The sequence below is a fragment of the Flavimaricola marinus genome, from assembly GCF_900184895.1.
Lineage (GTDB): Bacteria > Pseudomonadota > Alphaproteobacteria > Rhodobacterales > Rhodobacteraceae > Flavimaricola > Flavimaricola marinus.
On record NZ_FXZK01000005.1, the window covers coordinates 222682 to 334065 of the forward strand.

Sequence of the window (111384 nt, forward strand, 5' to 3'; positions counted from 1 at the left end):
GAAGTTGATCGCATCCGGCGTGGCCATCTGGGCCGGGATCACCAGATCACCTTCGTTTTCACGGTCTTCATGATCGACGAGCACGAACATCCGGCCGTTGCGGGCGTCTTCGATGATCTCTTCGATGGGCGAAATCGCGTCGGCCCAATCCTGTTCGACCGGCCCCGGTGCTTCGAAAGGTGTGCTCATGATCGGCTATTCCCCGCTTCTTGCCCATATGTGGCTGCGTTTGGGCAGATAGCGGGTCGCGGGCGTTTTGCAAAGGGGGGCGCGTGCCGAGACCCGCTATACACAGGCCATGTGCGAAATTTCGGGGGTCGTGCCGGTGGCCAGTTCGGGAGCCTCCGGCGGGAGTTTTTCGGCCAAGATGAAGGTCAGGTGCGGCAATCGCCCGACGGTGTGTCAGGCGGCCCCGTTGAAGAACCGCTCTCCGGTCAGGAAGCCGGCGGTCTTGCCCGCGGCGGCCCATTCCCGCTCTGCCCCGGTTTCCCCGATGATCAGGTAGCCGCCGCAGGGTCGCCCGCGGCTGCGCAACGCCGAAACCAGTTGTTGCCGGGTCTCGGACCAGGAAAGCCACGGTGCGGGCGCAGGTGCCGCCGCGTCGCAGGGCGGGATCAGGCTGTCCGGCGCGATGCCGGGATAGTAGAGCGAAACCCTGTCGCAGTTCCTTATCGCGGCGATCTTGGCCGCTTTCTCGGCCTCGAGCCGATCGTTGGCCCGCAGCAGGTCGAGCGCATTCGTCGAGAACAGCAGGCCGATCACGTCATGGCCGGTGCTGGCCCGCACACTGGCGTAGGTCTTGTAAGGCAGACCCAGCTCGGCGGCGCGTTTGACCCGAAGCCGCACGACCTCGATCGGCAGGGTCGGCAGCAGATCGGCGCGGGCCTTGGTCCAGACATGTTTGCGCCAGCTGTGCCCCGGCTCCATCGTGGGGCCGTTGTTGTGCCCGATCCCGGCTGTGGTAGTGACGGCGCCCATCGCGATCACCGCCATTCCTGAAGGCGCGCCACATATCGCGCCATGGTGTCGATTTCGAGATTGATCGCGTCGCCCACCTTCACGTCGCCCCATGTGGTGACCTGCTTGGTGTGCGGGATCACGTTGATCCCGAAGTCGACCCCGTCGACCTCGTTCACCGTGAGCGATGTGCCGTTGAGCGTGACCGATCCCTTGGCCGCGATGAACCGGGCCAGAGCCTCTGGTGCGCGGAAGGTCATCCGGGTGCTGTCGCCCTCGTCCGTCATCGCGGTGAGTTCAGCCACCCCGTCCACATGCCCGGACACGATGTGCCCGCCGAGTTCGTCGCCGACCCGGAGCGCCCGCTCCAGATTGATCCTCTTGCCGACGAACCAGCCGTTGCCGCCGATATTGGTCAGCCCTGCCGATTCCGCCGAGACCTGCACGTCGAACCATGCCCGCGGGTCGGTGCCCACGGCGACGACCGTGAGGCACACTCCGTCACAGGCGATCGACGCTCCGATGTCGATCCCCTTCACGTCATAGCTGGTGCCGATCCGCGCCCGCAAATCGCCCTCTTGGGTCAGCGAAACGATCTCGCCGACATCGGTGATGATCCCTGTGAACATGGCGCGGTCTCCTTTGCCCCAAGACCTAGCCTTGCCGGGGCCGAGGGGCAAGACGTCGGCGCGACGCCCGCGCAGTTTGGCGTCGGCTGCCCCTCTGGCGGCGGCGGGGGCTGCAAGGGCGGATCGGCTAAAGTTTTAACCGAACTTTCGCGAGATTTTTCCGCGAAGGGCCGCCTCGGTGAACAGCGTGAATGGAGCCTTAAGACACCGCGCCTACCCTGACTGCCGACGTGACATCGCTTGAAGGAGGCAGATCATGACATTTCCCGTATCCATGCCCGGCGGCATGATGGCGCTCAGAGCTGCGGCCCACCGTCCGCCAGCACCGCCCGCGCCGCCCATGTCGGGCGAGACCATCGTCGGCCGCCTCGATGCCGACGGGGACGGCCAGATTTCGGCGACTGAGGTCGGTGAGTCGAAAGCGGGCGCGAAGGTGGATGAGGCTTTGTTTGCCAAGATCGACGGGGACAGCGACGGGCTGTTGTCGGCAGGGGAATTGGACGCATTTGCCCAGACGGCGGACTTTGAGGCCGATATGGGACGCGGCGACGGCCCCGGCCGGCTTCATCCGATTGCCGTGGCCGCGGGTGCGTTGCTCTTGAGCATCTTTCAGAACCGCAACGTGACGGAAGAGCCGGCGCCGACCCCGACCAATGCGCCGGAAGCCGGCGATAGCGAGACGCAGGAGGTCTTTGGCACCGTCGGCTGAGCGGGGTAATACCAAGGGGCCGCGAACAGGCTGTAGCGCAAGGCGCATTGGCCTGATGGCCCGGAGGTATTCGATGCGCGGCGGCTCGGCCCCGCACGGGGTGCCGCGGGCGCAGCGGGGCATTGGAGCATGGGCCGCAGGCGTGCAACTGCTGGACGGAGTGTCGGAACCCCGCCTTGCCCCTGCCCCGCAGGCGCGTCATATTCCTGCCCCAACCGGGGGTCATAAAGTGGAAACCATTTCCGGGCAGCAAGAGCACAAAGTGACAGAGCCTCGACGTTTCCTTTTCCTGCAAGGCCCACACGGGCCGTTCTTCCACCGGCTGGCCAAAATGCTCCGGGCGGCCGGGGCAGAGGTATGGCGTGTCGGCTTCAATGCAGGCGACAGGGCGTTCTGGTTCGGCGCGCCGGGCTATATCCCGTTTCGCGACAGTCACGAAGCATGGCCCGACACCTTCCGGGCACTGATCGACGAACATCGGATCACGGATATCGTGCTGTATGGCGACACCCGCCCGATCCACGCCAGCGCGGTCGAGGCCGCCAAGGCGGCGGGCCTGACCGTTCATGTGTTCGAAGAAGGCTACATGCGGCCCTATTGGGTCACTTATGAGCGGGGCGGCACCAACGGGCATTCGCGCCTGATGGACATGACCGTGCCGCAGATGACCAAGGCGCTGGAGATGTCGGATCTGGACGTGCCCGAGCCGCCCGCCCATTGGGGCGATATGCGCCAGCATGTGTTTTACGGGGCGTTGTATCATTGGTTCGTGATGTTTCGAAACGGCGACTACCGCCAGTTTCAAGGCCATCGCGAGCTGCCCGTAGGCAAAGAGACGATGCTCTATACCCGCCGCCTCTTGCTGATGCCCTACACGGCGGTCGAGCGGATGCTGGCGACGACCCGGATCAAGTACGGCGGCTTTCCCTATCATCTCGTGTTGCTGCAACTCGAACATGATGCCAGCTTTCAGATGCATTCGCCCTTCACCCGGATGCGCGAGTTTCTGGAAGTGGTGATCGACGGATTTGCCGCCGGCGCGCCGCGACATCATCACCTTGTGTTCAAGGCGCATCCGCTGGAAAACGGGCGCTCGCCGGTGCGCCGGATCATCAAGGAACTGGCCCGGCAGCACGGGGTCACGGGCCGAGTGCATTACGTGCGCGGCGGCAAGCTCGCCCGGCTTCTGGATCACGCCCGGACCGCGGTGACGGTCAATTCCACCGCCGGGCAGCAGGTGCTTTGGCGGGGCATCCCGCTCAAGACCTTTGGCCGCGCGGTCTATGCCAAGCCGGAATTCGTGGCGACGCAGCCCCTCGCCGAGTTCTTTGCGCAGCCGCGCAGGCCCGACACCAAAGCCTACAAGGATTACCGGCGTTACCTGCTCGAAACCAGTCAGGTTCCCGGCGGGTTCTACTCCAGCAAGGGCCGGCGGCATCTGATGCGGCAGGTCGTCGACATGATGCTCGACGACGAAGATCCGTATGATGCGCTTAAATCCGGCAAGGCCGCTCCGCGCCAGCCCTTGCGCATCGTGCAGTAGCAGCCACCAGACCTTGGGGCAGCGCCCCCGTTCACGCAACAATCGCGGCAATGGCGCAACACCGTTTCCGCCCGACGCACTCGGTTCGCCGCGGCCATATGGCTTTTGTGGCGGGATTCCCGTAGGTTGAAAGAAAAAGTTGAGGCAGAACAAAAACCAGGTCGAGGAGACCGAGCAGTGACTTCCCTGACAGTGCGCTTGGCGCGCGGCGTGACCGCCGTTGTAGCCTTCAGCCTTGTGGCCTCTTGTGGCCTTCCCCGTCCCGGTCCGAACCGGGCCGAAATCTTTTCCGGCTCCGTGATGGAGCAGGGCGATGCCTTCGTCCTGACCGTGGATGACCGTGTGAACCTGATCGCAGGCGTGACACCGGCGCTGGCCTTTGCCGAAGGCTTCGAGAATGCCGCCACCCTCGGGTCGGACACGATCAACCCGGGCGACGTGCTTGGCCTGACGATCTGGGAGAACGTCGATGACGGGCTCCTCGTCCCCGCCGGCCAGAACGCCACCGTTCTGGAAGAAGTGCAGGTCGACGGCGCGGGCTACATCTTTGTGCCCTATGCGGGCCGCGTGCGCGCCGCGGGCAACACCCCGGAGGCTGTGCGCCGGATCATTTCCGAAAAGCTCGAAGAGCAGACGCCCGATCCGCAGGTTCAGGTCCGGCGCCTCGCCGGTGACGGCTCGACCGTCTCGATCGTAGGCGGCGTCGGCGCACAGGGCGTCTATCCCATCGAGCGCCCCACACGGACGCTGGCCAACATGCTCGCCCGTGCCGGCGGCGTTGCCATCGAGCCTGAGATCGCCAAGGTCACCGTCGTGCGCGGCAATCACACCGGCACCATCTGGTTCGAAGATCTCTACGATCACCCCGCCCATGATATCGCTCTGCGCGGCGGCGACCGGATCATCGTCGAGGAAGACGACCGGACCTTTACCGCCCTCGGCGCCACCGGAACGCAAAGCTACGTGCCGTTCCAGAGCCAGACCATTTCGGCCATCGAAGCCTTGGCGCAGGTCGGCGGTCTGTCGTCGGTCGCGGCCGACCCGACGGGCGTGTTCGTGTTCCGCAACGAGCCTGAATCGATTGCCCGCCAGCTCGTCGGCCGCAACGATCTGGTCGGCACCCAGCGTGTGATCTACGTGCTCGATCTGACCCGCCCCAACGGCATGTTCTTTGCCCGCGACTTCGCGATCCGCGATGGCGACACGGTCTATGTCACCGAAGCGCCGTTCGTGCAGTTCGACCGTGTGATCTCGGCTTTGACGGGCACGCTGAGCGCCGGGGATGCGCTGGCCACCGCTTCGGGTCTCTGACCCTTGTCCCACATGGACCAGAACGCCGCCGCGGGGTCCTCTCCGCGGCGGCTCTACGTTTATAACGGCGGGTTTCTGACCCAAGGCCGTGTCCGCCGCATCCTCGATCTGGCGGGCTATGACATTCGTCTGGGCAAGCCGGGGCCGGAGGATATGGTCGGCGTCTGGGGCCAAAGCCCGACCAGCCCGCGCGGCGAGGCGGTCGCCGCCCGCACCGACAGCCCGATCCTGCGCGTCGAGGATGCGTTCCTGCGCTCCGTCCTGCCCGGCCGCGACGGCCAACCCCCCTTGGGTCTGCACCTCGACAAGCGCGGCGTGCATTTCGACCCGGCCGTGCGTTCGGATCTGGAGGTGATCCTCACCGAAGAGCCGCTCGACGATACCGCCCTGCTCAATCGCGCCCGCGCCGCGATCGAGAGGCTGCAATCGGTGCATCTGTCGAAATACAACGCCTTTGATCCGGCCACGCCCGCACCCGATCCCGGCTATGTGCTGGTCATCGACCAGACCCACGGCGACGCTTCGGTCAAGGCCAGCACCGCCGACCGCAACACCTTTCTCGAAATGCTGTTCTGCGCCCGCGAGGAAAACCCCGGTGCGCGTATCCTGATCAAGACCCATCCGGAAACCGCGATGGGCCACCGCAAGGGTTATTTCCGGCCCGAGGATCTCTCCGAGGGTGTCGAATTCTACGCCGATGCGATCTCGCCCTATGCCCTGCTCGACGGGGCCGTCGCGGTCTACACCGTGTCGTCGCAATTCGGGTTCGAGGCGATCCTGACCGGGCATAAACCCGTCGTTTTCGGTCAGCCGTTCTACATGGGCTGGGGCCTGACGGACGACCGCAAGCCGCTGGACCGCCGGCAGCGCAGGCTGACCAAGGCGCAGCTCTTTGCCGCCGCGATGATCCTTTATCCGCGCTGGTATGATCCCTACCGCGACCGCCTGTGCCAGTTGGAGGACGCGATCGCCACGCTGGAGGCCGAGGCCCGTGCGTGGCGCGAGGATCACCTTGGCTGGGTCGGCGCGGGCATGCGGTTGTGGAAGCGCAAGCCGCTGCAACAGGTGTTTGGCGGCTACGCGCCTATGCGCTTTGCCGAAGGCGACGCCGCGATCAAGGCCGCTAAGGGCAAGCGTCTGATGGTCTGGTCGAGCAAATCGACCGACGCGCTGGAGGCCGCCGGCGCTGTGCGGATCGAGGACGGGTTCCTGCGCTCGCGCGGGCTGGGGGCCGATCTGATCGCGCCGCTCAGCCTCGTCTGCGACGATCTGGGGATATACTACGACCCGAACCGCCCCAGCCGGTTGGAGCATCTGATCGCCGATGCCTGCACCCTGCCCGAGACGGAGCGGCGCAGGGCCGAGCGCCTGATCCGCACGCTCACCTCAAAGGGGCTGACCAAATACAATCTCGGCGGCGCCGATCTGCCCCCCGGTCTGCCTGCCGGTCGCCGCATTCTGGTGCCCGGTCAGGTCGAAGATGACGCCTCGATCCGGCTGGGCGCAAAGGAGGTGACCACCAATCTGGGTCTGCTCGAGGCCGCCCGTGCGGCCAATCCCGCGGCTGTGATCCTCTACAAGCCGCACCCGGATGTGGAGGCCGGTTTGCGCCCCGGCACAGTGCCGAACGCGGGCGACATTGCAGATGCAGTGCTGACCCACACCGATCCTGTCGCCGCATTGGCCGCCGTGGACGACGTCTGGACGATGACCTCCGCTCTGGGCTTTGAGGCGCTCTTGCGGGGCAAGCGGGTGACCTGCCTCGGCCAGCCGTTCTATGCCGGCTGGGGTCTGACCGATGATCGGGCCATGCCGATCCCGCGCCGGGCGGCCGACCCCGATATCGTCGCTCTGGCCTATGCCACGCTGATCGCCTATCCGCGCTATCACGATCCAGTCACCGGGCGGCCCTGCCCTGTCGAAGTGGTCGTCGACCGATTGCTTCGCGGCAATATTCCCGCTCCTGGACGGCTGAACCGGATCGTTGCCAAGCTGCAGGGGGCCTTTGCCAGTTACGCCCATCTCTGGCGCTAGCGGCGGCGCCAGCGCTGGATAGTGTCAGGGCCGACGGCGCGCGTTTCGATCAAATCAAAGCGTGGCGCCTCGGCCAGCCGATCCAGCCCCATCGCCGCAATCGCCGGGGTGCCTTCGGCACCGATCACGAGGCCCGCACCAAAGACCACCAGTTCGTCGACCAGTCCTGCGACCAGCAGCGCGGCGGACAGACCTCCGCCGCCTTCGCAGAAGACCCGCGTAAGCCCCTGCCCCGCCAATGCGGCAAGGACCGAGGCCGGATCGACCTGTTGGCCCTGCATCGCGCACGGCAGGCACAGCGCCCCGCGCTCTTGCCATTCGGCGACGACTCCGGCCTCAAGGTCCGCGTCATGGCAAAGCCACACCGGCACCTCTCTGGCGCTGCGGATCATGGCGCTGTCCGTCGGAAGGTCCAACCTGCGGGAGACGACGACGCGGACGGGTTGCCGGGTCACGCCCATGCCGCGCACGGTCAGCATCGGATCATCGGCACGGGCGGTGCCGGCGCCCACCATCACCGCGTCGTGGCGGGCACGCATGGCATGCACCATGCGGCGAGCATCGGGCCCCGTGATCCACTGGCTCTCGCCGGTGGCGGTGGCGATCCGGCCATCGACCGAGCTGGCCAGTTTGAGCGTCACCCAAGGCGCGGTGCCGGCAACCTTGCCGAAAAAGCCGGCGTGGTCGCGGCGGGCCTGCGCCTCCAACACGCCGGTCGTGACGGTGATGCCGGCGGCCTCCAGCTTGGCGATACCGCGCCCCGCAACGCGGGGGTCAGGGTCGGTGCAGGCCACGACGACGCGGGCGACGCGGGACGCGATCAAAGCCTCGGCACAGGGCGGGGTGTGGCCATGGTGGGCGCAAGGCTCCAAGGTGACGTAGGCCGTGGCCCCTTCGGCCAGCGGGCCGGCCTGCGCCAATGCCACGACCTCGGCGTGAGGTCTGCCACCATCCGCGGTGCGGCCCCGACCGACGATCCGGCCGCCCGCGACGATCACGCACCCCACGGCAGGATTGGGCCAAACCCGGCCCTGTCCCCATGCGCCGAGCGTCAGCGCGAGGGCCATGAACCGGCTGTCGTCGGGGTGGCTCACTCTTCGGGCTTTGGGGTCGGCCTGAGATCGTCCATGAACTTGTCGAAATCGCCAACCGCTTGGAAATTCATGTAAACGCTGGCAAAGCGGACATAGGCAACCGTGTCGATCCGGGCCAGGCTTTCCATCACGATCTCACCGATCTGGCTCGACGTGATGTCGGTCTCGCCCATGCTCTCCAACCGGCGCACTATACCCGAGATCATCTGATCCATGCGCTCTGGCTCGACGGGGCGTTTTTGCAGCGCGATGCGGATCGAACGCTCCAGCTTGTCGCGGTCAAAGTCCTCGCGGCGACCATTGGATTTTATGACCACCAGATCGCGCAGCTGCACACGTTCGTAAGTGGTAAAGCGTCCGCCACAGGCCGGACAAAACCGTCGCCGCCGGATGGCAACATGGTCCTCGGCGGGGCGTGAATCTTTGACTTGTGTATCGACGTTTCCGCAAAAGGGGCAACGCATGGGCCTGTCCTCGTCTCTGCCTGTTGTGGGTTTGCCCCACTTATGCCCAACACTATAGGAGCACCTCTAGCATTTGGGTAGACCCCAAAACCGAACCCTTGATGTTGTTACCGATAGGACTCGGTCCAGCCATCGGGATAGAGCGGGCGCAGCTCCTCCTTGAGCGGACCCAGGTGAGCCTCATACTGCCGCCAGCGTTGGATTGCCTTTTGATACAAAGGTTTACGCACCTGGCTCGCCGACAGGGTCTTGCTACGGTTGGCGCTTTGCTCATAGGCCAGACAGTTGTCGTCCCACGGCAGACCCATCCCCTCCAGAACCCCCCGCAGGGTTTGCTCAGGTTCTGTGACCAAAGCCTCGTAGCGGACCTGCGTCACAGGGTTGGGCAGAACCTCGGCCCAATGATCCATTAGCTGGCGATGCTGCATATAGGCGCGGCCGAGTCCTTGCAGGTCTTGGGTATAGCTGTGCCACGGCGACAGGGGTTGCAGATAGCACGACACACAAGTGTCGAGCGGGTCGCGCAGCACGTGAATGATCCGCCCCTTGGGCAGCAGCTTGGCAAAGAACCCGAGCAATTCGAAATTGTGCAGGGATTTGTCGATGACGCGCGTGGTGCCCGGCTGCATCGGTGCGGTTTCCTCCAGATAGCGCACGGCCAAGCGGGCGGCGGCGGCCTCGGGCACCTCGCGGATCGCCCGGATCATATCCTCGGCCACGTGCAGGCCCATCCGCAACTCCTGCGTCATCACCCGCAAGGCCGGGCTTTCTCCGACGCTTTCGATCTGGGGGTGCTGCGCGAGCATCTGTTCGAGCAGGGTCGATCCGCTGCGCGGCATCCCCACGATCAAGACCGGGCGGTCGCTGTCGCTGCCACCGGGCCGGTCAAAGGACCGGGCGTCGATCTTGGAACATTGCGCGTCGATGAAGTCGGCGTAGCGCTCTGTATCGCGCTGCATCGGCGCCGCGGCCTTGGCCTCTGTCGTCGTGGCAAACGCCGCTTCGTGATCGCCAAAGTCGGTCTGGGCCTTGGCCAGCAGCCGCAAGGCATCCGCCAAGGGCGGCCCGCCGAGCTTGCGCAGCGCGGGGATCGTCGACTCGGTCAGCCGCCGCACATGCGGGTCGTCCCGGCTCATCGTCGCGACGCTGAACAGCAGCGGCAACAGGGTGGCGTTGTCCGGGTGCGCGTCGAGCATCGAGCGGACCATCGCTTCGGCTTCCGTCAACTGCCCGGCCGATTGCATCGCGCGGGCCAGTTGGATCCGCGATGGCAGGTGGTCGGGATCGCGCCGCAAGGCCGCTTCCAGCTTGCCCGACGCCGCCTCGTGGCGGTTCAGCGCCATATCGACAGCCGCCGCGATGAACAGCGCATCGGGCTGATCCGGGGCGAGGCGCAGGGCGGTTTCGGCATGGTCAAGGGCGGCGCGAAGGCGCTGACAATTCAGCGCGCTTTCGGCCGCAAGGATATGGCTCTCGACGGCCTTGGGCTTGAGCGTCAGCAACGTCTCCGACAGGGCCAAAGCCTTGGGGAACTGTCGGGAATAGCGGTTGTGGAACTGGATCGCCCCGGCAAGGATCACCGCATTGCGCGGCTTGTCGGCGATCAGCTTGTCATAAAGCTTCGCCGCCTCTTGCAGGCGTCCGGCACTGGCCAGCGCCTTGGCTTTGTCCAGCATGGCTTCCCCCGATGTAGCCCGCAACACAGGGCGCGACAGGCAGAGCGCCTAGCGGAAAACCCTGTCGCCCATCTGGTCGATCATCACCTTGGCTTTCGCCACGGATGCGGCCTCGGCGTCTTCGCGCACCGGCAGGGTATCGGCACGGATCAGGTCATGGACCTTCACCTCGCCGTCGATCTCTTTCTCGATCCGGGCGCCGATCCGATAGCTCTTGCCGTCCTGCGCCGGAGTGGGCGTGATCTTATAGCCTTTATACTCCTCGGCGGCGACAGAAGGCTCTGCCGCGTCAGCGTTGCCCTTGCCGCCGAAGAGTTTGGATAGAATCGACATGGCCTATTGATCCAGGAAGGACCGCAGCTTGCGCGACCGGCTCGGATGCTTGAGCTTGCGCAGCGCCTTGGCTTCGATCTGGCGGATACGTTCGCGGGTCACGCTGAACTGCTGACCGACCTCTTCGAGCGTGTGGTCGGTGTTCATCCCGATGCCGAACCGCATCCGAAGGACACGCTCTTCGCGGGGTGTCAGCGAGGCCAGAACGCGGGTCGTGGTTTCCTTCAGGTTCTCCTGAATGGCGGAATCCAGCGGCAGGATTGCGTTCTTGTCTTCGATGAAGTCGCCAAGCTGGCTGTCTTCCTCGTCGCCAATCGGCGTTTCGAGCGAAATTGGCTCCTTGGCGATCTTCATCACCTTGCGAACCTTTTCGAGCGGCATCTGCAGCTTCTCGGCCAGTTCCTCGGGCGTCGGCTCGCGGCCGATTTCGTGCAGCATCTGGCGGCCGGTGCGGACCAGCTTGTTGATCGTCTCGATCATATGGACCGGGATACGGATGGTCCGGGCCTGATCGGCGATCGAGCGGGTGATCGCCTGACGGATCCACCACGTCGCATAGGTGCTGAACTTGTAGCCGCGGCGATACTCGAACTTGTCCACGGCCTTCATCAGGCCGATGTTGCCTTCCTGAATGAGATCAAGGAATTGCAGACCGCGGTTCGTGTATTTCTTGGCGATCGAGATCACGAGGCGCAGGTTGGCCTCGACCATCTCCTTCTTGGCCTGACGCGCTTCCTTCTCGCCCTTCTGGACCTGCTGCACGATGCGGCGGAATTCACCGATGTCCACACCGACATACTGGCCCACCTGCGCCATCTCGGCACGCAGCTCTTCGATCTTGCCGGTCGAGCGTTCGATCAGCATCTGCCAGCCACGGCCGGACTTCTCGGCCATTTCCTCGAGCCAGCTCGGGTCGAGCTCGCGGCCACGGTATTCGTCGATGAACTCGCGGCGGTTGATGCGGGCCTGGTCGGCCAGTTTGACCATGCTCGAATCGATCGACATGATGCGGCGGTTGATGCCGTAGAGCTGGTCGATCAGCGCCTCGATCCGGTTGTTGTGCAGGTGAAGCGAATTCACCATCTCGACGATCTCGGAGCGCAGCTTCTGGTAGGTGCCCTCTTCCTTTTCGGTAAAGGACGAATCCTCGTTCAGGGTCGCCGACATCCGGGCGTCCTGCATTTCAGACAACAGGCCGAAATCGTGCGCGATGACTTCCAGCGTTTCCAGAACGCGGGGCTTCAGCGCGGCCTCCATCGCGGCGAGCGACATGTTGGCCTGTTCGTCTTCGTCGTCGTCGTCGTCGGTGGCGATCGGATTGCCGTCCGCGTCGAGCTCGGTCGCACCTTCGCTCGGCTTGGCGGCACCGTCGGCCACTGGCGCGGCAGGTGCCTCGACGACGGCTTCTTCGCCGTCCTCGCCCAGCTGGTTGCCGAAGGTCGCCTCGAGGTCGATCACGTCGCGCAGCAGAATATCCTCGGAGAGCAATTCGTCGCGCCAGATGGTGATCGCCTGAAAGGTGAGCGGGCTTTCACAAAGCCCGAGGATCATCGTGTTGCGGCCGGCCTCGATCCGCTTGGCAATCGCAATCTCGCCCTCGCGGGACAGCAGCTCGACAGAGCCCATCTCGCGCAGATACATGCGGACCGGGTCGTCCGTGCGATCCAGCTTCTCGGCTTCGGCGCCGCCGATGGCCACGTCGCGGCCGCCCGAAATGGTGGCCACTTCGCGCGACTTGCCGTCGTCCTCGGCCTCTTCGCTTTCCTCGGTCTCGGTGACCTGGATGCCCATTTCCGACAGCATCGACATCACGTCCTCGATCTGGTCGGAACTGACCTGATCGGGCGGAAGCACGGCATTCAGCTGATCATAGGTGATATAGCCGCGCTCACGCGCTTCTGCGATCATCTTCTTGACCGCGGTCTGGCTCATATCGAGGTTGATCTCGCCGTCTTGCTCGTCGTCCTTGGAATGATCGTCGTTGTCTTTCGCGGCCATTAAGGGGCTCCTGATCGTGTTCCTGTCCGGGTGATTCGGCTCAACTCGTCTAAAACGAATCAATCGTCAGGGTGGGTGATTCGCAACCGTGTTCTAAGCGATTGTAGTTAACCTGTTGCTCCAAGGAGGTCGACTCCTTGGTTATCTAGGGCGTTTACTGCTCTTGGCAAAATCGATTCCGCCTAACAAATCGTCAAAGGCGGTGCGTTCGTCTCGGCGCATCCGGGCGCCATTCTGTCCTGTTTCATACTCCGCCTTATCCTCCCCATCGCCGCGCCCGGCCCGGTCCAATGCCGCGGCGGCCTGGCTCAACCGCCATGTCAGGCCCTCGTCGGCCGCGCCATCGAGATCTTCCAATGCGTCCTGCACTTCGCGCGCATGCCCGCGCCGCGCATTCAGTTTGGCAAGCTCTTCGGCCAGGCACATCCGGGCAATATCGTCATCGCCGGGGCGACGCACGGCAGGCACAATGGCCACATGGCGTTGCGCCAAAAGCTTTTCAAGGACTCCCTGTCCAAGATCGTCGGACACGGCCGCTCTCAGATCGGCGGCCAGTGCGTGATGCAGGATCGAATCGCGCAGGGCGGCGTGGTCGGGATCGGCGCATTCCATCCGCTCCAACTCGCCCTCGAATCCGGCGAGGACCGACGGGTTCAGCACGATCGTCGCGAGGATCACCGCCTCGCGCAGGTGATCCTCCATCCCCGCGGCGCCCCCCGCGAACATCGACGCCTTGGCGCCGCCGGTGACCGTCGCCGCCTGACCGTAGGGCGCCGGCGCGGCAGACCATTTGCCGGACCGCCGGCCCGACGCCGCCGGGCGGCGTGCGCCGAACAAGGCCCGGCGCAGCTCCTTCAGCTCCTCGCCGTAATGGGATTTCAGCGACGGATCGGGGATCACCTTGATCGCGTCGCGGAGCACCTTGTCGAGCGCCGCCTTGCGCTCCGGGCTGTCAAAGACCTTGCCTTCCGTCTCGCGCCGCCAGAGCAGCTGCACCAGCGGCAGCGCATTCTCCAGAATGGCGCGCATGGCCCCGGCACCTTGGGCACGGATCAGATCGTCAGGGTCCATGCCCTGCGGCATCAGGGCAAAGCGCAGCGATTTGCCCGCCTCCAGCAGCGGCAGCGCCAGATCGATGACACGCATCGCGGCACGCAGCCCGGCGGTATCGCCGTCCAGCGCAATCACCGGCTCGGGCGAGATGCGCCACATCAGCTGCAACTGGTCGGCCGTAACCGCGGTGCCGAGCGGAGCGACGGTCGCGCCAAAACCCGCCTCGCTCAGGGCGATCGTGTCCATGTAACCCTCGGCCACGACCAGCACCGCCCCCTTGCCCGCCGCCTCGCGGGCCGGGCCGTGGTTATACAGGCTGCGGCCTTTGTCAAAGAGCACGGTTTCCGGCGAATTCAGATACTTGGCACGGGCGTTCGGGTCCATCGCGCGACCGCCCAAGGCAATGGCGCGCCCTCTCGCGTCGCGAATGGGAAAGATGATGCGGCCCCGAAACCGGTCATAGGGATCGCCGCCGCCGTCCGGGCGGGCGGCCAGTCCCGCGTCCACGATCAGATCGGGGGAAACGCCCTTTTCCACCAAGGCGCGAAACACACCCTGCCGGGCATCCGGGGCAAAGCCGATCTCCCAACGGGCCTGCGCCTCGGCAGTCAGACCGCGACGATCCAGATAGGCGCGGGCCTCCTCGGCCGGCGCCATGCGCAACTGCATCCGGTAATACTGAACCGCCTGCTCCATGACATCGGCCAGAACACTACGCTGATCGGCCTTTTCCTGCGCCTTGGGATCCCGCTGAGGGACCGGCATCCCGGCCTCGCGGGCCAGTATCTCGACGGCCTCGATAAAGCCCACGTTCTCCGTCTCGCGGACAAAGGAAATCGCGTCGCCTTTGGCATGACAGCCAAAGCAGTAGTAAAACCCCTTGCGATCATCGACATGAAACGAGGCCGACTTTTCCTGATGAAACGGGCACGAGGCCCAGAGGTCGCCCTTGCCGGGATTGGATTTGCGGTTGTCCCACATCACCTTGCGACCGACGACCTGCCCAAGGGACAGGCGACCACGCAATTCGTCAATGAAACCGGGGGGCAAACTCATCTGCGCAGTATCCGATCAATTGTGGGCAAAGTCGAGACGTCCGCCCCTTCATCTTGGCCAAAAAACTCCCCCCGGAGGGGCCCGGACTATCCGCCGCGCCGGCGCTCGAAGAATCCGCGCAGCAAGGCAGCCGCCGCGACCTCGCCGATGCCGTCATACACGTCCGGGACATGGTGGCACTGCGGATGGGCAAACACCCTCGCGCCGTGGGCCACGCCACCGGATTTCGGGTCCGAGGCGGCATAATAAAGCCGCGCCACCCGCGCCGCGGCAATCGCACCCGCACACATCGGGCAGGGCTCGAGCGTGACGTAGAGCGACGCCCCGGTCAGCCGCTCCTGCCCCAGCGCGGCACAGGCGTCGCGGATGGCCAGCATCTCGGCATGGGCCGTGGGGTCGTGCCACTCGCGGCAGCGGTTGCCCGCACGTGCGATCACCTCGCCCGCCTCCGAGACGACGACGGCCCCCACGGGCACTTCGCCCCTGTCGGCCGCGGCCCGGGCCTCTGCCAGCGCCAAATCCATATGCGAGGTAAAGCTCATGTCTCCACATGGCCCGGCACAGCAGGCTCTGGCAAGGGGCGCAATTCCCGGATAGGACGATGTCTATGACCGACAAACCCACACCAGACGGCGACCGTATCGCCAAAGTGCTCTCCCGCGCAGGCGTCGCCTCGCGGCGGGATGCGGAAAAGATGATCGCCGAGGGCCGCGTCGCGGTCAACGGCAAGCGGATCGACAGCCCGGCGCTGAATGTCGGCGCGGGCGACCGGATCAGCGTCGATGGCAAGCCGATCGGCCCGCCCGATCCGCCGCGGCTCTGGCTGTATCACAAGCCCAAGGGCGTGGTGACCACCGCCCGCGACGAGATGGGCCGCCCCACCGTGTTCGACGCGCTCCCGCCCGAATTGCCACGGGTCATGAGCATCGGTCGGCTCGACCTCAACTCCGAGGGCCTTCTGATCCTGACCAACGACGGGGAGGTCAAGCGCAAGCTCGAGCTGCCCGCGACCGGCTGGCTCCGGCGCTACCGGGTGCGGATCAACGGTGCGGTCAGCGAAGACCAGCTCGACATCCTGCGCCGCGGCATCACCGTCGAGGGGGTCAGCTATCAGCCGATGGAGGTCACCTTCGACCGCCAGCAAGGCGCCAATGCATGGCTGACCGTGTCCCTGCGCGAGGGCAAGAACCGCGAGATCAGGCGGGCGATGGATGCGCTCGGCGTCAAGGTGAACCGGCTGATCCGGGTCAGCTATGGCCCGTTCCAGATCGGCAATCTGAAATCCGGCGAAGTCGAGGAACTCAAGCCACGCGTGGTGCGCGATCAATTGGGGCTCGAGGACCGTCCGGAGCCCGTCCGCCGCCGCGCTGGTGGCAAACCGGGCGGCAAACCCGGCCCGAAACCGGGCGGCAAGCCATTCAGCGGCAAGCCGACCGGGGCCGGACGGCGCACGTCCGGGATCACGCTGGCCGACCGTGCCGACGGGGTCAAGACGCCGCGCAGCGCGGGGTTCCGGTCGCATGGCGCCAAGCCCGGCGACACATCCGGCGACAGCTCCGGCAATCGGCCGCCGCGCAGCGCAGGCACGAAATCGGCTCGCACACATCTGGCGAAACGGACCGGCCCGGGCCAGAAGCCCCGGCCCAAAGGGGAAAGCTGAGCGGCCTTTCCCCGCCAAACCATCCGAAAAAGCTCGGATTCGCGCCGGAATCCGGCCGATCCGTGCAAGGTCAGGCAAACCCGCCCTTGCGTGCCTCTCGCATTTCGGGGCCAATTGACCATATGTTGATGATGCACATTCGCTCAATTGATTTGTCAAAGGCCCGAAAACCCGCATGACCAGACTGATCCTGCTCTTGCTGATGTTCTCCGCTGTCGTAATTGCTGTTACGTCGGTAATGTCGTTGATCAAAGCCCCCAGCCCCGCCCCGCGCCAATCCAAGGACTCGTTCATGCCTGCAAGCGTCAAGAATATCGCCTACGTCCTGCTGATCATCCTGATGTTCGGGGTCGTGTCCGGCGTGATCGGAGGCCTCTGATGGCACAGCGGTTCGGCGGCGAGCACAGCCCGGATAAAGACGTCGCGCAGGCCGCGGGTGCGGACAAGGCCCGCAAGGACGCGGTGCGTGCGGCGCGCAAGGACGAGGCGCGGGTCGATGCGGCCGGGGCGCGGGCGAACATCATGTTCGTGCCCGTCGTCGTGCTGGTCTTTACCTCGCTCAACGAAGGCGCGGTGGCGCTCACGCTGGCGCTGATCGGTGCCGCTCTGTTGACGCTGGGGGCTTGGCTTCTGCGCGATGGCCTGCGTGCCGAGGCCGCCTACAACGCCCGCGCCATCGCCCGCAAACCGGCCCTGCCGCGCAAGATCATCGCCGCCGTCTGCGCCACGCTCGGGATCGGGCTTGCCGCCAGCACCGGCGACAATTCGGTGGTGGCCTCGGGGCTTTACGGCCTAATCGCCGGGGCGCTGCACCTCGTGGCCTTCGGGATCGACCCGCTCAGCGACAAGCGCGTCGAGGGGATCGACACCTTTCAGCAAGACCGGGTCGCCCGCGTCGTCGACGAGGCCGAAGCCTATCTCGCCGCCATGGCCGACCACGTGGCCAGCCTCAAGGACCGCAAGCTCGACCTGCGCGTCGCCAGCTTTCAGGCGATGGCCCGCAAGATGATCCGCACCGTCGAAGAAGACCCCCGCGACCTCACCGAGGCGCGCAAGTATCTGGGGGTCTATTTGATGGGGGCACGCGACGCGACGGTGAAGTTCGTCGACCTCTACCGACGCCAGTCGGAGCCAACTGTCCGGGCCGACTATGAAGCGCTGCTGACCGATCTTGAAGAGAACTTCGCCGCCCGCACCGACAAGCTGTTGATCGGGGACCGGACGGACATGGACATCGAAATCAAAGTGCTGCGGGATCGTTTGCAGCGCGAAGGCGTTAAGCCAGAGTAACAGGGGACACCACATGTCAGACACGATCCGCGACCAAGCCCAGCAAGCTCTTGCCGAGGTTGAAAAAGTGACAGCCGTTGTGCTGCCGGAGCCAAAGAACGAAATCGTCGTGCTCGAAGACGCACCCGCCCCCGTGGGCGAGGAAATCCGCAAGCGCATGTCCGAACTGGACATGTCCGACACAAACTCGATCGTGTCGTTCGGATCGTCGGCGCAGGCCGAATTGCAGGTCATCTCGCAGTCGATGCTGGCCGGCGTGCGCAACAAGGACGTCGGCCCCGCCGGCGACAGCCTGCGCAATATCGTCACCACGATCCGCGGCTTCTCGATCAGCGAACTGGACGTGCGCCGCGAGCGGACCTTCTGGGAAAAGCTCTTGGGCCGGGCCGCGCCGATGGCCAAGTTTGCCGCGCGTTTCGAGGATGTTCAGGGCCAAATCGACCGGATCACCGACGACCTGCTGAAGCACGAGCACGTGCTGCTCAAGGACATCGAGTCGCTCGACATGCTCTATGACAAGACGCTCGACTTCTACGACGAACTGGCGCTCTACATCTCGGCCGGCGAGGCCAAGATCAAGGAACTCGACGAGGTCACGATCCCCGCCAAGGAGGCCGAAGTGCAGGCCGCCCCCGAGGATCAGGGCGTGATGAAGGCGCAGGAACTGCGCGACATCCGCTCGGCGCGCGACGATCTGGAACGCCGCGTCCACGATCTGAAACTGACCCGTCAGGTGACGATGCAGTCGCTTCCCTCGATCCGGCTTGTGCAGGAAAATGACAAGTCGCTGGTCACCAAGATCAACTCGACCCTCGTCAACACCGTGCCGCTGTGGGAAACCCAGCTGGCGCAGGCCGTGACGATCCAGCGCTCCGCCGAGGCCGCGAAGGCCGTCCGCGAGGCCAACGATCTGACCAACGAATTGCTCACCGCGAATGCCGAAAACCTGCGCTCGGCCAACAAGATGATCCGCACCGAGATGGAACGCGGCGTGTTTGATATCGAGGCGGTCAAATCCGCCAATGCCAACCTGATCGCCACCATCGAGGAAAGCCTCCAGATCGCCGACGAAGGCAAGCGCAAGCGGGCCGAAGCAGAGGCCGATCTCAAGAAGATGGAAGCCGAGTTGAAGGACACCCTGTCGTCGGCACGCGCCCGCGCCACCGGCACAGGCGAAAACGTCGGCGGTTCGGTCAACCCTGCCGGGGGGGCCTGATCATCCGCACGGGGCAAAGACACAGACTGGTCGGGGCCGGAGCCATTGCTCTGGCCCTTTTGGCAGGCTGCCAAGACCTGGCGACCACCCCCGATCCCGAGCCGGAACCGCCGGAACTGACGGTCGAATTGCCGCCCGAGCCGGAGGCACCTCTGCCCGAGCGGTCAGAGGCCAGTCTGGCGCTGTCCGTGCATTACCAGCGCCTGCAGAACGATCTGCTCAGCCAGGGGCTGATGCGCGGCGACGGTGGCGGGCCGGATACACCCTATACCGACGTGATGCTGACGCGAAACTTCATCCGCATCGCGCTCTTTGACGAATACGTCACAGCAGGCGACGAACTGGTCGCCGAGGCCACTCTCAGTCGCCTGCGCCGCTGGGAACAGCCGATCCGGATGGCTGTCGAATTCGGCGCGACCGTGCCGCAGGCACAGCGCGACCGGGATCAAAGCTCGATCTCGACCTACGGCGCGCGTCTGGCCCGGCTGACCGGGCTGTCGATCCGCCAGACGGACCAAGACCCCAATTTCCACGTTCTCGTGCTCAACGAAGACGACCGGCTCGCCTCCGAGGCGCGGCTGCGCGAGCTGGTGCCCGGGATCACGCCCAGCTCGCTGCGGGCATTCATGTTCCCGCCGCGCGATACTCTGTGCCTCGTGATCGCCTTTTCCGAAGGCGGCGCACCCAGTTATTCCAAGGCGGTCGTGCTGATCCGGGGCGAACACCCCGATCTTTTGCGCCTTGCCTGCATCCACGAAGAGCTGGCCCAAGGGCTCGGCCTCGCAAACGACAGCCCGCAGGCGCGGCCCTCGATCTTCAACGATGACGAGGAGTTCGGGCTTTTGACGACGCATGACGAGATGCTGCTCAGGATGCTCTACGATCCGCGCCTCTCCCCCGGCATGAGCGCCGCCGAAGCCGCCCCCATCGCGCGCCGGATCGCGACGGAGCTTTTGGGGGGCGAAAGTTGAGCGGGGCGGCCATGTTCGAGGCGCGGCCCGGCGATCTGGCCAGCATTCAAGCTTTGAGCGGAGCCAAAGCGCCGCTGGCTGTTGGCGCAACGGCATTTCCGGCCCGCGCCCCCGCCAGACCGCGCTGCCCGACGATCGGGGCACGGACCCGGCCGCCATGACATTCATTTGCATTTGCCTCCCCGATACATAGTCTCTCACCTGCACGCAGTACCCGAAGGAGCCGCTCTATGGGCATTCTCGATTTTCTTTCCGGCCAGTTCATCGACGTCATTCACTGGACCGACGACACCCGCGACACGATGGTCTGGCGCTTCGAGCGCGAAGGCCACGAGATCAAGTACGGCGCCAAGCTGACGGTCCGCGAAGGTCAGGCCGCCGTCTTCGTCCACGAGGGCGTGCTGGCCGATGTGTTCACCCCCGGGCTCTATATGCTTGAGACGAACAACATGCCGATCATGACCACGCTTCAGCATTGGGATCACGGTTTCAAATCTCCGTTCAAATCCGAGATCTATTTCGTCAACACCACCCGCTTCACCGACAACAAATGGGGCACCAAGAACCCGATCATGTGTCGCGATCCTGAATTCGGGCCGGTGCGGTTGCGGGCGTTCGGCTCCTATACCATGCGGGTTGCGGATGCGGCCAAGTTCATGACCGAGATCGTCGGCACGGACGGCGAATTCACCAGCGATGAGATCTCCATGCAGATCCGCAACGTCGTGGTGCAGGAGGTGTCCCGCGTGCTGGCGTCGTCGGGCATCGCCGTCCTCGACATGGCCGCCAACACCGCCGACATGGGCAAGCTGGTGACGCAGGCAATCGCGCCCACCATCGCGGCCTACGGCCTGTCCATCCCGGAATTCTACATCGAAAACATCTCGCTGCCCGCCGAGGTCGAGAAGATGATGGACAAACGCACCTCGATGGGCGTGATGGGCGATCTCAACCGCTATAGCCAGTTCGCCGCCGCCGAGGCGATGGGCAAGGCGGCCGAGAATCCCGGCATGGCCGGCGCCGGCATGGGCATGGGCCTTGGCATGGCGATGGGCGGCATGGCCGCCGGGCCATGGGGGCCGGTCCCGCAGCAGGCACCACATGCCGCCGCTCCGCCGCCACCGCCCCCGCCGCCGGTCGAGCACGTCTGGCACATCGCGGCCAACGGCGCGACCACCGGCCCGTTCAGTAAAGCGACGATGGGCCAAAAGGTCTCCAGCGGCGAATTGACCCGCGAGAGCATGGTCTGGACCGCCGGACAGGACGGCTGGATGAAGGCAGGCGACGTGAGCGAGTTGGCGCAACTCTTCACCGTGCTGCCGCCGCCACCACCGCCGGGCGTCTGACTTTCGGCGCGAGCGTACACCGCGCTCGCGCCCGCCCGCCTAGCGGGCCAACATGACAGCAACCCATGACAGGATGACAAAATGGCACAGCGCACCGGCTACTCCACCGCCCAGATCACCCTGCACTGGCTCACCGCCATCGGCGTTCTGGTGGCCTTCTTTACCCACGACGCCATGGAAGAAATCGCCGAGCAGACATGGGAGGCCGGTGGCGCCGCCTTTCCCACGGTGCACACGATCGCGGGCATGACGGTGTTCTTTCTGGTGCTGGTCCGGGTCATCCTGCGGCTTCGCACCGGCGCGCCCGAGCCGGAGGGCGACGGCATCCAGCAAGCCGCCGCCGTCTGGGGGCACCGGCTGCTCTATCTGATGTTGCTCGCCGTGCCCTTGGGTGGGTTTCTGACATGGATCGTGGGCATTCAGGACCTGGGCGATCTGCACGGTCTGGCGGGCAAGGCGCTGATGATCGTGGCTCTGGGCCATGCGGCGATGGCGATCTATCACCAGTTCGTCAAGAAGGACGGCACCCTGATGCGGATGCTCCGCCCCGGCAAATGACAAGGCCCCGGCCCTCTCTTGCCGGTTTGCTTCCACACCGGCGCACCGCGCTGAAGGCGCTGCATTGGACCATGGTGCCGCTGTTCGCTTGGTTCGTCCTCGTGCAGCCACGCGATGTCGAACGGATCGGACCCTGGGCCGTGCAACTGCACTCGGTCATGGGGCTGATCTTCGTATTGCTGGCGCTGCTCTGGACGGCGGATTACATGCGGCGCGGGTTGGCCAGCCGACCGGGGCCAAAGCTGCAGGGGCTGGCACGGCGGGTCCATCCGGTGCTGCACAAGACGATGATCTGGGGGATCTTCGGCGTGGCGCTCACCGGGTTCGGGCTGGGCGTGACCTCCTCGGTGCAACTTTGGGCGGGCGACATCGTGCCGATCGGGGTGCCTTTGGGAATGCCACAGGCGAACGACCTGATCGGTCTGATCCATTCGATCGAATTCTACCTGCTCGCGGCCATCGCGGTCTTTCACGCCGGGTTTCACATCTGGCGGCACGTTCGTCTGGGCGACAATGCGCTTCGGATCATGGCGCCAAAGCGACTGCACAGGTTCCTGTGACCGGGGCCGGGATAACGCGACGCGGGGTGATCATCCTGCTGCACTGGTCTGTGCTGATGGCGGTGCTCGTGATGATCAAGGGCGGCACCGCAAACGAAACGGTCCGCTGGGCCTTTGTCGGAATGGGCGCCGTCTGGGCCGGGCTGGCGCTGGTCAAGGGACTGCTCGGCAAGCCGGGGCCAAAGCTGCAAGGGACAGCGCGGGCGATTTACCGGCCCATGCATATCGGCCTCTATGTGTTGCTCGGCGGCGCCGTGGTGATCAACGGCGCCGAGCTTCTGGGGCTGATCGCACCCGGTGGGGCGTGGATTTCGCTGCTTGTCCTGTTGACAGCAGGCACGTTTCACGGGCTCTTTCACTTCTGGCGGCACACGGCGCTCTATGACGGGGCATTTCGGGTGATGATGCCGCGCCCATTGCACAAATACCTATGATCTACAGGCCAATTGATTCATGATCGACACGACCCAAGAGCACCACTTCCCGTGTGAACGATGCGGATCCGATCTGCATTTCACCCCCGGCCAGACCCATCTGACCTGCCCGCATTGCGGCCATGTGCAATATATCGACGCCGACGAGGGGCGGCACGAAGCCATCCGCGAGATCGACTATCTGGCCACCCTGCGGCATCAGGCCAGTCAGGCCGAGGTCGAGGAGACACGGGTCGTCACCTGCCCGTCCTGCGGCGCGCAGACCGAATACAGCGAGGAAAGCCAGGCCGCCCGATGTCCGTTCTGCGACACCCCCGTGGTCACCGATACCGGCACCCACAGGCACATCAAGCCGGCCGCCCTGCTCCCCTTTGCGCTGGATGAGAAAACCGCGCGGGACGCGATGACCAAATGGCTCGGACGGCTCTGGTTCGCGCCGGGCGGCTTGCAGGAATACGCCCGCAAGGGCCGGGCGATGAACGGCATCTATGTGCCCTACTGGACCTATGACAGCGACACGAAGTCCAACTATCGCGGCGAGCGCGGCACCCATTACTACGTCACCAAGACGGTGCGCGGCCGCGACGGCAAGACCAAGACCGTCCGCGAACGGCGCACCCGCTGGCGGCCCGCCTCGGGCCGGGTGGCCCGGTTCTTTGACGATGTGCTGGTGCTGGCGTCGCGGTCGCTGCCCAAGAAATACACCGACGGTCTGGAGCCGTGGGATCTGACGGAGTTGACCGCCTACAAGCCCCAGTTTCTGGCCGGATTCCGGGCCGAAGGCTATCAGATCGCGCTGGAAGAGGGCTTTGCCGAGGCACAGCAGCGCATGGACGCGGTGATCCGGCAGGACGCACGGCGCGACATCGGCGGCGACGAACAGCGGGTGCATTCGGTCCAGACCGAGTTCAACGACATCACCTTCAAGCACATCCTGCTGCCGATCTGGCTGGCGGCCTACAAATATCGGGGCAAGACCTACCGCTTCGTCGTCAACGCCCGCACCGGCAAGGTGCAGGGCGAGCGGCCCTATTCGGCTTGGAAGATCGCCTTCGCGGTGATCGTCGGCCTCATCGTGGCGGGCGGCATCGCCTATGTCGCGGCGCAAAACCAATGAGGTATCTGGCCGATTGGTCCCCGCGCCCCCGGCCCGAACGGATCACCCATCACGGGCAACGGATCCGACTGGAGCCGCTCGACGCCGCCCATGCGGACCGGCTCTTCGAGACCTGCTCTGCTCCGGGCGAAGCGGCGCGGTTCGACTGGCTCTTCGAATACCCGCCGACGGACCGGGCCGACATTGCGGATTGGGTCGACAAGGCCTCCGGCACCGCCGACCCTTTGTTCTTTGCCGTTGTCGATCAGGCCAGCGACGCCGTGCTCGGGCGGCAAGCGCTCATGCGGATCGACCCGACCAACGGCGTCATCGAAATCGGCAGCATCTATTGGGGCGGCGCAATGGCGCGCACACCGATGGCAAGCGAGGCGCTGTATCTGATGGCCGGCCATGTGTTCGACGATCTGGGCTATCGACGGTTCGAGTGGAAGTGCAACGATGCCAACGAGCCGTCGAAATCCGCCGCCCTGCGGTTCGGCTTTCAGGCCGAAGGCGTCTTTCGCAACCACATGGTCCAAAAGGGCAAAAACCGCGACACGGCGTGGTTTGCCATGCTGGACGAGGATTGGCCGGCTCTTCGGTCGCGGTATGAGGCGTGGCGCGATCCGGCGAATTTTGATAGCAATGGGCGGCAGCTTCGTCGGTTGCAGGACTGCTGACGTTCTTGCCCTTGCGACCCAGATCAGCGATGTTAGCGCCAACACCTTAATTCGGAGCCTCCCATGATACTCTCTTGCGGCGAAGCCTTGATCGACATGTTGCCGCGCAGCTCTGACAAAGGGGAACCCGCGTTTGCCCCCTATGCGGGCGGCGCCGTGTTCAACACCGCCATCGCCCTCGGTCGGCTCGGGGCGCCGGCGGGGTTCTTCTCCGGCCTCTCCTCCGATCTCTTCGGCGATCAGCTACGCGAGGTGCTGGCCGCGTCCAAGGTCGACACGTCGCCGGCCCACACCGCGGACCGGCCCACCACGCTGGCCTTCGTGCGGCTGGTGGACGGTCAGGCGACCTACGCCTTCTACGACGAGAATACCGCAGGCCGGATGCTGACAGAGGCCGATCTGCCAGCAGTCGAGGCTGAGGCGCTGTTCTTTGGCGGCATCTCGTTGGTGGGCGAACCCTGCGGCAGCACCTACGAGGCGCTGCAGGCCCGCGAATCCGCCCGGCGCGTGACGATGATCGATCCCAACATCCGGCCGAGCTTCATCGTCGACGAGGCACCCTACCGGGCCCGGATCGACCGGATGCTCAGCCGCGCCGATATCGTCAAACTCTCTGACGAGGATCTGCACTGGCTGATGGGCAACGGCGATTCCGCCGGTCTCGCCCGTGACATCCTCGCCATGGGGCCGAAACTCGTCTGCATCACCGAAGGCTCCAAAGGCGCCACCGGCTATACTGCCGACGAGACGGTCTTTGTCGAATCGCTGAAGGTGCAGGTGGCCGATACGGTCGGGGCCGGCGATACCTTCAACGCCGGCGTTCTGGCCTCGCTGCATCAATCAGGCGCGCTGACCAAGGACCGGATCGGCAACCTCGATGCCACTACCGTCCGCTCGGCGCTGACCCTCGGTGCCAGGGCCGCCGCCGTCACCGTCAGCCGCCCCGGCGCCAATCCGCCCTGGGCCCACGAATTGTGAGAGCCCTCGTCCAGCGGGTCACGCAGGCCAGCGTCAGCGTGGCCGGCCGGCAGATCGGCCAGTGCGGACCGGGCCTGATGATCCTCGTCTGCGCCATGCAGGGCGACAGCGACGACAAGCCGGCGCTCTTGGCCAGCAAAGTCGCCAAACTGCGGATCTTCAAGGACGAAGCAGGTAAGATGAACCGCAGCCTGCTCGACACCGGCGGCAGCGCCCTCGTGGTCAGCCAGTTCACGCTGGCCGCCGATACCTCGCGGGGCAACCGGCCGGGCTTCTCGGCAGCGGCCGATCCTGCCACCGGCGAACGGCTCTACACCGCCTTTGCGCAATCGCTGCGCGACCTCGGCATCGCGACCGAGACCGGGCAATTCGGCGCCGACATGGCCGTCAGCCTCACCAACGATGGCCCGATCACCATCAGCCTCGAGCTTTAGCGCCGCGCCGATCTTCTTTGGGTCAAAAATATCCCCCCCGGAGGGTCCGCCATTGGCCAGACGGCGCGCAGATCAGCAGCTGCGCGCAAAGACCAGCACCCAGATCGGACCTTGCGGGCCCTGCGCGATGCCCAGCCCCATAGAGGTGGCCCGGTCGAGTTGGATATTGCGGCGATGCCCGTCCGAGCGCATCCATCCGGCAATCACCTGCGCGGGATCGGAATAGCCCCAGGCAAGGTTCTCCGCCGTCAGGCACGTCGGGAAACCAGTTCGCTCGACACGCTCGTGCGAATTCGACCCGTCCGTGCCGCGATGGCTCATCACGGCTGCCCTCGCAACATCGCAGGCATGGGCCTGAGCCGCCTGCGCGAGCCTCCGGTCCGGGGACAGAGCGCCAAGCGAGGCCACGCCGCGCTGCGCATTGACACCCGCATATATGCCCTGCGCCAACGACGCGGCATTGCCGGGCGCGGCGCATTGCGCCGCCACGGCGACCGGCCAGAGCAGCAGCATCAGCGCCAGAGCCAGCCTCACCCCGATCTCCCCAAGAGCCGCGATCCGGCGAACGACAACGCCGCGACGCAGACGATCGTTGGCCCCACCGGCGTGTCGAACCAGATCGCGGATTGCAGCCCGATCAGCGCCGCCGCTCCTGCCAGCCCCATGGACACCAGCGCCATCGCCTCTGGTGTCCGGGCAAAGCCGCGTGCCGCCGCAGCCGGGATGATCAACAGGGCGGTGATCAGCAGGGCCCCCACCACCTTGATCGCCACCGCCACGACGAGCGACAAAAGCAGCGTCAGGATGATCTGCTCGCGCCTCGGGTCGATGCCCGCCGCATAGGCCAGATCGGGGCTCAGCGTCGCGGTCAGCAGGCGCGACCACTGCCACCAGAGGACACCGACCACCAAGGCTCCCCCGCCCCAGATCACCGCCAGATCGCCCCGGCTCACCGTCAGCACATCGCCAAAGAGGTAGGCGTCCAGATCGACCCGCGTGCCGGGGATCAGCGCCACGGCCACCAGTCCCAGCGCCAGCGCGGAATGCGCCAGCACGCCCAGCACCGTGTTCACCTCCGGTCCCCGAGCCTCCAGCCGGTGCAGGATCAGCGCCATCGCCAGGGCCACCGCCAGCACCCCGGCAAAGACCGAGACCGAGAACGCCAGAGACAGGGCCACGCCAAGGATCGCCGCATGGGCGGTCGCATCGCCGAAATAGGCCATCCGGCGCCAGACCACGAAGCAGCCCAAAAGGCCCGCCGCCAACGCCGTGCCGAGGCCCGCCAAGGCCGCGCGGATCAGGAAATCGTCCAGCATCACTCGGCCGCCTCATGGCTGTGATCGTGACTATGATCGTGACTGTGATCGTGGCCGTGGTCATGCATATGATCGTGATCGTGCTCATGGCGATAGAGCGCCAGCGCCCCACCGGTGCCGGTCCCGAACAGCTCGCGATAGGCCGGGGCCGCACGAACAACCTCCGGCGTGCCCTCACAGCAGATATGGCCATTGAGACAAATCACCCGATCCGAGGCGCTCATCACCACGTGCAGTTCGTGGCTGACCATCAGCACCGCACAGCCCAGCTTGGCGCGGACCTCTTCGATCTGGCGATAGAACGCCGCCTGCCCGGGCTGGTCCAGCCCTTGGGTCGGCTCGTCGAGGATCAACAGATCCGGCCCATGCATCACCGCCCGGGCGAGCAGCACCCGTTGAAACTGGCCGCCCGACAGGTCCACCATCTGGCGCTGCGCCACCCCGGCGACACCGGCCGCCTCGAGCGCCTCTTGAGCCGCCGCGTCGCTGACCCGCACAGGCAGGTCCAGAAACCGGCGCACCGTCATCGGCAGGGTGCTGTCGATCCGCAGGCTTTGCGGCACATAGCCAAGGCGCAGCCCCTTGGCGCGGCGCACCCGGCCCTTGCTTGGCGCAATCGCCCCGATCAGGGCGCGCAGCATCGTCGACTTGCCCGATCCGTTCGGGCCGACGATCGTGACGATCTCGCCCTTCTGGATGTTCAGGCTGACGCCCTGCACCGCCACGGCCTTGCCATGCCGGACCTCGACGCCCTCGGCACTGATCAGCGCGGTCATGCCGCCGGCTCCTGACAGCCCGGACACAGCCCCTCGGCCTCGACCACGGTTTGTTCAATGACAAAGCCCGCCGCCTTGGCCGACGCGCTCAAGGGCGGCTCGCCCTCGGCCTCGGCCACGGCGCCGCAGCCCCGGCAGATCATGAAGGCCGGATCGTGCACCGCACCCGGATGTGCGCAGGCGACAAAGGCATTGAGCCGCTCGATCCGGTGGGCAAAGCCCTGCTCGGTCAGAAACGCCAAGGCGCGATAGGCCACCGGCGGCTTGGAGCCAAGCCCCTCGGCCGCCAACCGTTCGAGCACGTCATAGGCCCCCATCGCCGCATGCGCTTCGAGCAGGATCTCGAGCACCCGGCGGCGCACCGGGGTGAACTGCGCCCCACGCGCCGCACAGGCCACTTCGGCGGCGGCAATCGCGCTGCGCTTGCACGCACCGTGATCGTGTTTGGCAAATCCTTGCGGACTGGCAGATTGGGCCATTTCGGCTCTTTCCTTGTGTTACGTTATAACATATCAGTTTAGCGATTGATGTCCCAAACCGCAAGAGTCCCCATGTCCCGTTTGCCTCTGATTGTCCCTTTCGTTGCCCTGCCCGTCTCTGCCATGGCCGATGCCCCGCGCGTCCTGGTCGACACCCCGGCGCTGCACAGCATCACCGCCACCGTCATGGCGGGCGCCGGCACGCCGGATCTGCTGTTGCCGCCGGGCGCCTCGCCGCACGATTTCGCGCTGCGGCCCTCGGACGCGGCCGCGCTGGCCGACGCACAGGTGATCTTCTGGGTCGGGGCCGGGCTGACGCCGTGGCTGGCCGAACCCGTCGAGACCTTGGGCGGCCAAGCCACCCGGATCGCGCTGCTCGACACCGACGGCTGGCAGACGTTGCCGCTCCGGGATTGGGACGATGGTCACGACCACGACCATGACGACCATGACGACCATGACGACCATGACGACCATGACGACCATGACGACCATGACGACCATGACGACCATGACGACCATGACGACCATGACGACCATGACGACCATGACGACCATGACGAACACGGCATGCACGATGGCGCAAGCATCGATCCGCACGCTTGGCTCGATCCGCAGGTGGCCAGCGACTGGGCCATGACCATCGCAGCGACGCTCGCCTCCCAAGACCCGGACAACGCCGCCCTCTACCTGCAGAACGCCGAAGGCTTCGCCGTCGAGAATACCCAGCTTATCAATGACCTGACGGCACAACTCGAGCCGCTGGCCGGGCGTGGCTACATCGTCCCGCACGATGCGTTCCAATACTTCGAGGCGCGGTTCGACATGCCGGCCACCGGCACGATCAGTCTGTCAGATGCCCAGATGCCGACGCCCGGCGCCTTGGCCGAGCTGCGCGATCTGGCCCGGTCCGAAGAGATCACCTGTATCCTGACCGATCCGCAAACCAACCCCGCCTGGGCCACGCTCGTGGCCGAAGGCACGGGCGCACGGCTGGAGCCCGCCGACAGCGAAGGGATCACGCTCGCCCCCGGCCCCGATCTCTACGACGCGCTTCTGCGCAATCTGGGCACCGCCCTAGAGACCTGCCTCAGCGGCGATTGACGCCTGTCGGACTTTGCCCTCTGCTGCGGCTGAACCGCAATGGGAGGCGCAGATGGACGATTTCTTCAAGCTCGGGTTGGAAAAGCGCAAGGCGACACTTGGGGCCGACTACGTCGAGGCGCAGTTGGCCAACGCCGACGATTTCTCCAAACCGTTCCAAGAGGCGATGACCGCGTGGTGCTGGGGCTTTGGCTGGGGGGACGAGACCATCGACGCCAAGACGCGCTCGATGATGAACCTCACGATGATCGCGGCACTGGGCAAGATGCACGAATGGGAACTGCACCTCAAAGGGGCGCTCAACAACGGGGTGCGCCGCGGCGAGGTGCAATCCATCCTGCACGCCATCGCGATCTACTGCGGGGTGCCGCAAGGGGTCGAATGCTTCCGGGTGGCGCGCAAGGTTTTTGCCGAGATCGACGGCGAGACAGGAAAACCCGACTAGGCAACAACGGCTTAAGGCGTCACAACTGGGGCCATGAAACGGACGCTCCTGATCGGCCTTGCGGCCCTGATCGTCGGCGCAGGCACAGCCCTGCGGCCCGGCGCCTTTGATTTCGCCGCGCCCTCGACGGCCTTTGCCCGGGCATTGCCCACGGCGCGAGATGCCTCCGACGAGGGCATCATCACCTTCGCCTTCGGCGATTGGGGGGCGCTCAGTTCGGACACCCTGCGCACCTCGGCCTCGCCGTGGAAACTGGCCAACGCCGCGCTGGCGCTGCAAGCCCATGACGGCGACGCGGAGGCCGCCGGCGTGGCGGATATCGCGGGCATCTACCGGTCATTCGGGTTTCACAGCCCCACCAGCATCGGAAATTGGCCCGCAGGGCTGGAGGAGCCGCCGTTGCTCAGCCCGCTGGGGCAGAATGTCGGCACCGCGCTGAACACATGGCCGCCTGTCGGGGCGACGGTCGCCAATATCGGCTGCGCCTCCTGCCATTCCTCGGTGATGTATCTGCCGGACGGCAGCCCCGATACCACGCGCACCTGGCTTGGGATGCCGAACGGGTCGATCAACCTGGAGGCCTATACCCAAACGCTCTTCACCGCCGTGCGGGACTACGCGGGCGACGCGGGCAAGCTGATGAGTGTGATGGACAGCCTCTATCCGCAGACCGATTGGCGCGAGCGGCTGACGCTGCGCTATGCGATCCTGCCCGAATTCCAGCAAGCGATTGCAGAGCGGGACGCCGAATTCGGTCGGCTGCTGCCGTTCCGGGCCTCGCTTGCAGGGGCGACCAACGGGCTCGACAGCCTGCAAAACCGGCTTGGGCTGATCCCCGAAGGGGTGGTGCTGACCGAGAGCATCTTCAACTCCGTTCCCGATCTGGGCGGGCGGTTGTGGCGGACGAAGCTGCTCAATTCGGGCACCTACGCAATCGCCGGGATCGATCATTCGGTGGCCATCGAGGCGGCCGACATCACGGATGCGCACAGGCGAGGGCTGGCCGGGATCATCGCTTATTTCACCGTGCCCTCCATGGGTGTGACCGAGGCGGTGGCCGAAGCGCATATCGACGACGCCACGGCGATCACGGCCTGGATGCAGGACTACGCACCGCAGCCCTTCCCGGGAGAGATCGACATGGCGCTCGCCGCCACCGGTCAGCAGATCTACGCCGCCGGCTGCGCGGAATGCCACGGCAGCTACGACGACAGCCTGACCAACCCGGAATTGACCAGCTTTCCGAACTGGGAGGGCGACATCGGCACGGACCCGCAGCGGGCGCGGCTGTTGACCCAGACCATCGCCGACGCGGTCAATGGCGGCACCTTCGGGCCCTATATCAACGCGCGCACGGTAACGGGCTATACCGCCCCACCGCTGACGGGCATCTGGGCCTCGGCCCCCTATTTCCATAACGGAGCCGTCCCGACCCTGTGGCACATGATGCGGCCCGAGACCCGGCCGGCGGTGTTCGAGGTAGGCGGCCACCGGCTCGATCTGGCGCGTGTCGGGATCGACCTGTCGCCGCCAGCGGACTACGTGCCGTGGTCGATCCCGGCAGAGGTCGACACCGCGGCCTTCGGGCTGTCCGCCGGGGGGCACGAGGTCGGTTTCGACGTGCTCGGCGAGGCGGAGAAGGACGCTCTGCTGGAATACCTCAAGCTGCTCTGATCCGGCGGACGCGCGCTTCGCGCGCGACATCTTTTCCGCAGCCTTCGGCTGCTCATGATTTTTGAGTTTTCTGGCCAAGATGAAGCTCAGAGCGCCTTGCCGAAAAGGTGAAGTCGGTGCAGCCTGCGGGCGCCCGACTTTTCCTTTTGGGCCAGCGATGCCCCGTTGCTGTCCCCGATCCAGGTGTTGCCGAGATGGGTGTAGCCGGCCTTTTGCGCCGCGAGGATCACCCGCCGCAGGACCACCGGATTGATCCCTTGCCCCTGCAGGTCGGGCATGACCCCAGAAAAGATCAGCACCGCTCGCCGGTTCGTCATCCGGTGCCGGATGAAATGATATGGCGCGCTAAGCCGCATCCGCGAGCCGATCCGCTTGAGGAACGGATTGAGGTCCGGGATGCAGATGATGCAAGCCGCCGGTGTTCCGTTGTGATGCAGAACGGCAGAGATCCGGGGGTCCATCACCCATTTCATGTCCTTGGCTTGAAAGTGGAATTCCTCTGCGCTCACCGGTACGAACATCGGGTTCTTCGCGAAAGAGGCGTTGAGGATCAGCCTCGCCTCCTCCATCCGGGTGGGGATCGTCGCGCGGCTGATCGGGGCAAAGCTGAACGCGGGATCGTCGAGTATCGCTTGTTGCTTAGGCCCGATGGCAGGGGCGCTGGCCGTCGTCAGGTCCACTTCGAACGTGGTCATACCAAAGCTGGGCGCATAGCCGTTTGCCTCGAGCAGCCGTGCGATATGGGGTGGCGACCATACCAGATCGGTATAGGGCGCCGCGTCAAAGCCATCCGTGACGACTCCGATCTGCTGCATTGCCGTGAGGTTGAAATTGCCCATGATCTCGGTCAGCCCCTTGGCCCGGAGCCAACCTTCGGCCTGCTGCAAGAGAGCCATCGCAACCGAATGATCGTCCACGCAGTCAAAGTATCCGAAGTAGCCCCGTCTCAGCCCATGCACCCGGTTCGACGCCCCGTGGACATGCGCCGTGATCCGCCCGACGATCCGGCCACCCTGATGCGCGGTCCAATAAGACAGATCGCTGCCCGGATCGGAAAACAACGGGTTCTTGTGCAAGTCGAGAAACCGTTTCAGGTCCGACTTCAGCGGAGAGACATAGCCGCTCTGCGCCCCATAGGCCGCGAACGGTGCGTCGAAAAACGCGGCAAAGTCCCCCTGCCTCACCTCAATACTCATCACCGTACCTCCTTGATGGAGACAGTGTATCTTGGCGGACGCGCCCAGCCCAGAGCGCCTTTGTGCTTCTTTTGGCCCCAAATACGGCCCCCGGAGGGTCGCTCGCCACAGGGCCGCCGGTCAGAAATCCGTCGGAGCCCCGCCTTCTGCCTTGCGCCGGGTCACAAAGGCTTCGAGCTCCTCGCGAATCCCGTCGTCCATCGGCGGTGGTTCGAACCCGGCGACGATCTCCTTGTAGAGCCGGTGCGCCCGTTCGGCAGTCCACAGACCACCCGCCAACTCCCAAGCCTCGTAGTTGCGCCAGTCACTGACAAAGGGCTGATAGAAGGCGTCTTCGTACCGATCCTGGGTGTGCTGAATGCCAAAGAAATGGCCGTTGGGCCCGACCTCCTTGATAGCATCAATCGCGATATCGTCCGGGGAGGTGGCGACTACTTCCGGCTCCAGATACCGCTGGATCATCTGGATCACTTCGCAATCCATGACGAATTTCTCCGGGCTCGCGATCAAGCCGCCTTCGAGCCATCCCGCCGCATGATAGACGATGTTGGTGCCCGACTGGACAGCTGACCACAGCGAATTGCTGGTTTCCCACATCGCCTGCCCGTCGGGGACGTTCGCCGCGCACACGCCGCTCGCCCGCATCGGCAGCCCATAGTACCGGGCCATCTGACCGGTCATCTGCGTCGCCCGCATGTATTCCGGAGTGCCGAAAGCCGGTGCGCCCGATTTCATGTCCACGTTCGACGTGAAGGTGCCGATCACGCAGGGCGCTCCGGGGCGCACGTATTGGAACAGGGCGATCGCCGACAAGGCTTCGGCGATCGACAAGGTCACCGCGCCCGACATGGTCACCGGCGCCATCGCGCCCGCCAAGGTAAAGGGGGTGACGATCACCGCCTGCCCCTTGCGGATGCAGCGCAGACAGCCGTCGATCATCGGAATGTCGTGCTTCAGCGGCGAGGTCGAGTTGATGTTGGTATACATATGCGGCTTGGCGGCGAATTGCTCTTCGGTCAGCCCCCCCGCGATCCGGACCATCTCCATCACGTCCTCGACCCGCTCTGCCCCAAGGGAATAGGCATGGGCGACCTTGTCGGTCAGCGTCATCTTGTCGAACACCACGTCCAGATGGCGCACACTGGCATGAACGTCGACCGGCTCGACAGGATAGCCGCCGGCAAAGTGGATGCAGTTGAAATACTGGGTCAGTTTCAACAGATTGGCGCATTGCGCACGGGTGCCGGAGACCTTCCTGCCGATCTCCAGATCCCAGTAGTTGGGCGGGCTCGAGACGTTGCCGAACAGGATATGCCCGCCGCCGATGGTGATCTTGCGATCCGGGTTGCGCGGGGTGATGTCGAACTGCGCCGGAGCGGTGGACAGCATCTCCATCACCCAATCGCGGCCCATCCGCACATTGGTGCCGTTCACGGTGCATCCCGCCTCGCGGAACAGCTCCAGCGCCTCCTCGTTCAGAAACTCGATCCCGATTTCCTCGAGGATACGCATTGCCCCGTCGTGGATCGCCTGCACACCCTCCTCGCGAAGCGGCTCCGTCGGGCGATCCGTGTTCAGCGGAATCCGCCACGGCATCTGCGCAAACAGGGATTGGCTGCGCCGGGCGGTGTTGGCGGCTCTGCCGCCGCTGCGCCGTTTGCGAAGGATGTCGTCGGCCATGTCAGAGCTCCCAAGAGGTGGCTCCAGACTGTCTCAGGCGTGGACAGAGCGCCGATCCGTCCACGACGCCAGAGGTCGGTTTCAGGTCATCGCTGTGCCGCGATCCACGCCGGAAGGGTGGCGATCGAAGGCAGGACCACTTCGGCGAGCGGCGCCAGGTCCTCGGCCCTGGCAAGCCCGGTCAGAACGCCCACCGGGCGCATCCCCGCCGCCCGCGCGGCGACGAGGTCATGCCGGCTGTCACCGACCATCAGACAGGCGGCAGGGGCGGCCCCGGCGGCCTTGGCAAAGGCCAGAAGCTGTCCCGGCGCCGGCTTGCCTCCGAAACCCGAATCGTAGCCCGCAATGAAATCGAACAGGGGCTCCACGCCCGCCGCAGCTAGGTGCGCGCGCGCCGGTGCCTCGGCATCGTTGGTGGCCACGCCGAGGGCCAGCCCCATGCCGCGAAGCTCCGTCAGGAACGGCGCGAGGTCCGTCGCCGGGGTCTGCGGCACGTCCTCTGCGATGCCGTTCATCCGGTCGCTCAGCCCGCGCCGCGTGTCATCCGGAAACAGTGGCAAAAGCGCCTGCGCGATCTCTTCGGTCGTATGGGCGATGACGATGCTGTGGGGCAGAAACCGGTGCCCCGCTAGATCGTATCCCAGCGCATCCGCCAGAGCCGCCAGCCGGACAGAATCGCCCTTGGCTTCCGAAATCAGAAAGTTCTGGCACCATGCGCTCCATGTGGCGTGAAAGTCGAACAAGGTGCCGTCCTTGTCGAACACAACCGCTTGAATCGGCGGGGCGCTCACGTCCACTCGACCTTTTCGGCGCCGGGCAGAGCGTATCTGGCACGCAGCGGCGTCTCGTAGGGGACGGCCACGCTGTCGCAGAATTCCATCACCCAAGAGTCGTCCATCGTCAGGAATTCGAGCACCGAGGCCAGAAACGCGGGATCCACAGCGCGAGCGGCCGCATCCTCCGCACTCGCCCCGGTTGAACCCAGAAAAACCGGCCATAGTTCGTCGTTCGAGGCGAGCCAGCCAAGCGCCTGAATTGCAACGGTTTCTGCTTGATTAGGCGTCATTTCGCCACCTCTGGGGTATGTGGAAACTGTTTCTTAACCATTGAAGCCGCATGTTGTGAGGGGAAGGGCGAAACGCCCAAGGAAGGGTTGCAGAATGTCGGGCCGACTGATGATTGTCGAGAGCATCGCGACCAATCGGATCGCATTGCGCTCCGCGTTGGAGGCAGCGCACTATACCGTCTTCTGCTGCTCCAGCGTGGCAGAGGCACGCGGACAGATGGCGGCCTTTGCTCCGGACGCGATCTTGCTCGATATCGGTACGACCGCCGCCGCTGCACTTGGCTTCTGTAGCGAAGTGACAGGCACGTGCGGGCCGGCAGCAGGGCGGCGCAATGCGCCGTCATGGGATTGCGCCTCCAAATCCGACATCAAGACGTTGAAACCCCGCGGCGCGGCGATCTACGCCCCCGTCCCCGTCATCGCGATGGTCGAACCGGGGCGAAATGCGGCCCGGCTCGCGGCCTTGCGGGCCGGCGCCACGGATGTCTTCGAAAAGCCCACGAACCGGCCGGTGCTGCTCGCCCGGCTGCGCAGCCTGCTGCGGCTGAGGGATGCCGCGGCAGAGTTGCGGCCCCGCGCCGAAATGCAGATGGCGCTCGGATTTGCCGAGGAGGGCACCGAATTCGGCCACTCCCGCAGGATCGTCGTGCTGACCCGGCGGCCCAAGGCGCTTGGTCCCGCGCTCAACGAGGTTGCGGAAGGCAAGGATTTCACCATCGACCTGCAGCCACCTTCGGCCGATTTCCCCGATATCGACGCCGGACAGGACCCCGATCTGTTCATCATCGACAGCGTCGCCGGCGGGCTTGGGCCGGGCGATCTTTTCCGATTGCTCGCCGATCTGCGCAGCCGCTCGCCGCTGCGCCACGCCGCGCAACTCGTGATCCTGCCCGAGGACGCGCCCGACCTCGCGGCCATGTCGCTGGATCTCGGCGCCAACGACCTCGTCACCGATCAGGTCAGCAGCGCCGAACTGGCGCACCGCATCGAAGCCTTGCTCAAGCACAAGATCGCCTTCGATCAGCTGCGTGCCAGCGTCAAGAGCGGCTTGGAGGCGGCAATCACCGACCCGCTCACCGGGCTCTACAACCGGCGCTACGCGCTGTCGCAGCTGTCGCGGATGGCAGCGGATGTCTCCCGCACCGGCCGCAGCTTTGCCGCCATGGTCATCGATATCGATCACTTCAAGCTGATCAACGACCGGCATGGCCATATCGTCGGCGACCGGGTCTTGATCAACGTCGCGCAGCGGCTTCGCGAAACCCTGCGCAGCGGCGATTTCGTCGCCCGCATCGGTGGCGAGGAATTCCTTGTGGCGATGGGCAACACCACCCAGGAGGACGCCCGGCATCTGGCCGAAAAGCTACGCCGCGCCATCAGCGACACGAGCTTCGACGTCACATCACTGGAATCCACGACCAACAAGTTGTCCAAGATCAATGTGCCTGTGACGATTTCCGTCGGCGTCGCAATGGGCTCCGAAGACTGCCAGTCTGAGGCCGGCATCAGCGAGCTCTACGCGCGCGCCGATGCGGCGCTCTACGCGGCCAAGACCGCGGGCCGAAACATGGTCACCCTCAGCAGCACCGCCGCCTGACGCTTCGGCACGCGAACGAAAACGGGGTCGGCAGATGCCGACCCCGTTTCACGCATTCATGCCTTCGCAGCGACGGCTCAGTCGCGGCGATCGTCGCCCCGATTGTCGTCGGACCGTCGCGGGCCGGCCTGCTGCAGCAATCGGTCCGCAAGGTCCGCCCGCGCTTCTGGGGTCAGCGCGGCGATATAGGCCACCATGGCCGCCTGCGCGCTGTCCTGAACCCCGCTCCATTGTTGGCGCTGCCTGCTCAACATCGCGGCCAAGGCGTCAGGGTCGAACGGCTCCTCGACCAGCACGCCGGCCAACTCCGAAACCGCCCGCCCCCGCTCTTCGCGGCGCGGCAGGCGAGCACCCTCCATCCGGCTCAGCGACCGACCCAGCTCGCGCCGGGCATCCTGATCCAGCGACGCCCCCAAGGGCCCGAGCGACAGATCGTAGTTGCGCGGAGGTCCGCCGGCCGATTTGAACTTGTAGGCCGTCCCGACGGCCAAGCCGACGAGCAGCAGATTGAGCGTCAGCGAGATCACCAAAACGGCGCGCAGCCAGCCAGAGGGCGGGGCGGGAACCTTGTCCAGTTCAGATGTCATAGCTCAGCCCTCCAACTCGAACGGGTCGGTCAGACCCAGCAAATCCACGCTCACGGTCTCGCCCAGCATTTCGGCGACCATCTGGTCCACCGCGGCGGGGGGCGCCACACCGAGCCATAGCCCGGCCACCCCGGCCATCGCCATGCCGCCCAGCACAGGCCAGCCGCCAAGGGTGGCCAGCCAGTTGCGCCAGCCCAGCCGCGGCGCTTCTGGCGGCGCAGCGGGCACCGGGCGGGACGCTTCGGCATCCGCCAGAATGCGGGCCATCAGATCGTCGCTGGGCACCGGGTCGGGCGCACCCGCCACATCGGCCAAGAGCGCGTCGAGGGCGTCCATCTCTGCTTTTGTCGGTTCAACCATCGTCATACCCCAGTTCTGCCTTGCGTCCGGCCAGCACAGCCGCAAGCGCGCGTTTGCCACGGGCAGTCAGACTTTCGACCGCCTCGGTGCTGATGTCCATGATGGCGGCGATGTCCGGATTGGACAGGCCCTCCAGATGCCGCAGGCTCACCGCCTGTGCCTGCCTGTCGGGCAGGCTGGCCAGAGCGTCGGCAAGCGCCTTGAGCCGCGACCGGCCCTGTATTTGATCGGCCACCGAATCCGTATCGTCCAGCGGCTCGGCCACTGCGTCCAGCGGCACGGTGCGCCGTTTGCGCAGCCGGTCGGTGCACAGGTTTGCCGTCACCCGGTAAAGCCAAGTGCTCACGCGGGCCTCGCCCTGCCGCCACTCCGGCGCGATCTTCCAAAGGCGCATCATCGCCTCTTGGGCCACGTCCTCGGCCTCGGCCTGATCGGCCAGCAACCGGTTGGCCTGAGCCAGCACGCGAGGCGTCAGCCGGATCATCAAATCCCTTGCGGCCGTGGCATCGCCATTGGCATAGGCCACCAGCAGCGCCCCGTCCGTATCGGGCGCCTCCTGGGTCTCGTCCGCCTTGATCTGTGCGCTCATCATCACTGATCGTCGTAGCCCCGTTGCGTCGTCGCGTCCATGGCAGGGAGGCGCGCCCCCCTGCCCGTTGATCTCGGATAGGCCGTGGATCAGCCGCGGTTGCGAGGACCATGGTCCCCTCCGCCGTGGTGACGGCGGCCTTCACCGTCGCGCCGTCCATCGCGATCACCGCGGCGGTCGGCCATCTTCTCCAGAGCGGCGGCGAACTCCTCTTCCGAGATGGCACCGTCTTCGTCAGTGTCGAACCGGGCAAACATGCGCTCCATGCCCTGTTCTGGGCCTGCGTTCATCTCGTCGGCCTGCAGCAGACCGTCGTCGTTCGCGTCCAACCGGTCGATCATCCGGCTGGCCCGCTCGGTGGCCCGCTCGAGCATCCGCTCGGTGGCATCGGCAGTGGCACGGGCGATCAGCTCGGCCTCGGAAAGGGCGCCGTCGCCATCGGTATCGGCAGCGGCAAACCGTTCGGCCTGCAGAGCCACGAGATCCTCCGGTGTCAGCATGCCGTCGGCATTGCTGTCGAGCGTCGAGAACTCCAGATCTGGGCCGTTCGGGCCACCAACGCCGCGTTCCTGGGCGTCGACCGCCGTGACAAACAGCCCGGCCACGATCGCGCTCATCAACAGTGTGGTTTTCATCGGATATTTCCTTGTGTTACGCCTTGTTTTCACCGACCTTCTGTGCCGGTTATGCTTCTTCAACGCGCACCGGCCCGGGTTCCGTCGCAGGTCTGCGTAAATAGTTTGCAGGCGCTTGCAGCCGGGGGCGACATCCCGCCGCAACAGCGCCCTGGGGGCTTTTCTTTTCAGCGCAGATGGCGCAGTTAAGCGTGAGATAGGATCGTTTTCATGTCACAGCACGTCCCCCAGAACGCCGCCGCTAGCGGCGACGCAGACGCCATCGCTTCGGCCAACCTCGCCTCGAATGAAGAGCGCCCGACCAAGCCCGCAATGCTGCGCGGCTTTCGGCGGTGCTGCCCCAATTGCGGGCGCGGGCAGTTGTTTGACGGCTATCTCAAGGTGAACAAGACCTGCGCCGTCTGCGGGCAGGAGCTTTACCACCACCGGGCGGACGACGGGCCGGCCTATCTGACGATCCTGATCGTCGGGCATCTGATGGCCCCGCTGATCCACATCGTGTTCACCCAGTTCCGGCCCGACCCTTGGGTGATGGCGACCGGGTTCACCATCTTTTGCGTGGCGCTGTCCCTGTATCTGTTGCCGCGGCTCAAGGGGGTCGTCGTGGCGATCCAATGGGCGCGGCGGATGCACGGCTTCGGCGCTCCGGCCTAGCCGGGTGACGGGCTCCGGCACTTCGGCACGCACCGACAAGGCCGCCTTGCGCGATGCCGCAACCATCATCCTGCTACGCGACAGAACGACCACTCCGGCCATCCTGATGGGGCAACGCGGCGCGTCTGCCGCCTTCATGCCGATGAAGTTCGTGTTTCCCGGAGGGGCCGTCGATCCCGGTGACGCGGCGATCCCCTTGGCCGCCAACGTCTCTGGCACCTGCGCTGCCCGGCTGGCCGAGGAAAGCCGCACCAGCCCCGACACCCTCGCCGCCGCCGCGATCCGCGAACTGTGGGAGGAGACCGGGCAAGTTCTCGGCCGCCCCGGCGTCTGGCCCGACCCGCCCGCCGACTGGGCAGGCTTTGCCGCCACGGGGCACCTCCCCGACGCGAGCGCCCTGCAATTCGTGTTCCGCGCGGTGACGCCCGTCGGCCGCCCGCGCCGCTTCGACGCCCGGTTCTTTCTGGCCGACGCCGCAGCGCTCGCCACCGACCCGGACGATTTCGAACTGGCCTCGGATGAGCTCAGCCTCCTGCAATGGGTGCCGCTCGAAGAGGCCCGGTCCTTCGACCTGCCCTTCATCACAGAGGTGGTGCTGGCCGAACTCGCCAACCGGCTGGACGACCCCGGCCCGCCAGAGCGGGTGCCGTTCTTTCGCAACGACGACGAGGCGCATCTGGTCACCCGGCTCGGCGGGGTCAGCCCCCTCGCCGGTTAGGTCACCAAGACCAGCGCCAGCACGCTCAACCCGACCAGTACAACGCCCTGCCATTCCCGGGCCGAAATCCGTTCGCCAAAGATCAGCGCCCCTGCCATTAGCGACAGGATCACCTCGATCTGGCCGACGGCGTTGACATAGGCCACTGTCTGCAAGGTAAAGGCGGTGAACCAGCAGGCCGACCCAATGAGGCTGGTCAGGCCGACAAGGCCCGCCACCCGCCACGCCGCCAGCACGCGGGTGATCTCGCCACGCTCGCGCCACGCCAGCCACAGGGCCATGGCGACCAGCTGAAACGCCGTCACGCAGGCCAACGTGACCAGCGCCCGCTGAAAGCTGTCGCCCGTCTCAAGAGACAGCGATGCGCCGCGATAGCCGACGCCCGACACCGCGAACATCACGCCCGAGGCAAGGCCCAAGCCGACCGCCCGGTTGGCGATCCGGCGCAGCCACGCACCCTCGCCCCCCGGCGGGTCCGACAGCAGCAGCACGCCGATCAGCCCCAGAACGATCGCCGCAAGGCCCAGCCAAGAGACCCCCTCGCCCAGCACGATCAGGCCGACGAGCACGCTCATCAGCACTTCGGTCTTCTTGAAGGTGATGCCGACCGCGAAATGGCGGTGCGAAAACAAGGCCACGACGCACATCGTGGCAAGGATCTGCGCCGTGCCGCCGGCCAGCGCATAGGCCCAAAAGCTCCAAGACAGGCCCGGAACACCCTGCCCGCTCGCGCCGCTATAGGCCAACATGCCCAGCAGGGCCAAAGGGGCGGAATAGACAAATCGGGCAAAGGTCGCGCCGCCAGTGGACAGCCCGGTCCCCTTGAGCCGCTTTTGCAGCACGAAACGCCCGGTCTGCGCCGTCGCGGCCATCAGCGTTATCACGATCCACCAATCCATGAGACCGCTATGTCAGAGCCGGCCTATCTGCGCCAGAGCGGATGCACCACCGGGTCCTTGGCACGCCAGAAATATCGGGCGAAAACCTCGGCATAAGAGCGATAGCGATAGCCGCCGTTGCAGCCCAGATAGCGGTTCGGATTGGCCCGGTAGAGCGCCGGAAGCCGGTACCACGGCACCCTGGGATGCATATGGTGAACTACATGCAGGTTGTTGTTAAGGAACAGCAACGCCAGCGGGCCTCGGTCTTCGATGATGACGGTGCGGCCACGGGGCTTGTCGCTGGCCTGATGCTCCAGAAACGTGCGGATCTTGAGCAGGCTCAGCGCGATCCACGCAACGATCAGATAGGCCCACAGCGGCATCGGCGACAGCCAGACCACGAACAGGACGGCGAGCAGCGAGGGCAGATGCCACAGCCAGCCGCCCAGTGCGGCGCGGTCTCCGGCCCGGATCGCCCGCCAATCGCTTCGCATCCACATGATCTGGCCAAGGATCGGCCCCACGATCAACCGACCGGCGAGCGTCGCATTGGCGCGAAAGATCAGCCGAAGCAGCAGCGGCAGCCGTTCCCAATCGGCCGCGTCGAGGTAGTTGCTCTCGGGGTCGTCATAGGGATCGGTCAGGATGGCGTCGTGGTGGTGCGCCAGATGGCTGTCGCGAAACCGGGCGTAAGGCACGGCCAGCACAAGGACCGGCCAGATCAGGGCTTCGTTCAGGCGACGGTCGGCAAACGGATGTCCGTGCACGACCTCGTGGCTCAGCGAGGAATGAAACGCCGCTGCCACCCCGGCCACCGGGACGGCCAGCCACAAGGACAAGGTCGAAAGCGCCCAGACCGCGCCGCCCCAGACCACATAGCACAGGATGATCAGGCCAAGGGTCGGCCACTCCACCCGCCGTGCGCGGCGAATGTCACGCATTGCGGCCCCAGCGGATACCGGCCCAGAGCCGTTCGTAGAGGAAATACATGGTCAGGCCCAAGGCCGCATTGATTAGCGCCATCGTGCCACCCGTGCTCAACGATCCGGTCATCGCAAATCCGACGATCGCCATGATCAGCAGCCCGAGAAGGTTCCAGATCACGGCCTTGATGACGGACCGCTTGCGGCTCTCCATGTCGTTCTCCTTGTTTACGATAGGTTTTTCCTATCCCCGGCACGCACAACCGACCATTCTGTTTCTGATTAACAAAACACGACAGATGGTATATTTATGCCCGCATGTTGACAAAAGTAGACAAACGGGATCGCGCCGCCCTGTTCCGCACCCGGCTTCAGACCGCGATGGCCGAACGGCACAGCACGCAAAGCGCCCTCGCCCGCGCCGCAGGGGTGGATCGGTCGACGATCTCGCAACTTATGCAGGACGACGGATCGCGGCTGCCCAACGCGCATCTGGTGGCGTCCTGTGCGGCGGCGCTCGGGGTCTCGGCGGATTGGCTTCTGGGCCTGTCCGAGCGGCCAGAGCGGGCGGCCGACCTGATCGCCGCCGCCATGTCGATGCCCGAAGCACCGCGGGCGCTGGTCGACGAGCATATCTTTGGCTGGCACCAAGAGGCGGCGGGCTACAAGATCCGGCATGTGCCCGCCGGCCTGCCCGACATGCTCAAGACCGAGGCGATGCTGCGCTGGGAATACACGCCCTCGCTGGGGCGGACGATCGATCAGGCGATCGGCGCCAGCCAGGACAGGCTCAACCTGATGCGCGGCGCGCGCTCGGATTTCGAGATCGCGCTGCCGGTGCATGAGTTGGCGGAATTCGCTACCGGAACAGGCTATTACGACGGTTTGCCGGCGCAGGTCCGGCGCGATCAGATCGACCAGTTGATCGACCTGCACCAACAGCTCTATCCGACGCTGCGGCTCTATCTGTTCGATGCCCGCAAGCTGTTTTCAGCCCCGGTGACGATCTTCGGGCCGCTTTTGGCGTCGGTCTATCTGGGCAGCAACTATCTGGTGTTTCGCGATACCGAACGGGTGCAAGCGATTACGCGGCATTTCGACGGGCTGATCCGGGCGGCCGAAGTGCCCGCGCACACACTGGCCGATCACCTCAACGCCCTGCGGCGACAGGTGCGCTAGGCGGGCCTGCTCAACGGACGCCGACGGCCTTCCCCGCACCCTCCGGGCGGGGCAGACCCGCATGGGTCTCGGCCAGACGCGCCATCGGCACCGCCACCCGATCATCGGGCATCGCCGATGACCGGGTCTCGAGGCTGACATGGATCAGCATATGCTCGCCCGTCGCCAACAGCCGCTCGCCCCCATACATCCGGTGGAACAGATGCATCCGCTTGCCCTGCCCCTCGAGGCATTGGCTTTCAACCCGGATCCGGGCGCCCGCCTTGGCCTCGTCCAGATGGCGGATATGGGTCTCGACGGTGAAAAAGCTGACGCCGCTGGCCACATAATCCGCATCACAGCCGACAAGGCGCATCATCCGGTCGGTCGCGTCGCCAAAGGCGGTCAGATAGCGGGCCTCGTTCATATGACCGTTGTAGTCGGTCCAATCCAGCGGTACCGCCTGGGAGACGGTCAGGATCGGCTGCGAAAGGTCGGCCACGTCCTCCAGACGCTCCGGCAAAGTCGACATCCGCACATCCTGCGCCTTCAAGAGCGCCCCCGCCCCCCAATTCTGCGCCTTCAGGCCGCGCAGGATACTCACCAGATTGGTGTCGCGCATCCGCTCCAACTCGCGGATCGAATAGGCGCCCGACTGCGCGTCGGACTGTCCCGCCACGGCATCGATCAGCGCATCGTCGAGGTCCGGCACATCCATCAGCTTGGTCCACGGCCAGCTGAGGCACGGGCCGAATTGCTCGATGAAATGGCGCATCCCGGCTTCGCCGCCCGCAATGCGATAGGTCTCGAACAGGCCCATCTGTGCCCAGCGCAGGCCAAAGCCATAGCGGATGGCGTTGTCGATCTCCTCGGTCGTCGCGATGCCATCCTTGATCAGCCACAGCGCCTCGCGCCAGACCGCCTCAAGAAAGCGATCCGCGATATGGGCATCGATTTCCTTCTTGAGATGAAGCGGATAGCAGCCGATCCCCTCCAGCACCGCCTTGGCACGATCCACCAATTCGACAGGGTTCGCCTCGGTCGTCACCAACTCGATCAGCGGCAGCAAATAGACCGGATTGAACGGATGGGTCACCACGATCTGGCCCGGGCGCACGGCATCGCCCTGCAACTCGCTTGGCTTGAAACCAGAGGTCGACGAGCCGATCACCGCGTCGGGCGCGCAATGCTCCTGCACCGTCTGATAGACCTTGCGCTTGAGCTCCAGACGCTCCGGCACGCTCTCCTGAATCCACTCGGCGCCCGCCACGGCCTCCGGGATCGTCGGGTGAAACGTCAGGCGGCCCTCCTGCGGCATCGCGACGTCGGCCAGTCCGGGCAACGAGGCCCGCGCCCCGGCAAGCACCTCCGCGATCTTGCGCTCGGCCTCCGGGTCGGGGTCGAACACCCGCACGTCCCACCCCATGAGCAGAAAACGCGCCGCCCAGCCTCCGCCGATCACGCCGCCGCCGATGATTGCCGCCGTTGCCATCACGCCTCTCCCTTGTGGGGCCGGTCGAGGACCGCCCAAATCATTGCCCCTGCGGCACCATTTGCAGGCGCGACACATCGTATCCGTTGAAATCCAGTATCTCGCGGGCGGCGATCAGCCGGTCCTGCGGGATCACCGGATCGCGGTTCAGGATCCAGCCCGTGGTGCCATCGGGATTGCCGACCACCGCCGTGCGATAGCCCTCGTCGACCCACAGAACCCAGTAGTCCCCGGCCACAAAGGGCACGCTGGCAAAGCGGACCTTCAGCCGCCCCGGCCCGACGATCTCGGCCGTGCCCTCGATGGTGCTGACCGATCCGTCCTCCGCCGAACCGCAGGAGTTCAGAACCGAGATCAACCCATCCTCGCGCATCCCGTATTCGGCCGTGACATTGACGCAGCCGCGCTCGAACACGTTGGGAAACCGGGCCACCTCGTACCACAGGCCGAGGTAGCGATCGGGTTCGAACAGGGCCTTGGAGGCAATCGGCACCGAGGTATCGCGGTAGGATTCAAACAACGGGACGGCAGGCTCTCCGTCCGGTCCGGGAATACAGGCACTCAGCGCCAGTGCGACGGCCAGCCCCAGCGCCGCCCTCACAGCGCCACCGGGGCGCACTTGGTCAGACCCAGCTTGGCCCGAACCGCCTCCGGTCCCATGACGCGGGCGCCCATGCGCTCGACGATGCCGACGGCGCGGTCCACAAGCTGGGCATTGGTGGCCAATTCGCCCTTGCCGAGCCACAGATTGTCCTCCAGCCCCACACGGACATGACCGCCTGCCAGCACGGCGGCAGAGACATAGGCCATCTGATGACGGCCCAGCGCAAAGGCCGAAAAGGTCCAGTCTTTCGGCACGTTGTTGACCATCGCCATAAAGGTGTTGAGGTCATCGGGCGCGCCCCAGGGCACGCCCATGCACAGCTGCACGAGGGCCGGAGCATCCAATGCGCCCTCCGCCACCAACTGCTTGGCAAACCACAGATGGCCGGTGTCAAAGGCCTCGATCTCGGGCTTCACGCCCAGATCGGTCATCATCCGGCCCATCGCACGAAGCATCCCCGGCGTGTTGGTCATAACGTAATCGGCCTCGGCGAAATTCATCGTGCCGCAATCGAGGGTGCAGATCTCGGGCAGGCACTGGGCCACATGGGCGACCCGCTCTGTGGCACCGACCATATCGGTGCCGGCGACGGTAGGCAAAGGCTGCTCGACGCCGCCAAAGACGATGTCGCCGCCCATGCCGGCGGTCAGGTTCAGGACAACATCCACTTCGGCGGCGCGAATGCGGTCGGTGACCTCGCGGTACAGCTCGGCGCGGCGCGACGGCACGCCGGTTTCCGGATCACGAACATGGCAATGCACGATCGCGGCCCCCGCCCTGGCGGCCTCGATGGCGCTGTCCGCAATCTGCTGCGGCGAGCGCGGCACATGCGGACTGCGGTCCTGCGTGCTTCCCGATCCGGTCACGGCACAGGTGATAAACACCTCTTGGCTCATCTCTAATGGCATTCGCGCGGCCTCCCTTGTCGTCGGCAACCGTCCGCGATTTCGCAATCGGGCGCAAGCGACAGTGGCGGCAAAACCTTGACGGACAGCGACGCGAAATGGCAAACACCCGGCATGACCAAGCGCAACCCCATCGCCACGGCCGTCTTTACCGCCTGCACATAACGGCAGCCGGTCCCTTTCCCTTTTGAAATGACACCCGCCGCCGCAAGGACGGTGAGCGCAAAGGATCGTCCAAGCGGCCGCTTCGGAGACGACGATGATCCCAACAATCCGCCCCGCAAGACCCTCGGACATTCCCGCCCTACTCGGGCTGATGCGCAAATTCTGCGCCTATCACGACCAGCCCTGCGAAACCGGGCTGGAACGGCTGCAACTGACGCTGTTCGACAGCGGGCGGGTCACTGCACTCATCGCCGAAACCGACCGGCCCATCGGCTATGCCGCGCTGGAATGGGTCTGGCGGCCCATGGACGAGCACGACGGGCTCGACATCGCGCAGCTCTACGTCGTCGACCACTGGCGCAGCAAAGGGGTGGGTCGGGCGCTGATCGGGGCCGCCGCCACAGTGGCGCGTCAAGCATCCGCCTCGCAGCTCACCATCGCCAGCAGCGCACAAAATCCCGGCGCTGCGGCGGCCTACCGGGCCATGGGGCTCACCGAACGGCCGGCCCCCGGCGCAGGATTCCGGGTCGCGCTCTGACGGGAGGGCGGGCGGGGCGTCGCGGCACGCGCGCGTCGCCCCGTCCTCCGCCGTCAATACGGCATCGGATGCGCCTTGTGGGTCTCGGTGATCTCGGCCAGCACCTCGTCAGACAGGGCCACACCATAGCCATCGAGTATCTGCTGCAACTGGGCCGAGGTCGTCGCGCCAAAGATCGGGCAATTCGGGAACGGACGGGTCGTCTGCCAGGCCATCGCCATATGCACCGGATCAAGACCGTGGCGCTTGGCGAGCTCGACATAGGCGCGGGCCGCCGGCTCCTCGCGCGGCGCAACACGGCCGCCCATATCCGGGGTCAGCGACCGACGAGAGCCCTCGGGAATCGCGCCTCCCAGATACTTGCCCGTCAGAATGCCGGCCGCCAAAGGCGAAAAGGCCAGCAAGGTCACATCCTCGTTCACACCCACTTCGGCCATGTCGGTGTCATAGAGGCGGCACATCAACGAATACTCGTTCTGAACCGAGGCGACGCGCGGGCCACCAACGGCCTCGGCCCGGTCGATCCAACGGCAGGTGCCCCAGGCGCTCTCGTTCGACAAACCAAACGCACGGACCTTCCCTTCGGCGACCATCTCGGCCATCGCACCAAGGATTTCATCCATATGCGCGATGTTGGAGGCACGATCCTGCGAGCTGGGATCAAATGTCCAGTTCTGGCGGAACATATAGCTGCCCCGGGCCGGCCAATGCAGCTGATAGAGATCGATCACGTCGGTCTGCAACCGGCGCAACGAATCCTCGACAGCACCGCGGATGTTGCTCCCGTCAAATCCCTTGCCCTCGCGCTTGAAGCCGGGGTTTGGGCCGGTGATCTTGGTGGCGATCTTCACCTCGGAGCGACGACCGGAGGCTTTGACCCAATTGCCCACGATCTCCTCGGACTTCCCGGCACGCTCGGCGGTGACCGGGTTCACCGGATACATCTCGGCGGTGTCCAGAAAATCGATCCCGGCATCCAGCGCCATATCGATCTGGCGATGGGCGTCCTCCTGCGGGGTCTGGTTACCATAGGTCATCGTGCCAAGGCACCATTCGGACACGGTAAAACCGGCCCGGCCAAGGGGTATCTGTTTCATTTCGGTGCTCTACCTCGGGAAATTGCGTTGAACGGTGACTCTAGCCGGGAAGGCAGGATCCGCAAGGGCAGGACCGCAGCCCGCTCGGGTGCCGCCCGGGCGAGCCCGCCTTGGTGGGGCCAGGCCGTGAGGCGCTAGAGCCCGAAATCGGCCGCCGTCAGGCCCTGCGCGTTCAGCAACAGGATCTCCATGTCGGTCGACCCGTCGCCATCGGCATCAAAGCGGACGAGGCTGTTCACCGGACCCTCGTTGGTGACCCTGATCTCGGCGCCACCGCTGGCACTAAAGCCGGCCGCCCCGATGAAATCGAGGTTGGCGGTGATCGGGAACAGGTCGATATAGTCGACGCCGACCTCGAAATCGGCAATCACGTCACGGCTGCCGCCCACGGCACTGTCGGTGACCTCATAAAAGGTGAAATAGTCACTCCCAAGCTCGCCGTAGAGGTAGTCAAAGCCCCCGCCGCCAGCCAGAATATCGGAGCCTTCGCCGGCGACGATGAGGTCAGAGCCTTCGCCGCCAAAGATCTGATCGTCGCCCGCGCCTCCAGCCAGAATGTCGCCACCGTCATCGCCATAGACGAAATCGTCGCCCCCCGCGGCAAAGACGAGATCGGCATCGTCGCCACCATAAAAGCTCTCGCCCACGGCGCCGCCAAGGATGAAATCGTCGCCATCCCCGCCCAGCACATCCCCGGCGACCTCGCCCGCGCGGCCAAGATAGAGATCGGCATCCTGGCCGAGATCGATCTCCCCGGTGATCGAACCAGAATTGACGATCGCGTCCTCACCGGCCGCAAGGTCGATCGCGCCAAGGATCGTGCCGCTGTTGACGACCTCGTCGTCCATATTGCCGGTATCGATCGCATGCTGGTCGGTGCCGACGACGGTGCCGGCATTGTCCAGGATCAATGTCGTATCGGTGTCGGTGTCGATCCCGGTATCGCCCCCCGATATCGTGCCGGTATTCGTCACGACGACGATCCCCGATACCCCCACGACGGCCGAGGCCAGCGCGGTGATCTCTCCGGAATTGACAAGCGTGACCTCGACGTTCGATGCCGTGTCATTGCCGAAATACACAGCTCTCAAATCGGAACTGATGGTCCCGCTGTTGACCAGAGAGCCATTGCCACCATTGAAGGAGACGCCTTGATTGGCCGACAATATATCGCCCGAATTCTGGACTTCCGCGCCAGTCGCCTGAATATCGAGGCCATAGTTGTCACCGACGATGGTGCCGCTGTTCTCCAGATGCAGGCCGACGCCATCGACGCGAACCCCGGAGATGCCGGTGATCGTGCCCGCGTTCATGACACTGGCACTCGCACCGTCGATATCGAGACCAAAGGTGGTCATGCTGGAAATCGAGCCGTTGTTTTCGATCGTGGCATCCGTTCCGGTGATCCAGATGCCGTCGTCGATGGATGTGATCATGCCATTGTTGACAACACCGCCCTCCGTCGAATTCAGCGCGACCCCGAAGGTGCCGCCATAGAGAAACCCGGTAAAGGAAATGATCGCAAAGTCTCTGGCCGCGTTCAAATCGATGGCCGCTCCGTTGTCCGACGCGACGGTGCCTTCGACGAGGATGGTGACGTCTTCAATGGCGGAATCGATGGCATCGGCAGCGTTCCCGACGACGACATTGCCTTCGACGATATGCGTCCCGGCGACGACTGCATCATATCCGTTGGTGGTTTCCGAAACGAGTGTGACCATGATGTTCTCCCTGATGTCCCACGATAAGGGGCTGAAATTGGTGGCTTCTGAATATCCAAAGGTGCAATGGGCCCAGATTGGAAAACCTGCGGGCGGGCTGTCAATACCGGGTTACCCGCCCCGGATCGGCCAAAGGGCGCGGCGGCTGACGGGACGGTGGACGGGACGGCGGGCGGGGCGGCGTCGGGGGCGCAAGCCCGCGACAAGCGCCGGCCCGGCGTTTGCCCATTGCGCCCGACGCGCGGCAGGCACATTCTCGCGAAATGCGCCTGATGCTCGCCTTCGTGCCCCTCCTTCTGTCGGTCTGCCTGCTGCAACTGTCTTCGGGCGGTGTCGGTCCACTCGACGCGCTCACCGGTCTCGGGGCCGGTTTCAGCGCGGGGCAAGTGGGCTTTCTCGGCTCGGCGCATTTCTTCGGGTTCTTCATCGGCTGCTGGTGGGCGCCACGGCTGATGGCCGAGGTGGGACACAGCCGGGCCTACGCCAGCTTCACGGCCCTCGGCGCGATCGGGTTGGCCGGGCACGTGCTGATCACCGACCCGCTGGCATGGGCGCTCATGCGGATCGCCTCGGGGGTCTGCGTGGCCGGGTGCTACACGGTGATCGAGGCGTGGCTACAGGCGCGATTGACCAATGAGACGCGGGGGCGGGCGATGGGAGGCTACCGGGTGGTGGACATCTCGGCGAGCTTCGCCGCGCAGTTCATGATCGGCGCGCTGGCGGACATGGAGACCTATATCGCCTACAATCTGCTGACGATCCTGTGCTGCGCCTCGATCCTGCCGCTCGGGATCAGCCGGATGCCGCAACCGCAGCTGCCGCAAACCGGGCGACTGAGGCCCGCTCTCGCATGGGCGCGATCTCCGCTGGCCGTGGCCGGCTGTATCGTCTCGGCGGTTTCGGGGGCCTCGTTCCGGATGGTCGGGCCGATCTACGGGATCGAGGTCGGGCTGGGCGCGGACCAGATCGGCCTGTTCCTCGCCGCCTATGTGGCCGGTGGCGCGATCTCGCAATATCCGACCGGCTGGCTGGCCGACAAGTTCGACAGGCGGTGGGTGCTGATCTGGCTCTCGGTGGCCTCGGTGATCTCTTGCGGCGCGACGGTGGCGCTGGCAGGCACCGGACCTATCGGAGTCATGCTGTCGGCCACCCTGTTCGGCCTGACGACGGTGCCGATCTATTCCGTCTCGGCGGCGCATGCGCACGATTTCGCGACGGCCGAAGAGCGGGTGGAACTCTCCGCCGCTCTGATGTTCTTCTATGCGGTCGGGGCCATCGGAGCGCCCTATCTGGCCTCGACCCTGATCGGGGGTTTCGGAGCGGCATCGCTCTTTGGGCTGATCTCGGTGGCGCATATCGGGCTGATCGGATTCGGGCTGCTGCGGATGCGGGCGCGGCCGGCATCGGAGATCCGGACGCGCTATGTCTATGCCCCGCGCACCTCGTTCTGGATCGGGCGGCTCCTGGGCAAGACACGTGAGAAGGACTGATCCAGCGGCCGCGCCCTCCGGGCGCGATTCCTCCATCTCGCGGCTGTCGCCGCTCGTGCTGGCGCCTGACATGGAGTGCGGTGCGTTAATCCGGCCCGTGCCGAAAACGAGACCGCCTCGATACCGACGGATGACCGACGTCGGACCACAACCCCCTCCGACCCCGTTTACCTTTGCCGTTCGTAGGGCTACATCGGCACCAATCGACACTGCAAAGGCGCACCCATGGCCCGTCACCTGATCACCTCTGCAATCCCCTACATCAACGGGATCAAGCATTTAGGCAACCTCGTGGGCAGCCAACTTCCCGCCGACCTCTATGCCCGCTATCTGCGCGGTCGCGGCCACGAAGTGCTGTTCCTCTGCGCGACTGACGAACATGGCGCACCCGCCGAAATCGCCGCCGCCAAGGCCGGCCTTCCGGTTGCCGATTACTGCGACCAAATGCATGAAATCCAAGGTAAAATCGCCTCCGACTTCCGGCTGAGCTTCGATCACTTCGGCCGCTCCTCCTCGGCGCAGAACCATCGCCTGACGCAAGCGTTTGCAGCACTGCTCGACGACGCCGGTCTGATCCGCGAAGTCTCCGAAAAACAGATGTATTCCCCCACCGACGGCCGGTTTCTGCCGGATCGCTACATCGAGGGCACCTGCCCCAACTGCGGTTTCGACAGTGCCCGTGGCGATCAGTGCGACAACTGCACCAAGCAGCTCGACCCGACCGATCTGATCGACCCGCGCAGCACGATCTCCGGCGCCACAGATCTTGAAATCCGCGAGACCAAGCACCTCTACCTGCGCCAGTCCGAGATGCGCGAAAAGCTCTCGGCCTGGATCGACGAAAAGACCGATTGGCCGATCCTGACGACCTCGATCGCGCGCAAATGGCTCAACGACGGCAATGGCTTGCAGGATCGCGGCATCACCCGCGATCTGGCTTGGGGCATCCCGGTTCAGAAAGGCGATGAGCCTTGGCCCGGCATGGAAGGCAAGGTGTTCTACGTCTGGTTCGACGCCCCCATCGAATACATTGCCTGTGCACAGGAATGGCAGGACGCGGGCAAGGGCGACGACTGGGAACGTTGGTGGCGCACCGACAAGGGCGCAGACGACGTCCGCTACACCCAGTTCATGGGCAAGGACAACGTGCCCTTCCACACCCTTGGCTTTCCGGCCACGATCATGGGCACCGGCGAGCCGTGGAAGCTCGTCGATTATATCAAGAGTTTCAACTACCTGACCTATGACGGCGGGCAATTCTCGACTTCGCGTGGGCGCGGCGTGTTCATGGATCAGGCGCTGGAGATCCTGCCGCCGGACTACTGGCGCTGGTGGCTGCTCAGCCACGCCCCCGAAACCTCGGACGCCGAGTTCACATGGGAGAACTTCCAGACTTCGGTGAACAAGGATCTGGCCGATGTGCTGGGCAATTTCGTCAGCCGGATCACCAAATTCTGCCGCTCGAAGTTCAGCGAAGCGGTGCCCGACGGCGGGGCCTACGGCGAACGGGAAACCCAGCTGATCGAGGATCTGGGCGCCAAGCTCACGGCCTACAACGGCTATATGGACGCCATCGAAGTGCGGCGGGCCGCGGCCGAACTGCGTTCGATCTGGGCGGCCGGCAACGAATACCTGCAGGCGGCAGCCCCGTGGACAACGATCAAGACCGATCCCGAAACCGCGGCCATGCAGGTCCGGCTCGGGCTCAATCTGATCCGGCTCTATGCCGTGCTCTCGGCGCCGTTCATCCCCGATGCCAGCGCAGAGCTGATGGAGGCGATGCATACCGATCTGGGCGACTGGCCCGACGACATCGCGGCCGCGCTCAGCGCCCTGCCGCCCGGTCACGCCTTCACCGTGCCGAACGTGACCTTTCGCAAGGTGACCGACGACGAGGTCGCGGATTGGGCGGAGCGGTTCGCCGGAACCCGCACCTGATGCGGATGCGGGCGAGGCGCAGCCATGGTGGGCTCTAACCCACCTACCCATGGCGCGACTTCGGTCCTATACTGCCCCGAACAAAGAGGCAGAGCAGGCCCGGCATCCGTATGACGGCACTCAAGGAATACGCACGATTGGAGAGCACCGGCCTCTGGCGCGCCACGCCAGAGGACCAGCGGCGCGAGGTCGGCCTGTCCTTTGGCGAGGCCACATTGGTGATCACTGACAGCGCGAACCGGCCGCTCACCCACTGGTCGCTGCCGGCGATCTCGCGGATCAACCCGGGCAAGTTGCCCGCGCTCTTCACGCCCGATCCCGACGGCACCGAAACGCTCGAAATCGAAGACGACACCATGATCGACGCGATCGAGCAGGTGCGGCGGTCGCTCGCCCGCGCCCGGCCCCGTCCGGGGCGGCTCAGGCAATCGGTTGGCGGGCTGGTCCTGCTGACCTGTCTGGGGCTCGGCGTCTTCTGGCTTCCGGGCGCATTGACACGGCAGACGCTCAGCGTGGTCCCCCCGGTCAAGCGATCCGAGATCGGGGCGACGCTGCTCGGTCATCTGCAACGGCTCACCGGGGCCTCCTGCCGCAATCCGCTCGGCACACAGGCGCTCGCGCAACTCAAGGAGCGGGTTCTGGGGCGCGACGCGCCGGGGCAAATCCTCGTGCTGCCGGGGGGGCTGAACCAGCCGGTGTATCTGCCCGGCGGGATCATCCTGCTGACGCAGCAAATGGTCGAAGGCACCTCGGACCCGTCGGTGATCGCCGGATACGTCCTGGCCGCCGCGCTCAGCCGGACCGAGGCCGACCCGCTGGAGCCGGTGTTGGCCGATGCAGGGTTCGGAACAACGCTGCGGCTGTTGACGACAGGCGATATTCCGACCGACGCGCTGCAGAACTACGCCACGAAACTGGTGATCTCACCGCCCCCGCGCGCCGGGGCCGATGTGCTCGGCCCCGGGTTCGAAACCGCACAAGTGCCGCTCGCGCCCTATGCCTACGCGCTTGATCCGTCAGGGGAAACAGTGATCGACCTGATCGAGGCGGACCGGCTCTCCAATCAGGATCTGCCGATCATCCTCACCGATGGTGAATGGGTCAGCCTGCAGAACATCTGCCAGATCTGACTTGCCCCGCCCGCATCAGCGGCGGGTAAAGGCATCCCCGTAACCGGCCGAACGGGCCGCCCGCAGGGCCGCCTGAAGCCCGCCCGCATCGCCGAAGGGACCAGCCGCAACCACCTGAAGCGCCTGACCGTTGCGGGTCACGCGGGCGGTGCCGACGGGCAGGCCGAGGCTCTGAAGACGCGCCACCGCACGCTGCGCATTCGCCGGATCGCCGTAGGTGCCGACCTGAACGTAGCGGTGCCCGTTGCCCTGCAGAGCGGGCGCTGTAACCGCTTGCGGCACGGCACGGGTCGAGACGCGGGCGACGGGTTGCTGCGGTTGGGTCACCACGGCGCCGGCGACGGCGCGCGGCACACCGCGGTTGGGGTTCACCCGGCCATCGTCCCAGACCGGCTGATAGCCGCGCGGAACGGTGGCGGCGACGGCCGAGGCGCCCACCGGATTGGACGCCGGCACCGGGGCCGCGCCAAAGATCGGCGCCTGAGCGCGGGCCACGCTATGCGGATCGGCCGGCACAGAAGCGATCCCGGAGGGAGACAGCGCCTGCGGACCGCAACGCAACGGATAACGGGTCGTGCCGCCGACAAAGGTCACACCCGGACATGTCGCTGCCTCGGCAGACGCAGGAGCGACCGCAGGGCGCGACGGGGCCATCGGCACTGTCGCGCTGGCCACGGTCACCGGCGCCGATGGGCACTCCACCGGCTCGCCCGTCGCCTGATTGACAAAGGTCTGGCCGGTCGATGCGACGCGGGCACAGATCTCGCTCAGGGTCAGGCGCAGCGGCGCCGGCTGTGCGGCAACGGGAGCCGGGGCCGGAGTTGCGGCCATGCGCGGTGCGCTGCCGCAGTCGATCGGATCGCCGGTGCGGGCATTGATGAGGTTGGGCTGGATGCCGGTCAGGCCGGCGCAGGCCTCCGACTGGCTGATGCGCTGCGGTGCGGCGGCGGCGACAGGCTCAGCGGCGGGCGCTACCGGCGCGGCGACGGGGCGCGGGGCGCTTGCGCCGATTGTCGGCGGCGTGACGACGGACGCCACGGTCACCGTCGGTGCGCCGACGTTGGTGCTGCGCGGAGGCGTCGGGGCCGCGGCGACGACCGGAGCCGGGGCCGGGGCAACAGCCGCCGGGGCGGGCGCCGGTGCAGGTTCCGGCTGCGCGACCTCGACGGTCGGCGCCGGGGCTGGAGCCGGTGCGGGCTCCGGCGCCGGGGCCGCTGCGAAGGTCGGCTGGAACCCGCAAAGCTGGCTGCGGCTGCGATCGACCCGCGGCACCCATGTCACGGCGCCCGATATGCCGGCCCGGATAAAGGCGCAGCCGTTGCTGTCGACATACTGATTGGCGGTATAGCTCGAGGGTGGAAACTCGGCCGGGATATCCCCTGACGACACCTGCGCCTGAGCCGCAGGCACCAACGCCATCGACGCCGCCCCCACTGCCATTGTTGCAAACGTCCGAACAACCGCGTCCAAGAATCGCGTCATAACCATTATCCCCCGCAAGATATTGCGTCAGGATGCCAAACTAGACATATGATTGTAAAGCGCTTCCTGCCTTAATTTGGCCCTATTTGGTGCCAAACATCCGGTCGCCCGCATCGCCCAGACCGGGCACGATATAGCCGTGATCGTTCAGATGACTGTCCAGAGAGGCGGTGACGATCGGGACATCGGGATGCGCTTCTTTCATCCGTGCGACGCCTTCGGGCGCGGCGAGCAGGCACATGAAACGGACGTCCCGCGCGCCCGCTTGTTTGATCAGATCGATCGCGGCGGCCGAGGAATTGCCCGTGGCCAGCATCGGATCGACGACGATCGTCACCCGGTCTTCGAGGTTGGCGGGGGCCTTGAAGTAATACTGCACCGGCTGCAGCGTCTCCGGGTCGCGGTAGAGGCCGACAAAGCCGACCCGCGCCGAGGGGATCAGCTCAAGAATGCCGTCGAGCAAGCCGTTGCCCGCCCGCAGAATAGAGATCAGGGCGAGCTTCTTGCCCTCGATCTGCGGCGCGTCCATCGGCTCCATCGGCGTTTCAATGCGCTTGGTCGTCATCGGCAATTCGCGGGTGATCTCATAGGCGAGCAGATGGCTGATCTCGCGCAGCAATTGGCGGAACGACGCGGTCGAGGTGTCCTTCTCGCGCATGATGGTCAGCTTGTGCTGCACCAGGGGGTGGGTCACCACGGTCAAATGCTCAGTCGTCATCAGCACACCTCATCTCGCTGTCATTCCATCTTGGCCCGGGGGCCGTCGAGCGGCCGTCGGATCGGGGGCCGCGCCCCTCGGCACCGACTACCCCGCAGCCAGCCGCTTGGCCACCGCCTCTTTGGTCTTGTCGTCGCAAAAAGCTGCGTCGAGGGCGGTTTGGTTGAGTTCGCTCAACACCTCCTCCTCCCAGCCGAAGGTGCGGGCGAGCATGTCGAACTCGTCGGTCATCGTGGTGTGAAAGAACGGCGGATCGTCGGTGCTGACGGTCACTTTCACGCCGCGGTCGCGCAGCTTGGCAATCGGATGGGCCTCCCACGACGGGACGGCGTTCAGGAACACGTTCGAGCCGGGACAGACCTCCAGCACGATCCCCTGCTCGGCAATCTGATCGACAAGGGCCAAGTCCTTGATCGCGTTGATGCCGTGGCCGATCCGCTCTGGTGCCAGATCGCGGATCGTATCGGCAACCATGTCCGGCCCGCCCCACTCGCCCGCATGGCACGTGATGCGCAGCCCGGCCTCGCGGGCCATGTCAAAGCTATAGGCGAAATCGCCCGGACGGCCCACCATCTCGGCCCCGGCCATGCCATAGCCGACGATGAAATCACCCTTGGTTTCGGCGGCGCACTTTGCGGCCGTCTTGGCCTGCTCCGGCCCCATGTGGCGAATGCAGGTCACGATCCCCTTGAGGGTGATCCCCATGGTGCGCTCGGCCTCGTCGGCGGCCTCGACCATCGCGGCCAGATACTCGCGCCACGCGCCGACATCGCCGCCGCCGCAGAAATCGGGCGACACGAACGTCTCGGAATAGACCACACCATGCGCAGCGCTCTCTTCCAGAACGGCGAGGGTCAGGCGGCGGAACTCCTCCGGCCCGGTCAGGGTGGTGCAGGCGGCCTCATAGACCTGCAGGAAATGCTCGAAATCGCGGTAGAGATAGCCCCCCTGCTCATCGAATATCCCTGAGATATCGATGTTCTTTTCCTTGGCGAGCCCCCGGATGAACGCAGGCGGCGCCCCGCCCTCCAGATGCAGATGCAACTCGACCTTGGGCATTGCGCGATAACTCACAGGAAACTCCTTCCGGGGCCGTGCGAAGGCACGCCCAAATGATCGGCCACGCTGGCGGCCACGTCGACAAAGGCGACATGGCCCAGCTCCTTGGCCCCGACGCCGTGAACGAGGACCGGGACGCGCTCGCGGGTGTGATCGGTGCCGGTCCAGCTTGGGTCGTTGCCGTGATCGGCGGTGACGATCAGCAGATCGCCGTCGCGCAACTCCGGCAAAAGGCGGCCCAAGGCGGCGTCAAACCATTCCAGATGGCGGGCATAGCCGTGCACATCCCGGCGGTGGCCGTATTCGCTGTCGAATTCGACAAAGTTGGCAAAGGTCAGGCTGCCGTCCTCGGCATCGGCGATGCGCTCGCCCAGATGCTCCATCAGCACTGCGTCGCGGCCCTTGCGCACGTCATCGATACCGCGCATCGAGAAGATGTCGCCGATCTTGCCGATGGCATGGACCGGACGACCGGCGTCATGCACCCAATCGCACAAAGTCGGAGACGGCGGATCAATGGCATAGTCGTGGCGGTTGCCGGTGCGGGTAAAGCCCTCCTCCGCCGATCCCAGAAACGGCCGTGCGATCACCCGGCCCACCTTCATCGCGTGCAATGTGGGGGCGATGGTCTGGCACAGGTCGAGCAGACGCTCCAACCCAAAGCGTTCCTCGTGGGCCGCGATCTGAAACACGCTGTCGGCCGAGGTATAGCAGATCGGCCAACCCGTCTCCATATGGCGGGCACCCTCCTCGTCGAGGATCACCGTGCCGGAGGAATGGCGATTGCCCAATATCCCGCCGGTGCCGGCGGCCAGACAGACTTCGACGACCAGATCGTCAGGAAAGGCCGGATCGGCATCCGGGAAGGTATGCCACTCCCACGGCACCGGCACACCGGCCAGCTCCCAATGACCGGACGGGGTGTCCTTGCCCTTGGATTGCTCTGTCGCCGCCGCCCAGGCGCCGGTCGGCTTGGGGCCACCCAAGTCGACACCGGAGGCGAGGTTCAATGCGCGCCACAGGCCCATTTCGGCCATCACCGGCAGGTCGACACCGGCCTCGGCGATATGACCAAGCGTGTTGGCCCCGGTATCGGGACGGTCACCGTTAAAGAACTTGTCGGCATCCGGCGCACCGCCGATGCCCACGCTGTCGATCACCACGAGGAAGGCCCGTCCCATCAGTCGATCCTTGCATGAATGAGAGGACGGATGGCGGGCTTGTCGCCAATCGTGACGGTCTGCAAAACAGCCGTTGCCGCGGCTTCGGCGTCCTCCCTAGTGCGGGCATGAACACGGGCCAGCACGTCTCGGGGGCCGACCTTGACGCCAATGTCCACCACGTCCGAGATCCCCACGGCGGGATCGACCTTGTCGGTTTCCACCCTACGGCCGCCGCCAAGATCGACGACGATCAGGCCAAGGGCTTCGCCGTCCCACGCGGCCACGTGGCCAGCGTCGGGGGCTTTCACGTCGACGATATAGGGGGCCGAAGGCAGGTGCGTGCGCCAGTCGTCGGCCATATCCGGCGGGCCGCCCATCGCCGCGACCATCGCCGCGAAATGGGCCATCGCGCGGCCGTCGGTCAGGGTCGCGGCGATCTGCTCCTCGGCCTCGCCCTCGGCAGCCCCGCTCAGCGCCATCAGGCGCCCGCCCAAGGCGACGGTCAGATCGTGCAGGCGCGGTGCCGCCAACCGATTGCCCGACATCACCTCCATCGACACAGCCACCTCAAGCGCATTGCCCAGATTGGGGGCCAAGGGCTGATCCATATCGGTCACGAAGGCCGCGGTCGGACAGCCGGCCCCCTTGGCCGTCTCGACCAGCGCCCGAGCCAAGGCCTCGGCCTCCTCGTCGGTCTTCATGAAGGCGCCGCTGCCCGACTTCACGTCCAGAACAAGGCCCTCGAGGCCGGCCGCCAGCTTCTTGGACAGGATCGACGCGGTGATCAGATCAATGCTCTCGACGGTGCCGGTCACATCACGGATGGCATAGAGGCGCTTGTCGGCAGGCGCGATCTGGCCAGTGGCGGAAACGATCGCACAGCCGACCTTCGCCACCACGTCGCGCAGGGTCTTTTCGGTGACGGACACGCTCAGGCCGGGGATCGATTCCAGCTTGTCGAGGGTGCCGCCGGTGTGGCCAAGGCCCCGGCCGGACACCATCGGCACATAGACGCCGCAGGCGGCCAGCGCCGGGGCGAGCAGAAGGCTGACGCAATCGCCCACGCCGCCTGTCGAATGCTTGTCGAGGACCGGTCCGGGCATCGACCAATGCAGCACGTCGCCGGAATCGCGCATCCCGCGGGTCAGGGCCACGCGGCCTTCGTCGCCCAGACCGTTCAGGCAGACCGCCATCGCAAAGGCACCCGCCTGCGCGTCGGTCACGGCACCACTGGCGAGGCCGGCGGCAAACCACTGTAGCGCCTCGGCCGAGGGCACCTCGCCGCGACGCAGCCCGGCGATGATCGCGCGCGCATCCACGGGCTAGGTCCGTTCCATGTATTCTTGGGTGAACCCACCCGGAAGAAGGTCGGCCAAGGTGGTGGTCTGGGTCAAACCATCGGTCGTGCCCATGGTCACCACGACATCGCCCGCGCCGAATTCGGACAGCTTCTGGCGGCAGCCGCCGCAGGGGCTGACCGGGATCGGGCTGTCGGCGATCACGGCGACCTCCTCGATCACGGTATCGCCTGCGGCAATCATCGCGGCAATCGCGCCGGCCTCGGCGCAGGTGCCTTCGGGATAGGCGACGTTCTCGACGTTCACCCCGCCGTAGACGGCGCCCGATGCCGCCCGGATGGCGGCGCCCACCTTGAACTTGGAATAGGGGGCATAGGCATTCTCGCGCACCGCGCGGGCAGTCTCCATCAGGGTCATCGGCAGGCTCCTTGGGCAACGCTCAAACCTTGGGCCGACCGTTCGGCGGATGCAAGGGGGTCCGGCCCCGACTGCGCATCACGGCCCCCACGTCAGCAGCGGTCGCTGGCGGACGGCGCGCGAAACCGTCTTGAATTTCCCCGGACCGAGGCAGAATGTCCGCCCATGAAACCCAAGATACTCACGACGCTGGCCAGCTATGATCGGCAGCAGTTCGGCAACGACCTGCTGGCGGGCATGACCGTCGCGATGGTCGCCCTGCCGCTGAGCCTCGCCATCGCCATCGCCTCCGGGGCGGGTCCGGAAAAGGGGCTGGTGACGGCAATCGTCGGCGGCTTCCTGATTTCGCTGCTGGGCGGCAGCCGGGTGCAGATCGGCGGGCCGACCGGGGCGTTCATCGTCGTGGTCTTCGGGGTCATCGCCGAGCATGGCTATGACGGGCTGATCCTCGCCACGTTGATGGCCGGGGTGATCATGCTGATCGCTGGTTATCTGCGGGCGGGAAATCTGGTGGCCTATGTGCCCGAACCGGTGATCAACGGGTTTACCATCGGCATCGCCATCATCATCGCCACCAGCCAGATCAAGGACCTCCTCGGGCTGTCGCTGGACGAGGTCCCGGCGGAATTCATCGCCAAGACCGAGGCGCTCTGGGCGGCGCGACACAGCCTGAGCGGGACGGCCGTGGGGATCGGGCTGGCCACGATGGTCCTGATCACGTTGCTGCGGCGGATCGCGCCGAAATTCCCCGGACTGATCGTTGCCGTCGGGGTCACATCGGCACTTGTGGCCTTTGCGGCGCTGCCCGTCGACACCATCTTCTCGCGGTTCGGGGCGCTGCCCAGCGCCCTGCCGTGGCCCGCCCTGCCCGAGATCAGCCTCGACCGAATGGTCGAGCTGCTGCCCTCGGCCATCGTGATCGCCTTTCTGGCCGGGATTGAATCGCTGCTCTCCGCAATGGTCGCCGACAAGATGATCGGCGGGCATCACCGTCCCAATGCCGAGGTGCTGGCGCAGGGCTTTGCCAACATCGGATCGGCGCTCTTCGGCGGTCTTCCGGCCACCGGCGCGATTGCGCGAACGGCCACCAACGTGCGGGCGGGCGGCAAGACGCCGGTGGCCGGGATCGTGCACGCCCTGACGATCCTTCTGGTGATGCTGCTGGCCGCGCCGCTGGCGGGATATCTGGCGATGCCGGCGCTCGCCGGGCTCTTGATCCTCACCGCATGGAACATGAGCGAGCCGCACAAATGGCGGGGCTATATGGCCGGGCCGATGGCCGACCGGGTTCTGCTGATCCTGACGCTGGTGCTGACCGTGTTCACCGATCTCACCGTGGCAATCGGGGTCGGCGTCTCTCTCGGGCTGGCGCTGCGGCTGCGGCAGGACAAAAGCCCCAGGGACTGGAGCCCGCCCGACCGCTAGACGGGCTGCGTCTCGAAGGCACCGGGCAAGGCCACCTCCAACAGCTCGAAATCGTCGGACGGATCGGCCCAGAGGGTCGCCATGCCGGGCGGAATCACGAAGGCATCGCCCGCCACAAGGCTCTGCGGCAGCTTGCCCTCGCCCTCCAGCGTCATGGTGCCCTGCGTGACAAAGCCGAACAGAATGTCGGCGTCGTGACGCGAGCGCACCGGATCGCCGCCGCCCTTGCGCACCACCTTCACGTCGGCCACGGCGTGGGTGTTGGCGGCAATCGTGGTGTCTCGGGCGACAAAGCCGGACAGGCGAAACGGCTGCCACTCGGCGCCCTCGGCCTGATTGAACACAAAGCGCTGGCCCTGCCATTCCCTGTCCGGGCGGAGATCCGGGGTGGGCAGGGTCATCTCGTGGTCGATCTCGGTCACATGCTGCGCGGGCACGCCGATCTCGATGACCTCGATCCCGTCGCTGGCCTCTAGGACGCGGTGGCGGATCTCGGGCGGCTGGATAAAGCAATCGCCCGCGGTCAAACGGATCGGGCCGCCCTGATCCTCATAGACCACATCGACCCAGCCGCGATAACAGAAGATCAGCTGAAACCCGACCTTGTGGAAATGCACCATATCCGGGACAGGACCACCGTCCGGGATCCGAATGTGGCTGGCGATGATCGAGCCGCCCAGCCGGGTCGGCACCAGATCGCGGTAGTGCATCCCGGCCCGGCCAATCACCCAGGGCGCGCCGTCGGTCAGACGGCGGACGACAAAGGCGTGCTCGGTCGGCGGCAGCTCCAGCGGCGGGTTCAGCGGATGCACCTCGATACGGGTGCCACCGGGCGCCTTCAGGACAGGCTCGCCCCCGGCGAACTCGGCGTCGTCGGTCAGCACACGGATCAGGCCCGGCGGGCCGCCCTGTCCCTGATCGAGACGCAGGTTCAGGCCAAGGCCGGAAAACACCGCGACAGCCGGATCGTCGGCTGGAAAGATCGCATCGAGACGCATCCCCATCACCTCGCCGAAAAACGCCAAATCGGCCTTCAGGTCGGTCGTCGGCACACAGATTTCGGCGCGGATGGTGTCGTGGTCGGTCATGGGGCAGACCTTCGCCGCAGCGAACGGCATTTGCAAGAGCAGGTGTTTCATGCAAAAGCCGAGCCGACCGGCTTCCCTTGCAGGCCCGGTTTAGTTTAGCCTTAAACAACTTCACTTCCAAAGGAATATGCCATGGCCGAGATCCCCCGCGACAGCACACGCGAAGGCCTGCGGCAAGCCGCGCTCGACTATCACCGCTTTCCCAAACCGGGCAAGCTCGAGATCCGGGCGACGAAGCCTCTGGCCAACGGGCGCGATCTCAGCCGGGCCTATTCCCCCGGCGTGGCCGAGGCCTGCATCGAGATCAAGAACGATCCCGACACCGCCCGCGACTACACCGCCCGGGGTAATCTGGTCGCGGTCGTGACGAACGGATCCGCCGTGCTGGGGCTGGGCAACATCGGCGGGCTGGCGTCAAAGCCGGTGATGGAAGGCAAGGCGGTCCTGTTCAAGAAATTCTCAAACATCGACTGCTTCGACATCGAATTGAACGAGCCCGATCCCTACAAGCTGGCCGACATCGTCTGCGCGCTGGAGCCGACCTTCGGCGCGATCAATCTCGAGGATATCAAGGCGCCCGACTGCTTTATCGTGGAACAGATCTGCAACGAGCGGATGAACATCCCCGTCTTCCACGACGACCAGCACGGCACCGCCATCGTCGTCGGTGCTGCGGCCACGAACGCGATGCAGGTTTCGGGCAAGTCGTTCGAAAACATCAAAGTCGTGTCCACCGGTGGCGGCGCTGCCGGGATCGCTTGCCTCAACATGCTGTTGAAACTGGGGCTGAAACGGGAAAACGTCTATCTGTGCGATCTTCAGGGGCTTGTCTACGAAGGTCGGGAAAGTGACATGACGCCACAAAAGGCGGCCTATGCCCAAGGGACCGAGGCAAAGACCCTCGACGAGGTGATCGAAGGGGCAGACCTGTTCCTCGGCCTCTCCGGTCCCGGCGTGCTCACGCCCGAGATGGTGGCCAAGATGGCGCCCAAGCCGATCATCTTCGCGCTGGCCAACCCGAACCCGGAGATCGATCCCGGCGAGGCCCGCGCCGTCACGCCGGATGCGATCATCGCCACCGGGCGCAGCGACTACCCCAATCAGGTCAATAACGTGCTGTGCTTTCCCTTCATCTTCCGAGGGGCGCTCGACGTGGGTGCGACCACGATCAACGACGAGATGAAGATCGCCTGTATCGAGGGGATCGCCGCCCTCGCCCGCGCCACCACCAGCGCCGAGGCCGCCGCCGCCTATCAGGGCGAACACCTGACATTTGGCCCCGACTACCTGATCCCCAAGCCCTTCGACCCCCGGCTGATGGGCGTCGTCGCCTCCGCCGTGGCCAAGGCCGCGATGGAAACCGGGGTCGCCACCCGGCCGATCGAGGACATGGCCGCCTACAAGGCGCGGCTCGACGGTTCGGTCTTCCGTTCCGCGATGATCATGCGGCCGGTGTTCAGCGCGGCGGCCACGGCCTCGCGCCGGATCGTCTTTGCCGAAGGCGAGGACGAGCGGGTGCTGCGCGCCGCCCAGGCGGTGATGGAAGAGACCACCGAGACACCGATCCTGATCGGTCGCCCCGAGGTCATCGAGGCGCGGTGCGAACGGGCGGGGCTCAAGATCCGGCCGCTCACCGATTTCCAGATCGTCAATCCTGAGAACGACCCGCGCTACCGCGACTACTGGGGCACCTATCACGAGCTGATGGCCCGCAAGGGGGTGACGCCGGATATCGCTCGGGCGGTGATGCGGACCAACACGACCGCAATCGGCGCGGTCATGGTCCACCGCGACGAGGCCGACAGCCTGATCTGCGGCACCTTCGGGCAATTCCTCTGGCACCTGAGATATGTCGACGAGATCCTCGGAACGGGCGGCTACCACCCGATCGGCGCGCTCAGCCTGATGATCCTCGAAGACGGCCCGCTCTTCGTGGCCGACACGCAGGTGCACCCGGAACCAACGCCGAGACAGATCGCCGAAACGGTCATCGCCGCGGCCCGGCACGTGCGGCGCTTCGGGCTGACACCGCAAATCGCGCTGTGTTCGCACAGCCAGTTCGGCAATCTCGATTGCGACACCGGTGCGCGGATGCGGGGGGCGCTCGCGATCCTCGATTCCGAACCGCGCGATTTCGCCTACGAGGGCGAGATGCACGTCGATGCGGCGCTCGACGTCGACCTGCGCGAGCGGATCTTCCCCGGGTCGCGGCTGAGCGGGGCGGCCAACACGCTGGTCTTCGCCAATACCGACGCGGCCTCCGGCGTGCGGAATATCCTCAAGATGAAGGGCGGCGGGCTGGAAGTCGGCCCGATCCTGATGGGCATGGGCAACCGGGCGCATATCGTGACGCCGTCGATCACGGCACGCGGTCTGCTCAACATGTCCGCCCTGGCCGGCACGCCGGTGGCGCATTACGGCTAGAAACGGGACGGCGGGCGGGGCGTCGCCGCAGGCGCGCGCCGCACCGTCCGGCCGCGTTAGCGCAACCATGTCGCACCCGCTTGCGCGATTGGCTCGACCGCGCGTAAAAACCGTCAACAGGGTGGAGGAATACCATGGGATACCGCGACGTCTATGCCGGCTGGCAATCCGATCCAGAGGCCTTCTGGATGGCGCAAGCCAAAGCCATCGATTGGGATGTGCCGCCGACCAAGGCGCTCCATGCCGAAAACGCCCCGCTCTACGAGTGGTTCTCCGACGGGATGGTCAACACCTGCTACAACGCGGTCGACCGGCACGTGGAAAACGGGCGCGGCAATCAGGTCGCCATCATCCACGACAGCCCGGTCACCAACTCGGTCACCAAAATCACCTTTGCCGAACTTCAGGGCAAAACCGCGAGCCTCGCCGGTGCGCTGGTGGCACGAGGGGTGGGGAAAGGCGACCGGGTCATCATCTACATGCCGATGATCCCAGAGGCGCTGGTGGCCATGCTCGCCTGCGCCCGGATCGGGGCCATCCATTCGGTGGTCTTCGGCGGCTTTGCGGCGCATGAACTTGCGGTCCGGATCGACGATTGCACCCCAAAGGCGGTGATCGCGGCCTCCTGCGGGCTCGAAGGCGCCAAGGTCATCGGCTACAAGCCGCTACTCGACGACGCGATCAACCAATCCAAGCACACCCCGGAAACCTGCATCATCTTCCAGCGACCGCAATGCGCGGCAGAGCTGACCCCGGGGCGGGACATCGACTGGGTCGAGGCGCAGAACGTGCCCCCTGCCGACTGCGTGCCTGTCGAGGGCAACCACCCGGCCTATGTGCTCTACACCTCGGGCACGACCGGCGCGCCCAAAGGCGTGGTGCGGCCCACCGGCGGGCATCTGGTCGCGCTCAACTGGACGATGAAGGCGATCTACAACGTCGATCCCGGCGACGTGTTCTGGGCGGCCTCCGACGTGGGCTGGGTCGTGGGGCACAGCTATATCTGCTACGGTCCGCTGATCCACGGCAACACCACCGTGGTGTTCGAGGGCAAGCCCGTCGGCACCCCCGACGCGGCCACCTTCTGGCGGGTGATCGAAGACCACAAGGTCAAGAGCTTCTTCACCGCCCCCACGGCCTTCCGCGCGATCAAGCGCGAAGACCCCACGGGCGAGATGATCAAGAAGCACGACATCTCCTGTCTGCAAGCACTCTATCTTGCGGGCGAACGGGCCGACCCGGACACGATCCAATGGGCGCAAAAGGTGATGGGCGTGCCGGTCTACGACCATTGGTGGCAGACCGAAACGGGCTACACCATCGCCGGCAATCCCACGGGGATCGAGGCGCTCCCGGTCAAGATCGGCTCGCCCACCGTGGCGATGCCCGGCTACGACGTGCACATCCTCGACGAAGGCGGGCACGAAGTCGGGCCGGGCACGCTCGGGGCGATCGCGATCAAGCTGCCGCTGCCCCCCGGAACCTTGCCGACCCTCTGGAACGCCGAAGAGCGGTTCCGCAAAAGCTACCTCAACACCTTCCCCGGCTACTACGAGACCGGCGACGCAGGGATGAAGGACGAAGACGGCTACCTCTGGATCATGGCCCGCACCGACGACGTGATCAACGTCGCGGGCCACAGGCTCTCGACCGGCGCGATGGAGGAAGTGCTCGCCGCTCACCCGGACGTTGCCGAATGCGCGGTGATCGGCGTCGCGGACGAGTTGAAGGGGCAGCTGCCGCTCGGGTTCCTCTGCCTGAACAAGGGCTGCACCAAGTCGGATGCCGAGGTGGTGGCCGAAACCGTCAAGATGGTCCGCGATCAGATCGGGCCCGTCGCCGCGTTCAAGCTGGCGGTCGTCGTCGACCGGCTGCCCAAGACCCGCTCGGGCAAGATCCTGCGCGGCATCATGGGCAAGATCGCCGACAGCCAGCCGTTCAAGATGCCCGCCACCATCGACGACCCGGCGATCCTCGACGAGGTGCGGGACGCGCTGCAAACGGTGGGTTACGCCAAGGGCGGATCGCAGGGCTGATTATGGGGCATCTGCCGGGCCATGGTCAGGCCCGGCGCCGCCCGGTGGGCAGGCTACGGAATGCCCACCGCCTGAAGCCGGGGCGAACTGGCCAGAAACGTCACCGGATAGGCGCTGGCCGGATCGAGCCGGCCCTGACTGTCCAGCTCGGCGCTGACATAACCGCCCTTGATCCCCCGGTAATAGGCATAGCAGAGCGGCATCTCTGGCGGCGCGGGCGGGGCCACGTCTTCGAAGCCCTCCATCCCTGCAATGGCCGGGCCACCGCCGACGAGAACGGTAGTATACTGCTCCGACACCACGCAGATCGTGCCATTCCGCTCGACCAGCCTTTCAGTGACGTCCAGATACATCGTCTGCCCAAAGGACATCGCGAACTGGCTCTTGAGCTCGTATTCGCCGCCGACCCGGCGCAGGGTCGAGACGAGGTTGCAACTTTCGCTGTCGGGGTTCAGGCGGACGCATTGATAGGGCAGGCCTTCGGTCTCGGCCAGCAATTGCCGGACCGGGACGAAGTCGCCCAGCCCGACCGGCGGGATCGCACAGCCCGCCATGGCCAAAGCCATCACCGTCATCGCACCCAAACCCGTCGCTCGCATCACAGCACTCCCTGAACGAGCGCCAAATTGACAGAGCGGTGGGCCAAGTCAACGGCGAGGTTGCCAGCTGTGCTGCACGATCACCACCTTTTCGCCCTGCGTGGTCTGGGTCAGATCGGTCGCTCCGCCGGTTCCGGTCTGGATCACCAAGGCGCCCTGCCCTGTGGCCTCCTGCGTCACGGTGGCGGCGTGGCCGTCCCCCTGCTGGATGACCATCGCCGCATTGCCCGGCTGCGTGGCGACGGTGGCGGTGTTGTGATCGCCGTTTTGCAGCACCCGCACCCCGGCCGACGGTGGCTGCTGCATATCGGCGGCAGTCAGGGCCGTGCCTCGATCCACCCGGTGAGCGCGGAATTCCTGCGGGGTCATCTGCATGGTGACGCTGCCGGGAACAACCGTCACGGTCTCTGCCCGCGCCATGCCCGCGCTCACCCCCGGCGACAGCGAAAGCGCCACAGCCAAGGCCGGCCAGCATGGAGCGCTCATCACAGGGCTCCGATCGGGGCGGTCACCGGGCAGCGGACCTCGCCACCCTGCCACGTCAGAACCATCCGGCCGCGAAGGGCAGAGGCCGCGCCGCCAAAGCTGGCCGACCCGAGGGTCAGCGTCTCGCCCGCGCTGGCCGAGAACGGGCCGGATTGCGAGATGTTGGACGAACCCCCGGCGCTCTGTTGCGCCAGATCCAGCCAGAACAGGCCCGACACCGGCGCATGGGCGCTGATGCTGGCCCGCACCTCGGTCTGGCCGGCGCGTGGGATCGCCTCGATCCGACAGGAAAACGGAGCGACGGCCGAGAAACTCGCGGCGGTCTGGGTGGCGGGGGCGGCGCTGGTGACACAGGCGGCAAGGCCAAGCCCGGTCAGCGCGGCGGCACCGAAGTGAAGGACAGACATCGTTATGCTCCTTGCATGTAGACAGGGGCCGGAGGGCGCGGCGGCCCCCCGGACACTGCGGCTGGCTCAGTTCTGAACGACGACCGTCACGTTGCCGTGGCCGTATTGGGTGGTCTCGGCATTGTTGCCGTTGCCGACCTGAATGACGCCCAGCGCATTGCAGCCGCCGTTCTGATCGACATCCACCGTGTTGTGGTTGCCGCTCTGCGAGACGCCGAGGACGTTGCAGCGGCCGGTCTGGGTGGCGACGGTGTCGTTGCCGCGGCCGGACTGGCTGACGACGGTCTGGTTGCGGCGGCCGTCCTGCGTCGAAATGGTGGTGTTGCGGCCCCCCTGCTGCCAGACGGTCATCTGGTTGCGCACACCGACCTGGCTGGTGCCGGCGCCGTTCTGCCAACCGTATTGGGTGATCGTGGCCCGGTTGCCGTCGGCGGCGACGGGCATCGCCATCACGAGGGTCAATGCGGCGGCGATGGCGGTGGTCACTGTCTTGGTGGTCATGGGGTCTCTCCTGTTCTGAATTAAGGCGCCGCGTTTGGTGCGAGCCGGTGAAACGATCAGGAGGCAGGCCGCCAAAACAGCCAATATCACCGGCCTGTCAGGCTATGACAGGGGCGGTGATATTGGTTAACCACCGGCACGATTGGCCGGCGGCTTTTCATTCGGATCAATGGTTTACGAATGGATCAGGCGAATTGCTCGCGGATCAGACGCTCTTCCAGACCGTGACCGGGATCGAACAGAAGCCGGTGCCGGACCTTGGGTTCGCTATGGATCAGCACCCGTGCAACGTCGCGGACAGAGCGGCTGTCGGCATCCGCCATCACCGGGCGACGCTCGGGCTCCGTCACATCGATCTGCACCAGTGCCTGTTTCGGCAACAGCGCCCCGCGCCAACGGCGCGGACGAAACGGCGCAATGGCGGTCAGGGCCAGAACGTCCGATCCAATCGGCAGAATCGGGCCGTGGGCGGAATAGTTGTAGGCGGTCGACCCGGCCGGGGTGGCGACCAGCGCCCCGTCGCAGACCAACTCCTCCATCCGCATCTTGCCATCGACCGTGATGCGCAGCTTGGCCGCCTGCGGACCGGCGCGAAGCAGGCTGACCTCGTTGATGGCCAACCCCTCGTGGCGCTCGCCCGAGACGGTGAACGCCTCCATGCGAAGCGGGTTGATCACCGCCTCCTCGGCATCGGCAAGGCGCTCGGGCAGGCCCTCTTCGGAATAGGCATTCATCAAAAAGCCCACAGTGCCGCGATTCATCCCATAGACGGCGAGGTCGTGATGTTCGGTGCGGTGCAATGTCTGCAACATGAAGCCGTCCCCGCCGAGGGCCACGACGATGTCGGCCTGTTCCAGGGGCACGTTGCCATAGCGCGTCGACAAGGACGCCAGAGCGGCCTGCGCCGTCGGCGCTCCACTCGCGGCAAAGGCTATTTTCGTCAAGGACATGGCCGACCTTTCAGGTTGCGCCCGTTGTTTGTCGACCAGTGGCCGCTGAAAGGCAAGCGCCGGCCTTTGGCCACCGGCGACGCAGAGCGATGACGCCCCTGCGTCAAGCAGCGACGTTTTGCTGCTTTTGGCCCGGCCATCGCTGCGCTATAGAACGCGCAACCAAGCCCACGGCTCTGCGAAAGGACCTCGTTTCATGAACGCCCCCACCCCATCCGACAGCCTGACTACCAGCGGCGGTTTCTTCACCGAAAGCCTGTCCACCCGCGATCCCGCGCTCTTTGCGGCGATGAGCGCCGAACTCGGCCGGCAGCGCAAGGAGATCGAGCTGATCGCCTCCGAGAACATCGTCTCGGCCGCCGTCATGGAAGCGCAAGGCTCCGTGCTCACCAACAAATACGCCGAAGGCTATCCTGGACGGCGCTACTACGGCGGCTGTCAGTTCGTCGACGTGGCCGAAAACCTCGCCATCGAACGGGCCTGCCAGCTGTTCGATTGCGGCTTTGCTAATGTGCAGCCCAACTCCGGCTCTCAGGCCAACCAAGGTGTGTTTCAGGCGCTGCTGCAGCCCGGCGACACCATTCTGGGGATGAGCCTCGATGCAGGCGGTCACCTGACCCACGGCGCACGGCCCAACCAGTCGGGCAAATGGTTCAACGCCATTCAATACGGTGTGCGGGCGCAAGACCTCGAGATCGACTATGTCCAGATCCAGGAGCTGGCGACCGAGCATCAGCCCAAGATGATCATCGCGGGCGGCTCTGCCATTCCGCGGATCATCGACTTTGCGAAAATGCGCGAGATCGCAGACAGCGTGGGTGCCTACCTGCTGGTCGATATGGCGCACTTTGCGGGCCTCGTCGCGGCCGGGCTCTATCCCTCGCCCTTCCCGCACGCGCATGTCGCCACCACGACGACGCATAAGACCCTGCGCGGCCCGCGCGGCGGCATGATCCTCACCAACGACGAGGCAATGGCCAAGAAGTTCAACTCGGCGATCTTCCCCGGCATTCAGGGCGGCCCGCTGATGCACGTGATCGCAGGCAAGGCCGTCGCCTTCGGCGAAGCTCTGCGGCCGGAATTCAAGATCTATCAGGGTCAGGTGATCCGCAACGCGCAGGCGCTGGCCGATCAGCTGATGAAAGGCGGGCTCGACATCGTCACCGGCGGCACCGACACGCACCTGATGCTCGTCGACCTGCGGCCCAAAGGGGTCAAGGGCAACGCCACCGAGAACGCTCTGGGCCGTGCGCATATCACCTGCAACAAGAACGGCATCCCGTTCGACACCGAGAAGCCGACGATCACCTCCGGCATCCGGCTCGGCAGCCCCGCAGGAACAACCCGCGGCTTCGGCGAGGCGGAGTTCCGGCAGATCGCTGACTGGATCGTCGAAGTCGTCGACGGTCTGGCCGCCAACGGCGAAAACGACAACGGCGAAGTGGAGGAGAAGGTCCGGCTCGAAGTCGAAGCCCTCTGCGACCGCTTCCCGATCTATCCAAACCTCTAAGCTTCGGGCATCGCGGCCCCGGTCGCGATGCCATTCCCTCCGCCAAAGGTGCCGTGCCGCCGATGACCCTCCTCAAACAGCTGACCGCCGGCCTCATGGTCGCCGTGCTGTTCCTCACCGGACAGATGGTCACGTCGGCGCGCGGCACAGGCCCCGCGGTGATGGAGGCGGTGTTGTGCGTGGGTGGCGGGCTGGTCACGGTGCAGCTCGACGCCGACGGCAATCCCGTCGGGCCGTCGCACATCTGCCCCGATGCGACGCTGGCCTTTCTGGCCGACGTGGCGCTGCCACGGCCCGGCGATCTGCATCTCGCAATGAGCCGCCTCGGCGGTGTGCCGCAAGACGTGAGCAAAGCGCCCACCGCACGGCCGCACCTGCCCCCGGCGACCGGTCCGCCTTGGGCTGTCTGACCTGACATCCATCAGACAGTGACACCCAAGACAAAGGACACGAGCCATGCTCAATGCACGCATGCCGACCAAAACGCTATTCGCCGCCCTCCTCGCCAGCCTCGCTCTGGCCGCCCCCGCCCACGCGGATGGGCCCGAGGTGCACGACGCCTATGCCCGCACCGCCTATCCGGGCGCTCCGACCGCCGCGGCGTTCATGGTCATCCACAACCACGGAGGCGCGGATGACAGGCTGATCGACGCGCGATCGCCTATCGCCGCGAAGACGGAATTGCACACCCATATCGACGCCGGCGACGGGGTCATGCAGATGCGGCACGTCCCCGAAGGCTTTGCCCTGGAAACCGACGGCGAGATCGTCATGGAGCGCGGCGGCCATCACGTCATGCTCATGGGGGTCGGTGAAACGCTCGAACCCGGCGACACCGTTCCGCTGACGCTGGTGTTCGAAAGCGGCGCCGAGATCATCCTCGACGTGCCGGTGATGAGCGACGAAGAAGCCGCCGCAATCGGGCACGGGGCGATGGACCACGGCGAGATGGACCACGATGACATGGGTGAAGACCACATGGATCACGAAACCGTAGACCAGTAACCGCCGATCAGGCAAACTGCGCATTGGGAGGATCACTCAATGCGCACACCCTGGCATCTCTGGGTCGTCGGCGGCGTTTCGCTTCTCTGGAACGCGGGCGGGGCCTACGACTATCTCATGACGCAACTGAACAACGAAGCCTACCTGTCGATGCTGACAGAGCCGCAGCGGGCGTTGATGGACAGCCGGCCGGTCTGGTTCGACGCGGCGTGGGCGATCGGCGTCTGGGGGTCGATCCTCGGATCGCTGCTCCTTCTCTTGCGGTCGCGCTTTGCGGTGCAGGCGTTCCTCGCGTCCTTCCTCGGGCTGATCGTCTCCGCGATCTGGAGCTTCGGGATCGCGGAGCCGTCGTCGTTCGAGGTCATGGGCAGCTTTGCCGCGATCTTCAGCCTCGCCATCGCGGTGGTGATCGTGCTGCTCTATCTCTATGCGCGCGCCATGGCGGCACGCGGGGTGCTGCGTTAAGGCCGGGCCCGACCGGGCCTAGCCACAGATCTGGCGGGCCGAATCCGAAAAGGCGCGATAGCGGTCCCAGAACGCCTCGGAAGAGGCATTGTCCGATGTCCGGGTCTCCTGAGCCTTGTCCGGGTCTTCGAAGAACGTCGCCGCGCGGCGCTGATCGGCGCTGCTCAGGGTCTGGTCCGCGACGCCCTGCACGCAGGCGCAAAGGATAGGGCCCGCCGCAGAGCGGCCCGAATCCATACAGGCATTGCCGATCGGTCCGCTGACAGAGGCCCCGCCGCAGGCCGCAAGTAACGCCAGTGACAGGACAGTGATCGCCTTGTGCATGAAGTGCCTCATCTTCCAAAGTGATGCCCGCTGCGTTTGACCAGCGGTCTTTTCTTCCGGTGTTTGACTCAAATCCAAGCGGCCCACCGGCGTTTAGCTCAACTTAACGCGCCTGTCGGCGTGATCCAGCGGGATTTCACCAGAAAACCAGGCATTTCGGGCGGCATTTCGCCGGTTTCGATCAATTTCCGCGACATCGCTCCATATATGTCCAGAACCCGCCACATTAACGCCTCATTAACAGTCTCAACCTACGTTAACAGAGACCGATGGAGGGACAGATGCACACCACGATATTGCTACTGGGATGTATCTTCGGATTCGGAACGGCGCTGTTCACCTACTTCTCGATGGGCTTCGGTCTGCTCGTCGCCATTTCGATCTGGGCCGCCTCCGGGCCGGTCACGATCCTTCTGCTTGCGGCGCTCTACCTGCTGCGCGGCGACACCGAATTCCAAGACGAACAGTTACAGCCGGAAATCGCCTAGGCCGCCGTGACGTGATGTCGGCCCCGCGAAATGACTTGCTTTTGCGCGGCAAAAGGATCATACGGACGTCGCAAACGTTATTCTCTTCGACCCCTGTCTCCCTTACCGGCCACAGTTCTTCGATATGACACTGACGGCGCCGACCTGCCGCACTTTCGCGGGCAGGATATTTGACAGGAGAAATCACGATGGCTTCAGGCACCGTGAAATGGTTCAACGCAACTAAAGGCTTCGGCTTTATCGCACCCGACGGCGGCAGCAAGGACGTTTTCGTCCACATCTCCGCAGTCGAGCGTTCCGGCCTCACCGGCCTGCGCGACGATCAGAAGGTTACCTTCGACATCGAAGCTGGCCGCGACGGTCGCGAATCTGCGATCAATCTCGCTCTGGCATAAGCCCAGACACCCGAGATCGACATTGGAAAGGCGCCTTCGGGCGCCTTTCTTGCGTTTGGAGACCTGCGGCAGATCACTGCCGAGAATCGCCCCGTATTCCAATATTTCTTGATTTTTTGCCAATGGAAGCGCATATTGCCTCCGCGAAGTTACTCTATCGACCACTGTCTCCTCACGGCCAGTCAATCGATCAGCACTGACCGAGCCGCACCGCTGCACTTCCGCGAGCGGGACTAACGAGGATACATCTCATGGCGACAGGAACCGTGAAGTGGTTCAACACCACCAAAGGATATGGGTTCATTGCCCCCGATGGTGGCAGCAAAGACGTTTTCGTCCATATCTCTGCCGTTGAAAGGTCCGGTCTGACCGGACTTCAGGACAATCAGAAAGTCAGCTTCGACATCGAAGCCGGACGCGACGGCCGCGAGTCGGCAGTCAACTTGTCCCTCGCCTGATTTCAGGCTCATGCTCAGCCCGTGGGCGGCCGGCGCTGCCCACAGGTCCAACGGGATAGGCGCGAACGCCGGGGTCTAGGGGCCGGCCCAATCCACCCCTTCCGCCTTTTCGACAGTCAACGTGCCCGCAGGGGCCGGCTGCATCAGCGCCGCGGCATCCTCCGCGCTGCCGCTCAACCACACCTCCACCGCCGACCGTTCGAGGATCACGCCCATCCGGTCGTGAATCGCCGCCACGTCTGCATTCGGCGGACAAGTCACCGTGGCCACCTGCGCCACCTCACGCCCACCCGGCGCCGCCCAGACATCGCGGATCGCGGCAAAGGCCACCGGCTGCCCGTCGGCGCGGGCGATCCGCCACGGCACCCTGCGCCCCCGCGCGCCCGTCCACTCATACCAGCCGTCGCAAGGCACTACGGCCCGGCTTACCCCGGCAAAGGCGCTCTTGTCGAACACCGTTTCCGAGCGAGCGTTGACGATCGTCTCCATCACCGGGCGGCCGCGGGCGTTGACACGGCCCACAGGGATCATGCCCCAGCGGGCGCGGCCCAGACCCAGCTCAGTCAGGCACAAGACCTCCTGGCCCGGCGCGATATTGCTCCGCTCCGGCTCGTCCGGGCAGGCCACGCCCAACCACGCCGCCATCTCGGGCACGCGGGTCAGGAACAGGCGGCCCGGCACCGCCCTACTCCACGCTGTCGATCAGCGCCAAGACCGAGGGGCCGATTGCCTCGACGACCTCGGCCACGCCCTCGGCATTGGGGTGGATACCGTCACGCTGCATATAGCGGGCCACCTCCGACTGGACGCCCGCCGCGTCGAGCAACCCCGCAAAGAAATTCGGATAGAGCGGCACGTCGAATTCTTCGGCCAGATCCACATACATGATGTCGAAGGCCTGTTTGAAATCCGGGCCATAGTTGCCCGTCGCCTCAAGACCGACGAGAAGCACCTCGACATCGGCCTCCTGAGCCGCCTCGAGAATGCCGCGCAGGTTGGCGCGGCTGTTGGCGGGGTCGATCGCCCGCAGCAGATCGTTGCCGCCCAAGGTCACGATCATCGCATCCACATCCGGTGTCAGCGTCCACGCTGCGCGGGACAGCCCACCTGCCGTGGTATCGCCTGATACGCCGGCATTGATCAGATCGACATCCGCGCCATTGGCCTCTAACCAAGCCTCAAGCTGCGGCACGAACCCTTCGTCAACCGGCAGGCCATAACCTGCGGTCAGCGAATCTCCGAGCGCCGCGATGGTCACGGCTTCGGCATCTGCCGGGGCTGCGGCTAAAACGAAGGCGGCCGCGAGGTTGCTCATCGCCACAAAGGCCCCATATCCAAAGGACCGCCGCAAAGTGAAAGCCCGCCCCATGTCTGATCCCGTCCTGTCACTCACCGATGCCGCCCTCTCTCTGATGGGCAATGCCGGGCGGGTCGAAATCCTCCACGGCATCAGCCTCGATGTGGCCGAAGGGGAAACCTTGGGGCTTGTGGGGCCAAGTGGTTCAGGCAAATCGTCGCTCCTTATGCTCATGGGCGGGCTGGAACAGGCCAGCTCCGGTCGGGTGGTCGCACTTGGTCAGGATCTGACCGCAATGTCCGAAGACGGCCTCGCCCGCTTTCGCAGAGACAATATGGGGGTGGTGTTCCAATCCTTCCACCTCATTCCCACAATGACCGCGCTGGAAAACGTCGCCACCCCGCTGGAATTGGCCGGGCACAAGGACGCTTTCGCCCGGGCGGCGGCGGAATTGGAGGCGGTCGGGCTCGGCCACCGCGCCGACCACTACCCCGCGCAAATGTCCGGCGGCGAGCAGCAGCGGGTGGCGCTGGCCCGCGCCTCCGCCCCCCGTCCGCGCATCCTTCTGGCCGACGAGCCGACCGGAAACCTCGACGAGACCACCGGCCAAGCGATCATCGACCTGCTCTTCGACCTGCGCGACAGGCATGGGGCCACGCTGATCATGGTCACCCACTCGAACGAACTGGCACGGCGCTGTGACCGGATGATCCGCCTCCGCGACGGTCGGATCGACACCACCGCCTCAGCTCAGGCCGCCGCAGAATGAGCACCGCCCTGTCGTGGCGTCTGGCCAAACGCGAGCTTCGCGGCGGCCTGCGCGGCTTCCGCATCTTCCTCGCCTGTCTCGCCCTCGGGGTGGCCGCCATCACGGCGGTGGGCACCGTCCGTTCCGCGATCCAGGCCGGGCTGGAGCGGGAAGGCGCGGCCCTGCTCGGCGGTGACGCCGAAGTCGAATTCACCTACCGCTTCGCCCGCGAAGACGAGCTGGCCTACCTGAACGACATCGCCGAACAGGTCTCCGAAACCGTCGATTTCCGCTCCATGGCCGTGGTCGACGGGCCGGACGGACCGGAACGGGGGCTCACCCAGATCCGCGCCGTCGACACCGCCTATCCGCTGATCGGCGCCGTCACGCTCGACCCGCCGATCCCGCTGGATCAGGCGCTGGCCGGCACCGGCGCGGTGATGGAGCGGGTCTTGGCCGACCGCCTCGGCCTCGCCCCCGGCGACACGTTCAAGCTCGGCACCGAGAGCTTCACGCTGTCCGCGATCCTGCTGAAATACCCCGACAACGGCTCCGCCGGATTCGGGCTCGGGCCACGCACCCTCGTGCTCACCGACAGCCTCGCCAATTCCGGGCTGCTGGCCGAAGGCACCCTGTTCTCCACAATGTATCGGCTCGATCTGCCCGAGGATGCCGACCTGCAAGCCCTTGAGGACGCAACGGAAACCCTTTTCCGCGATTCCGGCCTGCGCTGGCGGGACGCGCGGCGCGGCGCGGGCGGGGCGGCGCGGTTTGTCGACCGGCTCGGCTCCTTCCTGATCCTGATCGGGCTGTCCGGCCTCGCGGTCGGCGGCGTCGGCGTGTCTGCGGCGGTGCGCTCCTACCTCTCGGGCAAGACCGAGGTCATCGCGACCCTGAAAACCCTCGGCGCCACCCGGCGGACGATCTTCCTGACGTATTTCTTCCAGATCGGTGTGCTGACCCTCGCGGGCATCGCCATCGGGCTGGTGCTCGGCGTCACGCTTCCGCTGATCTTCTCGCCACTGATCGCCGAGGCGCTCCCGATCCCGGCAGAGTTCACCCTCTACCCCGTCCCACTGCTCGAAGCGGCGTTCTACGGGCTGATGTCGGCGCTGATCTTCACGCTCTGGCCGCTCGCGCGGACAGAAGACATCAAGGCCGCCACCCTGTTCCGCGACGCCTCCGGCGCAGGCGCGGCGCTGCCCCGCTGGCCGTGGCTGCTGACCATCGCAGGGCTGATCGTCGGCCTCGTGGGGGTCGCGGTCTGGTTCTCCGGCACCGCCTTCCTCACGCTCTGGACGGCGGGCGGCATCGCCGTGGCGCTGCTGATCCTGACGCTGGCCGCCGCCGCGGCGCGTCTGATCGCCCGACGTTCCACCCGCGCCGCACGGGGGCGGCCGGCGCTACGGCTGGCGCTCGGCTCGATCGGCGCGCGGGGCGGCGACACCACCTCGGTCGTGCTCTCGCTGGGGCTGGGGCTCGCCGTGCTTGCGGCGGTCGGACAGATCGACGGCAACCTGCGCCAGACCATCCAGAACGAGCTGCCCGACATCGCGCCGTCGTATTTCTTCGTCGACATCCAGCCCGACCAGATCGACGGGTTCCGCGAACGGCTCGACGGCGATCCGCAGGTCAGCAAGGTCGAGGCCGCGCCCATGCTGCGCGGCGTCATCACAGAGATCAACGGCAGGCCCGCCCGCGACGTCACCGATCACTGGGTCATTCAGGGCGACCGGGGGGTAACCTACTCCGGCCCCCTGCCCGAGGATACGACTATCACCGCAGGCGAGTGGTGGGCACCCGACTATGACGGGCCGCCGCTCGTCAGCTTCTCTGCCGAAGAGGCCAGCGAAATGGGTCTGGTGCTCGGCGATACCATCACCACCAACATCCTCGGGCGCGACATCACCGCCACGATCTCCAGCTTTCGGGAAGTGAATTTCGAAACGGCCGGGATCGGCTTCGTCATGTCGATGAACCCCGCCGCTCTGGCGGGTGCGCCGCACAGCTGGATCAGCACCGTCTACGCCGAACCCGAGGCCGAGGCGCAGATCCTGCGCGACCTCGCCGGGGCCTATCCCAACATCACCGCGATACGGATCCGCGACGCCATTGACCAGGTGGCAGGGGTGATCGAAGGCATCGCGGCCGCCACCCGATACGGCGCGGCGGCCACTCTGCTCACCGGGTTTCTGGTGCTGATCGGCGCGGCAGCGGCAGGAGAACGGTCCCGCACCTTCGAATCCGCCGTGCTGAAAACGCTCGGTGCCACGCGCGGCCGGATCCTCGGCAGCTTCGCCCTCCGCGCCGCCCTGCTCGGGGCGTCAGCGGGGGCCGTGGCCCTTGCGGCGGGCATCCTCGGTGGCTGGGCGGTCAGCACCTTCATCATGGAGACGGACTACAGCGTCATCTGGTCCTCCGCCCTTGGGATCATCGCAGGCGGCGCACTGGCGAGCCTGCTGGCGGGGCTGGCCTTCGCGCTGCGGCCCCTCGCGGCAAAGCCCGCACGGGTGCTCAGGGCGCGCGAATGACCCACCCGCTGTTCTTCGGCTACGGCAGCCTCGTCAACACCGCCACCCACGACTATCCCAACCCGCGACGCGCCACGCTCACCGGCTACCGCAGGGTCTGGCGGCACACCTCGTTGCGGCCGGTGGCGTTCCTCTCGGTCGAGCCCGCCGCCGACAGCCGGATCGAGGGGCTGGTGGCCGAGGTGCCGCACGGCGACTGGGCAGCGCTCGACCTGCGCGAATCCGCCTACACCCGGCGCGACGTCACCGCACTCACCACCCACGACGGGCCGGCCAACCCGGTCGCGGTCTACGCGGTGTCCCAAGGGCATCTCAGCGATCCCGCCGCGGCGCACCCGATCCTGCTCAGCTATATCGACGTGGTGGTGCAAGGCTACCTGCGGCATTTCGGCCCCGCAGGCGCACAGGCCTTCTTCGACAGCACCAGCGGCTGGTCCGCCCCGATCCACGACGACCGGGCGAACCCGCTCTACCCGCGTGCGCAATCGCTGACGGCAGACGAAACCGCCTTCACAGACGCCGCCCTCGCCAGGGTCCGAGGCTGAGGCTTCTTTGGGTCGAAAATATCCCACGGGGGTGCGGGGGTGTGAAACCCCCGCCGCACCGTCAGTCGCAGGCGCTGCGCGACGAGGTCAGGCCAGCGACGGCTTCACCTGCATCAGCGGCATCACTTCGGCCATCTCGGGGCCACGTTCACGGCCGGTGACCGCCTTGCGCAGCGGCATGAACAGGGCCTTGCCCTTGCGCCCCGTGGCCTCCTTGACGGCCCCGGTCCAGGTGCTCCAGGTGTCGGCGGCATAGGGCGGCTCGGGGAGCATGGCAAAAGCCTCCGCCACGAATTCCGCATCCTCCGGATCGGCCACACCAGCACCACCCTTGGAGAACAGCGTCCACCAATCGGGCAAATCGGCAAGCACCGCGATGTTGCCACGCACGCAGAGCCAGAACGGCTCGGCCAGATCGGCCGGCACCCCAGCGGCGGCCACCTCGTCGGCAACGGCCTCCAGCGGCAGGCCCGACAGGTAGCGGGCGGTCAGCGGGGCCAGATCCTCGGCATCGAACTTGGTCGGGGCCGAACCGAACTTCGACAGATCGAAGCCCTCGACGACCTCGGCCACGGTGGAGCGCAGCTCCACGGGATCGGCGGACCCGAGCCGGGCCATCAGGCTGAGAACCGCCATCGGGGCCACGCCCTTGGCGCGCAGATCCTTCAGCGCGAGCGTGCCCAGACGCTTGGACAGAGCCTCGCCCTGCGGGCCGGTCAGCAGCGAGTGGTGGGCGAATTTCGGCACCGAGCCGCCAAGGGCCTGCATGATCTGGATCTGGGTCGCGGTATTGGTCACGTGGTCGGAACCGCGGACGATATCGGTGATGCCCATCTCCGTATCGTCGACGACCGAGGCCAAGGTATACAGGATCTGGCCGCTCTCCTTGAACAGGACCGGGTCGCTGACGCTGGCGGCGTCGATCGAGATCGGACCGAGGATGCCGTCCTCCCACTCGATGCGGGTCTGGTCGAGCTTGAAACGCCAGTGCGAGCCGCGCTCGGCGCGCAGACGGTCCTTCTCGTCTTCGGACAGGGCCAAAGCGGCGCGATCATAGACCGGGGGCTTGCCCATGTTGAGCTGCTTCTTGCGCTTGAGGTCCAGCTCGACCGGGGTCTCGAAGCATTCGTAGAGACGACCCATCTCGATCAGCTTGGCCTTGGCCTCGGCATAGCGGTCCAGCCGGGCGGACTGATGCTCGATCCGGTCCCACTCGAGGCCCAGCCACGTCAGCGCATCCTTGATGCCCTGCTCGTATTCGGGCTTCGACCGCTCGGGGTCGGTATCGTCGATGCGCAGGATGAACGTGCCGCCGGCCTGCCGGGCGATGGCATAGTTGAACAATGCGGCGCGGAGGTTGCCGATATGCAGCCAGCCGGTGGGGGACGGGGCGAAACGGGTTGTGGTCATCATGGGTCTCCTGTTGGGCACAGGCTCTTTCATACGAGGCGAGTTTTGTCCATATCCGGGGGATGGACATCACAGCCCCCTCCGCCGACCAGATCGAACAGATCGCCCGACACACCGTCGCCAACCTGCCCGAGCCGTTCCGCGAGGCGGCGGCACAGGTGGCGATCATCGTCACGGACTTTGCCGATGACGCGGTGCTCGACGATATGGACTGCGGGCCGTTCGAGATCACCGGTCTCTACGACGGGATCCCGTTGACGCAGAAATCCGTGTTCGATCAGCCGTCCGGGCCGGATACGGTCTGGCTCTACCGGCGGCCGATCCTCGACGAATGGGCGGATCGGGGGAATGTGACGCTGACCGAGATGGTGGCGCATGTCACGATCCACGAATTCGCGCATCACTTCGGCTGGTCCGACGACGACATCGCCGCCATCGACCGCTGGTGGGAATAGCGGCGCGCGGCGCAAGGGCGCGGCGGGCGCACTCCAGCAAGGCCGGACGCAACCGGCACGATTTGGGATTTGCCCCGCCCGCCATGCCCGCCTAAGCTGCGGCGATCACTCAGCCCAAAGGCCCGCAAATGCGCGATATCCTGACCGTTACCCTGAACCCCGCGCTCGATCTGGCATCCGAGGCGCCGCGGGTGATCCCGAACGAGAAACTGCGCTGCGATCCGGCGCATACCGATCCGGGCGGCGGCGGGATCAATGTCAGCCGGGCGATCCAGCTTCTGGGCGGCAGCTCGCGCTGCTTCGTGGCTCTGGGGGGCAGCACCGGGCAGAGGATCGCCGATCTGCTGGGCGAGGCCGGGCTCGATCTGATCCAGCACAAGGTGCCGGGCGAGACGCGCACGTCGCTGGCCGTCGGCGACAAGACGACGGGCGATCAATATCGGTTCATGCTGCCGGGGCCGCCGTGGTTCCCGGCGGATGTGGCGGCGGTCGAGGCCGGGGTGCTGGCCGCGGCCGAACCGGGCGGGCTGGCGGTGCTCTCTGGCAGCCTGCCGCTGGGCGCACCGCCCGCGCTGATGGCCGATCTGGCCGCACGGCTCACCGGGCTCGGGGCCGAGGTTATCGTCGACACCTCCGGCCCGGCGCTGCACCAGCTCACGCGGGCCTCCGAATTCGCGCCCAAGGTGCTGCGGATGAACCATTTCGAGGCGCAGGATTGCGCGGGCCACCCGCTGAACAGCCTGCAGGAAAGCGCGGATTTCGCCGCGGCTCTCGCCAAAAGCGGGGCGGCACAGATCGTGATCGTCGCCCGCGGGCCCGAAGGCTCGGTTCTGGCCACCCCGACCGAGCGTTGGCACAGCCGGGCCGCCAATGTGCCGGTCCGGTCCAAGGTCGGGGCGGGCGACAGCTTTGTCGGCGGGTTCACCTACGCGCTGGCGCAGGGACTGTCGCTGCCCGAATGCTTGACGCGCGGGGTCGCCGCAGGCTCCGCCGCCGTGATGACCGAAGGCACCCTGCTCTGCCGCCCCGAAGATGCAGAGCGACTGATCGCGCACTGCCCCAGCACCCGGCTTTAGCCCGGCGCGCCCGCCCAAGATACAGGCGTCGCGCGACAGGATCAGGCGCTATGGACGAGAGGCTCCGACGGGGCCTCCTTGGGCTGCGGCAAGCGCCACACCATCAGCGCCACGACGATGAAGCTGGTGATGTTGAACAGCACCGCCCAGCGCAGCGCCTCGGAATAGACCAGGGCCGGATCGGCCGCACCGGGCAGGTTGACACGCAGGTAGGAGAAGAAGATCTCGCCCACCACGGCCAGCCCCAAGGCGCCGCCCACCTGCTGAAACGACTGCAAGCTGCCCGACGCGCTGCCACTGTCGTCCCCGGTCACGCTCGACAGCACGGTCGTGAACAGCGGCGAAATGCCGGTGCCGAGGCCAAGGCCCGCAATGAAGAGCGGCAGCACGAAGGCCGAGCGTTGCAAGGTCTCACCGGCCTCCGGCACCGCCCAGCGCAGGATAGTCATGCCGACCGCCATCGACAGGGCCCCCGTCGCGATGCGGCGGCGCGGCCAGCGCAGGCCCAGACGGCCCGACACCCCCGATGCGATGATCACACCCACCGAGAACGGCAATGTCGTCAGCCCCGATTCCAGCGGGGTCAGCCCATTGCCCACCTGCAAGAGCACCGCCATGACGAGGAAGAATCCGGGCATCCCGGCAAAGATCAGCACGACGATCCCCGATCCGACGACGAATTGCGGGTTCGACAGCAGGCTCGCCGGAACAAGCTGCGGCGCGCCCTTCGCCGCCTGCCTGCGCTCCCACGCCAAAAAGCCGTAGAACACCGGAAATGCGAGGGCGATCAGGGCAAAGCACCACCACGGCCAGCCGATCTGGCGGCCCTCGATCAGCGGGAACAGGATCAACAGCAGCGCCAACCCGGCGAGCATCACCCCGCCATAATCCAGCCGCAGCCCGGCATCGCCCGGCACCTTGGGCACAAAGCGCATCGCTCCGGCCACCGCCAGAACACCGACCGGAATGTTCACCAGAAAGATCGGCCGCCAATCCAGCCCCCAAAGGTCCGCCCCGATCAGCAGCCCGCCCAGAAGCGGGCCGGTCACGCTGGCCAACCCGGCGCTGATGCCGAACAAGGCATAGGCCAGACCGCGCTCGGATGGCGGAAACAGGACCGGAACGAGGGCCAGCGTCTGCGGCGTCATCATGGCGCCGCCAATCGCCTGCACGACGCGGGCCCCGACCAGGCCATAGATCGAAGGGGCCATGCCGCACAGGGCCGACCCGATGGTGAACACGATCACCCCGATCACGAACATGCGGCGGCGGCCGATCACGTCTCCCAACCGGCCCATCGGCAAAAGCAACAGGGCATAGACGAGGATATAGACCGCTACGACCCACTCGATCTGACTGTCGGTCGCGCCAAAGGCGTCGGCAAGGCTGGGAATGGCGACGTTGACGATGGTCACGTCGATCAGGTTCATAAACGCCGAAATGAGCAAGGCAAACATCGCGACCCAACGGCCCTTCAACGGCGCGGGTTCGGTAACAACAGACATGGCGGAGTGCTTTCTAAACCGTTTCGTTTAGATATCTACCAACTTCGCCGCGCAGGTCACCCCCTAAATCGGTCAACTCGGCTCGATCGGCCAATTTCGTCCCAAACGGTCGAGCCCGGCGCGGATGATCTCCTCCAGAACGGCCGGATCCACGTCGTCCAGCTTGTTGATATACAGGCAGGATTTCCCGATCTTATGCTTGCCCAGACGGTCCAGCATATCGCCCATATCGTCATATCCGGGCATGATATAGAGCGACAGAGACGCCTTGCGGGGGCTGAAACCGGTGGCCGGGGCCGTGCCGGAATGACCGCTGTCATAGGTATAGGCATATTGGCCATAGCCGATGATGGTCGGGCCCCACATGCGCGGCGCCCAGCCGGTGATCCGGCGAAACATCTCGTCCAGCACCAGCGCGTCGTCATGCCTGCGCTTCGGCTCGACGGCCGCGATGAACGCGGCCACGTCGGCGGACGTGGGCTTGGTCTTGGCCTCGGTCATCTGGACACCTCTCAAGTCGCTCACCGGTCAGACTACCAGATCCGCACCGCGAAAACAGCCCCACGGGAGGGCGGGCGGGGCGCATTTGGCGGGCGGAACGCCCGTCCAAACAGCGGCGCACGACCGAGGTGTCAGCTTCCGCTCTGATCGCGAAACCGGTTCACGATGGGATAGCGACGGTCGAGCCAGAACGCATGGCGGGTCAGGCGCGTGCCGGGCGCAGATTGAAACCGCTTGTATTCGCTGATGTAGATCAGATGCTCCACGCGCTTCACGGTCTCGCGGTCATAGCCGGCGGCGACGCAATCGGCGACAGAGGCGTCATTGTCCACCAACATCTCCAGAATGCCGTCGAGAATGTCGTAGGGGGGCAGCGAGTCGTCGTCGCGCTGGTCGGGGCGCAACTCGGCCGAGGGCGGCTTCTCGATGATCGAGACAGGGATCACCTCGCCCGCCGGGGCCAGCATCCATTCGCGGTGGTTGGCATTGCGCCAGCGGCAGGTCTCGAACACGCGGGTCTTGTACATGTCCTTGATCGGGTTATAGCCGCCCGCCATATCGCCATAGATCGTGGCATATCCCACGGCGACCTCGGATTTGTTGCCGGTGGTCAGGAGCATCTCGCCAAACTTGTTGGACTGGGCCATCAGCAACAGACCGCGCAAGCGGGACTGGATATTCTCCTCGGTCAGGTCCGGCTCATAGCCTTCGAACAAGGGGGCGAGCGCCTCGGTCACGGCGGCACGCGGGCCGGCAATGGACACGGTGTCATACTTGCAGCCCAGCGCCTCGGCCACCGCGGCGGCATCGTCCAGCGAGGCCTGCGAAGTGTATTCCGACGGCAGCATCACGCAGCGCACGTTCTCGGGGCCGAGGGCATCGGCGGCAATGGTCGCCACGATGGCGCTGTCGATCCCGCCGGACAGACCCAGAAGCACCTTCTTGAACCCGGTCTTGCGCATGTAGTCGCGCAGGGTCAGCACCATGGCGCGGTAATCCTGCTCATAGGCACCGGGAAAGACGGCCTTTTCGCCCTCGACGGCGACCCAGACCCCGTCTTCCCGAACGAAATCCACATGGGCCACGGCCTCGTCGAACAGCGGCATCTGCATGGCCAGCTTGCCGCCGCGATTGAGCACGAAGGAGCCGCCGTCAAAGGCCTGATCGTCCTGTCCGCCCACCATGTTGAGATAGACCAGCGGGACGTCGTTCTCGATCACGCGGGCCACCATGTTGCCCATGCGAACGTCGAACTTGTCGCGGCGATAGGGCGAGCCGTTGGGCACCACGAGGATCTCGGCGCCGCTCTCCACCATCGCCTCGGCCACATCCTCATACCAGGCATCCTCGCAGATCGGACTGCCGATGCGAAGCGGGCCGGCGTCGTAGGGGCCCTGGATCGGGCCACGATTGAACTGCCTGACCTCGTCAAACACGGTATAGTTGGGCAGGAAATGCTTGAGCTGCCGGGCCACGACCTTGCCGCCCTTGAGGATGTGAAACGCGTTGTAGAGACGGCCGTCCTCGGCATAGGGGCCACCGATCCCGATCATCGGACCGTCGGCGCAATCGCGGGCCAGGGTCTCGATCTCGGCCATCGCGGCGAAATGAAACGCAGGCTTGCGGACCAGATCCTGCGTCGAATAGCCGGTGATGAACATCTCGGGCAGGGCCAGCATATCGGCCCCGGCGGCCTTGGCCTGCTCCCAGGCGGCGCGGGCCTTGGCGGCATTCCCGGCAAGATCGCCGACGGTAGGATCGAGCTGCGCCATGGTCAGGCGGAAACGGTCAGTCATGGCAAAGCCTTCTCAAACGGGCACAGGGGCGCTGTGCTTCTCATCTAGCAGATCCGACGGCGAGGGAAAGCACGGGAGGGCGGTCGCTTCGGAATGGGCCGAGGCGCGGCAGGGCAAATCCGGACTCATCGGCCCGGCTCGGGGTCGGCTGCGCGCCCGGCTGCGGCCGCACCCTCGGCCGGCCCGCCCCGCCGCAACGGACGGGTGTCCCCCTCGACGGAGAACACCGACAGCCCCGCCCGGCGCGACACCTCTTCCAGAGCGGCCGTGCCCAAGAGCGAGTTGCCGTATCTGTCGAGCCCCGGCGACCAGACCGCAATCGACGCCCGCTTCGGGATCACCGCCAAAATCCCGCCCGACACGCCGCTCTTGGCCGGAAAGCCGACCCGATAGGCGAATTCGCCCGAGCCGTTGTAATGGCCACAGGTCATCATCAGGGCGTTGATGCTGCGGACATGGGCCGGCAGGATCAGCGTGCCCGCCGGATGCAGACCGGCCAGAAAGCGGCCGGTTCTGGCCAGCTGGGCGCAATTCATCGAAATGGCGCAATGGTGGAAATAGGTGCCGAGGGTCAGCTCGCACTCATGGCGCAGATTGTCGCAGGATTTGAGGAAATGGGCGAGAGACCAGTTGCGGTGGCCGGTGCGCTTTTCACTCTCGGCGATCGAAGGGTTGATGTAGATGTCGTCGTCACTGGCGGCGAGCCGAATGAACTGAAGGATCTCGCCCAGCGTCTCCTTAGGCGTCGCCCCGACCAACAGCGCATCCGTGGTGGCGATCGCGCCCGAATTGACAAAGGGATTGGCCGGAATGCCGTTGCGCGATTCAAGCTCCTGAACGGAGTTGAACACGCTGGTCGACGGCTCCCGCCCGACGCGGGTCCAGTAGGTGTCGCCATAGCGGCCAAGGGCGATCGCAAGCGTAAAGACCTTCGAGATGCTCTGGATCGAGAAATCGGCCTGCACATCGCCGACGCTGATCTGACGTCCGTCCGGCAGGCAGATCGAGATCGCGAATTGCGCGGGGTCGATGGCGGCCAGCTCGGGGATGTAGTCGGCCACGGCGCCCTTGTCGGCGGCCTGCGACATGCGGTCCACGATCTCGGTGAGCAATGTCTCCAGCGCCGCGCTATCCTCGATCATCGGGGGATCACTCCATCACTTGCACCCAAGGGGACCGGTCGCCGGGTCGGACCTGTGTCTCCGCCTCGCGCGCCGGGTCGGCACCCGTCCTGACGGTATGACCGGCCCGCGCAACGAGCAGGGCCGAAACTGCGGCAAATGCGGGGCGCGTGCAATGGGCCACGGCAAGGCAGACCGGATCGGGGGGCGGGCGGGCGGAGCGGCGGATCGCGGGCCGGGTTCGTGCCCTGATGGCAGCAAGGGCGCAGATTGGCGACCGCGCCGGCCGCAGCAGTTGTCAGCGACACAGTCCTTGGCTAGGTTCGGGCGCAACACCAACAGGAGCAGCGCCAGAATGTCCGCACGGCCCCCCTTCCCGATCAAAGCCGCGATGCTCGGCCTCGCCTTGGCAACCGCAGCAGCGCCCATGGCAATGGCTCAAACGGTCGAGACCAAGCAATACGAGGACGGAGGCGTCTACGAAGGCAGCTTTCTGAACGGGCGGCAGCATGGGCAAGGCACCTACCGGCTGCCCAATGGCTATGAATATTCCGGCGAATGGTTCGAAGGCGAAATCCGCGGACAGGGGACGGCACGCTATCCGGACGGATCGGTCTATACCGGGGCCTTTGCCTTGGGCAAACCCGAAGGCTTCGGGCAGATCACCTTCGCGGATGGCGGCACCTACGAGGGCGACTGGACCGACGGCAAGATCACCGGCAACGGGGTGGCGAACTACGCCAACGGAGTGCGCTACGAAGGACAGTTCCGCAACGCCATGCACCACGGCACCGGGACGATGACGGCGCCGGACGGCTATACCTATACCGGGCCTTGGGTGAACGGGGTCAAGGAAGGCGAGGGCAAGATCACCTTTGCCGACGGTTCGGTCTACGAAGGAACGCTGGTCAACGGGCAGCGGTCCGGGACCGGCACACTGACGATGCCCGACGGGCTGACCTACACCGGGTCCTGGGCCAACGACCAGATCCAGGGGCGCGGGCGGCTGGTCCAGCCGGGCGGCGACGTCTACGAAGGCGATCTGGTCGCCGGGCGGCGGCAAGGGACCGGCACGGTCACCTATGCCAACGGCGATGTCTACGCCGGCGGCTTTCAGGACGATCAGCGGCACGGGCAAGGCACCTTCACCGGAGCCGACGGCTACCGCTATGTCGGGGCATGGGTCGCCGGACAGATCGAGGGTCAGGGGCAAGTCACCTATCCGGACGGATCGGTCTACGTCGGGACGTTTCGCGGTGATCTGGCGGACGGAACCGGCAAGATCACCTACCCCGACGGCTCCACCTACGAAGGAGAATGGTCGGCCGGCGTGATCGAAGGCACCGGGGTCGCCACCTATGCCAACGGGCTGGTCTACGAGGGGCAGTTCCTCAACGGCAAGAACCACGGCACCGGCACGATGACCTACGGCGACGGTTATACCTATACCGGGCAATGGGCCGACGGCCAGCGCAACGGCATGGGCGTGGCCACCTACGCCGACGGCACGGTCTACGAAGGTGAATTCGCCAACGGGCAGCGGCATGGCCGGGGCAAGATCACGATGGCCGACGGCTTCGTCTACGAAGGACAGTGGCAAGAGGGCGAGATCAACGGTCTCGGCGTGGCCACCTATGCCAACGGCGACACCTACGAAGGACAGTTCGTCAACGGCCGGCGGCAGGGCGACGGCACCATGCGCTATGCCTCCGGCGAAACCGCCACCGGCGAATGGCGGGACGGCGCGCTGGCACCGGAGCCCGCCGCAGAGACCTCCACGACGGACGACACCGGAGAAGACGCTGGCAGCGACCAAAACTGAGGCGCGGCGCTACGCGCCTCTTCCACGATTTGAGGGCAAGCCCCTGCCCGCGGCGACGGCGGTGCGGGCATCGGCTGCGTTTCGTGCCGGGTGCTGGCTAAAGCGCCAGCGGCAAAGCGGCATAGCCCCCGAAACCTGTCGCAGCTTAGAGAATTGTTAACCACCACCCGGGCATTACCAAAGGGACGATTGCGGCGGCGTGCCGTCCGCATCGGTACATCACCCTTTGTATCCCCCTGTTGATCGCGAACCCCGGCTCAACAGGCGCCTCGCCCGGAAAGTGTCTCTTATGTTTCTTCGTGGATCCCTTTTGTCCCTCGCCGTCTCCTGTGGCTCCGTGGTGAGCGCCGATGCGCAGGAGGCGGCCAAGTTCCTGCTCTATGCCGGCGCGGGCCAAGCCATCGACAGCGAAAACCTGACCGACGACAATATCCCCTACGCCATCGGAGGGCTCGTGATGTCTCCGGCCAGTGGGCTGGTGTTGGGTGCCGACATCGCAGGCGAAGGCGAGATGTTCGATTCCACGGGCGGCGGAAATCGGATTCGGCAGGCGCTGTCCTACAATCTCCTGATCGGAGGCAACGTCTACGACGACCAGAGCATCCGCGCCGATGCCATGCTGCTGCTGGGGGCGCGGGAATCCGTGTCGGATTGTCCGGATTCCTATCTCGGGTTTCAATGCTATGCGGATACCGATCCGGATACCCAATACGATTTCAACTATGGCGCAATGTTCGCCGTCACCTTCGGTGAAGCCGCCTCGCTCGGGGTGCGGATGACGGGCGAAAGCGCGCAACTCACCCTCGGCTTCATGTTCTAGACCGGACCGCGGTGGGGCCGGGCCGGCAGTCGCAATCCGCCGCTCTCGGCGGCGCGGCTGTCGCGCCCACCCGCAGCCGCGCGATTCGCTCGATCCGGCCCGGGGTCCTGCACAGGCTCCGCAGGTGGCAGATCACCCGCCGACCCCGCTATTCGGTTCGCCCCGAAAAATGACCAGTTCTTGACGGTGCGCCACGCTGGCACGGCCTCGTCCAACGCAGGCGTCCGACCGGCGCAGAGGCCACGCCCGCGCCGAACACGGCGCCACCGCACCTTGGGCCGGTCGGATGCAGGCCATTGAAATCTCTCGACAGCTCGCGAAAACAGGTCGATTTCCGCTCAGCCACGGCAGGCGGGTCAGAGTGACGCTACGCCATCGGCAGGCCAGCGCCCAAAGCCGGCGACGGCATCGGCAACGGCCCGCGCAGTGCGTTTGCGCTCCCCTGCCCCCGCCATAGAAGCGACAAGATCCAACCGCAAAATGGGCACGCTTATTCGCGATAGACGATGCTCACAGGTTGAATCTGTTCCAACCGAAACGCGACGAGGCAAAAAATGGCTAGATCTATGCATTTCCGCGGTATCACCCCGAAATTGGCTGACGGGGTGGATGTTATTGAAGACAGCCACGTTCAAAATGTAGAGGCCAGCGACGCAGATGCGCCCACGTCGCCCCTGAGTTTGCTTATGGAAAGCGCTTTCAGCGCCGACACCTTCAACTTCGATCCTGACGCCACCGGGCCACGCGGTTCCGGCAGCTATGCCATTGGGGATGGCAGCGGCTGGACCAGCGGAAGCTGGACCGCAGGCGATGGCTGGACGCGCGGCGACGGCTGGACTGGCGGCGGCGGCGGCGGTGGCTGGACCGGCGGTGGCGGCGGTGGCTGGACCCCTGGCTCCGGCGGCGGCGGCTGGACACCCGGCGAAGGCTGGACCGGTGGTGGCGGCGGCGGCTGGACCCCCGGCGAGGTCGAGGATGCGCTCGACGCGCTCGAACCGCTGATCGTGACGATCATGGTCGACGGCGTCGAACGGTCCTTCGGGATCATCATGCCGGCCGACTACGATCCGGACATGGTCTACTCGGCGATCATGACGTTCCACGGCGGCGGCACCGTCGGTACCGACCCCAATGCCATGGCGGCGCTGACCGGCTTCTCGAGCTACGAGAACCCGGCGCAGTTCATCGAGGTCTATCCGATCGCGGCCGGCGACACCTGGGGCTGGGATCCCGACGATTCCCCCTATGACGACATCGCCTTCATCGAGGCGCTGGCCGAAGAGCTGGTCGCCAACTACTCGGTCGATCCGGACAACCTCTATGCCGCAGGCGTCTCCGGCGGCGGCATGATGGTGCAGAGCCTCGCGCTCGAAGTGCCGGAGCTGTTCGCCGGCTACGCGGTCGTCGCCGCGAACATGATGGAAGTGCTCGAAGCAGAGGCGGTCGTCTCCGCAACCGACGAGCCGATCATCATCTTCCACGGCACCGATGATCCGGGTCAGCCCTATGACGGGATTTCCGGCTGGCAGGGCAAGACGATCATGTATGGCTCCGAGGAATCCGCCGATTACTGGGCCGATCGCAACGATACCGAGATGGGCGAATACGTCGCCCTGCCCGACACGGTCGATGACGGGATGAGCGTCTCGGTCAGCATGTCGCTCGACGGCACCGTGGCGCACTACGTCGTCGAAGGCGGTGGGCACACCTGGCCCGGCTCGCTCCCGGATTCGGCACAAGACATCAGCGCATCAGAACTGATCGTCGACTTCTTCAGCGACTTCGGCTTCTGAGGCAGCCAGCCCCGCAAACGCGAGGGCTGCGCGCACAGGCAAACAGCACGACAACGCCCGTCCCCGACGCCCGGGGGCGGGCGTCTTCGTGATTTCCGGCGTCATTTCTGATGTGGCGCGCAGGGCCGCGCTAGACCGGCTCGCCCGCATCCATCCGGGCCAGCCACGCATCGGCCTCGACAATGATCGTCTCGCGCTTGTCGGACGTCATCCGGTCCCATGTCGCATACATCTGGGCCATTCTGGGATTGCCCTTGAACCGGTCGCGGTGGCGATCGAGGAAATGCCAATAGAGCAGGTTGAACGGGCAAGCGCCCTCGCCGGTCTTCACCTTCACCTTGTAGGCGCAGCCAGAGCAGTGATCCGACATCTTGTCGATGTAGTTGCCGCTCGACACATAGGGCTTGCTCGCGATGATGCCGCCGTCGGCAAACTGGCTCATCCCGATCACGTTCGGGGCCTCGACCCATTCGTAGGCATCCGCATAGACGGCCAGATACCATTCATGCACCTGCGCTGGGTCCACCCCGGCGAGCAGGGCGAAATTGCCGGTGACCATGAGGCGCTGAATATGGTGGGCATAGGCCTCGTCGCGGGTCTGGGCGACGGCGGCCTCGACACAGGCCATCCCGGTTTCACCGCCCCAGAACATCGCGGGCAGGTCGCGCGACTGCTCCAGCGCGTTGCGCTCCACATATCTGGGGCCCTCGCGGAAATATATGCCGCGCACATATTCGCGCCAGCCGATGATCTGACGGACAAAGCCTTCGACGGCGTTCAGCGGAGCCCGGCCCGTCTGCCATTCCGCCTCGGCGCGACGGCACACCTCCAAGGGATCAAGCAGGCCCGCATTCAGATATAGGCCGATCACCGCGTGATAGAGGAACGGCTCCCCCTCCATCATCGCGTCCTGATAATCGCCGAATTTGGGCAGGCCATGCGCCAGCCAATGGGCGAACTGGGCCTCGGCCTGCTCGTGATCGGTGGCGAACCAAAACGGGCGCAGCGTGCCGAAGTTCTCGGCAAACCGGCCCTCGACCAGCGCCAGAACCTCCTCGACGGCCTCATCCGGCTCAAACCGCAGAGGCCCCTCGAACCCGATCCCCTCGGGCGGCGGCTTGCGGTTGTCGTGGTCATAGTTCCACTTGCCGCCCGCGGGCTCGTCGTCCTCCATCAACAGGCCGGTCTTGCGGCGCATCTCGCGGTAGAAATACTCCATTCTCAATTGCTTGCGGCCCTCGGCCCAGCGATCGAACTCGGCATGCGTGGCGACGAACCGGCTATCGGCGAACTGATGCACCGGAAGCGGCAGGTCCTCCAGCTCCGCGATCAGGCGAAACTCCCCCGGCTCGGTGGCAATCGCCTCGCTCGCATCGAACTCGGCGGCACGGCGGATCAACTCGCCGCCAATCGAACCGGCGTTCTCTTCGTCGTCGAGCCGGGTATAGGCCACCTGCCAGCCGAGACCTTGCAAACGGGCGGCAAACTTGCGCATCGCGGCGAAGCAAAAGGCGATCTTCTTGGGGTGATGCGGCACGCAGCTGGCCTCGTCCATCACCTCGGCCATGACGACCACGTCGGTTTCAGGGTCCGCCTCGCGCAAGGCCGACAGGCCAAGCGACAGCTGGTCGCCCAGCACGAGGACCAGCCTCACCACGGCACGATCTCGCCTGCCCAATCGTAAAACCGGCCGGTCTGCTCCGGCCCCAACCCCTCCAGCACCGCCAACAGGTTGCGCGCCGCTTCCGGGGCCGTCACCTTGCGATGGCCGGGATAGCCTTCGGTAAACGGCGTCTCCACCGTGCCGGGATGCAAGGCCACGCAAACCGCCTGCTTGTGTGTGCGCTTCATCTCGATCGCCGCGCCGTGGACGATCTGGTTGAGGGCGGCTTTCGAGGCGCGATAGGAATGCCAGCCGCCAATCGCATTGTCCCCGATCGACCCGACCCGCGCCGAGAGCACCGCCACCGTCGCCGGCGCATTCTTCGGCAACAGCGGCAGCACATGCTTTAGCACCAGCACCGGGCCAATGGCATTGACGGCAAACACCCCCGCCATGGCCTCCGCCGTCACCGCGGCCACCGCCTTCTCCGGCGCACCACCGGGCAAGGCCAGAACGCCAACCGCCACGAACACAAGATCGAACGGCCCTTCCAACGCGCCCAACACGCGCTGCACCGACGCCTCGTCGGTCACATCCAGCCCGTCGACGGACCGGGACACCCCCGTCACCCGCAGCCCGCGCGCGGACAATTCTGCAGCCACCGCCGCACCAATCCCACCTGACGCGCCTATCACCAATGCATGTTCCATACCCGGCAGCTAGCGGCACGCCCCCCCGGGTCAAGCACGACAAGGAGCCGCCCCTGCGCTTCTTTGGGTAAAAAATATCCCCGCCGGAGGCTTTGAGACTTTTCAACAAGCGAATCAGCCGTATAGTGCGGGCCATGACGACGCGCACACATATCCACGGCCCCGCTGGCTCCCGCCAGTCGCTCGCGCTCGCCTTGCTTCTTCTTAGCCGCCTCTGAGCGTGCCATCCGGCGCGACCGCTCAGAGGGGTATAGCGCCATAGGAAAAGCAAAGACATTCAAGGACTTCTGACATGACCGACAAAGTGTTGATCTTCGACACCACCCTGCGCGATGGCGAACAATCGCCGGGTGCGACGATGACCCATAGCGAGAAACTGGAAATCGCGGAGATGCTCGACGACATGGGCGTCGACATCATCGAGGCGGGCTTTCCCATCGCCTCCGAAGGCGACTTCCGGGCGGTGAGCGAAATCGCGCGGCTGGCCAAGACCAGCACCATCTGCGGGCTGGCACGGGCCAACTTCAAGGACATCGACCGCTGCTGGGAGGCGGTCAAGCACGCCCGCAGCCCCCGTATTCACACCTTCATCGGCACCTCGCCGCTGCACCGGGCGATCCCGAACCTGACGATGGACGAGATGGCCGAACGGATCCACGATTGCGTTACCCATGCGCGCAACCTCACCGACAACGTCCAGTGGTCCTCGATGGACGCCACGCGGACCGAGTGGGATTTCCTCTGCCGGACGGTCGAGATCGCGATCAAGGCCGGGGCGAGCACCATCAACATCCCCGACACGGTCGGCTACACCGAGCCTGCGGAATCCGCGCAACTGATCCGGCGGCTGATCGAAACCGTGCCGGGGGCGGACGAGGTGATCTTTGCCACGCACTGCCACAACGATCTGGGCATGGCCACGGCCAACTCTCTGGCGGCCGTCGCCGGCGGGGCGCGGCAGATCGAATGCACGATCAACGGTCTGGGCGAACGGGCGGGCAACACCGCGCTGGAAGAGGTCGTCATGGCGATCAAGGTACGGCACGACGTGATGCCCTATGCCACCGGCATCGACACCACCAAGATCATGGCGATCTCGCGGCGGGTGGCGACGGTCTCGGGCTTCCCGGTGCAGTTCAACAAGGCGATCGTCGGCAAGAACGCCTTCGCCCACGAGAGCGGGATCCATCAGGACGGGATGCTCAAGAACCGCGAAACCTTCGAGGTGATGAAACCCGAAGACGTCGGTCTGTCGGGCACCACCCTGCCCCTGGGCAAGCACTCCGGCCGGGCGGCGCTCAGGGCCAAGCTCAAGGAGCTGGGCTTCGACATGGCCGACAACCAGCTGAACGACATCTTCGTGCGGTTCAAGGATCTGGCCGACCGCAAGAAGGAAGTCTTCGACGACGACCTGATTGCGCTGATCCGGCAGAACGACGGCGCCGAGGACCACATCAAGCTCAAGTCGCTGCGGGTTGTCTGCGGCACAGGCGGGCCGGCCGAGGCCGAGATGGTGCTGACCATCGACGATATCGACCACAGCACCACGGCCGTCGGGGACGGACCGGTCGATGCGGCCTTCAACGCGGTCAAGGCGCTGTTCGAACACAAGGCGCGGCTGCAGCTCTATCAGGTGCACGCCGTGACCGAGGGCACCGACGCGCAGGCCACCGTGTCCGTCCGGCTCGAAGAGGACGGTCGGATCGCCACCGGGCAATCGGCGGATACCGATACGGTGGTGGCGTCGGTCCGGGGCTACGTCAACGCGCTCAACCGGCTGATCGTGCGGCGCGAAAAGACCGCGCCGGGCGTCGACACCAAGGAAGTGAACTACAAAGACGCGTGACCTTGCGTCAAACGTGGCGGGCCCCGGCCCGTCACAACCCCTTGGGGGTGGCGGGGATTCGCGGCACAAATGCCGAAAACCATACCGACGCGATACCGACGTCAGACCGACGCTTTGTCCAATAACGATTTAGGTTAATTTCGCAAATGTTGAAAAAGGACAAGACGGGCCGGGTTAAGCGCGAATAAACCGGCCGAACGGGCCCATTCAGATCGCAAAAAGACAAGGATTCTGGAACCGGCAGAATCACGCCTTTGGTCGGAGACAGGCCCCTTTCACCCAAGCACCATCAGTCCTATAAGAGCGCTTGGCCTGCGGAGTCGTCCGACGGGCCCAATGCTGCTTATGAACGAAAGAAACTACACATGTTCGGTTTTGGGGGCCTCTTCTCGTCAGACATGGCGATCGATTTGGGCACGGCAAACACATTGGTCTATGTCAAAGGGCGGGGCATCGTCCTGTCAGAGCCGTCCGTGGTCGCCTACCACGTCAAGGACGGCGTCAAGAAGGTGCTCGCGGTCGGTGAAGACGCCAAGCTGATGCTCGGCCGCACGCCCGGCAGCATCGAGGCGATCCGGCCCATGCGCGAAGGCGTCATCGCAGATTTCGACGTGGCCGAAGAGATGATCAAGTATTTCATCCGCAAGGTTCACAAGCGCACAACGTTCTCGAAACCCAAGATCATCGTCTGTGTGCCGCACGGCGCGACACCCGTCGAAAAACGCGCGATCCGGCAGTCGGTTCTCTCTGCCGGCGCCCGTCGCGCCGGCCTGATCGCAGAGCCCATTGCCGCGGCGATCGGTGCGGGCATGCCGATTACCGATCCCACGGGCAACATGGTCGTCGACATCGGCGGCGGCACCACCGAGGTGGCCGTCCTGTCGCTTGGCGATATCGTCTATGCACGCTCGGTTCGCGTCGGTGGCGACCGGATGGACGAGGCGATCATCTCCTATCTGCGTCGGCAGCATAACCTGCTGGTCGGCGAAGCCACCGCCGAGCGGATCAAGACCTCCATCGGCACCGCGCGGATGCCCGACGATGGCCGTGGCCAGTCGTTGCACATCCGGGGCCGCGACTTGCTCAACGGCGTGCCGAAAGAGACCGAGATTTCGCAGGCCCAGGTGGCCGAGGCGCTGGCCGAACCGGTTCAGCAAATCTGCGAGGCCGTCATGACGGCGCTCGAAGCCACCCCGCCGGATCTGGCCGCTGACATCGTCGACCGGGGCGTCATGCTCACCGGTGGCGGCGCTTTGCTGGGCGAGCTCGACCTCGCGCTGCGCGAACAGACCGGTCTTGCGATTTCGGTCGCGGACGAATCGCTGAACTGTGTGGCGTTGGGCACCGGCAAGGCGCTGGAGTATGAAAAGCAGCTGCGCCACGTTATTGATTACGAAAGCTGAAACGCCCCGCGCGGGCGCTTTACTCTGATCGGGGCAGCCTTTGGCCAAGGACGGCAAGCAGAACGAAGACTATGTAGGTCCGATCCGGCGTTTGCTGGTCGGGCTTATGGTCTTGTGTTTGCTAGGTATTTTCCTCATCTGGCGGATCGACAGCCCGCGCGTCGAACGATTTCGCGCGATGGTGGTCGATGCGGTGGTGCCAAACATGGATTGGGCCATGGCCCCGGTCACCGGCTTTGCCAATCTGGTATCGGATTTCCAAAGCTATTCAAGGATTTACGAGCAGAATCAGGATCTCCGCCGAGAGCTTCAGCAGATGCGCGCATGGCGCGAGGCGGCGTTGCAGCTGGAACAGGAAAACGCCAAGCTGCTCGACCTCAACAACGTCCGCATCGACCCCAATCTGACCTATATCACCGGCGTCGTGATGGCCGACGCCGGCTCTCCGTTTCGCCAGTCGGTTCTGCTAAACGTCGGATCTCGCGACGGAATTTTGGATGGCTGGGCCGCGATGGACGGTATCGGACTGGTCGGTCGCATCTCGGGCGTGGGCGAGAATACGTCGCGGACAATTCTGCTCACCGACACCTCCAGCCGCATTCCGGTGATCATCCAGCCCTCCGGACAACGGGCGATTCTCAGCGGCGACAACACGGTCTACCCCCTGATCGAATTCCTTGAAAATCAAGACGTTGTGCGCCCCGGCGATCGCGTCGTCAGCTCTGGTGACGGTGGCTTGTTCCCGCCCGACATCCTTGTCGGACAGGTGGCGCTCGGCACCGACAGACGCCTGCGCGTGCGCCTCGCCGCTGACTATGAACGCCTTGAGTTCCTTCGTGTCCTGCGCTCCCGCCCTGCCCCGCTGATCAGCGATCCGGGCGGTTTGATCGCGCCGGACGACTTGCTTCCTCCGGCACCACAGGATCAGGCCGCTGCCGGTGAGGTGACAGGTGGCTGAGATCAACCGCAGACGCACCTACATTGGACAAGCCATTCTGGCAGCCATATGCATGTTGCTGATTTTCCTGCACCTTTTGCCGCTCAACACGGTACCGACCCGCTGGGCGGCACCGGATCTGATCTTGGCGGTGACGTTGACTTGGGTGACGAGAAGGCCGGAATATGCGCCGGTCACGTTGATCGCATCGATCTTCTTGCTGAGCGATTTCCTGTTCGGGCGGCCGCCGGGCTTGATGACGGCACTTGTCGTGATCCTCTCCGAGATGTTCCGCGCCCGATCCAAATCCATCCGCAGCGTGCCGTTTCCGCTGGAGTGGATTTCCGTGACGATCGGCATCTTCGCCATCGCCCTGATCAATCGGATGATTCTGGCCATGGTGCTCGTGCCCGTCCCGGCCCTGTCACTGACGCTCGCTCAAGCGCTTTTGACCAGCCTCGCCTATCCAATCGTCGTTCTGGTGGCATATGTGGTGTTTGGGGTCAGCCGCCCCGCGCCCGGCGAGGTCGACGCTTTGGGCCACAGGCTATAGGATAGGATGCATGAGACGCCCGCCCAAAGACACGCTTGAAAGCAACCGCATCGTGACGCGGCGCGCGCTCGTCATGGGCGCCGCTCAGCTCGGGCTTATGGGCGCGCTCGGCCTGCGCATGCAATCGATGCAGATCGAGCATGCTGACGAATTTCGGCTCCTTGCGGAAGAAAACCGCATCAATGTCAGGCTCTTGCCGCCCGACCGGGGCTTGATATTCGACATCAACGGCGTGCCGCTTGCCGTCAACGAGCAGAATTACCGTATCGTCATGGTCCGCGAGGATGCGGGCGATATCGAAGAAGTCCTCGGCCGATTGACCAAGCTCGTCGACCTGCCCGATGAGGTGGTTGCCCGCGCCATAGAAGAGATCAACCGGCGCTCGCCATTCGTGCCGGTCACCATCGTGGACAGGGTGAGCTGGGAGGACATCGCCAAGGTCACCGTCAACGCCCCTGCCCTGCCCGGCATCATCGCTGACGTGGGCTTGTCGCGTCATTACCCGCAGGGGGCCGATACCGCCCATGTCGTCGGCTATGTCGGGCCCGTTAGTGATTACGATCTCAGTCGGATCGACGATCAGGATCCCTTGCTTCAAATTCCCAAGTTTCAGATCGGCAAGACCGGGGTGGAGAACAAGCTGGAGCAAACTCTTCGCGGCTCTGCGGGCACGCGTCGGATCGAGGTGAACGCCCTCGGACGCGTGATGCGCGAGCTTGACCGCATCGAAGGCCAGAGCGGCGCGGATGTGCAGCTGACACTTGATATGAAGCTGCAGAGCTATGTCGAGGCCCGCCTCGAGGGAGAAAGCGCCGCCGCGGTGGTGATGGACCTCGAGAACGGTGATCTCCGGGCGATTGGATCGGCGCCGACCTTCGATCCCAACCTGTTTGTCCGTGGCATATCGGTTGCCGATTGGCGGGGCCTCAACGAAGATATCTACCGACCGCTCTCAGCCAAGTCGGTGCAGGGCACCTACCCGCCGGGATCGACCTTCAAGATGATCACCGCACTCGCAGCCTTGGAGGCCGGTGTGCTGACGCCGGAAGAAACGATCTATTGTCGGGGCTTTACCGAGGTTTCCGGTACCCGGTTCCATTGCTGGCGGTCGTCGGGCCACGGGAACGTCAATCTGCACGAAAGCCTGAAGCAGAGCTGCGATTGCTACTACTATGAGTTGGGGCTTCGCACTGGCATCGAGAACATCGCGGCGATGGCCCGCAAGATGGGGTTGGGTCTGCGCCACGACATCCCTATGTCGGCGGTGGCGAGCGGATTGGCGCCGGACAGGGTATGGAAGCGCGAAGTCCGCGGCGAGGAATGGCGGATCGGCGACACCGTCAACGCGTCGATCGGTCAGGGATATGTCTTGGCATCGCCGCTGCAATTGGCGGTCATGACCGCTCGGCTCGCAACCGGCCGCTCCATCACACCGCGTCTCGTCCACAGCATCAATGGAATAGAGCAACCCTCTGGTGCCGGCGAGAGCATGGACGTCAACGAGAACTTCCTGCGCCGCATCCGCCAGTCGATGTTTGACGTGAACAACCATTCGCGCGGCACGGCCTATGGCAGTCGGATCGTGGTGGACGAGGCCCGCATGGCCGGCAAGACCGGGACCAGCCAGGTCCGCCGTATCACGCCCGAAGAACGCGCGCGCGGCGTGACCTCGAACAGCGATCTGCCTTGGGAACGTCGGGATCACGCGCTGTGGGTGAATTTTGCGCCCTTTGACAACCCACGCTACGCGGTCGCCGTCATTGTGGAGCATGGCGGCGGTGGCTCGACGGCGGCAGCGCCGATCGGGCGCGATATCACGCTTCAGGCGCTCTATGACGGCGAGCCGCCACTGAGCGCCTATCCGTCGAATGTGCGCGGCCGCATAGCCGAGCAGCAGGAGCGGATCCGTAACCGTGTCGTGGCCGGCCAAACCACCAACACCCGTGCCTGATCGGGGGCCCCATGAGCTATCTTGAATACAACGCCCGCTATGTCCCGGTGGGCTTTCGCAAACTGCTCTATCTGAACTGGCCGGTCATCATCCTGCTGACGGCGGTTTCGGGGGCTGGCTTCTTGATGCTGTATTCCGTGGCGGGTGGTTCGGCGACGCCGTGGATGGAGCCGCAGATCAAGCGCTTTGGCCTCGGAATGGCCCTGATGCTGACCATCGCCATGGTGCCCATCTGGTTCTGGCGGAACATGGCGGCACTGGCCTATATCGTATCTTTCCTGCTGCTCATTGCGGTTGAGTTCTTCGGATCGACCGGAATGGGTGCCCAGCGCTGGATCGATCTCGGGTTCATGCGTTTGCAGCCCTCCGAGCTGATGAAGGTCGGCATGGTGATGCTCTTGGCCGCTTACTACGACTGGCTTCCGCTCAAGAAAGCATCGCACCCGTTCTGGGTTTTGATACCTTTGTTCATCATCGTCCTGCCGACCTTGCTTGTCTTGTCTCAGCCAGATCTGGGCACGGCAATCCTGTTGGTTGCCGGTGGCGGAGCGGTGATGTTCATGGCGGGTGTCCACTGGGCCTATTTCGCGACTGTGATCGCTGCGGTCATAGGCACCGTTGTGGCGGTCTTCGAGAGCCGGGGAACGGCGTGGCAGCTTTTGCAGGATTACCAGTATCGGCGTATCGACACGTTTCTTGATCCATCCAACGATCCTTTGGGCGCCGGCTATCACATCACTCAGGCCAAGATCGCGCTCGGGTCTGGCGGCTGGACCGGCCGCGGCTTCATGCAGGGGACACAAAGCCGGCTGAACTTTCTGCCGGAAAAGCACACGGATTTCATCTTCACGACCCTTGCCGAAGAGTTTGGCTTTATCGGGGCCTTTGCGCTGCTCAGCCTCTACGCCCTGATCGTCCTGTTCTGCGTGATCTCCGCGATCAACAACAAGGATCGCTTTGCCTCCTTGTTGACCCTGGGAGTGGCGATGACGTTCTTTCTCTACTTTGCCGTGAACATGTCGATGGTGATGGGGCTGGCCCCTGTCGTTGGCGTCCCGCTGCCCTTGGTCAGCTATGGTGGTTCGGCTATGCTGGTGCTTCTCATTGCTTTCGGACTCGTTCAAAGCGCCCATGTTCACAGGCCCCGTTAAATGACGATAAATGTTCTGTTCGCTGCCGGTGAGGACCGCTGGCCTCTCTATAAGAAACCACTGCTAGACGCCTTCGAAGGTGCCGGGCTTGACGTGTCCATGAGCATGGACATCCCGCCCGGTCAGGTCGACTACCTGATTTTTGCACCGAACGGCGGCATCAGCGATTTCACGCCATTCAAACGCTGCAAAGCGGTGATGGGCCTTTGGGCTGGCGTAGAGCATATTGTGGGCAACGCGACTCTGGCCCAGCCTCTGACCCGCATGGTCGACATCGGCCTCGAGCGCAGCATGGTGGAATGGGTGTCGGCACATGTGCTGCGGCACCATGTGGGCCTCGATACCCATATCCACGGTCAAGACGGGATTTGGCGGAACGGCATCCTGCCTCCGTTGGCCATGGACCGGCCGGTCACCATTCTTGGTCTCGGAGAGCTTGGCAGCGCCTGCGCGGAGGCTCTGTCCCAGCTGGGGTTCCCGGTCACGGGGTGGAGCCGCAGCAGCAAGGCAATTCCCAATGTTCGTTGCCTGCACGGCGCAGCCGGATTGAACGAGGCTCTCACCGACGCACAGATCGTGGTGGTGTTGACCCCACTGACCGCCGAAACCGAAAACCTCCTGAACGCAGACCGACTTGGCCTGCTTGCCCGTGGTGCCTTTGTCATCAACCCTGGTCGCGGTGCTCAAATTGATGATGACGCCTTGCTGGCCGCGCTCGACAGCGGCCAAGTTGGCCATGCCACGCTAGACGTGTTTCGGATCGAGCCATTGCCGGAGGATCACCCTTACTGGGCTCACCCTAAAGTCACGGTGACTCCGCATATTGCCGCTGAAACACGCCCGGACAGTTCTGCCAAGATCATCGCCGAAAACATTCGTCGCGGTGAAGCGGGCGAGCCGTTCCGTTTTCTCGTCGATCGCAGCGCGGGATACTGACGCCCCGCCCCGGCAGCGGGCTGGCGTAGTTCCTGAAGGACGCTCAGGTCAGCTTTGGCGGGCGATCCGGGTCCCTGCCCGGCGCCGCTGGCCCTTCCGGCACAGCCGGGCGCGGCAGTGCCACGTCCAATCCGACCCGTGCCAGCCGGGTGGCCATGGTCGAGCCGCTCTCGACAAACGTCACATCCATCGCGCCGGCTTCCAGCCCGGAAAAGGTCAACGCCTCGTTCGCGGCGATTGCGAGGCCCGGCTGAGCGTCTGGCGCGGCGTCGATAAACGCCAGCAAATGGCCACGCGATCCATCCGCATAGCGAACGCCTGCCAGAAATGCGGACGACGCCAAGGCGCCTGCCCCGCGCAATTTGCGTGTGAGCGCCCCTGTCAGTGCCTCCGGCAATGCTCCTGGAGGCAGGATCTCGACAGGTCGGGCGGTGGCCTCCGTCGGTGCATGCGCCAGTGTCTGTGCCAGCCAGTCCACGGCCTCAGCCGGGATCAGCATGGTTGAGGGGGCGACTTCGGGATTGAGAGCGATGCCAATCTTCTGCCCTGCCAACATCTCGGCCAGCCCTCGCCCGGACAGCCCGGCATAGGGGGCAACCGCACCGGAAAAGGCCGCAAGCCGTTCTTCTGTATCGAAGACCACGGTGTAGCGATCACCTCCCAACTCGACGACGGCGGGCCTGACAGTTTCTGCCGCCGCCTCTTCGGCCAGCAAGAGAACTATCTGAGCATCGGCAAAGCAGTCGTAGAAGGCGACCCGCGCAGCATCGTTCTCTGGCGCCGCCATCATCGCCGCGTGCGCTCGATCAAGGTCTGTGTCATCCATCCTGCATTACCTCTGCCACCTGCGCCCGAAGCGCCGGGATCACCTCAAGTTCAAACCACGGGTTCGCCTTCAACCACCGGGTATTGCGCCACGACGGATGGGGCAAGGGGAAGACGTGCGGCGCATGTTCGCGCCAGCCTCGCACGACATCGGTCATGCTCCTGCTCGTCTGAAGATGCCAGCGTTGCGCGGCAGCGCCGACCAGAACCGTGAGGCGGACCTCACTCAATTCCCCGAGCACGGGAGTTCGCCATGTCCTTGCGCATATCGTGGGGGGCGGCAAGTCAGAACCTTTGGCGTCATACCCCGGAAAACAGAAGGCCATCGGCACGATTGCCACTCTTGACCGATCATAGAACTCGGCCTCATCCATGCCGAGCCACGCTCGCAATCTGTCCCCGGATGGATCGGTAAACGGTCGTCCGCTGGCGTACACCCGCGCGCCGGGGGCCTGACCCGCGATCAGGATCTTCGCTTCTCGTCGAAACCAGACCACAGGGCGCGGCTCATGGGCGGTCTCGGTTCGGGCAAATCGGTCACGACACAGCTCGCATGCCGATATTTCGTTGACCAGATCCGGCACTGGCTCTGCCTCCGACTGTATTGGTGTGGCGATGTCTCGAGCCGAACCCTACCGCAACCGGGACTCGGATACACCTTCGATACGACAGCGCTTCCATGCCGGTTCGGGCATGATCAGGAATAGTTATAACATGTTATGGTTTAGGGCACCTTTTTGCCGTATTTTGCGTCTATAAGGGTTGTAGGATGCCTCCGAGCAAGCCGAAAAGGCATGGGGGCCGGAGCAGTACGGGGCTATCGACGCGATGCTCGAGTTCGAGAATGTCAGCAAGTCCTTCTGGACTGGCACGCAGCGCAAGGTCATTCTTGATCAGGCGTCTTTCCGCGTTGAGCTTGGTAATTCGCTTGGCATCCTCGCGCCGAACGGAACCGGAAAAACCACCCTGATCAACATGATGGCGGGTCTGGAGAAGCCAGACGAAGGCCGCATCAATCGCGAATGTAGAATTTCGTTTCCACTGGGCTTCATGGGCGGTGTGGTCAACCGGCACACTGCGATGGAGAACAGCCGCTATATCGCCCGCCTCTACAGGTTGGACCCCGACTACGTCGAGAGCTTTTGCCGCTGGCTTTGCGGCATCGACGAGTATTTCGACATGCCAGTCGGCACCTATAGCCAGGGGATGCGGGCTCGGTTCACCTTTTCGCTCATGCTGGCCCTCGATTTCGATCTATACCTGATCGACGAAGGGATGCCGCAAACGACAGACGCGGAATTCAACCGCAAAGCGGGCGAGATCCTGCGCGAGCGGCTTGAAACCACGACCGTCATCATCGTCTCGCACCAAGCCGCCACGCTGGAACGCTTTGCCCGTTCTGCCGCAGTTTTGCGCGATGGCAAGATTCACATGTTCGACACATTGGAAGAGGCCAAGCAGCTGTATGACTACGAAGCCTAGAGCAAAGAAGTATCGCATTCGCCGCAGCGCGCCGCTGACGGAAGGAATGCCGGTGCCGGAGACGGGCAATGCCCCCGCGCAACCAGTGCCGGACGCTGTCAACGCGCCTCTATCGCCGGGTCGCCGCAAAAGCAACGCGGCCTTCTTGGGCGAGCCGGTCTCGAATATGGTTCTCGGCCAGGGCAACCAGCCGGAGCCTCCACCGGAGGCGACGGCCCAGACCGGTGCCGTCGACAGCGCGAATTTTGCCCAAGCGGAACAGGAGATAGATGCTCTCCGTCAGGAAGGACTGACCGGGCGCCAACTGCGTATGGCGCGCCGGGTCGCACAAAAGAACGGACTTGCTGTCACCTCGGATTTCGATGCGGTGCGCCAATTGCGTGCCAGAGGTATCGATCCGTTTCAACGCTCCAACGTGCTTGAGCTTGTCGTGCCGGGTGGCGAGCAAACACCGCAGACCGCCGACGGCAAAGTTCAATTGCCGCAGACCGTGCCTTCGACGCCGCGCAACCTGCCGTCCACGGAGCGCGTGAACCCGGCGGAGCGGCGTGCCGGCGAGATTGCCAAGATCCAGAAGGATCTGGCCAAGCGCCGCCGTCGCAAATCGCTTTTGCTGCTGGCCCGTTTGAGCATCTTCGTTCTTTTACCGACGCTTATGGCCGGTTGGTATTTCTATGTCATGGCGACACCGATGTACGCCACCAAGTCCGAATTCGTCATTCAGCAATCTGAAGCCGGGGCCGGAGGCGCGGGCCTTGGCGGTCTCTTTGCCGGCACTTCGATGGCCACTCAACAAGACAGCATCACCGTGCAATCCTTTCTGACCTCTCGTGCCGCGATGGCCAGATTGGATGCCGAGCACGGTTTCAAGGATACGTTCTCTGACCCGGCCATCGACCCGATCCAACGTCTGCCCGCCGACGCCACCAACGAAACCGCCTATGGCGTCTATCAGGATCATGTGCGGATCAGTTACGATCCGACCGAGGGTATCCTCAAGATGGAGGTCATCGCCCCCGACCCCGCCACCAGCCAGTTGTTCTCCGAAGCCCTGATCGGCTACGCGGAAGAGCAGGTCGACCAATTGACCCAGCGTCTACGCGAGGATCAGATGGCCGGCGCGCGCGCATCATACGAAGAGGCAGAGCGGCGGCGCTCGCAATCGCTGGCCGATTGGCTGGCGATCCAGGAGGAAGTCCAGCAAATCGATCCGATCGGCGAAACGGCGGCGCGGACCCAGCAGATCTCTGCACTGGAAACCCAACGTCAGCAGCTGCAACTGGAATTGCAGACGCGATTGAGCGTTGCACGGCCGAACGAAGCTCAGGTCAATTCCCTTCGCAGCCAGATCGGCAATATCGAGGTGCTGATTTCAGACCTCCGTGCCGAAATGACGGAGGCGACCGCCAACGGGACTTCTCTGGCCGCCAAGAACCAAGAGCTTCGACTGGCCGAGGAGAACTACACTTTCCAAACCGTTCTGGTTCAGCAGGCGCTACAGCAAATGGAGGCTGCGCGGATCGAGGCGAACAGACAGGTGCGCTACCTGTCGCTTGGCGTCGAACCATTGGCACCGGACGAAGCCACCTATCCACGCGCGTTCGAGAATACGGTGCTGGCCTTCCTGATTCTTTCGGGAATCTATCTGATGCTCTCGATCACGGCATCGATCCTGCGTGAACAGGTGACCTCGTAAGCAGCTAATACGCTTGGCAAAACAGACTCACCGCGCCTAAAGTCGGTGGGTCTGTATTCAAACAAAAGCGATACGATGCCCATTATTCGAACACTGATCTTGGCGATTTTGGTGATGATTGCCGCGCCGATGTCAGCTCAGGAAACCAATACCGGACCGAACGGCACCATTGCGACGCAAAGCGACGCAAGTAGCGACGCCGCCATGGCCGTCCGAATCCGTCAGATCCTGTCTGAGCTCGGTGGCTTTGAAGATGTCACAGTGACCGTGGCAGAGGGCATTGTGACCCTGCGGGGGACAACGAACTCACTCAGCGAGGCGAGTGAACTAGCGACACTTGTGACCCGGGTTGAAGGCGTCGTCGCGATCAAGAACGAAGTGAGGGAGACGACCGACATTACACGTCGCCTGAATCCCGCAATCGAACGGTTTCAGGCTCGGATCGACCAGTTGGTCACCATGCTGCCGCTGCTGCTGATCGCGCTCGCGGCCTTTGCGGGCATCACCTTCCTTGGATGGTTGATTTCTTCGAGGCGCAGACCATGGGACAGACTCGCCCCCAACGCGTTCATCGCAGCACTTTACCGGCAGTTGGTCATGATCGCGTTCGTGGTGGCAGCGATGGTCATCGCTCTCGACATCCTCAACGCTTCCGCGCTCTTGGGCACAATTCTCGGTGCCGCCGGTATTGTCGGCCTCGCCTTTGGTTTTGCTGTCAGAGACACGGTCGAGAATTATATCGCCTCGATCATGCTCTCCATACGCCAGCCGTTTCGCCCGAACGACACGATCGAAATCAACGGCGACGAAGGCAAGGTTATCCGCCTGACCAGCCGCGCGACCATCTTGCTGAGCTTTGACGGTAATCAGATACGCATCCCGAATTCGACGGTCTTCAAGAGCCGAATCGTGAACTATTCCCTCAATGTCGAGCGTCGGTTCAAGTTCTCCCTGGCGGTGGACTGGGATGCCGACCTGACCGCCGTCCGTCAGACGGCCCTGGATACGGTTGAATCGCTGCCATTCGTTTTGCCCGAACCGGGCCCGTCGGTCTGGATCGAAGCCATCACAGACAGTGGAATCGAGATCATCGTCACAGGCTGGATCAACCAGAACGATACGTCGATTGTCCTCGCAAAAGGCGAGGCGCTGCGGCAGGTCAAAATGGCCATCGAGGCGATGGGCGTCAGCTTGCCTGAAACGACCTACCGGATTGTCGTCGACGGCGAGCTACCACCCCATTCCGCACCAAACGCAAGTCGCCGTCCAACCACACCGCCCAAATCCGACACCACCGTGGTGGCCGTAGAAGCCGAAGCAGAGAGCGCTCTGGACAAGATCGTAGACGCAGAACGGGAACTTGAAGACAACGAAGATCTGCTACGATCCGACGCGCGACAAGAATAGGAATATTTTTGCGCAAGAGGGGCTTGATCAGCCCCTCCATCCCAAGTATTGACCGCCTCGCTGATGGGGTGTGGCCAAGTGGTAAGGCAACAGTTTTTGGTACTGAAGATCGTAGGTTCGAATCCTACCACCCCAGCCAGCATTAACAAATCCAGATAGTTAAATACTTCTGGTGGGTTAGTCGCCCATACTGTTACGATTAACTGTAACACCCCCCTGTTACGGTTCCCCGCAAATGACACGTCACAAGCTCATCCACAGGCGCTCTGGATCAGACAAATGGTATGTCCGGGTCCAGGTCCCACAGGAACTTCAGACCCAGATGGGTCGCAAGGAAATCTGGCAGTCCCTTGGCACGAGCGATCGGAAGGTCGCTTTGAAGTTGGCACCAGCCAAAATTGCCGAAATTCAGAACAAGATCGAAGCAGCACGTCGTGAAGCACCTCGGACTCCCACCCGAGACGAACTTCATGACGCTGTAAGACGCTTCTACGAGGACGAAGTGCAGGCCGACCTTGACGAGAGAGCACACGAACCTGACCTTGTGAGGGAATTTCTGGGCGCAAACCCGTCACGCTACCGGGATTACTCTGAAGATCTCCGAAACCAGATGGCGGCCCTAAACATGTCGCATGTGGAGAATGATCTCGAGAATCTTCTATACAATGAAAGGCTCACACTCGAAGGCAACGAATTGCTCAGGGCCGAACTGGCGCAATTGCTCATGCGTGCCCGAATTGAAGCGGCGCGCAGGTGGGCAGAGCACGACTCGGCGATCTTTGATGAAGAACCCGCGGATCGCTTTTTTCGAGTTGCGGCGCCTCCGCGGCAACCAGAGCCAGAACCCTCTTCGGCGCACAAAATGCTAGTGACATTGTTCGAGGACTACGCGGTCGCACGCGCCTCCGTTCTCAAAGAGAATACCATCGACGACTGCCGGAAGACCGTTCATCGTTTCGCGGAATTTGTGGGGCTGGCCCGCCCGGTTGACAAGATAGAGCGAACCGAGGCACGGGAGTGGCGAGAACTTCTGAGGAGTTGGCCGCAGTATGCCAGTCAGGCAGAGGTCTTCTCAGGCCTCGACTTCAAAGCCGTCCTCGAGACGAACAAGCAGGTTGGCCGAAACCCAATTACCTTGCGCACAGCAAACAAGTATCTGGCCGATATGAGCGCCTTCTTCGACTGGCTGACAAAAGAGGATCATGTCCCTACCAACATATTCAAAGGTCTGACTTTTGAGAGCCGGCGGCAAGAGCAAAAGAACTATCCTTTTACCACCAACCAACTCAATCACTTGATGTCCTCACCGCTCTTGGTTGGTGCTATGGGTGATCAGTCCATTTCTGAAGTTGCACGGCCAGGCGAAGTCAGAATTCGTGACTGGCGATATTGGATCGTGCTATTGGGTCTCTTTTCTGGCGCGCGCCAAGGTGAAATCGCTCAGATGGAATTGGTCGACATCCACCGGGAAGAGGGCATCGACTTCATCCACATAACCAACCAAGGCGAAGATGTCAGGAAGTCCATCAAGGCCTCCTACTCTCGCCTTCGTGTGCCCATCCATTCACAATTGATCGCACTTGGCTTTCTGAGCTACGTGGATCAACGCCGCATCGAAGGCGACAAAATGCTGTTTCCAACTGGAGTAGCCCCCTGAAAGTGGTCCACCAACTGGGATAGATTTGTCCCGCAAATTGGAGGATCAGCGATGGCTGGAAAACGAGAAAAGCCCGAAGAGATCGTATCGAAGCTTCGGCAGGTTGAAGTT

The 111384-nt window shown here is 64.9% G+C and carries 111 protein-coding genes and 1 tRNA gene (1 of these 112 only partly in view); 58 read left to right on the forward strand and 54 right to left on the reverse strand.

Going from position 1 to position 111384, the window contains the following annotated elements; all coding sequences use genetic code 11:
* From ribB to LOM8899_RS14225, 3 genes are all read right to left on the reverse strand, one after another.
* A protein-coding gene (gene ribB, locus LOM8899_RS14215) for a 3,4-dihydroxy-2-butanone-4-phosphate synthase (RefSeq protein WP_093992883.1) crosses the window boundary here: on the reverse strand, window positions 1-189 show its start. 942 nt of this gene lie to the left of the window's left edge; only the first 189 of its 1131 coding nucleotides appear in the window; it begins with the start codon at window positions 187-189; the stop codon falls past the left edge of the window.
* A gap of 213 nt (window positions 190-402) precedes the next feature.
* Window positions 403-978, reverse strand: a complete 576-nt coding sequence (locus tag LOM8899_RS14220; RefSeq protein ID WP_093993015.1) for a hypothetical protein — start codon at window positions 976-978, stop codon at window positions 403-405.
* A gap of 5 nt (window positions 979-983) precedes the next feature.
* Window positions 984-1586, reverse strand: coding sequence for a riboflavin synthase (locus LOM8899_RS14225; RefSeq protein WP_093992884.1), 603 nt, complete (start codon window positions 1584-1586; stop codon window positions 984-986).
* A gap of 256 nt (window positions 1587-1842) precedes the next feature.
* Here LOM8899_RS14225 and LOM8899_RS14230 point away from each other — a divergent pair, with 256 nt between their 5' ends.
* From LOM8899_RS14230 to LOM8899_RS14245, 4 genes are all read left to right on the forward strand, one after another.
* On the forward strand, window positions 1843-2295 hold the full coding sequence (locus LOM8899_RS14230) for an EF-hand domain-containing protein (RefSeq protein ID WP_110521981.1): 453 nt from the start codon (window positions 1843-1845) through the stop codon (window positions 2293-2295).
* Window positions 2296-2350: 55 nt separating this feature from the next.
* The gene (locus LOM8899_RS14235; protein ID WP_370739357.1) at window positions 2351-3838 is read left to right on the forward strand and encodes a capsule polysaccharide biogenesis protein; all 1488 of its coding nucleotides are present in this window, start codon (window positions 2351-2353) and stop codon (window positions 3836-3838) included.
* Between the two features lie 177 nt (window positions 3839-4015).
* The gene (locus tag LOM8899_RS14240) at window positions 4016-5149 is read left to right on the forward strand and encodes a polysaccharide biosynthesis/export family protein (protein ID WP_093992886.1); all 1134 of its coding nucleotides are present in this window, start codon (window positions 4016-4018) and stop codon (window positions 5147-5149) included.
* A 12-nt stretch (window positions 5150-5161) separates the two neighbouring features.
* Entirely contained in the window at window positions 5162-7183 is a 2022-nt protein-coding gene (locus LOM8899_RS14245) for a capsule polysaccharide biogenesis protein (RefSeq protein WP_093992887.1), read from the forward strand.
* Here the strand turns inward: LOM8899_RS14245 and ribD are convergent.
* The 7 genes from ribD to LOM8899_RS14280 form a co-directional block, all read right to left on the reverse strand.
* Window positions 7180-8277, reverse strand: coding sequence for a bifunctional diaminohydroxyphosphoribosylaminopyrimidine deaminase/5-amino-6-(5-phosphoribosylamino)uracil reductase RibD (gene ribD / locus LOM8899_RS14250; protein WP_370739358.1), 1098 nt, complete (start codon window positions 8275-8277; stop codon window positions 7180-7182). The genes LOM8899_RS14245 and ribD overlap by 4 nt on opposite strands.
* Window positions 8274-8741, reverse strand: coding sequence for a transcriptional regulator NrdR (gene nrdR / locus LOM8899_RS14255; protein WP_093992888.1), 468 nt, complete (start codon window positions 8739-8741; stop codon window positions 8274-8276). Before nrdR ends, ribD begins: the two co-directional genes overlap by 4 nt.
* A 107-nt stretch (window positions 8742-8848) precedes the next feature.
* Entirely contained in the window at window positions 8849-10417 is a 1569-nt protein-coding gene (locus tag LOM8899_RS14260; protein ID WP_093992889.1) for a tetratricopeptide repeat-containing sulfotransferase family protein, read from the reverse strand.
* Window positions 10418-10465: 48 nt separating this feature from the next.
* Entirely contained in the window at window positions 10466-10750 is a 285-nt protein-coding gene (locus LOM8899_RS14265) for an HlyU family transcriptional regulator (protein WP_093992890.1), read from the reverse strand.
* Between the two features lie 3 nt (window positions 10751-10753).
* A complete protein-coding gene (gene rpoD, locus LOM8899_RS14270; RefSeq protein ID WP_093992891.1) occupies window positions 10754-12748 on the reverse strand; it encodes an RNA polymerase sigma factor RpoD in 1995 nt (664 codons plus the stop codon).
* A 141-nt stretch (window positions 12749-12889) separates the two neighbouring features.
* The gene (gene dnaG / locus LOM8899_RS14275) at window positions 12890-14857 is read right to left on the reverse strand and encodes a DNA primase (protein WP_093992892.1); all 1968 of its coding nucleotides are present in this window, start codon (window positions 14855-14857) and stop codon (window positions 12890-12892) included.
* A gap of 86 nt (window positions 14858-14943) precedes the next feature.
* Window positions 14944-15399, reverse strand: coding sequence for a nucleoside deaminase (locus LOM8899_RS14280; RefSeq protein WP_093992893.1), 456 nt, complete (start codon window positions 15397-15399; stop codon window positions 14944-14946).
* A 65-nt stretch (window positions 15400-15464) separates the two neighbouring features.
* Here LOM8899_RS14280 and LOM8899_RS14285 point away from each other — a divergent pair, with 65 nt between their 5' ends.
* The 13 genes from LOM8899_RS14285 to dtd all read left to right on the forward strand — a co-directional run bounded on the left by LOM8899_RS14285 (window position 15465) and on the right by dtd (window position 26080).
* Window positions 15465-16517, forward strand: a complete 1053-nt coding sequence (locus LOM8899_RS14285) for a pseudouridine synthase (RefSeq protein ID WP_093992894.1) — start codon at window positions 15465-15467, stop codon at window positions 16515-16517.
* Between the two features lie 175 nt (window positions 16518-16692).
* Window positions 16693-16896 (forward strand): hypothetical protein, encoded by a 204-nt coding sequence (locus LOM8899_RS14290; RefSeq protein ID WP_093992895.1) that lies wholly within the window; start codon window positions 16693-16695, stop codon window positions 16894-16896.
* Entirely contained in the window at window positions 16896-17807 is a 912-nt protein-coding gene (locus LOM8899_RS14295; protein ID WP_093992896.1) for a 5-bromo-4-chloroindolyl phosphate hydrolysis family protein, read from the forward strand. The genes LOM8899_RS14290 and LOM8899_RS14295 overlap by 1 nt, the downstream gene beginning before the upstream one ends.
* Window positions 17808-17820: 13 nt before the next feature.
* The gene (locus tag LOM8899_RS14300) at window positions 17821-19023 is read left to right on the forward strand and encodes a toxic anion resistance protein (RefSeq protein ID WP_093992897.1); all 1203 of its coding nucleotides are present in this window, start codon (window positions 17821-17823) and stop codon (window positions 19021-19023) included.
* Between the two features lie 59 nt (window positions 19024-19082).
* Entirely contained in the window at window positions 19083-19994 is a 912-nt protein-coding gene (locus LOM8899_RS14305) for a DUF2927 domain-containing protein (RefSeq protein WP_245820542.1), read from the forward strand.
* 230 nt (window positions 19995-20224) lie between these two features.
* The gene (locus tag LOM8899_RS14310) at window positions 20225-21340 is read left to right on the forward strand and encodes an SPFH domain-containing protein (protein WP_093992898.1); all 1116 of its coding nucleotides are present in this window, start codon (window positions 20225-20227) and stop codon (window positions 21338-21340) included.
* A gap of 81 nt (window positions 21341-21421) precedes the next feature.
* The gene (locus LOM8899_RS14315; protein ID WP_093992899.1) at window positions 21422-21898 is read left to right on the forward strand and encodes a cytochrome b; all 477 of its coding nucleotides are present in this window, start codon (window positions 21422-21424) and stop codon (window positions 21896-21898) included.
* A gap of 71 nt (window positions 21899-21969) precedes the next feature.
* Window positions 21970-22458, forward strand: coding sequence for a cytochrome b/b6 domain-containing protein (locus LOM8899_RS14320; protein WP_245820543.1), 489 nt, complete (start codon window positions 21970-21972; stop codon window positions 22456-22458).
* A gap of 26 nt (window positions 22459-22484) precedes the next feature.
* Window positions 22485-22892 (forward strand): hypothetical protein, encoded by a 408-nt coding sequence (locus LOM8899_RS14325; RefSeq protein WP_245820544.1) that lies wholly within the window; start codon window positions 22485-22487, stop codon window positions 22890-22892.
* Between the two features lie 19 nt (window positions 22893-22911).
* A complete protein-coding gene (locus tag LOM8899_RS14330) occupies window positions 22912-24009 on the forward strand; it encodes a TFIIB-type zinc ribbon-containing protein (protein ID WP_093992901.1) in 1098 nt (365 codons plus the stop codon).
* Entirely contained in the window at window positions 24006-24668 is a 663-nt protein-coding gene (locus LOM8899_RS14335; RefSeq protein ID WP_093992902.1) for a GNAT family N-acetyltransferase, read from the forward strand. The genes LOM8899_RS14330 and LOM8899_RS14335 overlap by 4 nt, the downstream gene beginning before the upstream one ends.
* Window positions 24669-24731: 63 nt before the next feature.
* Window positions 24732-25646, forward strand: a complete 915-nt coding sequence (locus tag LOM8899_RS14340; RefSeq protein ID WP_093992903.1) for a carbohydrate kinase family protein — start codon at window positions 24732-24734, stop codon at window positions 25644-25646.
* On the forward strand, window positions 25643-26080 hold the full coding sequence (dtd, locus tag LOM8899_RS14345; RefSeq protein WP_093992904.1) for a D-aminoacyl-tRNA deacylase: 438 nt from the start codon (window positions 25643-25645) through the stop codon (window positions 26078-26080). Before LOM8899_RS14340 ends, dtd begins: the two co-directional genes overlap by 4 nt.
* 72 nt (window positions 26081-26152) lie before the next feature.
* Here dtd and LOM8899_RS14350 read toward each other — a convergent pair whose 3' ends face one another.
* Genes LOM8899_RS14350 through LOM8899_RS14365 form a run of 4 tightly spaced genes read right to left on the reverse strand, consistent with a single transcriptional unit; the run spans window position 26153 to window position 28651 of the window.
* Window positions 26153-26614, reverse strand: coding sequence for a CAP domain-containing protein (locus tag LOM8899_RS14350; RefSeq protein WP_093992905.1), 462 nt, complete (start codon window positions 26612-26614; stop codon window positions 26153-26155).
* Window positions 26611-27396: a metal ABC transporter permease gene (locus tag LOM8899_RS14355; protein WP_093992906.1), complete on the reverse strand. Its 786-nt coding sequence runs from the start codon at window positions 27394-27396 to the stop codon at window positions 26611-26613. Before LOM8899_RS14355 ends, LOM8899_RS14350 begins: the two co-directional genes overlap by 4 nt.
* Window positions 27396-28172 carry an ATP-binding cassette domain-containing protein gene (locus tag LOM8899_RS14360; RefSeq protein ID WP_093993020.1) on the reverse strand — a complete coding sequence of 259 codons (777 nt, stop codon included), beginning with the start codon at window positions 28170-28172 and terminating at the stop codon, window positions 27396-27398. The genes LOM8899_RS14355 and LOM8899_RS14360 overlap by 1 nt, the downstream gene beginning before the upstream one ends.
* Window positions 28169-28651, reverse strand: a complete 483-nt coding sequence (locus LOM8899_RS14365) for a helix-turn-helix domain-containing protein (RefSeq protein WP_093992907.1) — start codon at window positions 28649-28651, stop codon at window positions 28169-28171. The genes LOM8899_RS14360 and LOM8899_RS14365 overlap by 4 nt, the downstream gene beginning before the upstream one ends.
* Before the next feature lie 72 nt (window positions 28652-28723).
* Here LOM8899_RS14365 and LOM8899_RS14370 point away from each other — a divergent pair, with 72 nt between their 5' ends.
* The 3 genes from LOM8899_RS14370 to LOM8899_RS14380 are packed head-to-tail and all read left to right on the forward strand — an operon-like array spanning window position 28724 to window position 31874.
* Entirely contained in the window at window positions 28724-29755 is a 1032-nt protein-coding gene (locus LOM8899_RS14370; protein ID WP_093992908.1) for a zinc ABC transporter substrate-binding protein, read from the forward strand.
* Window positions 29756-29807: 52 nt separating this feature from the next.
* Window positions 29808-30200 (forward strand): carboxymuconolactone decarboxylase family protein, encoded by a 393-nt coding sequence (locus LOM8899_RS14375; RefSeq protein ID WP_093992909.1) that lies wholly within the window; start codon window positions 29808-29810, stop codon window positions 30198-30200.
* A gap of 33 nt (window positions 30201-30233) precedes the next feature.
* The gene (locus LOM8899_RS14380; RefSeq protein ID WP_093992910.1) at window positions 30234-31874 is read left to right on the forward strand and encodes a c-type cytochrome; all 1641 of its coding nucleotides are present in this window, start codon (window positions 30234-30236) and stop codon (window positions 31872-31874) included.
* 86 nt (window positions 31875-31960) lie between these two features.
* Here the strand turns inward: LOM8899_RS14380 and LOM8899_RS14385 are convergent, their stop codons facing one another.
* The 4 genes from LOM8899_RS14385 to LOM8899_RS23720 form a co-directional block, all read right to left on the reverse strand.
* Window positions 31961-33070 carry a GNAT family N-acetyltransferase gene (locus LOM8899_RS14385; RefSeq protein ID WP_093992911.1) on the reverse strand — a complete coding sequence of 370 codons (1110 nt, stop codon included), beginning with the start codon at window positions 33068-33070 and terminating at the stop codon, window positions 31961-31963.
* A 120-nt stretch (window positions 33071-33190) separates the two neighbouring features.
* Entirely contained in the window at window positions 33191-34750 is a 1560-nt protein-coding gene (locus LOM8899_RS14390) for a trimethylamine methyltransferase family protein (protein WP_093992912.1), read from the reverse strand.
* Window positions 34751-34836: 86 nt separating this feature from the next.
* A complete protein-coding gene (locus LOM8899_RS14395; protein ID WP_245820545.1) occupies window positions 34837-35541 on the reverse strand; it encodes an HAD family hydrolase in 705 nt (234 codons plus the stop codon).
* Entirely contained in the window at window positions 35538-35816 is a 279-nt protein-coding gene (locus tag LOM8899_RS23720; protein ID WP_245820546.1) for a DUF3572 domain-containing protein, read from the reverse strand. The genes LOM8899_RS14395 and LOM8899_RS23720 overlap by 4 nt, the downstream gene beginning before the upstream one ends.
* 94 nt (window positions 35817-35910) lie before the next feature.
* Here LOM8899_RS23720 and LOM8899_RS14400 point away from each other — a divergent pair, with 94 nt between their 5' ends.
* Window positions 35911-37413, forward strand: coding sequence for a response regulator (locus LOM8899_RS14400; protein WP_093992914.1), 1503 nt, complete (start codon window positions 35911-35913; stop codon window positions 37411-37413).
* A 77-nt stretch (window positions 37414-37490) separates the two neighbouring features.
* Here LOM8899_RS14400 and LOM8899_RS14405 read toward each other — a convergent pair whose 3' ends face one another.
* The 4 genes from LOM8899_RS14405 to LOM8899_RS14420 all read right to left on the reverse strand — a co-directional run bounded on the left by LOM8899_RS14405 (window position 37491) and on the right by LOM8899_RS14420 (window position 39584).
* Window positions 37491-38000, reverse strand: a complete 510-nt coding sequence (locus LOM8899_RS14405; RefSeq protein ID WP_093992915.1) for a periplasmic heavy metal sensor — start codon at window positions 37998-38000, stop codon at window positions 37491-37493.
* 3 nt (window positions 38001-38003) lie between these two features.
* Window positions 38004-38360, reverse strand: a complete 357-nt coding sequence (locus tag LOM8899_RS14410; protein ID WP_245820547.1) for a UPF0449 family protein — start codon at window positions 38358-38360, stop codon at window positions 38004-38006.
* Window positions 38353-38952, reverse strand: a complete 600-nt coding sequence (locus tag LOM8899_RS14415; RefSeq protein ID WP_245820548.1) for an RNA polymerase sigma factor — start codon at window positions 38950-38952, stop codon at window positions 38353-38355. Before LOM8899_RS14415 ends, LOM8899_RS14410 begins: the two co-directional genes overlap by 8 nt.
* Window positions 38953-39038: 86 nt before the next feature.
* Window positions 39039-39584, reverse strand: a complete 546-nt coding sequence (locus LOM8899_RS14420) for an EF-hand domain-containing protein (protein ID WP_093992916.1) — start codon at window positions 39582-39584, stop codon at window positions 39039-39041.
* A gap of 312 nt (window positions 39585-39896) precedes the next feature.
* Between LOM8899_RS14420 and LOM8899_RS14425 the strand changes: the two genes are divergently transcribed.
* Window positions 39897-40238 (forward strand): DUF983 domain-containing protein, encoded by a 342-nt coding sequence (locus LOM8899_RS14425; protein ID WP_245820552.1) that lies wholly within the window; start codon window positions 39897-39899, stop codon window positions 40236-40238.
* Between the two features lie 4 nt (window positions 40239-40242).
* Complete coding sequence (locus LOM8899_RS14430; protein ID WP_093992918.1) at window positions 40243-40956, forward strand: NUDIX hydrolase; 714 nt, start codon at window positions 40243-40245, stop codon at window positions 40954-40956.
* On the opposite strand, the gene LOM8899_RS14435 is transcribed toward LOM8899_RS14430, so the two are convergent.
* Genes LOM8899_RS14435 through LOM8899_RS14445 form a run of 3 tightly spaced genes read right to left on the reverse strand, consistent with a single transcriptional unit; the run spans window position 40953 to window position 42974 of the window.
* Window positions 40953-41855: an EamA family transporter gene (locus LOM8899_RS14435; RefSeq protein ID WP_093992919.1), complete on the reverse strand. Its 903-nt coding sequence runs from the start codon at window positions 41853-41855 to the stop codon at window positions 40953-40955. The genes LOM8899_RS14430 and LOM8899_RS14435 overlap by 4 nt on opposite strands.
* 23 nt (window positions 41856-41878) lie before the next feature.
* Window positions 41879-42778, reverse strand: a complete 900-nt coding sequence (locus LOM8899_RS14440; protein WP_093992920.1) for a fatty acid desaturase — start codon at window positions 42776-42778, stop codon at window positions 41879-41881.
* Window positions 42771-42974: a DUF2061 domain-containing protein gene (locus tag LOM8899_RS14445; protein ID WP_093992921.1), complete on the reverse strand. Its 204-nt coding sequence runs from the start codon at window positions 42972-42974 to the stop codon at window positions 42771-42773. Before LOM8899_RS14445 ends, LOM8899_RS14440 begins: the two co-directional genes overlap by 8 nt.
* A gap of 104 nt (window positions 42975-43078) precedes the next feature.
* Here LOM8899_RS14445 and LOM8899_RS14450 point away from each other — a divergent pair, with 104 nt between their 5' ends.
* On the forward strand, window positions 43079-43939 hold the full coding sequence (locus LOM8899_RS14450) for a helix-turn-helix domain-containing protein (protein WP_093992922.1): 861 nt from the start codon (window positions 43079-43081) through the stop codon (window positions 43937-43939).
* 10 nt (window positions 43940-43949) lie between these two features.
* Here LOM8899_RS14450 and LOM8899_RS14455 read toward each other — a convergent pair whose 3' ends face one another.
* Genes LOM8899_RS14455 through bcoG form a run of 3 tightly spaced genes read right to left on the reverse strand, consistent with a single transcriptional unit; the run spans window position 43950 to window position 46922 of the window.
* The gene (locus LOM8899_RS14455; protein ID WP_093992923.1) at window positions 43950-45413 is read right to left on the reverse strand and encodes a carnitine 3-dehydrogenase; all 1464 of its coding nucleotides are present in this window, start codon (window positions 45411-45413) and stop codon (window positions 43950-43952) included.
* Window positions 45414-45450: 37 nt separating this feature from the next.
* Window positions 45451-46011, reverse strand: a complete 561-nt coding sequence (locus LOM8899_RS14460; protein WP_245820549.1) for a lipocalin family protein — start codon at window positions 46009-46011, stop codon at window positions 45451-45453.
* On the reverse strand, window positions 46008-46922 hold the full coding sequence (gene bcoG, locus LOM8899_RS14465) for a 3-dehydrocarnitine:acetyl-CoA trimethylamine transferase BcoG (RefSeq protein ID WP_093992924.1): 915 nt from the start codon (window positions 46920-46922) through the stop codon (window positions 46008-46010). The genes LOM8899_RS14460 and bcoG overlap by 4 nt, the downstream gene beginning before the upstream one ends.
* Before the next feature lie 256 nt (window positions 46923-47178).
* On the opposite strand from bcoG, the gene LOM8899_RS14470 reads away from it, so the two are divergent.
* Window positions 47179-47622 carry a GNAT family N-acetyltransferase gene (locus LOM8899_RS14470; protein WP_093992925.1) on the forward strand — a complete coding sequence of 148 codons (444 nt, stop codon included), beginning with the start codon at window positions 47179-47181 and terminating at the stop codon, window positions 47620-47622.
* Between the two features lie 53 nt (window positions 47623-47675).
* Here LOM8899_RS14470 and LOM8899_RS14475 read toward each other — a convergent pair whose 3' ends face one another.
* Both LOM8899_RS14475 and LOM8899_RS14480 read right to left on the reverse strand, forming a co-directional pair.
* Complete coding sequence (locus LOM8899_RS14475; protein ID WP_093992926.1) at window positions 47676-48719, reverse strand: aldo/keto reductase; 1044 nt, start codon at window positions 48717-48719, stop codon at window positions 47676-47678.
* A 134-nt stretch (window positions 48720-48853) separates the two neighbouring features.
* Window positions 48854-50440, reverse strand: coding sequence for a calcium-binding protein (locus LOM8899_RS14480; RefSeq protein WP_093992927.1), 1587 nt, complete (start codon window positions 50438-50440; stop codon window positions 48854-48856).
* A gap of 263 nt (window positions 50441-50703) precedes the next feature.
* On the opposite strand from LOM8899_RS14480, the gene LOM8899_RS14485 reads away from it, so the two are divergent.
* From LOM8899_RS14485 to LOM8899_RS14495, 3 genes are all read left to right on the forward strand, one after another.
* Window positions 50704-51930 (forward strand): MFS transporter, encoded by a 1227-nt coding sequence (locus LOM8899_RS14485; RefSeq protein WP_093992928.1) that lies wholly within the window; start codon window positions 50704-50706, stop codon window positions 51928-51930.
* A gap of 225 nt (window positions 51931-52155) precedes the next feature.
* Window positions 52156-53868 carry a methionine--tRNA ligase gene (metG, locus tag LOM8899_RS14490; protein WP_093992929.1) on the forward strand — a complete coding sequence of 571 codons (1713 nt, stop codon included), beginning with the start codon at window positions 52156-52158 and terminating at the stop codon, window positions 53866-53868.
* A 110-nt stretch (window positions 53869-53978) separates the two neighbouring features.
* Complete coding sequence (locus LOM8899_RS14495; protein ID WP_093992930.1) at window positions 53979-54998, forward strand: hypothetical protein; 1020 nt, start codon at window positions 53979-53981, stop codon at window positions 54996-54998.
* 15 nt (window positions 54999-55013) lie between these two features.
* Here the strand turns inward: LOM8899_RS14495 and LOM8899_RS23080 are convergent, their stop codons facing one another.
* The 6 genes from LOM8899_RS23080 to LOM8899_RS14525 all read right to left on the reverse strand — a co-directional run bounded on the left by LOM8899_RS23080 (window position 55014) and on the right by LOM8899_RS14525 (window position 61135).
* Window positions 55014-56480: an SPOR domain-containing protein gene (locus tag LOM8899_RS23080; protein ID WP_168770551.1), complete on the reverse strand. Its 1467-nt coding sequence runs from the start codon at window positions 56478-56480 to the stop codon at window positions 55014-55016.
* 82 nt (window positions 56481-56562) lie between these two features.
* Window positions 56563-57198, reverse strand: coding sequence for a uracil phosphoribosyltransferase (upp, locus tag LOM8899_RS14505; protein WP_093992932.1), 636 nt, complete (start codon window positions 57196-57198; stop codon window positions 56563-56565).
* 87 nt (window positions 57199-57285) lie between these two features.
* Window positions 57286-58257: an adenosine deaminase gene (locus tag LOM8899_RS14510; RefSeq protein WP_168770553.1), complete on the reverse strand. Its 972-nt coding sequence runs from the start codon at window positions 58255-58257 to the stop codon at window positions 57286-57288.
* Between the two features lie 11 nt (window positions 58258-58268).
* Complete coding sequence (locus LOM8899_RS14515) at window positions 58269-59438, reverse strand: phosphopentomutase (RefSeq protein ID WP_093992934.1); 1170 nt, start codon at window positions 59436-59438, stop codon at window positions 58269-58271.
* The gene (locus tag LOM8899_RS14520; protein ID WP_093992935.1) at window positions 59438-60739 is read right to left on the reverse strand and encodes a thymidine phosphorylase; all 1302 of its coding nucleotides are present in this window, start codon (window positions 60737-60739) and stop codon (window positions 59438-59440) included. Before LOM8899_RS14520 ends, LOM8899_RS14515 begins: the two co-directional genes overlap by 1 nt.
* A gap of 3 nt (window positions 60740-60742) precedes the next feature.
* Window positions 60743-61135 carry a cytidine deaminase gene (locus LOM8899_RS14525; RefSeq protein WP_093992936.1) on the reverse strand — a complete coding sequence of 131 codons (393 nt, stop codon included), beginning with the start codon at window positions 61133-61135 and terminating at the stop codon, window positions 60743-60745.
* A 165-nt stretch (window positions 61136-61300) separates the two neighbouring features.
* Between LOM8899_RS14525 and LOM8899_RS14530 the strand changes: the two genes are divergently transcribed.
* A complete protein-coding gene (locus LOM8899_RS14530) occupies window positions 61301-62560 on the forward strand; it encodes a SulP family inorganic anion transporter (RefSeq protein WP_093992937.1) in 1260 nt (419 codons plus the stop codon).
* Here LOM8899_RS14530 and LOM8899_RS14535 read toward each other — a convergent pair.
* Window positions 62557-63648 carry a cupin domain-containing protein gene (locus LOM8899_RS14535; RefSeq protein ID WP_093993024.1) on the reverse strand — a complete coding sequence of 364 codons (1092 nt, stop codon included), beginning with the start codon at window positions 63646-63648 and terminating at the stop codon, window positions 62557-62559. The two genes, LOM8899_RS14530 and LOM8899_RS14535, sit on opposite strands and share 4 nt — an antisense overlap.
* Window positions 63649-63780: 132 nt before the next feature.
* Here LOM8899_RS14535 and LOM8899_RS14540 point away from each other — a divergent pair, with 132 nt between their 5' ends.
* Window positions 63781-66072 carry an NADP-dependent malic enzyme gene (locus LOM8899_RS14540; RefSeq protein WP_093992938.1) on the forward strand — a complete coding sequence of 764 codons (2292 nt, stop codon included), beginning with the start codon at window positions 63781-63783 and terminating at the stop codon, window positions 66070-66072.
* 134 nt (window positions 66073-66206) lie between these two features.
* Complete coding sequence (locus tag LOM8899_RS14545) at window positions 66207-68108, forward strand: propionyl-CoA synthetase (RefSeq protein WP_093992939.1); 1902 nt, start codon at window positions 66207-66209, stop codon at window positions 68106-68108.
* 53 nt (window positions 68109-68161) lie between these two features.
* Here the strand turns inward: LOM8899_RS14545 and LOM8899_RS14550 are convergent, their stop codons facing one another.
* The 5 genes from LOM8899_RS14550 to LOM8899_RS14570 form a co-directional block, all read right to left on the reverse strand.
* Window positions 68162-68707 (reverse strand): hypothetical protein, encoded by a 546-nt coding sequence (locus LOM8899_RS14550; protein ID WP_093992940.1) that lies wholly within the window; start codon window positions 68705-68707, stop codon window positions 68162-68164.
* A gap of 48 nt (window positions 68708-68755) precedes the next feature.
* Window positions 68756-69193 (reverse strand): hypothetical protein, encoded by a 438-nt coding sequence (locus tag LOM8899_RS14555; RefSeq protein ID WP_133065040.1) that lies wholly within the window; start codon window positions 69191-69193, stop codon window positions 68756-68758.
* Window positions 69193-69600, reverse strand: a complete 408-nt coding sequence (csgH, locus tag LOM8899_RS14560; RefSeq protein ID WP_093992942.1) for a curli-like amyloid fiber formation chaperone CsgH — start codon at window positions 69598-69600, stop codon at window positions 69193-69195. The genes LOM8899_RS14555 and csgH overlap by 1 nt, the downstream gene beginning before the upstream one ends.
* 66 nt (window positions 69601-69666) lie before the next feature.
* Complete coding sequence (locus LOM8899_RS14565; RefSeq protein ID WP_093992943.1) at window positions 69667-70101, reverse strand: hypothetical protein; 435 nt, start codon at window positions 70099-70101, stop codon at window positions 69667-69669.
* 185 nt (window positions 70102-70286) lie between these two features.
* A complete protein-coding gene (locus LOM8899_RS14570) occupies window positions 70287-71051 on the reverse strand; it encodes an NAD kinase (RefSeq protein WP_093992944.1) in 765 nt (254 codons plus the stop codon).
* A gap of 196 nt (window positions 71052-71247) precedes the next feature.
* Between LOM8899_RS14570 and glyA the strand changes: the two genes are divergently transcribed.
* From glyA to LOM8899_RS14590, 4 genes are all read left to right on the forward strand, one after another.
* Window positions 71248-72561, forward strand: coding sequence for a serine hydroxymethyltransferase (gene glyA, locus LOM8899_RS14575; protein WP_093992945.1), 1314 nt, complete (start codon window positions 71248-71250; stop codon window positions 72559-72561).
* 62 nt (window positions 72562-72623) lie between these two features.
* Window positions 72624-72971 carry a hypothetical protein gene (locus tag LOM8899_RS14580; RefSeq protein ID WP_093992946.1) on the forward strand — a complete coding sequence of 116 codons (348 nt, stop codon included), beginning with the start codon at window positions 72624-72626 and terminating at the stop codon, window positions 72969-72971.
* Between the two features lie 46 nt (window positions 72972-73017).
* On the forward strand, window positions 73018-73566 hold the full coding sequence (locus LOM8899_RS14585; protein WP_245820550.1) for a copper chaperone PCu(A)C: 549 nt from the start codon (window positions 73018-73020) through the stop codon (window positions 73564-73566).
* A 39-nt stretch (window positions 73567-73605) separates the two neighbouring features.
* Entirely contained in the window at window positions 73606-74031 is a 426-nt protein-coding gene (locus tag LOM8899_RS14590) for a hypothetical protein (RefSeq protein ID WP_093992947.1), read from the forward strand.
* Window positions 74032-74049: 18 nt separating this feature from the next.
* On the opposite strand, the gene LOM8899_RS14595 is transcribed toward LOM8899_RS14590, so the two are convergent.
* Complete coding sequence (locus LOM8899_RS14595) at window positions 74050-74355, reverse strand: arginine transporter (protein ID WP_093992948.1); 306 nt, start codon at window positions 74353-74355, stop codon at window positions 74050-74052.
* Between the two features lie 281 nt (window positions 74356-74636).
* Between LOM8899_RS14595 and LOM8899_RS14600 the strand changes: the two genes are divergently transcribed.
* From LOM8899_RS14600 to LOM8899_RS14610, 3 genes are all read left to right on the forward strand, one after another.
* The gene (locus LOM8899_RS14600) at window positions 74637-74843 is read left to right on the forward strand and encodes a hypothetical protein (RefSeq protein WP_133065041.1); all 207 of its coding nucleotides are present in this window, start codon (window positions 74637-74639) and stop codon (window positions 74841-74843) included.
* A gap of 188 nt (window positions 74844-75031) precedes the next feature.
* Window positions 75032-75238, forward strand: a complete 207-nt coding sequence (locus LOM8899_RS14605) for a cold-shock protein (RefSeq protein ID WP_093992950.1) — start codon at window positions 75032-75034, stop codon at window positions 75236-75238.
* A 251-nt stretch (window positions 75239-75489) separates the two neighbouring features.
* Window positions 75490-75696 carry a cold-shock protein gene (locus tag LOM8899_RS14610; protein ID WP_093992951.1) on the forward strand — a complete coding sequence of 69 codons (207 nt, stop codon included), beginning with the start codon at window positions 75490-75492 and terminating at the stop codon, window positions 75694-75696.
* Between the two features lie 75 nt (window positions 75697-75771).
* On the opposite strand, the gene LOM8899_RS14615 is transcribed toward LOM8899_RS14610, so the two are convergent.
* Window positions 75772-76377, reverse strand: coding sequence for an SOS response-associated peptidase (locus LOM8899_RS14615; protein ID WP_093992952.1), 606 nt, complete (start codon window positions 76375-76377; stop codon window positions 75772-75774).
* Between the two features lie 4 nt (window positions 76378-76381).
* The gene (locus LOM8899_RS14620) at window positions 76382-77065 is read right to left on the reverse strand and encodes an arylesterase (RefSeq protein ID WP_093992953.1); all 684 of its coding nucleotides are present in this window, start codon (window positions 77063-77065) and stop codon (window positions 76382-76384) included.
* Between LOM8899_RS14620 and LOM8899_RS14625 the strand changes: the two genes are divergently transcribed.
* From LOM8899_RS14625 to LOM8899_RS14635, 3 genes are read left to right on the forward strand one after another with little or no spacing between them, the layout of a single operon-like run.
* Entirely contained in the window at window positions 77064-77762 is a 699-nt protein-coding gene (locus LOM8899_RS14625; RefSeq protein ID WP_093992954.1) for an ABC transporter ATP-binding protein, read from the forward strand. The genes LOM8899_RS14620 and LOM8899_RS14625 overlap by 2 nt on opposite strands.
* Window positions 77759-80272, forward strand: coding sequence for an ABC transporter permease (locus LOM8899_RS14630; protein WP_093992955.1), 2514 nt, complete (start codon window positions 77759-77761; stop codon window positions 80270-80272). The genes LOM8899_RS14625 and LOM8899_RS14630 overlap by 4 nt, the downstream gene beginning before the upstream one ends.
* Window positions 80269-80817 (forward strand): gamma-glutamylcyclotransferase family protein, encoded by a 549-nt coding sequence (locus tag LOM8899_RS14635; RefSeq protein WP_093992956.1) that lies wholly within the window; start codon window positions 80269-80271, stop codon window positions 80815-80817. Before LOM8899_RS14630 ends, LOM8899_RS14635 begins: the two co-directional genes overlap by 4 nt.
* 87 nt (window positions 80818-80904) lie before the next feature.
* On the opposite strand, the gene gltX is transcribed toward LOM8899_RS14635, so the two are convergent.
* Window positions 80905-82227, reverse strand: coding sequence for a glutamate--tRNA ligase (gene gltX / locus LOM8899_RS14640; protein WP_093993026.1), 1323 nt, complete (start codon window positions 82225-82227; stop codon window positions 80905-80907).
* Window positions 82228-82289: 62 nt separating this feature from the next.
* On the opposite strand from gltX, the gene LOM8899_RS14645 reads away from it, so the two are divergent.
* Window positions 82290-82682 carry a metallopeptidase family protein gene (locus LOM8899_RS14645; RefSeq protein WP_093992957.1) on the forward strand — a complete coding sequence of 131 codons (393 nt, stop codon included), beginning with the start codon at window positions 82290-82292 and terminating at the stop codon, window positions 82680-82682.
* Between the two features lie 128 nt (window positions 82683-82810).
* Complete coding sequence (locus LOM8899_RS14650; protein ID WP_093992958.1) at window positions 82811-83758, forward strand: 1-phosphofructokinase family hexose kinase; 948 nt, start codon at window positions 82811-82813, stop codon at window positions 83756-83758.
* Between the two features lie 41 nt (window positions 83759-83799).
* On the opposite strand, the gene LOM8899_RS14655 is transcribed toward LOM8899_RS14650, so the two are convergent.
* The 4 genes from LOM8899_RS14655 to LOM8899_RS14670 all read right to left on the reverse strand — a co-directional run bounded on the left by LOM8899_RS14655 (window position 83800) and on the right by LOM8899_RS14670 (window position 88702).
* The gene (locus LOM8899_RS14655; protein WP_093992959.1) at window positions 83800-85263 is read right to left on the reverse strand and encodes an MFS transporter; all 1464 of its coding nucleotides are present in this window, start codon (window positions 85261-85263) and stop codon (window positions 83800-83802) included.
* Window positions 85264-85335: 72 nt separating this feature from the next.
* Window positions 85336-85764 carry a DUF1801 domain-containing protein gene (locus tag LOM8899_RS14660; protein WP_093992960.1) on the reverse strand — a complete coding sequence of 143 codons (429 nt, stop codon included), beginning with the start codon at window positions 85762-85764 and terminating at the stop codon, window positions 85336-85338.
* 131 nt (window positions 85765-85895) lie between these two features.
* Complete coding sequence (locus LOM8899_RS14665; RefSeq protein ID WP_093992961.1) at window positions 85896-87560, reverse strand: NAD+ synthase; 1665 nt, start codon at window positions 87558-87560, stop codon at window positions 85896-85898.
* Between the two features lie 125 nt (window positions 87561-87685).
* Window positions 87686-88702: a glutaminase gene (locus tag LOM8899_RS14670; RefSeq protein ID WP_093992962.1), complete on the reverse strand. Its 1017-nt coding sequence runs from the start codon at window positions 88700-88702 to the stop codon at window positions 87686-87688.
* A gap of 370 nt (window positions 88703-89072) precedes the next feature.
* Here LOM8899_RS14670 and LOM8899_RS14675 point away from each other — a divergent pair, with 370 nt between their 5' ends.
* The 3 genes from LOM8899_RS14675 to LOM8899_RS23585 all read left to right on the forward strand — a co-directional run bounded on the left by LOM8899_RS14675 (window position 89073) and on the right by LOM8899_RS23585 (window position 93116).
* A complete protein-coding gene (locus LOM8899_RS14675; RefSeq protein ID WP_093993027.1) occupies window positions 89073-90503 on the forward strand; it encodes an MORN repeat-containing protein in 1431 nt (476 codons plus the stop codon).
* A gap of 289 nt (window positions 90504-90792) precedes the next feature.
* A complete protein-coding gene (locus LOM8899_RS14680) occupies window positions 90793-91323 on the forward strand; it encodes a hypothetical protein (RefSeq protein ID WP_133065042.1) in 531 nt (176 codons plus the stop codon).
* A 554-nt stretch (window positions 91324-91877) separates the two neighbouring features.
* Entirely contained in the window at window positions 91878-93116 is a 1239-nt protein-coding gene (locus LOM8899_RS23585; protein ID WP_211096205.1) for a CE1 family esterase, read from the forward strand.
* Between the two features lie 130 nt (window positions 93117-93246).
* Here LOM8899_RS23585 and LOM8899_RS14695 read toward each other — a convergent pair whose 3' ends face one another.
* Together LOM8899_RS14695 and LOM8899_RS14700 are read right to left on the reverse strand one after the other, a co-directional pair.
* Entirely contained in the window at window positions 93247-94773 is a 1527-nt protein-coding gene (locus LOM8899_RS14695; protein ID WP_093992966.1) for a cryptochrome/photolyase family protein, read from the reverse strand.
* On the reverse strand, window positions 94767-95429 hold the full coding sequence (locus tag LOM8899_RS14700; protein ID WP_093992967.1) for an SDR family NAD(P)-dependent oxidoreductase: 663 nt from the start codon (window positions 95427-95429) through the stop codon (window positions 94767-94769). Before LOM8899_RS14700 ends, LOM8899_RS14695 begins: the two co-directional genes overlap by 7 nt.
* Window positions 95430-95721: 292 nt before the next feature.
* Here LOM8899_RS14700 and LOM8899_RS14705 point away from each other — a divergent pair, with 292 nt between their 5' ends.
* From LOM8899_RS14705 to LOM8899_RS14735, 7 genes are all read left to right on the forward strand, one after another.
* Window positions 95722-97275 (forward strand): 2-isopropylmalate synthase, encoded by a 1554-nt coding sequence (locus LOM8899_RS14705; RefSeq protein WP_093992968.1) that lies wholly within the window; start codon window positions 95722-95724, stop codon window positions 97273-97275.
* Window positions 97276-97640: 365 nt separating this feature from the next.
* Window positions 97641-98678: a rod shape-determining protein gene (locus tag LOM8899_RS14710; protein WP_093992969.1), complete on the forward strand. Its 1038-nt coding sequence runs from the start codon at window positions 97641-97643 to the stop codon at window positions 98676-98678.
* Window positions 98679-98718: 40 nt separating this feature from the next.
* Window positions 98719-99636 (forward strand): rod shape-determining protein MreC, encoded by a 918-nt coding sequence (mreC, locus tag LOM8899_RS14715; protein WP_093992970.1) that lies wholly within the window; start codon window positions 98719-98721, stop codon window positions 99634-99636.
* Window positions 99629-100168, forward strand: coding sequence for a rod shape-determining protein MreD (locus tag LOM8899_RS14720; RefSeq protein ID WP_093992971.1), 540 nt, complete (start codon window positions 99629-99631; stop codon window positions 100166-100168). The genes mreC and LOM8899_RS14720 overlap by 8 nt, the downstream gene beginning before the upstream one ends.
* A gap of 10 nt (window positions 100169-100178) precedes the next feature.
* Complete coding sequence (mrdA, locus tag LOM8899_RS14725; RefSeq protein WP_093992972.1) at window positions 100179-102119, forward strand: penicillin-binding protein 2; 1941 nt, start codon at window positions 100179-100181, stop codon at window positions 102117-102119.
* Between the two features lie 11 nt (window positions 102120-102130).
* On the forward strand, window positions 102131-103270 hold the full coding sequence (gene rodA, locus LOM8899_RS14730) for a rod shape-determining protein RodA (RefSeq protein ID WP_093992973.1): 1140 nt from the start codon (window positions 102131-102133) through the stop codon (window positions 103268-103270).
* On the forward strand, window positions 103271-104206 hold the full coding sequence (locus tag LOM8899_RS14735; RefSeq protein ID WP_093992974.1) for a 2-hydroxyacid dehydrogenase: 936 nt from the start codon (window positions 103271-103273) through the stop codon (window positions 104204-104206).
* Between the two features lie 43 nt (window positions 104207-104249).
* On the opposite strand, the gene LOM8899_RS14740 is transcribed toward LOM8899_RS14735, so the two are convergent.
* The gene (locus LOM8899_RS14740) at window positions 104250-105032 is read right to left on the reverse strand and encodes an SseB family protein (protein ID WP_093992975.1); all 783 of its coding nucleotides are present in this window, start codon (window positions 105030-105032) and stop codon (window positions 104250-104252) included.
* Window positions 105025-105615 carry a uracil-DNA glycosylase family protein gene (locus LOM8899_RS14745; RefSeq protein ID WP_093992976.1) on the reverse strand — a complete coding sequence of 197 codons (591 nt, stop codon included), beginning with the start codon at window positions 105613-105615 and terminating at the stop codon, window positions 105025-105027. Before LOM8899_RS14745 ends, LOM8899_RS14740 begins: the two co-directional genes overlap by 8 nt.
* Before the next feature lie 244 nt (window positions 105616-105859).
* Between LOM8899_RS14745 and LOM8899_RS14750 the strand changes: the two genes are divergently transcribed.
* The 5 genes from LOM8899_RS14750 (at window position 105860) to LOM8899_RS14770 (ending at window position 111273) form a co-directional block, all read left to right on the forward strand.
* Window positions 105860-106513, forward strand: a complete 654-nt coding sequence (locus LOM8899_RS14750) for an ABC transporter ATP-binding protein (protein WP_093992977.1) — start codon at window positions 105860-105862, stop codon at window positions 106511-106513.
* On the forward strand, window positions 106497-108209 hold the full coding sequence (locus tag LOM8899_RS14755) for a KpsE/RkpR family capsule polysaccharide export protein (protein ID WP_093992978.1): 1713 nt from the start codon (window positions 106497-106499) through the stop codon (window positions 108207-108209). Before LOM8899_RS14750 ends, LOM8899_RS14755 begins: the two co-directional genes overlap by 17 nt.
* Window positions 108210-108284: 75 nt before the next feature.
* Window positions 108285-109616 carry a mechanosensitive ion channel family protein gene (locus LOM8899_RS14760; RefSeq protein WP_093992979.1) on the forward strand — a complete coding sequence of 444 codons (1332 nt, stop codon included), beginning with the start codon at window positions 108285-108287 and terminating at the stop codon, window positions 109614-109616.
* Between the two features lie 64 nt (window positions 109617-109680).
* Window positions 109681-109755, forward strand: a tRNA-Gln gene (locus LOM8899_RS14765).
* A 96-nt stretch (window positions 109756-109851) separates the two neighbouring features.
* On the forward strand, window positions 109852-111273 hold the full coding sequence (locus tag LOM8899_RS14770) for a site-specific integrase (protein ID WP_093992980.1): 1422 nt from the start codon (window positions 109852-109854) through the stop codon (window positions 111271-111273).
* Window positions 111274-111384 lie beyond the last annotated feature (111 nt).

What these genes read in the sequence shown, in the direction of transcription:
- LOM8899_RS14220 (WP_093993015.1), bottom strand. Translation starts at nt 978, where the DNA reads ATGGGCGCCGTCACTACCACAGCCGGGATCGGGCACAACAACGGCCCC.
- LOM8899_RS14225 (WP_093992884.1), bottom strand. Translation starts at nt 1,586, where the DNA reads ATGTTCACAGGGATCATCACCGATGTCGGCGAGATCGTTTCGCTGACC.
- LOM8899_RS14230 (WP_110521981.1), top strand. Translation starts at nt 1,843, where the DNA reads ATGACATTTCCCGTATCCATGCCCGGCGGCATGATGGCGCTCAGAGCT.
- LOM8899_RS14235 (WP_370739357.1), top strand. Translation starts at nt 2,351, where the DNA reads ATGGCCCGGAGGTATTCGATGCGCGGCGGCTCGGCCCCGCACGGGGTG.
- LOM8899_RS14245 (WP_093992887.1), top strand. Translation starts at nt 5,162, where the DNA reads ATGGACCAGAACGCCGCCGCGGGGTCCTCTCCGCGGCGGCTCTACGTT.
- nrdR (WP_093992888.1), bottom strand. Translation starts at nt 8,741, where the DNA reads ATGCGTTGCCCCTTTTGCGGAAACGTCGATACACAAGTCAAAGATTCA.
- LOM8899_RS14260 (WP_093992889.1), bottom strand. Translation starts at nt 10,417, where the DNA reads ATGCTGGACAAAGCCAAGGCGCTGGCCAGTGCCGGACGCCTGCAAGAG.
- LOM8899_RS14265 (WP_093992890.1), bottom strand. Translation starts at nt 10,750, where the DNA reads ATGTCGATTCTATCCAAACTCTTCGGCGGCAAGGGCAACGCTGACGCG.
- rpoD (WP_093992891.1), bottom strand. Translation starts at nt 12,748, where the DNA reads ATGGCCGCGAAAGACAACGACGATCATTCCAAGGACGACGAGCAAGAC.
- dnaG (WP_093992892.1), bottom strand. Translation starts at nt 14,857, where the DNA reads ATGAGTTTGCCCCCCGGTTTCATTGACGAATTGCGTGGTCGCCTGTCC.
- LOM8899_RS14280 (WP_093992893.1), bottom strand. Translation starts at nt 15,399, where the DNA reads ATGAGCTTTACCTCGCATATGGATTTGGCGCTGGCAGAGGCCCGGGCC.
- LOM8899_RS14285 (WP_093992894.1), top strand. Translation starts at nt 15,465, where the DNA reads ATGACCGACAAACCCACACCAGACGGCGACCGTATCGCCAAAGTGCTC.
- LOM8899_RS14290 (WP_093992895.1), top strand. Translation starts at nt 16,693, where the DNA reads ATGACCAGACTGATCCTGCTCTTGCTGATGTTCTCCGCTGTCGTAATT.
- LOM8899_RS14295 (WP_093992896.1), top strand. Translation starts at nt 16,896, where the DNA reads ATGGCACAGCGGTTCGGCGGCGAGCACAGCCCGGATAAAGACGTCGCG.
- LOM8899_RS14300 (WP_093992897.1), top strand. Translation starts at nt 17,821, where the DNA reads ATGTCAGACACGATCCGCGACCAAGCCCAGCAAGCTCTTGCCGAGGTT.
- LOM8899_RS14310 (WP_093992898.1), top strand. Translation starts at nt 20,225, where the DNA reads ATGGGCATTCTCGATTTTCTTTCCGGCCAGTTCATCGACGTCATTCAC.
- LOM8899_RS14315 (WP_093992899.1), top strand. Translation starts at nt 21,422, where the DNA reads ATGGCACAGCGCACCGGCTACTCCACCGCCCAGATCACCCTGCACTGG.
- LOM8899_RS14320 (WP_245820543.1), top strand. Translation starts at nt 21,970, where the DNA reads ATGGTGCCGCTGTTCGCTTGGTTCGTCCTCGTGCAGCCACGCGATGTC.
- LOM8899_RS14330 (WP_093992901.1), top strand. Translation starts at nt 22,912, where the DNA reads ATGATCGACACGACCCAAGAGCACCACTTCCCGTGTGAACGATGCGGA.
- LOM8899_RS14335 (WP_093992902.1), top strand. Translation starts at nt 24,006, where the DNA reads ATGAGGTATCTGGCCGATTGGTCCCCGCGCCCCCGGCCCGAACGGATC.
- LOM8899_RS14340 (WP_093992903.1), top strand. Translation starts at nt 24,732, where the DNA reads ATGATACTCTCTTGCGGCGAAGCCTTGATCGACATGTTGCCGCGCAGC.
- LOM8899_RS14355 (WP_093992906.1), bottom strand. Translation starts at nt 27,396, where the DNA reads ATGCTGGACGATTTCCTGATCCGCGCGGCCTTGGCGGGCCTCGGCACG.
- LOM8899_RS14360 (WP_093993020.1), bottom strand. Translation starts at nt 28,172, where the DNA reads ATGACCGCGCTGATCAGTGCCGAGGGCGTCGAGGTCCGGCATGGCAAG.
- LOM8899_RS14365 (WP_093992907.1), bottom strand. Translation starts at nt 28,651, where the DNA reads ATGGCCCAATCTGCCAGTCCGCAAGGATTTGCCAAACACGATCACGGT.
- LOM8899_RS14370 (WP_093992908.1), top strand. Translation starts at nt 28,724, where the DNA reads ATGTCCCGTTTGCCTCTGATTGTCCCTTTCGTTGCCCTGCCCGTCTCT.
- LOM8899_RS14375 (WP_093992909.1), top strand. Translation starts at nt 29,808, where the DNA reads ATGGACGATTTCTTCAAGCTCGGGTTGGAAAAGCGCAAGGCGACACTT.
- LOM8899_RS14380 (WP_093992910.1), top strand. Translation starts at nt 30,234, where the DNA reads ATGAAACGGACGCTCCTGATCGGCCTTGCGGCCCTGATCGTCGGCGCA.
- LOM8899_RS14385 (WP_093992911.1), bottom strand. Translation starts at nt 33,070, where the DNA reads ATGAGTATTGAGGTGAGGCAGGGGGACTTTGCCGCGTTTTTCGACGCA.
- LOM8899_RS14390 (WP_093992912.1), bottom strand. Translation starts at nt 34,750, where the DNA reads ATGGCCGACGACATCCTTCGCAAACGGCGCAGCGGCGGCAGAGCCGCC.
- LOM8899_RS23720 (WP_245820546.1), bottom strand. Translation starts at nt 35,816, where the DNA reads ATGACGCCTAATCAAGCAGAAACCGTTGCAATTCAGGCGCTTGGCTGG.
- LOM8899_RS14400 (WP_093992914.1), top strand. Translation starts at nt 35,911, where the DNA reads ATGTCGGGCCGACTGATGATTGTCGAGAGCATCGCGACCAATCGGATC.
- LOM8899_RS14405 (WP_093992915.1), bottom strand. Translation starts at nt 38,000, where the DNA reads ATGACATCTGAACTGGACAAGGTTCCCGCCCCGCCCTCTGGCTGGCTG.
- LOM8899_RS14410 (WP_245820547.1), bottom strand. Translation starts at nt 38,360, where the DNA reads ATGGTTGAACCGACAAAAGCAGAGATGGACGCCCTCGACGCGCTCTTG.
- LOM8899_RS14415 (WP_245820548.1), bottom strand. Translation starts at nt 38,952, where the DNA reads ATGATGAGCGCACAGATCAAGGCGGACGAGACCCAGGAGGCGCCCGAT.
- LOM8899_RS14420 (WP_093992916.1), bottom strand. Translation starts at nt 39,584, where the DNA reads ATGAAAACCACACTGTTGATGAGCGCGATCGTGGCCGGGCTGTTTGTC.
- LOM8899_RS14425 (WP_245820552.1), top strand. Translation starts at nt 39,897, where the DNA reads ATGCTGCGCGGCTTTCGGCGGTGCTGCCCCAATTGCGGGCGCGGGCAG.
- LOM8899_RS14435 (WP_093992919.1), bottom strand. Translation starts at nt 41,855, where the DNA reads ATGGATTGGTGGATCGTGATAACGCTGATGGCCGCGACGGCGCAGACC.
- LOM8899_RS14440 (WP_093992920.1), bottom strand. Translation starts at nt 42,778, where the DNA reads ATGCGTGACATTCGCCGCGCACGGCGGGTGGAGTGGCCGACCCTTGGC.
- LOM8899_RS14445 (WP_093992921.1), bottom strand. Translation starts at nt 42,974, where the DNA reads ATGGAGAGCCGCAAGCGGTCCGTCATCAAGGCCGTGATCTGGAACCTT.
- LOM8899_RS14450 (WP_093992922.1), top strand. Translation starts at nt 43,079, where the DNA reads ATGTTGACAAAAGTAGACAAACGGGATCGCGCCGCCCTGTTCCGCACC.
- bcoG (WP_093992924.1), bottom strand. Translation starts at nt 46,922, where the DNA reads ATGCCATTAGAGATGAGCCAAGAGGTGTTTATCACCTGTGCCGTGACC.
- LOM8899_RS14470 (WP_093992925.1), top strand. Translation starts at nt 47,179, where the DNA reads ATGATCCCAACAATCCGCCCCGCAAGACCCTCGGACATTCCCGCCCTA.
- LOM8899_RS14475 (WP_093992926.1), bottom strand. Translation starts at nt 48,719, where the DNA reads ATGAAACAGATACCCCTTGGCCGGGCCGGTTTTACCGTGTCCGAATGG.
- LOM8899_RS14480 (WP_093992927.1), bottom strand. Translation starts at nt 50,440, where the DNA reads ATGGTCACACTCGTTTCGGAAACCACCAACGGATATGATGCAGTCGTC.
- LOM8899_RS14485 (WP_093992928.1), top strand. Translation starts at nt 50,704, where the DNA reads ATGCGCCTGATGCTCGCCTTCGTGCCCCTCCTTCTGTCGGTCTGCCTG.
- metG (WP_093992929.1), top strand. Translation starts at nt 52,156, where the DNA reads ATGGCCCGTCACCTGATCACCTCTGCAATCCCCTACATCAACGGGATC.
- LOM8899_RS14495 (WP_093992930.1), top strand. Translation starts at nt 53,979, where the DNA reads ATGACGGCACTCAAGGAATACGCACGATTGGAGAGCACCGGCCTCTGG.
- LOM8899_RS23080 (WP_168770551.1), bottom strand. Translation starts at nt 56,480, where the DNA reads ATGACGCGATTCTTGGACGCGGTTGTTCGGACGTTTGCAACAATGGCA.
- upp (WP_093992932.1), bottom strand. Translation starts at nt 57,198, where the DNA reads ATGACGACTGAGCATTTGACCGTGGTGACCCACCCCCTGGTGCAGCAC.
- LOM8899_RS14510 (WP_168770553.1), bottom strand. Translation starts at nt 58,257, where the DNA reads ATGCCCAAGGTCGAGTTGCATCTGCATCTGGAGGGCGGGGCGCCGCCT.
- LOM8899_RS14515 (WP_093992934.1), bottom strand. Translation starts at nt 59,438, where the DNA reads ATGGGACGGGCCTTCCTCGTGGTGATCGACAGCGTGGGCATCGGCGGT.
- LOM8899_RS14525 (WP_093992936.1), bottom strand. Translation starts at nt 61,135, where the DNA reads ATGACCCTGATGGAGACTGCCCGCGCGGTGCGCGAGAATGCCTATGCC.
- LOM8899_RS14530 (WP_093992937.1), top strand. Translation starts at nt 61,301, where the DNA reads ATGAAACCCAAGATACTCACGACGCTGGCCAGCTATGATCGGCAGCAG.
- LOM8899_RS14535 (WP_093993024.1), bottom strand. Translation starts at nt 63,648, where the DNA reads ATGACCGACCACGACACCATCCGCGCCGAAATCTGTGTGCCGACGACC.
- LOM8899_RS14540 (WP_093992938.1), top strand. Translation starts at nt 63,781, where the DNA reads ATGGCCGAGATCCCCCGCGACAGCACACGCGAAGGCCTGCGGCAAGCC.
- LOM8899_RS14545 (WP_093992939.1), top strand. Translation starts at nt 66,207, where the DNA reads ATGGGATACCGCGACGTCTATGCCGGCTGGCAATCCGATCCAGAGGCC.
- LOM8899_RS14550 (WP_093992940.1), bottom strand. Translation starts at nt 68,707, where the DNA reads ATGCGAGCGACGGGTTTGGGTGCGATGACGGTGATGGCTTTGGCCATG.
- LOM8899_RS14555 (WP_133065040.1), bottom strand. Translation starts at nt 69,193, where the DNA reads ATGAGCGCTCCATGCTGGCCGGCCTTGGCTGTGGCGCTTTCGCTGTCG.
- csgH (WP_093992942.1), bottom strand. Translation starts at nt 69,600, where the DNA reads ATGTCTGTCCTTCACTTCGGTGCCGCCGCGCTGACCGGGCTTGGCCTT.
- LOM8899_RS14565 (WP_093992943.1), bottom strand. Translation starts at nt 70,101, where the DNA reads ATGACCACCAAGACAGTGACCACCGCCATCGCCGCCGCATTGACCCTC.
- LOM8899_RS14570 (WP_093992944.1), bottom strand. Translation starts at nt 71,051, where the DNA reads ATGTCCTTGACGAAAATAGCCTTTGCCGCGAGTGGAGCGCCGACGGCG.
- glyA (WP_093992945.1), top strand. Translation starts at nt 71,248, where the DNA reads ATGAACGCCCCCACCCCATCCGACAGCCTGACTACCAGCGGCGGTTTC.
- LOM8899_RS14580 (WP_093992946.1), top strand. Translation starts at nt 72,624, where the DNA reads ATGACCCTCCTCAAACAGCTGACCGCCGGCCTCATGGTCGCCGTGCTG.
- LOM8899_RS14585 (WP_245820550.1), top strand. Translation starts at nt 73,018, where the DNA reads ATGCTCAATGCACGCATGCCGACCAAAACGCTATTCGCCGCCCTCCTC.
- LOM8899_RS14590 (WP_093992947.1), top strand. Translation starts at nt 73,606, where the DNA reads ATGCGCACACCCTGGCATCTCTGGGTCGTCGGCGGCGTTTCGCTTCTC.
- LOM8899_RS14595 (WP_093992948.1), bottom strand. Translation starts at nt 74,355, where the DNA reads ATGCACAAGGCGATCACTGTCCTGTCACTGGCGTTACTTGCGGCCTGC.
- LOM8899_RS14600 (WP_133065041.1), top strand. Translation starts at nt 74,637, where the DNA reads ATGCACACCACGATATTGCTACTGGGATGTATCTTCGGATTCGGAACG.
- LOM8899_RS14605 (WP_093992950.1), top strand. Translation starts at nt 75,032, where the DNA reads ATGGCTTCAGGCACCGTGAAATGGTTCAACGCAACTAAAGGCTTCGGC.
- LOM8899_RS14610 (WP_093992951.1), top strand. Translation starts at nt 75,490, where the DNA reads ATGGCGACAGGAACCGTGAAGTGGTTCAACACCACCAAAGGATATGGG.
- LOM8899_RS14625 (WP_093992954.1), top strand. Translation starts at nt 77,064, where the DNA reads ATGTCTGATCCCGTCCTGTCACTCACCGATGCCGCCCTCTCTCTGATG.
- LOM8899_RS14620 (WP_093992953.1), bottom strand. Translation starts at nt 77,065, where the DNA reads ATGGGGCGGGCTTTCACTTTGCGGCGGTCCTTTGGATATGGGGCCTTT.
- LOM8899_RS14630 (WP_093992955.1), top strand. Translation starts at nt 77,759, where the DNA reads ATGAGCACCGCCCTGTCGTGGCGTCTGGCCAAACGCGAGCTTCGCGGC.
- LOM8899_RS14635 (WP_093992956.1), top strand. Translation starts at nt 80,269, where the DNA reads ATGACCCACCCGCTGTTCTTCGGCTACGGCAGCCTCGTCAACACCGCC.
- gltX (WP_093993026.1), bottom strand. Translation starts at nt 82,227, where the DNA reads ATGACCACAACCCGTTTCGCCCCGTCCCCCACCGGCTGGCTGCATATC.
- LOM8899_RS14645 (WP_093992957.1), top strand. Translation starts at nt 82,290, where the DNA reads ATGGACATCACAGCCCCCTCCGCCGACCAGATCGAACAGATCGCCCGA.
- LOM8899_RS14650 (WP_093992958.1), top strand. Translation starts at nt 82,811, where the DNA reads ATGCGCGATATCCTGACCGTTACCCTGAACCCCGCGCTCGATCTGGCA.
- LOM8899_RS14655 (WP_093992959.1), bottom strand. Translation starts at nt 85,263, where the DNA reads ATGTCTGTTGTTACCGAACCCGCGCCGTTGAAGGGCCGTTGGGTCGCG.
- LOM8899_RS14660 (WP_093992960.1), bottom strand. Translation starts at nt 85,764, where the DNA reads ATGACCGAGGCCAAGACCAAGCCCACGTCCGCCGACGTGGCCGCGTTC.
- LOM8899_RS14665 (WP_093992961.1), bottom strand. Translation starts at nt 87,560, where the DNA reads ATGACTGACCGTTTCCGCCTGACCATGGCGCAGCTCGATCCTACCGTC.
- LOM8899_RS14670 (WP_093992962.1), bottom strand. Translation starts at nt 88,702, where the DNA reads ATGATCGAGGATAGCGCGGCGCTGGAGACATTGCTCACCGAGATCGTG.
- LOM8899_RS14675 (WP_093993027.1), top strand. Translation starts at nt 89,073, where the DNA reads ATGCTCGGCCTCGCCTTGGCAACCGCAGCAGCGCCCATGGCAATGGCT.
- LOM8899_RS14680 (WP_133065042.1), top strand. Translation starts at nt 90,793, where the DNA reads ATGTTTCTTCGTGGATCCCTTTTGTCCCTCGCCGTCTCCTGTGGCTCC.
- LOM8899_RS23585 (WP_211096205.1), top strand. Translation starts at nt 91,878, where the DNA reads ATGGCTAGATCTATGCATTTCCGCGGTATCACCCCGAAATTGGCTGAC.
- LOM8899_RS14700 (WP_093992967.1), bottom strand. Translation starts at nt 95,429, where the DNA reads ATGGAACATGCATTGGTGATAGGCGCGTCAGGTGGGATTGGTGCGGCG.
- LOM8899_RS14705 (WP_093992968.1), top strand. Translation starts at nt 95,722, where the DNA reads ATGACCGACAAAGTGTTGATCTTCGACACCACCCTGCGCGATGGCGAA.
- LOM8899_RS14710 (WP_093992969.1), top strand. Translation starts at nt 97,641, where the DNA reads ATGTTCGGTTTTGGGGGCCTCTTCTCGTCAGACATGGCGATCGATTTG.
- mrdA (WP_093992972.1), top strand. Translation starts at nt 100,179, where the DNA reads ATGAGACGCCCGCCCAAAGACACGCTTGAAAGCAACCGCATCGTGACG.
- rodA (WP_093992973.1), top strand. Translation starts at nt 102,131, where the DNA reads ATGAGCTATCTTGAATACAACGCCCGCTATGTCCCGGTGGGCTTTCGC.
- LOM8899_RS14735 (WP_093992974.1), top strand. Translation starts at nt 103,271, where the DNA reads ATGACGATAAATGTTCTGTTCGCTGCCGGTGAGGACCGCTGGCCTCTC.
- LOM8899_RS14740 (WP_093992975.1), bottom strand. Translation starts at nt 105,032, where the DNA reads ATGGATGACACAGACCTTGATCGAGCGCACGCGGCGATGATGGCGGCG.
- LOM8899_RS14750 (WP_093992977.1), top strand. Translation starts at nt 105,860, where the DNA reads ATGCTCGAGTTCGAGAATGTCAGCAAGTCCTTCTGGACTGGCACGCAG.
- LOM8899_RS14755 (WP_093992978.1), top strand. Translation starts at nt 106,497, where the DNA reads ATGACTACGAAGCCTAGAGCAAAGAAGTATCGCATTCGCCGCAGCGCG.
- LOM8899_RS14760 (WP_093992979.1), top strand. Translation starts at nt 108,285, where the DNA reads ATGCCCATTATTCGAACACTGATCTTGGCGATTTTGGTGATGATTGCC.
- LOM8899_RS14770 (WP_093992980.1), top strand. Translation starts at nt 109,852, where the DNA reads ATGACACGTCACAAGCTCATCCACAGGCGCTCTGGATCAGACAAATGG.